Origin of the sequence: Hymenobacter translucens, assembly GCF_020685205.1 — a bacterium.
Lineage (GTDB): Bacteria > Bacteroidota > Bacteroidia > Cytophagales > Hymenobacteraceae > Hymenobacter > Hymenobacter translucens.
On record NZ_JAJERB010000012.1, the window covers coordinates 1 to 110,469 of the forward strand.

Sequence of the window (110,469 nt, forward strand, 5' to 3'; positions counted from 1 at the left end):
TTGCTACCTGGCAGCCGCCAAGCAAACCGGCGTAGGGCCGAGTCGGAGGTTTTACCCTATTTGTTTAACAACACCCAGTTATCGTTGTTCACGCACACGTAGAGCCGGCGGATGCCGGGCGGCAGGCTGATGGGCAGGGTTTCCTGGGGGGTGTTGGACGCCACGCGCAGGCAGTTCTTCACGTCCTTGATGTAACCTTTCGTGTCCAGAAACTGCTGCGCCGACGCTTCGTCGGGCGTGATGTACCAGTGGCACTTGGTGCTCACGGTGGGCGGCGCATTGTTGCCCTGCTTCGTGAGGGCCGTAGCCGCCGTAGTCAGTAAGGCGGGCGCGGACATGCCGCCCGTCCCGACGACGCCCGCCAGGGCCAGGGCCGTGGACCACGACACCGGGGGCTGGCCTTCGTCGCGCACATCCAGCTTGTAGACGATGCCCACCGTGCCTTCGGGAATATCCACGGTGAAGACCTTGCGGCTGATGTGCATGCAGTTGCTGCAGTGAATGGAGGCGGTACTCAGCGACAACGCCTCCTGCATGACCGACTTGCACTTGATTTCCCGTCCATCGTCGCGCCAGCTGCGAAAGTCGGATTGCTGCACGCCGTTGACGTACGTGCCCTTAAAGCTAACCTGGCCGTTTTCGTGCCAGCCGCAACACAGTCCGGTGGGCTTGTCGGGGGATTCGCTGGCCATCTTGCCTTCCCACTGCTTTTTCCAGGACGGATAAAAGTAGTCCCGCACCGTGCCAATGGTTTTGCCAGCGTCGTCGTGCCGGGCAATGCGGGCGTAGCTGACTTCTTCCAACGTTTCGGTGCGTTCCCAGTCCCGGTCGAAGTAGACTGTATCGGCGGGCGGCAGCGAAACCGCGGCGGGCTTGGGTCGCTGGGCGAGCGTGGGAATGCTGACAATCAGAAGTAGAAATTGAAGAATGTAAAGTTTTGCCATAGAGACTTTGCTAGTAGAATAAGCGGAAGGGCGGTCGGTAAAAGTACTAACTAGATGCTTTTACACTAATTAATGCCGCCCAATAAAATGGTCAGTAGCTGGCCACGTATTTTGGTAGGCTAATTCCACCCCCTATTACCCTTTACTTGCGCTCATGCTACACGCTACTACCCCTCCAGACAAGAATGATGCTTTCGTTACCAAGCTACTTGATAAGTTGAAGGCTGAGTTCGAACCCGAGTTGGTACCTATACGGCCGGAGCCTTATGCCAAATCGCTAAACTGCTTTGCCAATGTTATGGAAAAGGTGAAGTGGGATGGCGGGCGAATTCACTACGGATGGGCTATCCACAAAACAACTATCCTGTGCGAAGCGGAAAGGCATGCGGTCTGGGAAGATGAGCAGGAAGAGCTCACGGACATCACCCCAACTGAAGTGCAGGCCGAACACACGCTTTTCGTTTCAGACCACGAAGGGTTCGAGTATACCGGCCAAGACACGGACAATGTGCGAATCAACATCACCGGCAACCCAGTGGTAGACGATTTCATTCGAGTTAACGAAACGCTTTCCAGGATTCACGCCTACGGTACGCGAGCAGATGACATGTACATGCAACTTCCTGACGCTGCCATGGAGCTTCACCAATACTACGACGCGTTGAAAAATGTCTTGCAGGGATTCATTTACATGGGCGGTACGCCCAAGAAGCATTGTCTGTGCAAAGGACCTGACCGCTACAGAAACTGTCACGGCAAAAGTATTGGCCCACGCATCAAAGCAGACCTGCGACAGCTCAAGACTATTCTAGGTGAACCAGGCCGCTCGGCATAGGCCATCAATAAGGTATGATAAGTCTTAGTTATCATACCTTATTCATTACTTTTGGGAACCGACCACTTATCGCGTTTTCACTCCTTATATATAGGCTGCCGTGAGCTCCGTTCCCGTCGTTCCCTCATCGCCCAGCTCCATGGGCCTGGCGCACCTGACCCAGCACACGACTCGGTACGTCGAAGCCGGCTTGCAAGGCGCGCCCAATACGGCCCGGGCGTACGCCGGCGACTGGCGCCGCTTCACCGAGTGGTGCACCGAACACGGACAGGTCGCGCTGCCGGCGTCGGTGGATACGCTTGCCGGCTATGTGACGCACCTGGCCGAAGCCGGCAAAAAAGTGTCGACTATTCAGCGCAGCTGCGCGGCTATTAGCAAAGCCCACGCCCTGCGTGACCTAGCCTCACCCACGGAGGACAAGAAATTCAAGGTGCTGATGGACGGCATCAGCCGATTGAAGGGCGTTCGGCAAAAGCAGGCGCCAGCGTTTTCGCTGGCCAGCTTCAAGCGCATCCTCAAGCACCTCGATGCCAGCACGCCGGCCGGCTTGCGTGATAAGGTCATCCTGCTCTTAGGCTTTACCGGCGCCTTCCGGCGGTCGGAGCTGTCGGCGCTAGACCTGGACGACTTGACGTTTTCCGAGGACGGGCTCACCATCAACCTCAAACGCAGCAAGACCAACCAGCTGGGGGAAGCGGAAGAAAAGGCCATTTTCTACTCGCCGGACCCCACCCTGTGCCCCATTCGCACGCTGCAGGCTTGGCTACGGTTGCTAGAACGCACGTCGGGACCGATTCTGGTCTCATTCCGCAAGGGCAGCCGGCTCACAGACCGGCGGCTGACCGATGTGCACCTCAACAAAATTGTGCAGCGGCACCTGGGCCCGAAGTTTACAGCTCACTCGCTACGGGCTTCCTTCGTGACGGTGGCCAAGCTCAACGGCGCCGACGATAGCGAGGTGATGAACCAGACAAAGCACAAGACGAGTGAAATGATTCGCCGTTATACACGCCTCGATAATGTGCGCCAACACAATGCCGCTCAAAAGTTAGGTCTGTAATTCTCAAATTAACACTAGCTAATAGTTCAGACACTAGTACATCCCCACCGGTGGAAGGAAGTATTGTATAGCCCAGACGTGGTAGTTGCTACTTGAAAATTGCTACATCGACTCGAGGGCCCGAGCATATTTCTCGATATCAATTGCAGGAACGGTGCCTAGTTTTTGAAGCCTGGACAAGAGCTTTAGGAAGAAATAAATTAACGCTTCTTCAGGAGTGCTGATTTCCCTAATGTTGTCCGCATCCGCATTATAATGGATGTTAAAGCCTCCTTTATCCAGCACACACCCGATATCAATGTGACTACGGGAGTCAAGACTATCAATTACATTAATGAACGGTTCACCAAATGCCTCACTCCATGTTGAATCCAAGCTTAGCATGCCGCCGATGATATTGAAATGCTCGCGCGGCTCTTGGATACAACCATCAGCGTGATATACGGGGGCATTAGTACGGGTGAGCAATCGTACTGATTTTATCTTCTCACCCGCATATTCCAGCGTCTTCTTATCGAAGTTTTGTTTGACTTCAAACACAGCATACACGCTTTCCGCTGGAATGTGATCCATGCCATTCACGGTCCACACGAAAGGGGAGTACTGCCGGTCATGAATCACTAAATCTATCTGGTGACTCATGAAGCCATTATGGTCTACCACGAATGCCTTACTGACACAGTACCGTTTCGGCAGGTACTCCTGGAGCCAGGAGCGCCAACTCTCTTCAGTTACGTCGCCCATTGAGGGTGCATGGGCAACGAGTTGGCGGTTGGTGGTTAGTTTGAGAGACATCTGCTTCTGCAGACTATTGAAGGCAGCTTTTAAGTCGAAATGGTTCATGCTGGGGACTGACTATAATTGTGGAGCTTGCCTTTGTGTTGGACGAAAAAATGGGGCACCACCTGATGCTGTTTGGTTTGGGCGATGAGTAGCAGTGGGGTACTGGCTCGCACCTGAGGGTGGGCCGCCAGTCGGGCAATGGTGGCTTTATCCGTTGAGCTAGGCTGGGAAGGACCATCCGGGTGCGAGTGCCAATCGCCGAGGTATTGCAGTTGCTCGGGTAGTGCTTGCAACTGCCGGTTAATGCAGGCCGGGTCAGGAGCGAATGAGGCAGGGGAATTCTTGAATTTGGTCGGAATAATAATTCGGCTGACGATGGCGCAACCACCGTCTTCCGAATAATTTCCTACCAGCACCCCTCCAAACTCTTTCGGATGATGCAGCAGGGTTAGTTGTTTAATTTGCTCTAGGCACTCGCCGGTGATAACCAGCCGCAGACCTAGCTGATTTTGAGTGTAATGCTGGTCGGCGCTAACCTGGATGCCACGACCCGGCACATGGTGCAAGCTGAAGGTGCGGAATGATTTTCTTTGACGGGCCATTTCGGCTAATTCACTAACAGCAAGTCCAACCATTGCTTCGATATTGGCGCCGGCCGCCCGGAACGTAGGATGCCAACACCCTGCCCCTTCGCGAAACTCAGGATAGGCGGGTCGGCCCACATGAGCCAATAACTGCTCGCGCCGCTCCTGCAGAGAGCATTCGTCACCCCCAGCTACTGCAATCAATTCTTCGGCTCCTTCCGTGACGGAGATATGAACGACCCGGGTAGCTGGCACGGCGTGATGGAGCGTGGTGAGCACCTCATTGTTGGCGGAGCAGTCGAATATCAGGTCGTATTTATCCAGCCATGCGGTGGTTTTCGCCCAGTTGTGGGCCCCGGGCGCGGTGTTCGGTATGCTGTCGTGTATTTGGACTGAGACGTAGGGAGAAAGAGCTTGCAGGTGCTGCTGCAGGGCCAAGCTTTTGGCCGCGCCGGCATCCCGGAACCGGTAGCGGCTTCGGCAAATGTTACCTGGCGCAACCAAGTCTGATTCAGCAAAATCTAGTTTTCGCTGGCCACCCCTCACCAAGGTTTCTGCTATGCAGCTGCCTATTGCGCCAACACCAATAATTAGAACTCGACTACCAACAAGCGCTTCCGTCAGTTGCCCACGCCCAAAGAAGCGAGAGTAGGCGGCATTGCTAGCTTCACCCCAGACCAGTCTTTGCTTGCTCAAAGCCTCAAAACGGCTTCGAACGGCGAAGGTCGATGAGTCCCGCCGAAGCAGACTGAGGGGGAGAAACAAAGTGTCCCACGTTATTTCCTGCCCACCGCTGCCCGGTATTGGGTAGCCGACAGCGAGCATGAATCGGTTGCCCAAGGTAATTGGCGACTGACGACGAAACCCGTGGTCCAATCCTAGCTGACGCAACTGCGTGTAGAAGTCTTCCGGTAGCAACGGCAATAGGTCCTTCCAGTGTTCGACACGCAGCTTGTGCCGCAGGACGGGCTCCTGGCTCAGCAATGTCCACATGCCAGCGTAACGGGCCTGCTGAGCGTTGGCAGCCCACCGAGCTGCAACATTGCCTAAGCCGGAACCAAGAAAAGCAGGCGCTTGTGTGGGCAGGTCAACGGCGGTATTGGCGGGGCGAAGCAGTGAATAAGCAAACGTGCCGCTTTGCTGGGTGGCGAAACGGTCCGCAGTATTGTCCGTGGGTTCCTCGTCGAACAGGAGATGGCCGCATTTGGCTCCGCGAATGGGAATATACTCGTAGTGCTCGTCAATTTCCTCCTGCACGTAATACCGCGTCAGCCAGCCGTGCAGCTGCTGTATTTCCTGCGCCAGGCGAGTAGGCAGATGGTTGATGGTGGGAGTGGTCAGACAGAGAAAACCGCCGTGCAGCGGGAGCTTGGCAACGCCTTGGTGCGCGTAGCCCACTATTTCTTTGGGCCAAAACAATACTTCTCCCTGCGGGTAGGCTTCGGGCACGTGCACGGTGAAATGCACGGGGCCTTTGGCCGTTTCTACCCTGATGCCACCGACGTGCCGGGCTGGAGCCGCTTCGAATACGAAGGGCTCCAGCAAGGTTACGTTGGGTTCAGCTGCGAAGAACGTGTTGAAGAACCGTGTATCCGCAACGTTATCAACCATAGGTAGTAGCGGGATAGGTGGTCTGCTTCACGGCCGCGTTTTGCTCGTAGCGGCTGGATGCCTTTGCGGGTTCCTTGTCCTTGGGCTTATCCTCGCAGGGGAACTTGGGATTGACCGGGAAATAGAATTTGAGCTTATTACTGTCGGCCTCAATCTGTTTCAGTGCCCGCTTCATTTCCTTGGCCAGCTTCTTTTTCTGACGGTCGGTGAGGCTGTTGGTGACGTTGTTGCCGGAGTTGCCGGGGTCAAGCAGGTTGATGGTTTCGATGTTGTCCCTGATGAACTCCATCGTAAGCTTCAGCCGGTCCCACCGGCCGCTGGGCACGTTGGCTTCCCCCTTATCGTCGAACGACTTGATGGTAAGCAATTCCAACAGAAACGACTTTAGCTTGGTGAAGTGCTCGAATTTCCAAGCCTTCAATAGCTTGACCGTTTCGCGCTCTTTCTTCCGGCCCTTGATGTGGTCGATTTGCTTGGCGATGTTGGTTTTCATGCGGCCCGACGAGTCCTCGTCGTTGAGGCATAAGTTCAGGTCGAAGCAGCTCGTGTCATCGTCGCTGATGCGCCGGCCAGGCGTGATGTCGAAGTTGAGTACCTCGTCGTCGACCAAGAAGAACAAGCCGACCGAGACCTTTTGGGCCCGCACTTCGGTAAGGTCGCCTACTTCGTCGCTGAACTCGTCGCTTTCGAGGTATTCCAACACGTCGTCGTACATCACCCGCAGGGTGGTGAAGGCGCTGCGCTTAAAGTTCACGCACAAGTCCATGTCAAACTTGATGTTGATGGCCGTGTGCTTGGCGTAGGAGCCCGAATGCTGAATGCAGCGGATGTTGCTACCGAATTTGTTTTCCAGCGCGGCCTGCACCTTGTCGCGCTTTTTGCGGTAGCGGTCAGCCAGGCTTTCGTTATCCTCAACCAGGTCTTCTTCCAGGTTGATGCCGTAGGAGCGGTGCACGCAACCTAGGTAATCGTTCTTGTTTAAGTCCGCCATAACGGTTTTAATGGGCATGTAAGGGGTGGCCTCCTTCCGCAACAGGGCTGCAGAGGGTGGTAGCAGTAGCCCGGCGCCACTACGGTAGTAACGCCGGGCAGTGCAAAAAATGGGGTTAGCCTTTGCTGGATTCCGGGTCGCTGCCGTAGCTGTTCTTTTCCCGGATTTGACCATTGCGGCCGTGAATCAGCATTTCGCTGCCGCGGCTAGTGGCCATTTGCCGGGCCACCTGAATGGCCTGGACTTGGGTGGAAACAATGGTGGCAGCGCGGGATGCGCCAGCGGTTTTGACGGCCCAGCCAGTGGAGCGGGGCACGACATGCAAGTTCTTGGCCATGGATAAGGGCTTCAAGAATGGGGCCCACACAGGTAAACTCAGTGGTGGGCGATGCACCGGGCCAGACACAAGGGCGCACTATTGCAGGGCAACAAACATCTGTTACCTTCGTGGCCTCGTATAATCTCACGGTAGGGGTGCGCGGCCGGGGAACCAATCCCGGCACCAGTAGTTCGGGCGCCAACCTTCTTTTACTGCATTTCTACCATGCCGGCTGCCACTGACCTGTGGCAGCCGGATTGTTTTATAAGGGGTTTGGTCAGCAAGGAATTGTTTAAGCGTGTAATGAAAAAACGCCTACGCTAAACGCAAGGCGTTTAGGTCGTAGGCGTAGGTTTGGTAGCTGATGATGTTTTTCTGGGCCTCATTATCCTGCCAGGCTTTCTCTTCATGGCTGAGGTCCTCAATTTCGCGGCGGGACTTGCGTCCCAGACGTTGCAGCACGACGGCCAGCACGTGACGTTCAGACTCGCTGAACACATCCATGTTGGGTTTACGAGCTGCTTTATAAGCCAGTACCGGCGCGCCGTTGTCGGACTGCACCAAGCTGGGGTGGAAGCCCGCGGTAAGTTGACCCCGCTGCACCATTTCCTGCAAACGCTGCCCGTATTCCTGCGGAACGGGGCCGTGCTGCACAGCGCGGTAACGCTGGCCGGTGATGGCCCGGGCGGTGAGGCGGTAGTGGTAGAAGTCGGAATAGAAGAGCAGCTTGAGCAGCCGCACTTTGAAGAGGTTGTCGAGGTAGTTGAAGAAGAACAGCACCAACTCGGCGAACTTCTCCGCGTCGGGCGTAACGTAGCCGGTGTACTGGTCGGGTTCTTCGACGGTGATGGGTGGCGTGCTACGAATCATGAAGCCACCAACCCGGTGCGATACTCCTTCCTGGTCGATTAGCTCCAGCAGGCGGTTCACCAGCTTCAGGTATTCGTTGGGGCGTAACTCGCCGCGCTTTTCTTCCACCATTCCCCGGAACGTGCTCGGGTTGCTGGCCAGGCGCAACAGGTTGGCCGTGGAGGCACTGGGTACTTCGCCGTCTTCGTAGTGGCGGTACTGATTAGCGCCCAAACCCAGGAATAAAGACATACGGGCGGCGGTCAGGTCGTACCGCTCGCGCATAGCGCGGATTTGCTCAGGAAATAGGATGGCATGCTTCTCCCGGTACTGGTTGTAGACCTGGGCGGTGTTGAGATTAGCCAACTCGGGAGTAACAAAACGCTCGCCGGTATCCTCGCACTCGTAAAAGTGGTACGTATAGTCGTAGCTCTCCTTGCGAAAAACCTGGGCATCGGATTCCCAGCGCAGGATGGCGTAGCCGTCGGAGAGGGGGCTTTCGATTCTAGGCTGAATCATCGGTTGGGGGCAAAGGGTGAGGCTTGCGCTTCAGAGGATAAATGATGGAATGCTCGGCCAGATGAAAGGAAATACAGATAACCGAACGGCTGGGGCGTCCTAAATGTACTTTGATGTAGATTTCGTAGCCGCGAAGCTCGCGGCCGAACACCCAAACGGGCGGGTTTCCAGCCTGCTGATTAGGCGTGGGACCCTGGAAATAATCGGTGGATTCCAACTCAAGCAGGCAGCTGCGAACATTGTCGCCGTTGATACCGAGCTTGAGTAAGGTTTTTGAGCTGTTTTTGTCACGGTCGACGATTATGAAACCGAAGAACTTGAGCTTGTCCTTGAACTCGCGGAGGTATTCGGCGACCTCACGAAGCGGGGGAACTGCGCTGGGTATATTCAAAACTACGAAGTATTACGCAAAGTTCAACTTATTAGTTGATGTTTTGCAATTGTAGGGATACGCACGGATAAACCACATCAGCTACGTGGGCGTTAGGAAGGGCCCGGCATCAGGCAGCGTAGGCGTCTTCTTCGATAAGGTGACGAACCAGGCCAAGAGTGACCAGGGTATCGAGTAGCGGCTGGACGCGAGCTGGGCCTGCTCCGCGAAAGCGCTTGGCCACCTGGGCGGCTGTGAGGGGCATTTCGGCTAGCTGGATAGCCGTGCGAAGGGCTTGCATCTGCTGGGCGAGGTCCTGGGGCCAGGCGTTGGAGGCCTCTCCTACCCCGTTCACAGGTAGCGCTGCGGCGTCCGATAACTTGGTGGCTTTGTTGCCTTTGGCCGCCGCAGTGGGCGCAGGCAGGATAAGGCCGGCCTGCACGGTTTCGGGGGCCTGATAAGCGGGGCGGAGGTAACGGACGTGACCCCCTTGCTCCTCGCGGGCGCGCTGGTGGTTGAGGTGCACCAGTCGCTGGAGCAGTTCGGGAGCAGACAAGTCAGTAGGCCAGCCGTAGGCTTCGGCCACGGCGGTATCGAGCTGCTGGTGGAGACTGAGCACCACGGCGGCCAGGCCGTGCTGGTGTACGGTTTCTTCCTTGGCCGTAAGGGGCTGGCCGGCGCGCAGCTTCTCGACCACGTTGTAGAGGTCGGTGAGGGCCAGCGTGGGATGCAAGGCCTGCTGGCGCTTGCGGTGCGCATCCAGCGCCTCGGCCAGTGCCCGGATGCGCTCTTGCTGTTCTACTGTGGCTTTGGGGAAGGGAAACGGTTGAAAGCAGCGGGAGCTCGTGTATACGGAGTCGTTGCCGACACCAAGCCAGCTACCACTAGCCATTGCCCATTCAACGTGAATTCGGCTTGACAAGACCCCTAAATTGTACGCATCATCAAAAGCAATATTGACAAGCTTGTGGTCTGGGGCTATATCGACATCCAGAAATTGAAATATGCGGTGTTTGGCCGTTTCTGGTGTGGCAATGTAGCGAGTCAGACCTTGTGTGGCCGCACGTAAGCCTTTGCGGGTTTCGCCGAACTGCCACCAGATTTCCTTGAGCTTTTTGCGGTTGTTTTGGTCGCGGTCGGGCTTAACGTGGGTATAGACGTGCTGGTACACGGCCGGATAGTCGCGGATGACATCGGCTTCGTTCAGGCCAAACAAGTCAATAAGGTACACGCCACGCGGCCGGGCGGTCAGGTCTTTGCCGTTGCGGTAGGGCCGGATGCGGGTTGCAAGGCCAGCCACCGTGCCCAGGCCCAAAGTGTGGGCCTGCGCCTCAGTCACGATAAAGCCCGCACCGGCCAGCATCATGCCGTTGCTGGAAACGCCTTCATTCGCCTTCAGCGCTTTGACCCCAGCCACGTCGGCCCCCACCGTAAAGTCGGCGTTGATAATGCCCTCGCTTTCCACCAGCTCCACGGTGTGGGCATCGTCTTCGTCGGTGACCGACTCGCGCACCAGGGTGGCCAGCTTGCCCACCTGGGTGCCGGCCCGGCCTACGCTCATGGCGATGCGCACGGCCGCGCCGTTGGCACTATCCACCCACGGGTGGTCGGCAATGGCGAACGTCAGCGATAGCGGCGGAGCCGCATCGAGGTGGCGCTGGATGAGGCGGCGGTTAAAGGTTTGGGTAATGGAGTTGGTGGTGATGAAGCCGAAGGACTCGGCCTGACCCTGCCGCACTGTCTCAGCGGCCCGCTCCCACCAGTACATCACCAAGTCGGCGGACTCGTCCACTTTGCCCTTGTACACTTTGCGCAGCGTATCCACGTAGGCGTCGCCCAGCGCGCGGCGCATGGCTTTATCGCCGACAAACGGAGGGTTGCCGATGATGAAATCAGCCTGGGGCCATGCGGCAGGCCCGGCCTGGGTAAAGTCGGGTTCGTAGCTCAGTACGGCATCCTGCTGGCGGATATTCTGGTAGCTATCGAGTAGGGGCTCGGCCAGCTGGGTGAGGCCGTGGGTGCGCAGGTGCCACTGCAGGTAGCCGATGCGCAGCACCACGTCGGCAATGGCGGCGGCCCGCGGGTTCAGCTCCAAGCCCAGCAGCTGGCGGGGGGAGACGGTGGTGGCCCCACCCAAATCGAGCAGGCCCGACTGGCCGAAGCGGTTGATGGCCGTAATTACCTCCCCTTCCAGCCGCTTGAGGTGTTCCAGCGTGACGTAGAGAAAGTTGCCGGAGCCGCAGGCTGGGTCGAGAATCTTGACCGTGGTGAGGCGGGTGAGGAAGCGCAGCAAGTCTTGGCGGGCGGCTCGCTCCCCAGCCGGGCCGGCAGTTTCGTCGAGGCGGCGGGCGCTGGCGGCCTGAGCGGCGGCCCACTCGCGGCGCAGGGGCTCCAGCACGGTGGGCAGCACCAGGCGCTCCACGTAGCGGCGCGGGGTGTAGTGCGCCCCGAGGCTGTGCCGCTCTTTGGGGTCGAGGGCGCGTTCGAGCAGGGTGCCGAAGATGGCGGGTTCCACTTCAGTCCAGTCGGCGGCAGCGGCACGCAGAAGCAGGTGAATCTGGGGCTCGGTGAGGGGCAGCGTGGTGGCCTCGTGAAAGAGTTGGCCGTTAAAGCGGCGCAGGCGGGCCCGCAGGTCGCCGGAGAAGCCACCGGTGTCCATCGTATGCCAGAGGCTTTGCAAGGCGTCGGGCAGCAGCTGGCGCAATTCCGGAGTGCTGGCATACTGCTGCAGCAAGCCGGTGAAGCTGGCGCGGGGAATCAGTTCTACGTCCTCAGCAAACATAGTAAACAGGCAGCGCATCAGGAACTGGGCCACGGCCTCGGAGGCATGGCCAGCGGCTTCGAGCTGCTTGCTCAACTCGGCCAAGTGAGCAGCGAGCTGACGGGTGACCTGGGCCGCGCGGCGGCTGGGGTCGAGCTGCTGCGGGTCGGTGAAGAGCAGAGCCAGGCGCTGGCGCACTACTTCGTCTTCGAGGGCGGTGAGCGGGATGCGGAAGGCCTCGGTGCCGCCGCCGGCGGGTAGCGTGGGCTTGTAGCCGGGAATGCCGGTGAGCAGGTCGAGGAACTGCGTGAAGCCTTCGGCGGTACCGGCGAAATTGGCGTAAAGGTCGAAGCAGTGGCCCACGTCGGCCACGATGACGAAGGGCGGGCGCGGCTCCTGTGCGGGCAGGGCCTGCACATAGCGCAGGGCCTGGTTGCGGGCCTCGGTCATCATCAGGTCCCACTTGCGGGTGCCGCGGACGGCGTGCCCCCGGCGGCGACGCTCCTGGGGTGCCTGGCCAAGTGCGGCCGCGTCGGCGGCATCGGCCCGTTGCTGGTCGTCGGGTGAGTTGGTGCCCTGCTTGGTTTCGAGCACGAAGCAGCCGCGCTTGTAAAGGTCGAGACGGCCGGTGCTTTTTTTGGCCCCATCCTGAAACGTGACAGCCCGCTCGTACACATAGGCATCCTGGGAAGCTAGCTCGCCGGAGGGCTGTGGTGGCTCGACGCCAAGCAGGGCGCAAAGCTCGTGCAGGAAGGCTTGGTAATTCGCGCGCTCGGCGCCGCCGCTGCGCAGCCAGCGGGCAGCAAAATCAGAATAGGTCACGGGTAGAAGGCTACTTTGCCTCGTCGCCTTCTCCGGGCGGAAGGAGAAGGCAATGGAGAGCGAAAGATTGGGATGGCGGTCAGGCAGCTAAAGTACAAGACTGCGGCGCAGGCAGCAACTAATCGTTTTGATGTATTCATGCCGTGAACACCTTCATTTAATTCTAGCTTATGAAAAGTGGTTCAATGTGGGTTAAACGGCGTCTGGGCAAACTGTGTATGAGCACGCCAGGTGGTTAGGTTGGGCCCAGGCCCGGTCCCAATAGACTGCTACTGCTTTTCCGAGTTCAGTGGGTTAGCAGCGAAAGGATAACTATTGTAAGCTGCCGACTCTGCTCGACCGTCCGGTGCGGATTTGCTTGTCTAGGTTTACGAAGCACAAGAATCAGCTGTTCTGCCCCAAAAACAACTCATCAAACAGCTGACGCAGCTCGCAGAGACTTCTTTTAACACAGTTAGTAAACTTGGTTGCACAGAGCGAAAGGATAGAAAGGGTAAGCCGAAGTTGAACCTAGGAGTTTCCATCTGACGGAGAAGAGTGAGTAAAACCAACATAGGAGGCTGCAAACGCATACCATTTCTACCCTTTACTGGCAGGCTGTTGGGTCAGTAGTAAGTACAGGCGGGACTGCTTAGTAATCTGTTCCAGAAGTACCATGCTGCATTGCGGCTTATAAAACCTATTAGTTCACGTATTGGGTAAGCCGAACTGTAATCCGATGGGTCGGCTAAAGAATAGGTTTTATAAGTGCAGGGGGTGCCATAGATGCTACTACCTTGCCTAGCGATGCCCACGGGGTCATGCCAAGAGTCGCTGAAGAAGCTGTTGTGAGCTTCCTACGAGACTTATAAAATCTATTAATGAGCCCTGATTGAGCTTTCCGCATGGTTTATAGGTTACCTTTGAGGTATACAGGAATGTTCTAAATAGTAGAAAAAGGTAAAAAATTCTTTAAAAAGTGCAATCCCATTTTGTGCTTGTTTAGACTCCCTTTTTTGTTGTTTTCGTTCGGGTATCGCCCTAAACCACCACTTTATAAGCTTTTGTACTCTAGCTTCAACAAGCTTGTGAGTATTTTAAGTATTTAAGGTATTTGCAGGGCTCGCAACTTTTTGTACCTCAGTATCTTAAGCGGCTTTAGTAATAGGTTTCATAAGCGGGGTAATAGGTTTCATAAGCGGGGTAATAGGTTTCATAAGCGGGGTAATAGGTTTCATAAGCCAAATTAATAGCTTTGATAAGCTAACTAATAGAGGTGGAATCCATGGCTATCATTACACCCTATGCTGGCGAACTAATAGATTTTATAAGTCACTGGTGAAACAACGCTCCTGAAGCTCCCTTCTGACCGGCTGCGAACTAATAGCTTTTATAAGTCTAACTAATAGCTTTTATAAGCCTCGCCGAAAACTCGCGACCAGCTAACTAATAGGTTTCATAAGTCTAACTAATAGCTTTTATAAGTCAGCACCACCACAGGCATTCCGGCTGCTCATAGATTCAGGATTTGGCTCTATTAGTTTCCGATTTAAGCCGTATGTTTGCTTGGTATCACCCCAGTAGCTGCGTATGGCCGCGCCCGAATCCACCGTCCCGATAGAAATTCGGCAGCATAACGCGCTGACGACGGCCCGCTACGAGATGAGTGCCTGCGAGATGGACATCGTCTTCTCGCTCCTCTCTAAGCTCACCAAGCAGGACAAGGCCGGCACCATCTACGAAATCCGGGTCCAGGAGCTGATGGAGATGACCGGGCGCACCTGGAACTACAAGCAGCTGCTCGAATCCACTGAGAACCTCAACAGCCGGGTCTATCACATCGAGACCGGCAAAACCCTGCTGCAGGTGAGTCTGCTGGCCTCGGCGCTGTACCGCAAGGGCGAGGGCACCATTGAGCTGGAGATATCCGAGCGCATGCGGCCTTTCCTCATTGACCTGAAGAGCAACTTCACGTCTTACCGCCTGCAGGCTGCCTTTAGCCTGAGCAGCAAGTACGCCAAGCGCATCTACCAGCTGGCCTCGCAGTGGAAGGACATCGGGGAGACTAAGACCTACTCCCTGGATGAGTTCAAGGGCATGCTCAAGCTCAAGGACCCAGCTGGTAAAGAGCCCGAGCAGTACGCCCAGATTTCCTCCTTGCAGAAGTACGTGCTCGACGTGGCCACGACGCAGATAAACGAGCACACCGACTTGCGCATCAAGTACGAGCTCCTGAAAAAGGGTCGCTCCTTCCAAAGCATCAAGTTCTACGTCAACACCCAGGTACCTCAGCAACTGCCTATCCCCTTCGAGCTGGAGGCCGACGACGCCAAGATGCAACTGGCCCGCAAACACCTCGAAACCCTAGGTATTGCCGAACCCAAGCTGGTGCAGGAGATTCTGCAGTCGCCCAAGCACGTGGATGCCTTGTTTGCCTTTATCTACAAGCTGAAGACTGATAAAATCAAGGCTACCAAAAATCCGGGTGGCTTGTTTCTGAAGATGCAAGGCTTGCGCTAGTAGGACAGGGAAGGAGCTTGTATGTTGCCCAACTGTTCAGAGAACGGAACTGGTATCTCATGGTAGCTGAGTGGGGCGGACGCTCGTTGTCCGGCATGCCGTCTTGGCACGGTGGAGCGTCCCGTTTTCCTCAACAATGGAAACCAAGGAGCTAGGGAAGGCTGATTACCTATACAGTCAATGCCACAAACTCGGCCTTGGTCAAAAGTTTAGTACAAAGGCTAACCGGGACAATTAAGGGGTTCCTAACCAAAGCCAACAAAGCGTTTCCTTCTTGCGATGGAAACGCTTTGTTGTTGCCCGTTAGAGCAGTCAGTCGTCAGGATTTGATTCCCGAACTATACGACCGGCATTAGAAGAAATAGGCTTCTCCGTCCGCAGGTACCAACACCTGGTTGGTCATGCCCTTTTCGGCGGCGAAGGCGCGCAACTGCTGGCGCGAGAGCGTGGCGTGGTTGGTGGCTTCCATGTGGGTGGAGACGAGCGTGGCCCGGGGCAGCGCCTGGTGCACTGCGTAGACATCCTCCTGATTCATGACGATGGAGCCGAGTCCGGTGATTTGGTTGTCGCCCGCGTTGAGCACCACCACCTCGGGCTGGTACTGCCGCAGGTTGTTGGCCACGTCCTGGTTCCAGACCGTGTCGCCGGCGATGTAGAGCGTCTTCTCCTCGGGATGCGTAAACACCACGCCGGAAACCTGCCCGAGCATTTCCCCCGCAACCGCCATGACGGCGTCGCTGCCGTGCTGGCCCGGCGTCTGGGTCAGCGAAACGCCGTTGAAAGTAGCGCCCTGAATCAGGCGCACATCGGTGAAGCGCTGCGAGCGAATCAGCGCCTGGTCCTGGGCGTGCTGGGTGAAGACGGGCAGGTGCTTGGGCAACTGGGCACTGGCGGCCTCGTCCCAGTGGTCGAAGTGGGTGTGGGTGACCACCACGGCGTCGACCTGCGTGTAGTCCTGCACCGGGCCGGGCAAGCCAACGGTGGGGTTGCTCAGGTGGCTGTTGGGGGTGCCGGGCAGCCCGGGGAAGACGCCCTGGTCGGCGAACATGGGGTCAATGAGAAATTTAACGCCGGCGTAGTCCAGGCGAAGCGTTGAGTGGCGAACCAGTTGAAGCTGCATGAGAAGTGGGGTAAAGTGAAAAATTCAGGACTGTTTGGTCCAGTAAAAGGCAAAAAAAAGAGCTACCTGTCCAGACAGGTAAAGAGGAGCTGCTGCGCGTCGTCCAGCTGCTGGCGGCGATAACCCGCCCGGGCCATGACCTGCAAGCCGGGGAAAGCCAACACCAGGAGCCGGGCCAGCTCCCGGGCCGGGCGCGGGCTGGCCACCGAGCCATCCTGCTGGCCACGTTCAATCGCTTGGGTCAATACTTCCTCCATCTGCTGCAAGTCCTCGACCACTCGTTGCCGCACCGCGGGGTCGTGCGGGGCCAGTTCCACCGCTTGGTTGATGCTCATGCAGCCCAGCAAGGGTTCGTTTGAATTGACGTCGGCAAACAGCGAGTGGAAAAAGGTCTCGATGGCCCGGCGGGCGGGCTGCTGCTGCAGCACCCGGTGTGCGTCGCGGGCCCGGGCCTGCCGGTAGGCGTCAAAAGCCGCAAGGAACAAGTCGCGCTTGCCCCCAAAGGTGGCGTAGAGGCTGCTTTTGCTCAGGCCCGTGGCGGCCAGCAAATCGGTCAGGGAAGTCGCCTCGTAGCCCTTGCGCCAGAACGCCCGCATGGCCTGGTGCAGCGCTTCCGTGGTATCAAATTCCTGGGGACGTGACATTAGCTGGTGAGGTGAGCAAAGCGGGCTGGACTGACTTTGGGCCGGCAAGTTACGATTAAGAACCGTTCAGTCCAAAACTTAGTTCCGACAGGCGATTAAGGGAGCAACACGTTGCCGGTTGCGTCTAGCCCGCACAGAAGCCCCCACTCGTTTAACTTTTGTACCAAACTTTTAACCAAGGCCAAACTCAGCGAGGATGAGCTCATAAAGAGTGGGTACCATGCCAGGGGCTCTGGTTTCGCTGGCGTTCGGCCCTGTCGTCGGGACGCGATGAGACAACAGACTCGGCCACAAGCAGGCAGCAAACGTCAACTACATACTTAAAAGCCGTGCTGTTTTGCCGGAAACCAGCTTTCCGGCAAAATACCAACTGGACGGTTTCGCAGGGGCTATCCTGACGCAAACCATTTCTTAGCGAGTAGGCAAACCATTGAGCAGCAAAATGAGTATTTAGGCTACCTTAAATAAATATTTAGGGCAGCCTAAATATTGTACCTTGCCGGCTCATCCTATCCCTCCTGCTATGGAAACTTTACTCATGCCCCCGGCGCCGCTGCCGGTAACGCCGGCCCCGGTCGCCGCCGAGCCCGGCTGGCGCAAGCCGCGCAACGCGCCTTCGCTGCGCGAAGTGTACGCTTCCATCAAGGTGCCGCCGGCCAGCGCCTCGTTCTGGCGCAAGCTGTTTGCCTTCTGGGGGCCCGGTTTGATGGTGGCCGTGGGCTACATGGACCCCGGCAACTGGGCCACCGACCTGGCCGGCGGCTCGCGCTACGGCTACACCCTGCTGTCTGTGATTTTAATTTCCAACCTGTTCGCCATGCTGCTGCAGCACCTGGCGGCCAAGCTGGGCATCGTCACGGGCCGCGACCTGGCCCAGGCTTGCCGCGACCACTACTCCAAGCCCGTAGCCATGGTGCTCTGGGTGCTCTGCGAAATTGCCATCGCCGCCTGCGACCTGGCCGAGGTTATTGGCTCGGCCATTGCCCTGAACCTGCTTTTCGGTCTGCCCCTGAGCTGGGGCGTGGTGCTCACGGTGCTCGACGTGCTGGTGGTGCTCTACTTCCAGAACAAGGGCTTTCGGGTTATTGAGAGCATCGTGGCGGGCCTCATCGTCATCATCTTTGGCTGCTTCGTGTACGAAATCATCGTCTCGAACCCGGACTACATGGCCATGCTCGGCGGGCTGGTGCCCCGCCCCGAAGTGGTGACCAACCCGCAGATGCTTTACATCGCCATCGGCATACTGGGGGCCACCGTGATGCCGCACAACCTGTATCTGCACTCCAGCATCGTGCAAACCCGCCAGATTGAGCAGACCGAGCCCGGCAAGCGCATGGCCATCAAGTTCGCCACCATCGACTCGACGGTGGCCTTGTTTCTGGCCTTCTTCGTGAACGCCGCCATCCTGGTCACGGCCGCCGCGACCTTCCACAAGACGGGCATGTACAACGTGGCCGACATCAACGACGCCCACAAGTTGCTCACGCCGGTGCTCGGGGCAGGCGCGGCCAGCATGCTCTTCGCGGTGGCCCTGCTGGCGGCGGGCCAGAACTCCACGCTCACCGGCACGCTGGCCGGGCAAATTGTGATGGAAGGCTTCCTCAACATCAGGCTCAAGCCCTGGCTGCGCCGGCTGCTCACCCGCAGCATCGCCGTGGTGCCGGCCCTGATTGTGACGCTGCTCTACGGCGAAAAGGGCACCGGCCAACTGCTGGTGCTCAGCCAAGTGATTCTGTCTTTGCAGCTCAGCTTTGCCGTAGTGCCGCTGGTGCTCTTCACCAGCAGCCGGGCCAAGATGGGCGTGTTTGCCAACGGCCCGCTGGTCAACGCCACGGCCTGGATCGTGTCGGGCATCATCATCGCCCTGAACGTGTACCTGCTCGTGCAGACTTTTTTCGGCTAGGCTAACGCCTGGCTGCTGGTTGGTTTCGCCGGGGCTCTGGTCCCGGGGCGCCCTCTCCTTGCCTTTTAGCTCCGGTGTTCTATGCGTGCATTTCGACTTCTCTCCCTGGGCCTCCTGTTGACCGGTGGCCTGCCCGCGCTGGCGCAAGCCCCCACCGGGCTGCCCGCCCCGGACCCCGCCGGCGTGGACACGCTGCGGGCCCGCAAACGGGTTTACACCTTGTTCAAGCCCGTGCCCCGGCCCCTGATGCGGCCGCTGAGCACCGACCGGCCCGACGCCACGGAAAGCGCCTACTCGGTGGACGCGGGCCACTTCCAGCTGGAAACCGACGTGCTGCGCCTGGGCCGCTCCCGCTTAGCGGGGCAGGCGGTTGCGCAACAGGAGCTGGGGTTTAACCACGCCAATCTGAAAATGGGGCTCACCCACAACGTGGACCTGCAGGTGGTGGTCGAGTCCTACACCGTGCAGACGGAGGGCGAGGGCGACACGGGCACCCGGCGAGCGGGTTTCGGCGACGTGACCGTGCGGCTCAAGCGCAACCTGTGGGGCAACGACGGGGGCCCCACGGCCTTTGCCCTGATGCCCTTCGTGAAGCTGCCCACGGGCCGCAGCTGCGGCAACGGCGCCTGGGAGGGCGGTATCGTCACCCCTTTTTCGGTGCAGCTGCCCCACGATTTTACCCTGGGCACGCAATTTCAGGCCACCCTCAACCGCGACAGCGAAGCCCGGGAGCACTTCCTGGAGCTGGCGCCCACGCTGACGGTGGGCCACGATTTGTACAAAACCCTGGGCGGGTTTGTGGAAATTGCCACGGCCTGGGACACCCGGGGTCGCGCTTGGAGCACCACGCTCAACGGCGGGCCCGTGCTGCGCCTGGGCGAGAACCTGCAGCTGGACACGGGCATCAACCTGGCCCTGACCAAGGACACGCCCACCACCTATTTTCTCGGCTGTAGCTTCCGGCGCTAACAGTTCGTCCCGCTTGCCGGCCCGGCCATGGAAATCTATCACGCCCGCATCACCGACGCCCAGCGCATCCTGACGGCCCTGGACCTGCCCGCGCCGCTGCGCAGCAAGCTGGCCGGGCTGACCCTGCTGGCCCTGGCCGGGGTAGGCCCGGACACGCCGTGGAGCGCAGCCCGCGACGAACGCAAGGGCATGGCCCATGGCATTCGCGACTTCATGCGCACGGTCTACGGCTGGCGCGAAGCATCCACCGAGCACTCGTTCCTGCTCATGCGCGAGCAGGTGCTGCGGCCGCTGGTGGCCACGGGCCTGGTCTTGCGCAACCCCGATAACCCTGCCCTGGCCTGCACCAGCCCCCGGCTGCACTTCGCGCTCACGCCGACACTGGTCCCGCTGCTGCGGGCCTACGGGACCCCGCACTGGGAGAATGCCCTGGTTGTCTTTCAGCAAACGGACAGTGCGGGTTTGGCGCTGCGCCCGACGGGCAGCCCGACGGGCTAATTGGCTGGCTGGGGAACCTTCGCCGGCGATTAGCGGTAAAAGCAGCTCCGGCCCCCGGGAATTGTTACCTTCGCCGCATCATGCGCCTGCTCAGCCTGTTTTTTGCCTGCTACTTCGCGTTGCTCTCCTGCATGACTTGCACGGACGAGGTGACCGTGTGCCAGGACCAGGCCCAATCGACGGTGGCCGCGGCCACGCATTCGGACTGCAGCACGGACGCGCTGGGCGACTGGTGCTCGCCGCTCTGCCAGTGCCACTGCTGCGGCGGGGTAGTGGTAACGCTAACCAGTGGCGCCCTGGCCATGTACCCCCAGGTGACCGAGTGGGGCAGCAGCCCCCAACACGGCCGGCTGATTGTGGGCGTTCCGACCCGGGACTTCGGGGCCGTGTGGCAGCCGCCCCAGGCCTAACCCTTTCCTCTTTTTCCTGCTGACCACCCTCTCCGGGCGGCCAACTCCCGAGCGGAGTTGACCCGTCGGAGCTTGTCAACGCGTGGCGTTGGCTCCCGGGTGCGTTCCATCCCCGCCGTTCCCGCTTTAGCAGCCGGAACCGCCGGGTCGCAGGGTCTTTTTCGAAAGTGTTAGACCTAACCCCCACAGCAACGGATGTTTGACCGGCTGATTCATTTTTCCATTCACAACAAGCTCATTATCGGAATCCTGACCCTGGCCCTGGTGGCCTGGGGCGGCTATTCCCTGAGCCGGCTGCCGATTGACGCGGTACCCGACATCACCACCAACCAGATTGTCGTCTACACGGTGGCTCCCTCGCTAGCGGCCAGTGACATCGAGCGCCTCGTGTCGTTCCCCGTCGAGCAGAGCCTGGCCACCATCCCCAACCGCGAGGAAGTGCGCTCCTTCTCCCGCTTCGGCCTCTCGGTCGTGACCATCGTCTTCGAGGACGGCGTGGACATCTACTGGGCCCGCCAGCAGGTGGCCGAGCGCCTGCGCGAAGCCGAGAGTCAAATACCAGAGAGCATCGGCCGGCCGGAAATGGCCCCGGTCAGCACCGGCCTGGGCGAGGTGTACCAGTACCTGGTGCGCGCCAAGCCCGGCTTCGAGAAGAAGTACGACGCCCGCGAGCTGCGCACCATTCAGGACTGGATCGTGCGGCGCCAGCTGCTAGGCACGCCCGGCGTGGCCGACGTGGCCAGCTTCGGCGGCCAGCTCAAGCAGTTCGAAATCCGGCTCGACCCCACCCGCCTGCGCTCGCTGGGCGTCACCACCGAGCAGGTGTACCAGGCCGTGTCGCGCAACAACCAGAACGCCGGCGGCGCCTACCTCGACCAGAAGCCCACCGCCTATTTCATTCGCACCGAGGGCCTGGCCGAAAACGCCGCTGACCTGGGCAACATCGTTGTGCGCAATACTGAAGGCGGCCTGCCCGTGCTCGTGCGCGACGTGGCCGACGTGCGCCTGGGCTCGGCCGTGCGCTACGGCGCCATGACTCGTAACGGAGAGGGCGAAGTGACCGGCGGCATCGTGCTCATGCTCAAGGGGGCCAACGCCAACGACGTCATCAAGGATGTGAAAACCCGCATGCTGACGGTGGAGAAGTCCCTGCCCGAGGGCGTGGCCATCGACGTGTACCTGGACCGCTCCGAGCTGGTGGGCCGCGCCATTGGCACGGTGAAAACCAACCTGATTGAGGGCGCCCTGATTGTGCTCTTCGTGCTCATCCTGTTTCTGGGCAACTGGCGCGCCGGCCTGGTCGTGGCCTCGGTCATTCCGCTGGCCATGCTCTTTGCCATCGCCATGATGCGCCTGTTCGGCGTGTCGGGCAACCTGCTCTCGCTCGGGGCCATCGACTTCGGCCTGGTAGTGGACGGCGCCGTCATCATCGTCGAAGCCATCGTGCACCGCCTGCACGGCGGGCAGCTGCGGGTGCCGGGCAACCGTCTTAGCACCGACCAGATGAACGAGGAAACCTACCACGCGGCCAGCAAAATCCGCTCCTCGGCGGCGTTTGGCGAAATCATCATCCTCATCGTGTACCTGCCCCTGCTAGCGTTGGTCGGCATCGAGGGCAAGATGTTCCGGCCCATGGCCCAGACCGTGGCCTTTGCCATCATCGGCGCGTTTATCCTGAGCCTGACCTACGTGCCCATGATGTCGGCGCTGGCCCTGAGCCGCTCGACGGAAGTGAAGCCCAACTTTTCCGACCGCATGATGCGCTGGCTCGAAGCCCGCTACCGCCCGCTGCTGGAATGGGCATTGAGGCGTAAAGCCGTAGTGCTCACCTCCGCGGTGGCGCTGTTCGTGGGCTCCATCCTGTTGTTCCGCACCCTGGGCGGGGAGTTCATCCCGCAGCTCTCGGAAGGCGACTTTGCCATTGAGCTGCGCACCCTCACCGGGTCCTCGCTGAGCTACACCGTGGACCGGAGCCTGCAGGCCGGGGCCATCCTGCAGAAGCAGTTTCCCGAAGTCAAGGAGGTCGTGGCCAAAATCGGCGCGGCCGAGATTCCCACCGACCCCATGCCCGTGGAGGCGGCCGACGTGATGGTGATTCTGGAAAAAGACCAGGACAAGTGGACCTCCGCCAAAACCCAGGAGGAGCTGGCCGGCAAGATGGCCGAGGCGTTGAGCGTGATTCCCGGCGTAACCTTCGGTTTCCAGCAGCCCATTCAGATGCGCTTCAACGAGCTTATCAGCGGCGCCAAGCAGGACGTGGTGCTGAAGATTTACGGCGAGGACCTGCAGCAGCTGGCCTCCTACGCCGAGCGGGCCGCCCGCCTGGTACGCCAGGTCGAAGGGGCTGAGGACGTATACGTGGAGCAGGTCACCGGCTTGCCCCAAATCGTGGTCAAGCTCGACCGCAACCGCCTGGCTCGCTTCGGCCTCAACGCCGAAGACGTGAACCGCACGGTGCAAACCGCCTTTGCAGGCCAGACCGCCGGCCAGCTCTTCGAGCAGGAGCGCCGCTTCGACGTGGTGCTGCGCCTGGCCCCCGAACTGCGCCAGAATATCGGCAACGTGCGTCAGCTGCTGGTGGCCACCCCCGGCGGCGAGCAGATTCCGCTGGAGCAGGTAGCCGCGGTGGACTTGTTGGAAGGCCCCAACCAGATTCAGCGGGATGACGCCAAGCGCCGCATCACCGTGGCCTTCAACGTGCGGGGCCGCGACGTGGAAAGCGTGGTGACCGAGCTGCAGGGCAAAGTGGACCAGCAACTGCAGCTCGCGCCAGGGTACTACACCACCTACGGCGGCCAGTTCGAAAACCTGCGCAAGGCCTCCGAGCGGCTCAGCATCGCTGTGCCGGTAGCCTTGCTGCTGATTTTCGTGCTCTTGTTCTTCACGTTCAAATCGTTCAAGCAGTCCATCCTCATTTTCACGGCCATTCCGCTCTCGGCCATCGGCGGGGTGCTGGCGCTCTGGCTGCGGGGCATGCCCTTCAGCATCTCGGCCGGCGTGGGCTTCATTGCGCTGTTCGGCGTGGCCGTGCTCAACGGCATCGTGCTCATCGGCTACTTCAACCAGCTCAAAGAGGAAGGGCGCACCGACGTGTTTGCCCGCATTCTGGAAGGCACCCAGGTGCGCCTGCGGCCGGTGCTGATGACGGCCACCGTGGCCTCGCTGGGCTTTTTGCCCATGGCCTTGTCACAGTCGGCGGGGGCCGAAGTGCAACGGCCACTGGCCACCGTCGTCATCGGCGGGCTGGTCACGGCCACGCTGCTGACCCTGCTGGTCTTACCGGTGCTCTACGCCCTGTCCGAGCGCAACAGCAAAGCCAAGGAAGAAGAGCAGCCGCAGCGCACGCCGGCCGTGCCGGTGTCGCTGGTGTTGCTCGTGCTGGGTGGATTGCTGGCCGCCGCGCCCGCCCGGGCGCAGGGTCCACTGACCTCCACCCAGGCCGTGGGTCAAGCCTTGCAGGCCAACGGCACGGTGCAGGGAGCCCAGCGCGCCCTGGAAGCCCAGCAGGCCTTACGCCGTACGGCCTTCGACGTGGGCCGCACCACCATCCTGGGTACCTATGGCCAGGTGAACTCCCCGCTCTCCGACAACGTGCTGAGCATCGGCCAGTCGCTGGCCCTGCCCGGCTACTACCGGGCCCAGGCTGGTTTGAGCCAGGCCCAGATTGGGGGCCGGGAGCAGCAACTGGCCCAGGTGCAGGCTGAACTGCGCCGGCAGGTGCGCCTGAGCTACGAGCGGGCCGTGCACGCCCGGCACCGCCTGCGCACCCTGCGCGGGCAGGACAGCATCTATACCGAGTTTCTGCGCGCGGCCCAGCTGCGCTTCAAAACCGGAGAGGTGGCCCGCCTGGAGCCCGCCAACGCCCTGATTCAACAAGGCGAGACGCAGAACCTATTGGCCCAGGCCCGGGCCGACTACGCCGTGGCCCAGCGCCAGCTGCAGGCCCTACTGCAAACCAACGGGCCCGTCGCCATTGCCGACAGCGTTCTGCGCTTGCTGCCCGCCCCCGGGGGAACCGTGGATACGGCAACGTTAGCAGCCACCCCGCAGGCGCGGGTGCTGCAGCAGCAGATTGCCGAGCGCCGCGCCGAAACCCGGGTGGAGCAAGCCCAAGGGCTGCCCCAGGTGACGGTGGGCTACACCAACCAGTCGCTGCGGGGCACCTACGAGGTGGACGGGCGCGCGCAGACCTACGGCACCGGCGACCGGTTCCAGAGCGTGCAGGCCGGCGTGGCCATCCCACTGCTGCGCGGCCCTCAGAAAGCCCGCGTGCAGGCCGCCAAGCTGCAGGAGCAAGTCGCCACCACCGCTTATCAGCGCTACCAGGCCGAAGCCGCCGCCCAGCTCGATGAGCTGCGCCTGCGCCTGGCGGAGCAGCAGCGCCGGGTGCAGTTCTACGAGCAGACCGGCCTGCCCCAGGCCGCCGTCATCGTGCGCCTGAGCCAGCGGGCCTACAAGGCCGGCGAGACCACCTACTCCGAGCTGCTGCTCAACCTGGAGCGTGCCCTGAGCGTGCGCACGGCCTACCTCGACGCCCTGCTCCAGCACAACCAAACCGCCATCGACCTGGACTACCTGCTCGGCACTGCCGCCCAGTAAAGTCTCATCCACTCTTTGACTTGACCCGATTTCCATGAATAAGATTGCATCCCTACTCCTGCTGCTCAGCCTAACCCTGGCCGGCTGCGGTGCTGACAAGAAAGAAACCGCGGAGGCCGAACCCGCTGCCAAAGGCCAGGAATCCGGTGAAGCCGGTGAAGCCGAAGAAGCTTCCGATATGGTGACCCTCTCCGCGGCCGAACAGCAGGCCGCGGGCCTGAAAACCGCCCGCCTGACCGATCGGCCCATGGGCGCAGGGCTGGCCGTGACCGGCACCCTGGACGTGCCCCCAGAAAGCACCGTCAACATCACGGCCCCACTGGGCGGCTTCGTGGAGAATACGGAGCTGCTGCAGGGGGCCCGCGTGCGCAAGGGCGAGGTGCTGGCCACCATCCGCAACCCCGAGTTCGTGACCCTGCAGCAAGACTACCTCGAAACCCGCGCCCGCCTCGACTACGCCCGCACCGAGCTGGCCCGCCAAAAAGAACTCTACGAGCAGGAAGTAGCCCCCCAGAAAAACTACCAGCGCGCCCAGGCCGATTATCGGGCCCTGCAGGTGCAAACCAACGCCCAGGCGGCCCGGCTGCGGTTGGCCGGCCTACCCGTGGGTGGGCGCATCGTCACCACGGCCAGCCTCCGTGCCCCGCGGGCGGGCTTCGTGCGCACGGTCAACGTCACGGTGGGGCAGGCCGTGACGGCCACCGATGCCCTGTTTGAAATCGTGGACCCTGAGCACCTGCACGTGGAGCTTACCGTCTTCGAGCGCGACGTGGCCCGGGTGCAGAAGAACCAACTCATTCGCTTTACGCTGGCCAGCGACTCCGCCGGCTCGCGCCGCGAGCGCACGGCCCGCGTCTACCTGGTCGGTAAGGCCATTGGCGAGGACCGCACGGTGCGCGTGCACGGCCATTTGGACCAGGAAAACGACCCCGCCCTGCTGCCCGGCCTCTACGTGCGGGCCCTGATTGAAACCGGCCGCACCCAGGCCCCGACCTTGCCCGACGCGGCCCTGGTCCGCTTCGAGGGCAAGAACTACGCCTTTGCCGTGGAAGCCGCCGGCCGCTACCGCCTGGTGCCGGTAACCCTGGGCCGCAGCGAGGACAACTTCACCGAAGTCACCCTGCCCGAAGGAGTGGCGGCCACGACCACCTTCGTCACGGACGGCGCCTACTCGCTGCTGGCCAAGATGAAAAACGCCGAAGAGGAAGAATAGCCGCGCGGCCGGCAAACGCGTTCAATCCACCTTATCCCACCCGATGAGCTACCTGCAGCCCCTGTTCCTGTTTTTTCTTGCCGGCCTCTGCGAAATCGGGGGCGGCTACCTGATGTGGCAGTGGCTCAAAGCGGACCGTCCGGCCTGGGTGGGACTACTGGGGGCCGGGCTGCTCGTCGCGTACGGCTGGGTGGCCACGTGGCAGCTCACTTCTTTCGGCAAGACCTACGCCGTGTACGGCGGCGTGTTCGTGGTCATGTCGATTGCCTGGGCTTGGTACTTCGACGGCTTCCGGCCCGACCGGTTCGATGTGCTGGGCGGGACGATTATTATGCTCGGGCTGGCCGTTATCCTGTTCTGGCCCCGTCCCTAACTCGTATGCTGGAACTCCTCACCGGTGCTTTGGTGCTCAGCTTGCTGCACGCCGCCATTCCCAACCACTGGGCGCCCGTGCTGGCCGTAGCGCGCGCCGAGGGCTGGCCCCTGCGGCGGGCGGTGGGGGTGACGATGGTGGCCGGGCTGGCCCACGTGCTCAGCACCGTGGGCATCGGGCTCGCCCTGGGCCTGCTCGGCTGGCGCCTCTCGGCCCGCTTCGAGCAGTTTGCCGGGTGGGTGGCGCCCCTGCTGCTCATCGTCATCGGCGTGCTGTACGCCTTTTCCGGGCCCGGCCATACCCACCCCGACCCGCGGCCCGTGCGCCAGCGTACGCCGCGCCGGCGCGTGGTGCTGGGCCTGGCCGCGACCATGTTCCTGGCCCCCTGCCTGGAAATCCAGACCTTCTTTCTGGCCGCCGGCACCCACGGCCCGGCCGCGCTGGCCCTGCTCATGAGCGTGTACCTGCTGGCCTCCGTGTCGGCCATGTGCGCGCTGGTAGCGCTGGCCCACCGCGGCCTGGGCCGCCTCAACGTGGACGGACTCGCCCAGCACGAGCGGCGCCTGACCGGGGCGGTGCTCGTGCTGGTGGGCGTGGCCGGCTTTTTCGTGGACTGGTAGCCCCGGGCTCCCCGCCACCTCACTCTTACCCCTGACATTCTTATTCCCATGCCTGACCCAACCTCCCCTAACACCGACGAAGAGCTCAACACCGCCAAGCAGGCGAAGCTCGAAAACGTGGGCGCCCTGAGCCGCGACCAGCTTACGCCCGAAGCCGCCGCCGCCCCCGAAGGCCACGACGTGCCCGGCCACGACCATAAAGACCACGACCACCCCGCCGGCAAAAAGGTGGTGGACCTAGCCGGACAGGCCGCCGACGAGCATGCCGGCCACGACCACGGCAGCGGCGACGACCACGACCACGGCCCGGCGGGCGCCAATCCGTACCTGTGGCCCGGCGTGGCCCTGGCCCTGCTGCTGGCGGGCCTGGCCCTGGACTACTACGACGTGGCCTTCTTCACCAAATACGTGCGCCTGGTTTGGTATGGGGTCGCGTTTCTGCTCGTGGGCTGGAAGGTGATGAAAGCCGCCGTGCTCAGCATTCCTTCGGGCAACGTGTTCAACGAGTTTCTGCTCATGAGCATCGCCACGCTCGGCGCCTTCGCTATCGGCGAGTACCCGGAAGGGGTGGCCGTGATGCTGTTTTACACCGTGGGCGAGCTGTTCCAGGACGCGGCCGTGAACCGCGCCAAGCGCAGCATTCGCGCCCTGTTGGAGATTCAAGCCACCGAAGTGACGGTCATCCGTAACGGGCAGCCGCTGGTGCTGGACCCCAAGGAAGTGGTGGTGGGCGACACCATCGAGGTAAAACCCGGCGAGAAAGTGGCCCTGGACGGCACGCTGACCAAGGGCCCGGCTTCCTTCAACACCGCCGCGCTCACCGGCGAGTCCGTGCCCCAGACCAAGCAGGCCGGCGAGGCCGTGCTGGCCGGCATGGTCAACCTGGAGAGCCTGATTCAGGTGGCCGTGACGGCCGGCTACAAGGACACCAAGCTCGCGCGCATCCTGGCCATGGTGCAGGACGCGGTGGGCCGCAAGGCCAAAACCCAGCAGTTCATCACCAAGTTCGCCAAGGTCTACACGCCCATCGTGGTGGCCCTGGCGGTGCTGCTGGTGCTGGTGCCCTTCTTCGTGGTGGACGACTACGTGTTTCGTACCTGGCTCTACCGGGCGCTGGTGTTTCTGGTTATTTCCTGTCCCTGCGCGCTGGTCATCAGCATTCCGCTGGGGTACTTCGGCGGCATCGGCGCTGCCTCCAAGGCCGGCATTCTCTTCAAAGGGTCCAACTTCCTGGACGTGATGCGCGAGCTCGACACGGTGGTCATGGACAAAACCGGCACGCTAACCCAGGGCGTGTTTGCCGTGCAGCAGGTGCAGCCGGCCGCCGGCACCACCCCGGAGCAACTGCTGCGGCTGGTGGGCGCGCTGGAAACCAAATCGACCCATCCCATTGCCAAGGCCGTAGTGCTGCACGTGGGCGCTGCGGCGCAGGGCGTTTCGGTGGAAAGTGTGGAGGAGATTTCCGGCCACGGCATGCGCGGTAAAGTGGACGGCAAAGACGTGCTGGCCGGCAACACCAAGCTGCTGACCAAATTCAGCGTGCCTTATCCTACTGAAGTTGACCAGATTCTGGACAGCATCGTGGTGGCGGCTGTGGATGGCAAGTACGCCGGCTACGTCACCGTGGCCGACTCACCCAAAGAGGACGCCGCCCGCACGGTTCAGGAGCTGCGCGCCGACGGCATCACCAAAATCGTGATGCTCTCCGGCGACAAGGACAGCATCACCCAGCGCGTGGCCAAGGAGCTGGGCATTGACGAGGCCCACGGCGGGCTGCTGCCCGAAGACAAGGCCCGCTACGTGCAGGAATACAAGGACGCGGGCCGCAAGCTGGCCTTCGTGGGCGATGGGGTGAACGATGCCCCCGTGGTAGCGCTGGCCGACGTGGGCATTGCCATGGGCGGCCTGGGCTCCGACGCCACCATCGAAACGGCCGACGTCGTCATTCAGACCGACCACCCCAGCAAGATTGCCACCGCCCGGCGCATTGCCCGCGCCACCCACTCGGTGGTGTGGCAGAACATCTGGCTGGCCTTTATCGTGAAGGGCATCGTGCTCATCCTCGGCGCCGGCGGCCTGGCCACCATGTGGGAAGCCGTGTTTGCCGACGTAGGCGTGGCCTTGCTGGCCATTCTCAACGCCGTGCGCATCCAGCGCATGGACTACGCCACGCCTGGCACGGGCGGTACGCCACCGGCTGCGCCTGCTGCCCCACTGGCCCAGAAAAACCTGTCGGTCGTTGAGTCCATGCCCCGCGAGCTGCGCGAAGGCCCGCACCATCATTCCGGTCCATCAGCATGAGCGGGGCCCACGGCATGAGCGGCAGTGCCGCTTCGCGCAACAAGCGCCAGCTGACCATCGTGTTTTTCCTAACGCTGGCCTACCTGGTGGCCGAAGTCATCGGCGGCTACCTCACTGGCAGCCTGGCCCTGCTGGCCGACGCCGGCCACATGCTCACCGACGTGGCCGGCGTGGGGCTGGCCCTGCTGGCCATCCGTTTCGCCGAAAAGCCGGCCACCCCGGAGAAAACCTACGGCTACTACCGCTTTGAAATCCTGGCGGCCCTCACCAACGCGGTGGTGCTCATCCTGATTTCGCTCTACATTCTCTACGAGGCCTATTTCCGCTTTCTGGACCCGCCCAAGGTCGAAAGCACCTCCATGCTCTGGATTGCCGGGGCGGGGTTAGTAATCAACCTGTACTGCATGTACCTGCTGCGCCAGGGCAAAGACGAGAGCCTGAACATGAAAGGCGCCTACTTCGAGGTACTCTCGGACATGCTCACCTCCATCGGCGTCATCGCGGCGGGCATCATCATGCTCACCACCGGCTGGTACTACGCCGACCCGCTGCTCTCGGCCCTTATCGGCCTGTTCATTCTGCCGCGCACCTGGACCCTGCTCAAGGAGGCCGTGGGCGTGCTGCTGGAAGGCACCCCGGCCGAGGTGAACCTGGAAGCCCTGCGCCAGGGCCTGCTGGCCGAGCCGGGCGTGGCGGCTGTGCACGACCTGCACGCCTGGTCGCTCACCTCGGGCGTCAACGCCCTCAGCGCCCACGTGGTGCTGGCCGAGGGTGCCACCCACGACGACGTGCTGGCCCGCGCCCACGCCTACGTGACCGGTAAGCACGCCGTGCAGCACGCTACCATTCAGGTGGAACGCGGCGACTTCGCCCAACACGAAACTCACCTGTAGAACACTACCACTGCTTTCCCACCCTTCACTCGCTCCAACTCCGCTCATGTCCGCAGCTTCCTACGACGTTCTCATCATCGGCTCCGGCCCCGGCGGCTACATCGCGGCCGTCCGTTGCGGCCAGCTAGGCCTGAAAACGGCCATTATCGAGAAGTACCCCACCCTGGGCGGCACCTGCCTCAACGTGGGATGCATCCCCAGCAAAGCCGTGCTCGAATCCACCGAGCTCTACCAGAAAGCCACCCACCAGTTTGCCGAGCACGGCATCGACGCCGACAACCTGCGCGCCGATTTACCTCGCCTGATGGCGCGCAAGGACCAGATAGTAAGCAAGGTGTGCGACGGCGTGGTGTACCTGATGAAGAAAAACAAGGTGGACGTCATTCAAGGCGTGGCCTCGTTTGTCGACGCTACCACCGTGCAGGTGGCGCCCAGCGACGGGGGCGGTGGGGAAGGGCAGCAGCTGACGGCCAAGAACATTATCATTGCCACCGGCTCCAAACCCAGCACCCTGCCCTTCATCACCCTGGACAAGGAGCGCATCATCACCAGCACCGAGGCGCTGGCGCTGCGTGAGCTGCCGAAGCACCTGATTATCGTGGGCGGCGGCGTTATTGGCCTGGAGCTCGGGTCGGTGTACGCCCGGCTGGGCAGCCAGGTGTCGGTGGTGGAATACACCGACGCCATCATCCCGACCATGGACCGCACCCTGGGCAAGGAGCTGCTGCGTTCCCTTAAAAAGCAGGGGCTGGCGTTTTACCTCTCCCACAAGGTCACGGCCGTGACGCGGGAAGGAGAGACGGTGAAGCTGACAGCTACCCCGGCGGCCGGCGGCGCCGACTTGCAGCTGGCAGGCGACTACTGCTTGGTGTCGGTGGGTCGCCGGCCCTACACCGACGGCCTGAACCTGGCCGCGGCCGGCGTGGAGCTGGACGAGAAGGGCCGCGTAAAAGTCAACGACGAGCTGCAAACCAACGTGCCCGGCATCTGGGCCCTAGGCGATGTGGTGCGCGGGGCCATGCTGGCCCACAAAGCCTCCGACGAGGGCGTGTTCGTGGCCGAGCGCATTGCCGGCCACCAGCCCCACGTCAACTACCTGCTCATTCCGGGGGTGGTCTACACCTGGCCCGAAGTAGCCGGCGTGGGCTACACCGAAGAGCAGCTCAAGGAAAGTGGCACCGCCTACAAGGTGGGCACCTTTCCCTACTCCGCCTCGGGGCGGGCTTTGGCCGGGGCCGATACGGAGGGGCTGGTGAAGGTGCTCACCGCCGCCGGCACCGACGAAATCCTGGGCGTGCACATGATAGGCGCCCGCATCGCCGACATTATTGCCGAAGCCGTAGCCGTGATGAGCTTCCGCGGGTCGGCCGAGGACGTGGGCATCATGTCGCACGCCCACCCCACCTACGCCGAAGCCTTCAAAGAAGCGAGCCTGAACGCGGCGGGCATCGGGGCCTTAAACATGTAACTCCCGCTTGCCATGCCTTCCAACCTGCTTGCCCCATTCCCCGGCACCCTGCTCCGCCGCTTCCAGTGCGACGGGGCGCGTTTGCTCGCGGCCCTGCTCGTGGCCCTGGCCGTGAGCGGCTGCAACTCCGAGCCCACCGACTCAGCGGCCCACGAAGCCGACATACACGACAAGCCCCGGCCTGCTCCGGTCCCGGTCGCGCCTCCGAATCTGGCCGACTCCCTGCAGCTCATGGTCCGCCAGTTGGATGCCGTGCGGCGCATCGGCTGCTGGGACGAAGACTTTGCCAGCCTGATGATTGTGCACCACGCCGGGGCCCAGCGCCTGGCGGCCGTGCAAATCTCGCGGGGCAAGGACTCTACCCTGCGGGCCATGGCCCAGCACGTGGTGAAAAGCCACGAAAAAGACACCCACGTGCTCGCCTTGGCTCTCAAACGCGAGCCGCCCGCCGGGCAGGAGTACCGGCCGGGCAACGCCAAAGACCCGTTCGTGCGCCGCATTGCGGCGGCCTTGGCCCCCCTGCGCCAGGTGCCGACTCTGCCCGGCAGCCCCGACGCCGACTTTGCCACTCTGATGGAGCTGCACCACCGCAGCGGCGTAGCCCTGGCCCAGGCGGAGCTGGCGTTTGGCCGCAACGCCGAGCTGCGTGATGCGGCCCGGCGCATCGTGCGCGACCAGCAGCAGGAAATCAAGCAATTTCAGCGCTGGCTGAAAAGCAACCCCGCCGGGGTGACCAACTAAACCCGGCCCAAACTGCCTTTCCCTCATTTCCAGCCTTTCCCCAGCTTATCTTCCGGCCATGTTTGCCCCCGCTTTGTCTGTTTTCAAACTCGCCGCGGTCCTGTCGCTCCTAGGACTGCTGCTGAGTGGCTGCGGCCGCAAAACCGACGAGACGCAGGACGCGCACATGGCGCAGGTGCCCTCCACCATGATGCAGGCCCTGCACACCATGGATGAGCACTCCCAAGCCCTGCCGCGCACCGACAACCTGGACGTGTACTTTGCCCGGCTCATGCGGGAAAACCACCAGGCTGCGGTGTCCATGTCGGCCCTGGAATTGCAGCACGGGCGGGACGCCACGCTGCGCGCCCTGGCCCGCGACATTCACCAAGCGCACCAGCGGCTGATTCCCGGCTTGGACTCGGCCATTGAGCGCATTCTCAGCCAGCCGCCCACCTACCCCGAACATACCTCCCAGTCCCACCAGCTGGCCGAACTGCTGGAAGCGGCCACCAAGGGCCTGCACCCGGCGGCGCACCGCTCCCTCGCCGACGACACCAGCCGGCCGGGGCTGCCGGTAAAAAGCGAGGGGCAGCGGCAGGACGCCGGTACGGGCGACATCGACCGTGACTACGCGACCTTGTTGATTCCGCACCACGAAAACTCCATTACCCTGGCCCGGGCCGAGTTGGAGCTGGGCCGCGACGAAGCGCTCAAAAAAACTGCCTACCTCATCCTGATTGACCAGCAGCGGGAGATAGACCAGGTTCGGGCGTGGCTCCAGCAGCATCCCGCCAAGGCCCGGTAAGCTTTTTTGCGGGAATAAACGAAAGGGAGCGGCCCGGTATGCAACGGAAGCCCGCCCCGCGCTGTTAGGCCGGCATGTGTGAACACCATAAGCCCGCCCTGAAGCTGCAACGCCTGGGCATCTACCTCTTCGTCGGCGTGCTGGTCCTGCTGGGCCAGTTTTACGGGCAATAGCCCGGGACCGGTGCGGGCTATCCGCGGGTCAGCACGATGAATTTTTGCTTCGGCAGCAGCCCTAGAAAGCGGGCCTTGACGCTTTTCCGAACCGTGCCGTTCGAGCTGACCACCAGCCGCGGCCACAGCCCCAGCCACTTGTTTTCCCAGCGGCTCGCCCAAGCGGGGCCAGCCGGCAGGGCCCGGGCATGCTCCTTTATCTGAGCATAGGCCGCCGGCACCAGGCGAGCCGTCACCTGGTAGAGCCGGAACGACGGCTTTTCAAACGTGGCCGTCAGCTGGCCATAAGGCCCCTGCATGATGTAGTACGTGCGGCCCAGCTGCTCGGGGACCAGGCGCGCCGCCGCGATAAAGGGTTGGAGGCGCCGGGCCACGACGGGTTGCGGCATTTCCTCGGCCAGCAGCAGTTCCACCAGCAAATCGAAGAGCTGGGTGGGCGTCTTTTCCAGGGGAAGCTTGCTCACACGGGCAGAGTTGGAGGTGGTCATGGGCCGCGATAAAACGGGACGCGTGTGGTAAAGAAACGCATCATTTCGACGCTTCCCACGCAAAACCTGGTGTGCTTTTTGGATTAGAGCTAACCGCTCTGTCTGCTTTCACTACCTCCAGCATGAAAATCAACTTCAATCGTCATCGTTGGCGGCAACGGTCCGGCTGGGTCGGGCTGACCCTGCCCGCTTTAACTGGCCTGCTGCTGACGACGTCCTGCTCGGCCCCCATCACCCCGTCGGTGGCGGGGCCCGGTCAGGCCACGGCGCCCCTGCGGGTGAGTGCGCCCGTTGCCGCTCCCGCGGCAGATTCGGTTTCATCCCCGGGCCACGTAGCTGCATTTGATACGCTGGTTCGCCGGCGCTACAAAGCCCTGGGCGCGCAGCAGCAAGGCTTGCGGTTTGCCGTGTTTGAGCAGGCCCTGACCGGCTACCTCAACCTGCGCCAACAAGGCAAGGCCCCGGCCGCGTCAGAGCGCCTGGCGGTGATTGATTTTGACCTGCCCTCCACCGAAAAGCGGCTTTGGGTGCTGGATTTGGCTGCCAACAAGGTGCTGTTTCGCACGCTGGTGGCCCACGGCAACAAAACCGGCCAGCGGGAAGCCACCCAGTTCTCCAACACCCCGGACAGCCACATGAGCAGCCTGGGCTTTTACGTCACGGGCAGCACCTACGTGGGCAAGCACGGCCGCTCGCTGCGGCTCCAGGGCCTGGACGAGGGTTTCAACTCCAACGCCGCCGCCCGCGCCATCGTGGTGCACGGGGCCGAGTACGTCAGCGAGGCGGTCATCAAGCAAACCGGGCGGCTAGGGCGCAGCCAGGGCTGCCCGGCCCTGCCCCTGGACCAGTACCTGCCCATCATCGACAGCCTGCAAGGCGGCGCGGCCCTGTTCATCAACAAGTCGGATGCGGGCTATGCCTCTCCGTACCTGGACGAACAGGCGGCCAGTGCGGCATTGGGCGGCGTGTCGTAGGGAGTCACCCCTCGCAAAAGCTGCCCCGCTTGCTTCCGATAGCGTCAGGGAATTTAAAAGGCCACGAGGATGCTGATGGTGTTCCACCGGTGGGTGCGGGCGCCCGTGAACTCCGGCGAAATCAAGGTCAGCGCCGATTCCACGCGTACTCCCGCGTAGCCCAGTCCCACCGTGCCCGTGCTCCGGGCCACCGTCCGACGCACGGCCGAAGCCGGCAGCACGTAAGGGCTGCGGCGGTTGAGCAGGCCGCCCTGCAGCGTGGCGTTGTAGCCCACCAGGCGCCCCTCCACCTGCACCTGCCCGTAGGCCTGCACGCGCCGCTGGCTCGTTCGATTGGCCCGGTTGGCAACGCCCAGGCTCCCGTACGTGGGCGGGCGCAACCCCACGCGCAGGGTCGTGCCCGCAGCCGCATAGGTTTGCAACGTCCCTAGCGAGGCGGTGGCGGCCCCGTTAAGCTCAGCTACCTGCCCCAGGGCCAGCAGCTGCTTTTCCAGCCGCGCTTCGTAGCCCAGCACCACGTCGGTTTGCACTTGGTAGTCCCAGCCGCGCGGCGTAGGAGCTCCCAGCAGCTCGTGAAACTTGGTTTGAAAGCCTTTGGCCCCGGCCGCCGGCCCCAGAACGCCCACGTTCAGGGCCGTGGTTACCCGCAGCCGGCGGCCGGGGTGCGTGGCCACGCGCAGCAGGTCGGCGTAGAGGTAGGAGGCGTAGGGCCGGTCGCTCCGGCGAATGAAGGCATCTTGGATGCGCAGCGGGGTGAATCCGTCGTAGTGCAGCTGGATACCGTGGTGCAGCAGGCTCCCCGCCGGTACGGGCCCGAGGAGGCGGTTGGCTGGGGAGTGCCGCAACGCGGGGCTGACCAGCAGCAGCGTCATGCCCTGGGTGAAGTAATAATCCGTGCGCAGAAAGGCGTCGTTGGCAAACGAGTAGCCGATGAGGTGGTCGGTGCTGACCCGGACGCTGTCGGATTGGTTTTGGGCGGAGGCGCTGCCCAGGGCAAGCACGCAAAGCAATGTCGGGCAGGCTCTGAAAACCATGTGGAATGCTAGTGGGATGGGTAACCTACGCGCTTACTCCTGCCTTTGGGTTCCCGGTGCGCGCATCACAACGCTTGAAACTCGCTTTCTTTCCACTAAAAGCTGCCTTCCACAAACAGGAGCAGGCTTTGCAATGCAGAGAACCTATAGCCTGAGCAAACGAGAAATTATGCAACCCCTGGGCCGGATTCTGTAAAACTCCCGCTCACCGGGCCGCGTACCTTTGTTGTTGCTACGGGCCCGGCCCACCCATTCCTCCTTTGAAACGCTACGTCAGCCTGTTTCTGCTCTTTAGCTACCTGCTGTCCAGCCCCGGGCTGGTGTACAGCATGCACTTCTGCGGGCAGGCCCTGACGGCGGTAACGGTCACGGCCGATGCCGACAAGCACTGCTGCTGCCAGGACACGGGCGCGCCGGACTGCGGCTGCTGCCACGACCAGGAAGTGGTCAGCGCGGCCAAGGACCTCAAGCTCACGACTACCCACTTCCTGCTGCAGGCACCCGCCGTGGCGCCCGAAGCGGGCCTGTTGCCGCTGGTGTGGCAGCTGACGCAGCTTGCTTACCCGGCTGATGAGCCCGCGAGCAAACTCGTGGCCCACGCGGCCCCGCCGCCCGATTGCCCGGCCTACGTGCGAGGGCACGCCTTTCTGATTTAGCGTTCGGGTTGCTCCCCGTTTCCCCTAGCCAGTTGGCCGCGGGGCTTTTTGGCTTGCCCGCTGCCGAGCGGCAGGCCCTCGTATCCAGGCTGTCCGCCCCGCCGACGTCCCTGTTAAGGGTTTCCGGCCTGGCGCCGCCCTTCTATCCTCTTGCTGCTAATCAGATTATGATTGAGCGACTCATAACCCTTTCCCTGCGGAACCGCTGGCTTGTGCTGCTGCTCGCGGCCGGCCTATTTGCCTGGGGCGCCTACTCGGTGCGCACGAGTAAAATCGACGCCATCCCTGACCTGTCCGAAAATCAGGTCATCGTGTTCACCGAGTGGATGGGCCGCAGCCCCCAAATCCTGGAAGACCAGGTGACCTACCCGCTGGTGACCAACATGCAAGGGCTGCCCAAGGTCAAGTCCGTGCGCGGTACGTCCATGTTTGGCATGAGCTTCGTGTTCCTCATTTTCGAGGACGACGCCGACATCTACTGGGCCCGCGAGCGGGTTCTGGAGCGCCTCAACTACGCCCAGCGCCTGCTGCCGGCCGGCGTAACGCCCACGTTGGGGCCCGACGGCACCGGCGTGGGCCACGTGCTCTGGTACACTTTGAAAGCCCCCGGCCTGGATTTGGGAGAGCAGCGCGCCCTGCAGGACTGGTACGTGAAGTTTGGCCTGCAAAACGTGCCCGGCGTGAGCGAGGTAGCTTCCTTCGGCGGCTTCCAGAAGCAGTACCAGGTGACGGTGGACCCCACCAAAATGACCTACTACGGCCTCACGCTGCCGCAGGTGCTGGCGGCGGTGCGCAGCAACAACAACGAGGCCGGCGGGCGCAAGTTCGAGCAGTCGGGCGTGGGCTACATCATCAAAACGACGGGCTACATCCAGGATATGGCCACGCTGGAAAACGTGCCCGTCATCACCCGGGGCACCACGCCGGTGCGCATCAAGGACGTGGCCACGGTGCAGATGACCGGTGAGGCCCGCCTGGGCATCATGGACCTGAACGGCGAGGGCGAGGCCGTGGGCGGCATCGTGGTGATGCGCTACGGCGAAAACGCCGACGTCCTGATAACGCGGGTGAAAGCCAAGATGGAGCAAATCCGGGCCGGCCTGCCCCCGGGCGTCTCGTTCCAGCTGGTGTACGACCGCAGCGGGCTGATTCAGGACTCGGTGGACTCCATCAAGCACACGCTCATCGAGGAAATGGTGGTGGTGTCGCTGGTCGTGCTGCTGTTTCTGTTCCACTGGCGCAGCGCCCTGAGCATCCTGATTCAGATTCCGATTACCATCGCCACGAGCTTCATCCTGCTCAACGCCTTCGACATTTCCTCCAACATCATGTCGCTCACCGGCATTGCCCTGGCCATCGGCGTCATCGTCGACAACGGCATCGTGATGACCGAAAACGCCTACCGTAACCTGGCCGAGTACCAGGCCAGCGAGGTCGCTGGCGGCCCGCCGGATACCGGTACGGCCACGCCAACGCAAGCTGCCGGCGACTCTTCACCCTCAACCCCCGTTTCCCATGGATAACCAAAAGCGGCTCGAAATCATCGAGTCCTCCAGCAAGCAGGTGTCGCGGGGCATTTTCTTCTCGACCATCATCATCGTCACCTCCTTTTTCCCGGTGTTCCTGCTCACCGGGCAGGAGGGCAAGCTCTTTCACCCGCTGGCCTGGACCAAGAGCTTCATCCTCATCATCGACGCCATCCTGGCCGTGACGCTGGCGCCGGTGCTCATCTCCATTTTTTTGAAAGGCAAGTTCAAAACCGAGGACCAGAACCCGCTCAACCGCTTCCTGGAGCGCATCTACTCGCCGATGCTGCACTGGGTGATGCGCTGGCGCAAAACTACGCTGGCCATCAACGTGCTGGCGCTGCTCGTCAGCATTCCCCTGGTCATGAGTCTGGGCACCGAGTTCATGCCCCCGCTCAACGAAGGCTCCATCCTGTTCATGCCCGTGGCCCAGCCCGATGTGTCGAACACGGAGATGAAGCGCATCCTGCAGGTGCAGGACAAAATCATCAAGCAGGTGCCCGAGGTGCTGAGCGTGCTCGGCAAGGCCGGCCGGGCCAGCACGGCCACCGACAACTCGCCCATCAACATGATTGAAACCATCATCCTGCTCAAGCCCCGCGACCAGTGGCGCGACGGCATGACCAAGGCCAAGCTCATTGACGAGATGAACGGCAAGCTCCAGATTCCGGGCGTGGTCAACGGCTGGACCCAGCCCATCATCAACCGCATCAACATGCTGAGCACCGGCATCCGCACCGACGTGGGCGTGAAGGTTTACGGCCAGAACCTGGGCACCATCAACCAGGTGTCCAACCAGGTCAATGCGGCCCTCAAAGGCGTGCCCGGCGTGGAAGACCTGTACGTGGAGCCCGTGACGGGCGGCAAGTACCTTGAAATCGAGATGAACCGCCCGGAGCTAGCCCGCTACGGCCTGACCGTGGACCAGGTGAACGAGGTGGTGGAATCGGCCATCGGCGGGGCGCCCATCGCCAGCACCGTGGAGGGCCGGCGCCGCTTCGCCATCAACGTGCGCCTGGCCCAGGATTACCGCAACAGCCTGGCCGACCTCCGGCGCATCCCCATCCAGAGCGCGGGCTTCGGCCCGGTGCCGCTCTCGGCCGTCACCACCATCCGCTACGCCGAGGGGCCGCCGATGATAAGCTCGGAAAACGCGCAGCTGCGGGGCGCCGTGCTCTTCAACGTGCGGGGCCGCGACCTGGGCAGCACCGTGAACGACGCCATGCAAAAGCTGCAAAGCCTGGAAAAGCAGCTGCCCCAGGGCTACTACCTGGAGTGGAGCGGGCAGTACGAAAACCTGATTAGCTCGCAGCGCACGCTCAAGCTGATTCTGCCGCTGGTGCTCATTGTGATTTTTGGGGCGCTGTACTTCGCCTTTCATTCCGTGCGGGAGGCGTTCATGAGCCTTATCACCATTCCCTTCGCCCTGATTGGCGGGGCCTACATGGTGTATTTCTACGGGGTAAATCTGTCGGTGGCCGTGGCCGTGGGCTTCATTGCCCTGTTCGGGCTGGCCGTGGAAACGGGCGTCATCATGGTCATCTACCTCAACGACGCCATGCAGCGGCTGGTAGCCGAAAAGGGCAATTCCCGGGAAACCATCACCAAAGAGGATTTGCAGGAGGCCGTGTTCCACGGCGCGGCCAAGCGCCTGCGGCCCAAGCTAATGACCGTCTCGGTGTCCTTGTTCGGCCTGGTGCCGGTGCTCTGGGCCACCGGCACGGGCTCGGACGTGATGCTGCCCATCGTGCTGCCCATGATAGGCGGGGTGTTCACTTCGGCCACCCACATTCTGCTCGTCACGCCGCTCATCTTCTTGTACACCAAGGAATACGAGCTGCGCAAATTCGGAAAAATTGATGTTCTCGAAGTCTCCCACTAGCCCCCGTGCCGGGCAGTGGTTCCGGCCCCTTCATCCCATGAAACACTGGCTTAATTTCTCGTTGGCCGCCGGCCTGCTGGCAGCGGTTCCACAATTGGCCCACGGCCAAAAGATGACCAAGGACATGCACCTGGCGGCCCCCAGCGGCCCGGTGCTGCCGCTCGATTCGGTTCTGCAGCGCGTGGAGCGCGGCAACCCCGCCGTGCAGCAGTACGCCTACCAAGCCCAGGCCAAGCAGGCCGCCGTGGCCGGCGCCAGCAGCTGGGAAGCGCCCAAGCTCAGCGCCGGCTACTGGATGACGCCCTACAACCAGCGCCCCATCAAGGAAATGAACAACGGGCAGGGCGAGGGCATGCAGATGGTGTCGGTGGAGCAGATGCTGCCCAACCCGGCCAAGCAGCGCGCCCGCCGGGCCTACCTGAGCAGCCAGGCGGCCGTGGTGCAGGCCGACCAGCAAAACGCCGTGGTGCAGCTGCGCGCCCAGGCCAAAACCCTGTACGTGGAACAGGCCGTGCTTACCAAAAAGCTGGCCGTGCTCGACGAAAACGAAGCGCTGCTGCGCTTCCTCATCAAGCTGGCCGAAGCGCGCTACCCCTACAACCAAGCCACGCTACCTAACATCTACGACGCCAAGGCCCGGCTGGAAATGCACCTCAACGACCACCGGCAGGCCGATGCCCGGGCCACGCAAAACCAGATTGCCCTCAACACGCTCATGAACCGGCCCCGCGGCGAAGCCTTTGCCGTGGACACGACGGTTTTAACCGCCACCTCGCTCGCCCTGGCCCCGGCCGATACGGCCGCGCTGGCCGGCCGGCGCAGCGACGTTCGCAGCCTGGACCGGGCCCTGACCACCGTGCGCCTGAGCCAGGACCTGGAGGCCAGCCGCCGCCGGCCCGACTTCGGCGTGCGCTACGACCACATGCGCGGCATCGGAACAACGCCCAATCAGTTCAGCGTGATGGGCATGGTCACCATTCCGCTGGCCCCGTGGGCCGCTCGTGAGTACAAGGCCAACACGGCTGCGCTGGGCTTCGAGGCCCAGGCCCTGCGCAAGCAGCGCGAAGAAGTGCTCAACGAAGCCAGCGGCCGGCTGGCCAGCCTGCAAACCGACCTGGCGCTGCGTCAGGAGCAGACCCGCGCCTACGAGCGGCGCATCCTGCCGGCCCTGCGCCGCAGCTACCAGGCCACCATGCTGGCCTACGAGCAGAATACCGGCCAGCTGTTTCAGGTGCTCGAAGCCTGGACCACGCTCAAGCGCACCCGACTCGAATACCTCGACAACCTGCAACAACAACTCACCCAGCAAATTGCATATGAAAAAGAGCTGGAACAATAGCCCGCGGCGGGCGCGGCTCGGGCTGGTGGCCCTGCCACTGGCTTTACTGCTGGGTGCTTGCCAGTCAGACAAAACCTCGGCGGACGCTGGCAACACGGCGGAGGCCGCGGCTGTGGACACGCACAACCACGAATCCGCCGGGGACGTGTATACCTGCCCCATGCACCCGCAAATCATTCGGGATAAGCCGGGCGACTGCCCCGTTTGCGGCATGGCCCTGGTGAAAAAGCCCACGGCGGGCGGCGCCCAGGCCCCGGCCAGCGCGAGCTTGCAGAACCTGCTGCGCTCGCCCGACGCCACGGTGGTTTCCACTCAGGCCACCGTGTACCCCACCGCCGGCGCGCCCAACCTCACGCTCACGCTGAACGGCCGGGTGGAGTACGACACGCGCCGCGCCGAAGTCATTGCCGCCCGTTTCGGCGGGCGCGTCGAAAAGTTGCTCGTGCGCTACAACTACCAGCCCGTCACCAAGGGCCAGAAGCTGCTCGAAGTCTACAGCCCCGAGCTGGTGACGGCCCAGCAGGAGCTGCTGTTCATTCGCACCCACGACGCGCAGAACACCACCCTGCTGCGGGGCGCCCGCCAGAAGCTGCGCCTGTTGGGCCTGACAGATGCGCAAATCAACCGCACCACTGCCACCGGCAAACCCATCTATAGCGTGGCCATCTACAGTCCCTATTCCGGGTACGTGGTGGAGCAGCCCGCACAGCCAGGGACCGCCTTGCCACCGGTCCCAGCTCCGGCTGGGGGCGGTAGCGGTGGCGACCCCATGGGCGGGGGCGGCGCTGCCAGCAGTGCTCCGGCCGCCGCGGCACCCATGCCAGTCGAAGCCGGGCTGGCCTTGACCGAAGGTGCCTACGTCACGGCCGGCCAGACCTTGTTTCGGGTGGTTAACACCCGGCAGGTGTGGGGCGTGTTCGAGCCCCGGCCCGACGAGCTGGCCGCCCTGCAAGTGGGGCAAACCATCCGGGTGCGGCCCGAAAACAACCCAGCCCGGGCAGTATCGGCGCGCATCGACCTCATCGAGCCCTCCTTCCGCGAAGGGGCCCGCACCGGGGCCGTGCGGGTGCACCTCAACAATGCCGACGGGCGGCTGCGCAGCGGCGCCCTGCTCACGGGCACCGTCAGCGAGCCGGCTACGGGCGGGCTGTGGCTGCCCCGGGCCGCGGTGGTGGACCTGGGCAACCGCGAGGTGGCCTTCGTGCGCCGCAACGGGGCCTTCCAGGCCATGCCGGTGCAGACTGGCCGCCGCAGTGCCGAGCGGGTTCAAATCCTGCAGGGCGTGAGCGCGCAGGATGCCGTGGCCACCAACGCCCAGTTTCTGGTGGACAGCGAAGGGTTTGTGCAAACCGCCCGAACCCCGACGCCCAGCCAGGCTCCCACCTCGACCTCAACCAAAACCGACTACCGCGATGAATAAGTTGTTTAACCTGCTCACTCGCTGGACCCGGGGACGGCTGCTGCCCTTCGCGCTGCTGGCCGGTTTGCTGACCCTCGGGGCCAGTGCCTGCCAGAAAGCCGCGCCCGAGGACGCCCATGCCCATGATGGCACCAGCAGCTACTTCACCTGCCCCATGCACCCGCAAATCGTGCGCGACGAGCCGGGAAAGTGCCCCATCTGCACGATGGATTTGGTCAAAGCGACCAAGCAGGGGGCGCCCGCTCAGCCCGTAGCGGCCAAGGCCGGCTCGGCAGCCCTCACGCACTACACCTGCCCGATGCACCCCCAGATTAGCCGGGAGCAGCCCGGCAAGTGCCCCATTTGCAGCATGGACCTCGTGAAAGCGACCAAAGCCGCTCCAGCGACAAAAGCTCCTGCCGGTACGGTAGCCGCCGCGCCGGAGGTGATGCTGAGTGCGCAACAGCAACAGCTCGCGGGCATCCGCGTGGCCTCGCTGGGTGGAGCTGGCAGCAGCACTGGCAGCACCGTGCTCACGGGCACTATTACCGCCGATGCCAACCAAACCCGCACGGTGAGCAGCCGGGTGGCCGGACGCGTCGAGCGGCTGTTTGTGCGCCAGACCGGCGAATCTATCCAGGCGGGCGCCCCGCTGGTGTCCATCTACAGCGAGCTGCTGCAGGCCCTGCAGCAGGAATACGTGCTCAGCCTGGCTCAGCAGCGGGCCGGGGGCCCGGGCGGGAACCAGTACGGCCGCCTAGTGGCCAGTGCCCGCCAGCGGCTGCGGCTGCTGGGCATGACCGAGGGCCAGCTGCGCGCCCTGGCCGCTTCGGGCTGGCCGACTGCGTCGCTGACCTTCTATAGCCCGCAGGCGGGCCTGGTGCAGGCCGTGGGCGTCACGGAAGGCCAGTACGTGGGCGAGGGTACGTTACTGGTTTCGCTCACCAACCTGTCCTCGGTCTGGGTCGAGGCCCAGCTCTACCCCGAAGAAGTGGCCGGCGTCGCGACGGGCCAGTCGGTACAGGTACAGGTCGTTGGGCTGCCCGACACCTACTCCGGCCGGGTGGTCTTTCTCAGCCCCGAGCGGCAAGCCAACAGCAAAGTGACGCTGCTGCGCGTGCAACTGGCCAACCCCGGCGGACGGCTGCAGCCGGGCATGCAGGCCAACGTGCGCCTACCAAGTCGGAGCCCCACCGCAACGGCGCAATCCCTCACGCTGCCCCAGGATGCGGTGCTGCGCGACAGCCGCGGCAGCTACGTCTGGCAGCAGGTGGACGCGACCGGGCGCTTCCGCCGCCTAAAAGTCAGCACGGGCACCGAAACCGACGAGACCGTGGCCATCACCGGCGGGGTGGAGGCGGGCGCGCAGGTGGTAGTCAGCGGCGCCTACCTGCTGGAAAGCGAGTACGCGCTGTACCAGGGCACTGACCCCATGGCGGGCATGGACCCCAACATGAAAATGTAGCTGCCGGCCCTGTCAAGGTTCTTTTCCCCTAAGCTTTCTGTTATGGTCCACGCGCAAGTCCAATCCATCCGGCTCAACGACTTCAACTACAACTCGGAGTACGTCGCTCCGGAAGCGGTTCCGATTCACTTTCAGCTCGAAGTGCTCAACCGCGTGCCGGAGGATGGCCAGACCCTGGACATTACCGTTGGCATCCGCTACCTGGAAGAAGAAACTTCCCGCTTTCTACTCAGCGCCTCCTGCCGGACGGTGTACCGGGTGGCGGGCATGACGCGCCTGGAGCACCCCGACACGGGGCTGCCCGTGGTGGACCTCCCGGAAGCGCTGTTGCAGCAGCTGACCCTGGAGGCCGTAGCCCACGCCCGGGCGCTGGTGGCCGGACACACGGCCGGCACCTGGTTTGAGCAGTGCCACGTGGCGCTGGGGGCCCCTGCACCCGCTTCACTTTCCGGCGGTAGCGCTTAGCATCAACCGAAAGAAAAAGCATGGGGGCCCCGACGGACCTTACAAGTGTCTGCTTTATTTCTTAAAATCTACCCGCTCCCATGCCCGGGCACAGGTGGGGCTAATGGGACAGTTTGGCAGCAACGGGAGCAGTTACATCGAGGGCGACCTGACCGGCGGCGAGCACCGGCGCGTCCCGTACGGCCCGGTCTTGGAAGTAGGGCCGGATTTCCAGTCGCAGCAGGTGCTGCCCTTTCGCCAGGGCTCTTACGCCGCCGTTGGACAGAAACCGGTACCACAGCTGTTGCCCCCAACCAACCGTGGACGCCCCGGGGTTCACCAACGCTTGGTGCAGCACCGTATCGTGTTTCCGGCTGTCCGCGGAAACGGCCTCTACAGGCAGGTTGGCGAGGTATATTAGTTGCTTGTCGACGTAAAAGCTGAACTGGTAGGTGCCGGTGCGAGCCAACTCCTGCACGGGTAGATGGGGCGCCAGGCGGTGCAGGGCCTGGGTGAGGGACGACCCCATAAAAGCAGTGAAGTACAGCCTGCTGTGGGGACCAAAGGCATGCGTGCTCAGGCCAATGTACCCCGCGCCCGGGAGGCCAGCCACGGGAACCGCGGTGGAGCTGAAGAGTATCTGCCCGGGGTGCGTCTGGTGAAAGCCCGGGGTCGGGCCTTGAAACGGCACCGACGCGGCGTGCTGCGCGAGCAGGGGCACGGTGCACAGCAACGCGAGCAGAAACAGCAAGCAGCTTTTCATGGCGGCCAAGCGGCTGTAAAGGGACGGGGTAGGAGAAAAAGAATCTATGTCGCAAACTTACGACATTTAATGCCGTATATTTGCGACATATTCCCGCCCTTCGTTATGACCTACGCCAAAACCGCCGCTTTCACGCAAGAGCAACAGCAGCTGGCCCGCGTGGCCAAGGCCCTGGCGCACCCGGCGCGGGTGGCCATCATTCAGTTTCTGGCCAGCAAGCAGACCTGCATCTCCGGGGACATCGCCGCCGAGCTGCCGCTCTCGCGCACCACAGTGTTTCAGCACCTACAGGAACTCAAGGCGCTAGACCTGATACGCGGGGAGATTGAGGGTGTGACGGTATGCTACTGCCTCAATACCGAATTGCTCAAGCAGGTGCACCAGCAATTCACCGGCTTCTTCATCGAGGCGACGGCCGGCGCGGCCTGTGGGCCGGATGAGGCCTGCGGCTGCTAATTCCCTTTTTTACCTAATCCCCTGCCCCATGAAAATCTCCGAAATGAAGCAGACCCTGGCCGGCCTGGAAGCCGTCAACTTCCGCCTGCCCAGCGGGGAGCACCTCCCTTCCCATTTCCACGTGACCGAAGTGGGCCTGGTCAGCAAGCACTTTATAGACTGCGGCGGCACCGAGCGTCGCGAGACCGTGGCCAACTTCCAACTCTGGGAGGCCGGCGACTACGACCACCGCCTGGCCCCGCAGAAATTCCTGCACATCCTCAACCTGTCGGAGCGCATTTTGGGCAGCGAGGACCTGGACATTGAAGTGGAGTACCAGCAAGCCACGATTGGCAAGTTTGGGTTGCTGTTCGATGGCACCGACTTCGTGCTGACTCCGAAGCAGACGGCCTGCCTGGCGCAGGATGCCTGCGGCATTCCCGACGCGCAGCCGTTCGCCCTGCCGCAGCTGCAGATGGCCTGCACGCCCGGCGGCGGGTGCTGCTAAACGCCCAACGAAACGGCGCTGCCCTCCCCGGGTGGCGCCGTTTTGCTACCCCGTGTCCTACCCTACCTTCTTTTACCGGCTAATGACAATTGCTTTTTTCTCCGACGTGCACGGCAACCTGCCGGCCCTGGAAGCGGTGCTGGCCGATATGGAGCAGCGCCGCCCGGACCTGATTTTCTGTTTGGGCGACCTAGTGGGCTACGCGCCCTGGCCCAACGAAGTAGTCAACGAAGTGCGGCGGCGCGGCATTCCCACGCTGGCCGGCAACTACGACCAGGGCATTGGGCTGGCCAGCGAGAACTGCGGCTGCGCCTACAAAACCGACACGGAGAAGAACCTGGGCGCGCAGAGCATTGCCTTCACCAATCAGGTGGTGGGCCCGAACGAGCGGCGCTACCTGCGCTACCTGCCTAAGCACCTGCGCCTGGACTTTCAGGAGGAGCCCTGCACGCTCAGCCTGCTGATGGTACACGGCTCGCCCCGCAAAATCAACGAGTACCTGTTCGAGGACCGGCCCGAGGCCAGCTTCCTGCGCATCCTGCAAGAGGCCAATGCCGACATCCTGCTCTTCGGCCACACCCACAAGCCCTACCACCGCACCTTTGCTTACGAGCACGAGGGCGAAACCCGCTACCGGCACGCACTCAACATTGGCTCGGTCGGCAAGCCCAAGGACGGTGACCCGCGGGCTGCCTACCAGCTGCTGCACCTGGACGAGCACACGAAGCTGACGGACCCTACTAGCGTGCGCTCGGAGCTGGTGCGCGTGGAATACGACGTGGAAAAAGCCGCGCAGGCGGTAGAGGCCTCGCCGCTGCCCAACGAATACGCCGACATGCTCCGCAAGGCCTATTAACTCATTTCTGCCATGACGATTCTTCCGATGACCGAAGCCCACTGGCCGGCGGTTAAGGCCATTTACGAAGCGGGCATTGCCACGGGCAATGCCACGTTTGAAACGCAGGCGCCCGCCTGGGAGGCCTGGAACCGGGCCCACCTGGGCCACAGCCGGCTGGTGGCGGTGGACGAGGCCGGCACGGTACAGGGCTGGGCGGCGCTCTCGCCGGTATCGAGCCGCTGCGTGTACGGTGGGGTGGCCGAAATCAGCGTGTATATCGCGGCCGAAGCCCGGGGCCAGGGTGTGGGCCGGCAGCTGCTGCAGGCCCTGATTGCGGATTCGGAAGCGCAGGGCATCTGGACGCTGCAAGCCGGCACGTTTGAAGAAAACACGGCCAGCATAGCCCTGCACACGCAGGCCGGGTTCCGAGTCATTGGGCACCGCGAGCGCATCGGCCAGCACCACGGCGTGTGGCGCAACACGGTGCAAATGGAACGGCGTAGCCCGGCCGTCGGCATCGATTAATTCTTACTTGTAATGACCACCCTTAACCAACCCCTGCCTGCGGCGCCGGCCCCCGCTGCGCTGGCGGAAAAGAAACTTTCCGGCCTCGACCGGGGCCTCACGCTGTGGATATTTTTGGCCATGGCGCTGGGCGTGGCCCTGGGCTACCTGGTGCCGGGCATCAACGGGGCCATCAACTACTTCTCGGTGGGCACGGTGAACGTGCCGCTGGCCATCGGCCTGATTCTGATGATGTACCCGCCGCTGGCCAAGGTGAAGTACGAGCAGTTGCCCACGGTATTCAACAACACGCGCATCATCGGGCTGTCCTTGTTTCTGAACTGGATACTCGGGCCGCTGCTCATGTTCCTGCTGGCCATCTGGCTGCTGCCCGACAAACCGGAGTATATGATGGGCCTGATTCTGATTGGTATTGCGCGGTGCATTGCCATGGTGCTGGTTTGGAACGACCTAGCCGATGGCAGCCGCGAGTATGCCGCCGGGCTGGTGGCGCTCAACTCCATCTTTCAGGTGCTGTTTTACTCGGTGCTGGCCTGGCTGTTCATCACCGTGCTGCCGCCCTACTTCGGGCTGAAAGGCTACGCGGTCAACATTGGCATTGGGGACATTGCGCAGAGCGTGCTCATTTACCTAGGCATTCCGTTTGCGGCGGGCTTTCTCTCGCGCACCGTCCTGCGCCGGCTGAAAGGCAACGAGTGGTACGAGCAGGTGTACCTCCCGGCCATTAGCCCCATTACCCTGATAGCGCTGCTGCTCACCATCGTGGTCATGTTCAGCTTGAAGGGCGAAACCATTGTGCGCATACCGTTGGACGTGTTGCGCATTGCCCTGCCGCTGGCCCTGTACTTCGGCATCATGTTCGTGCTCAGCTTCGCGGCGGGCAAGTGGCTTGGGGCGGATTACGCCGAGAATGCCAGCATTGCCTTCACGGCCACGGGCAATAACTTCGAACTGGCCATTGCCGTGGCCATCGGCGTGTTTGGGCTGAATTCGGGGCAGGCCTTTGCAGGCGTCATCGGCCCGCTGATTGAGGTGCCGGCGCTGATTGCGCTGGTGAACGTGGCCTTCTGGTTTCGGCGCCGTTGGTACGGCGGCAACACAGATGCCCTGTCTGCCAAATGACGATGCTTGCTCTCCGCCCCGGGCCCGTATTTTTCCGCTATGAAACAGCTGCTGCGCCTCCAACTACAGGTCCTCGATGCCCCGTCCGGTGTTACGCTGATGCTGCAACGCGGCACCCATGAGCTGGTTCCGCCGGTCGCCGCCGCTGCGGGCCAGTTGCTTTTTGAGCTGCAAGCAACGGTATCCTATCCCAAGGACGAAGCGGCGCCCCGCTTAGGTGGGCCCGCCGTCCACGGCCCGGTGCAGGGGCGCTTCCTCTACGTAAACGCCGGTACGTATGCCGGTCAGGCTGATTCCGGCTGGTCCCGGCGGGCCAAGGTGCCCCTGCCGGTGCTGACCCGGGAACTGGTGGAACAGGCCCTGGCTCGGCCGGACTTGACGCTGCAGGCCCGCATCCTGGGCCGGGCCGGGGATGGTGGGCCGGCGTGCGCCAGCGTGAAGCTGCTGGATGCGGGGTGGACGCTGGCGCCGGCCTGGCCGGTACCCGCAGCCCGGGCCAATCCCGCCTTAGTGGTCAACTGATGTAACAAAAAAGCGCCGGACTACAATAGTCCGGCGCTTTTCGCCTTCCGAGCGGCGGCTTGGCCGGCCGCTTGGTGGAGTGCTTATTTTTTGACGACTTCCGTGGTCGCCGGCGCTACCACGGCGGCCGTGGCCGGCTTCTTGGCGCAGCAGCTGGCGCCGGGCTTCTCGTCCTTGGCGCACTGCATGGCGGCTTCCTTGGCCGCCTTTTTGTTCTTTTTGCCGGGTTTGCCGTCGTTGGCGCTAGCACTGCCGATGGTGGCCAGCAGGGTCAGGGCAAGCAGGAGGTTTTTCATGAGGTGGGAGTTAAAAAAGTGAAAAGCAACAACAGAATAACTAGCAGCAGCCGCAGGCTCCTTGGCCCTGTTCCTGGATGGGCGGGCAGGGCACGGTGCCGTACGAGCAGTAGACGCAGCAGTCACCAGCCAGGGGCTTGAGCACGGTGTGGCAGTTGGTGCATTCGTAAAACCATTGGCAGGCATCGGTGGGCATCTGCTCGGCCTGCGCGTGCTGGCAGACCGGGCAGGTAAGCACCGAGGTCAGCGTCACTGGCGGGGTGGGGGTAGCTGGCGTGAGGGAAATCATAACAGGGCAATTAGCGGGTAGCGGAAGGGTTCAGCACCGAGTAGCCGGTGCCGTTGATGGCGGCCTCTACCTGGGCCACGGGCGTGACGGCGGCATTGAAGCGGACCTGGGCCGTGCCCTGTTCGTAGGACACCTGCACGCTTTGCACGCCCGGCAACTGCTGCACGTCGTGCTCGACGTGGCGGGCGCAGGCCTCGCAGGTCATGCCGCCGATGCGGTAGGAGCTGGTTTGCAGCACCGGGGCCGCGCTGGTGGCCACCACGGGCCTAGGCGCTGCCGTGGGATAGAGTCGGGCCCCGTAGTAGGGGAAAGTCAGCAGCAGGCCAGCCAGCACGGTGATAGTGGCCAGAAAGCCCCGCGACTGCATCAGCGAGGGCTTGGCCGGCACGGCGCAGCCGCAGTCATCGGCCGCGGCAAGCCGGGGTCGCAGCTGCTGATACCAGGCGAAGCCCAGCACGCCGACGGTCAGGGCAATGAGATAGGGGCGCAACGGTTCCAGCCAGGCAAACGTGCTGGCCACGCCGCCCAGCCCGCCCACAATGGCCAACAAAGGCGTAATGCAGCACAGCGAAGCGGCGAGGGCGGCCAGTAGGCCCGTGCCAGCCAGGGACTTGGTGGGGGTGGCGGGTGTAGGATTCATCGGGCGGGGGTGAGGGAAGCAGAAGTGGATGCCGGGGTTAGCAGGGGCTGCAGCACAGCCAGGTGTGCCGCCGACAGCGAGTAGAACACCGTTTGCCCAACTTTGCGGGCCTGTATTACCCCGCCGTCCTTGAGCTTGCGCAGGTGCTGGGAGATGGCCGAAACGTTCATCTGCAGCACGTCGGCCAGGTCGCACACACACAGCTGCTGCTTGTCCAGCAGCAGAAACAGCATCTTCAGGCGTACCTCGTTGCCGGCCAGCGCCAACACGGCCGCCAGCGACTGCAACTCCGGCTCAGCGGCAGCCAGGCGGTGCTTGCTCTGTTCGATGTGGGCCGTATCAGCGAAAACCCGGATGCAAGAGGAAGAGGACATATCTTAAATTTTAGCAAAGGTAGTGTTTTCTTATTTAAGCAAACGCTAAAGTAAGTATTCCCGATTAGGCCCTCAATGAGTATTTGCCTGTCCTTGTTTTTACCTGCTTAGCTCATTGAGACATTGACCCGATAGTAACTGGGATAGTACCCAACATTTACAGTGACTTTGCTAGAGGTAGGGTTAGTAATACCCGAGTACCATCCGAAAAAGCAAGGGTGTTAAATGTGTAATGGAGCGACAGGCGTTGCTGCCGGCCTGATTGCTACTTAGGCGTTTCAAGTTGCATCCAGGTACGGCGCGTACCACAGGCAGTGCACTCCATCAACAGCTCCGTGGCGTGGGCATAGCGCTCCAGCACCTCAACGTGGGCGTGTAGCGTTTCCTGCCGGCAGGTGGCACAGGGCAGCAACTCAGTCGCCTCCATCTGTTCCTGCAGGAACTCTAATTCATCGTCCTTCATCGGTGGCAAGGTAGCAATTAGCTGCAGTCGGTTGAGGCCTACTAATTCTTCGCCTGGCTTTCCCGGGCGGCTAAAGTCTCTTTGGCCTGGGTTAAGTTGAAAAGGTACTGCCGGGCCAGCGCGGGATTTTCGCGGTGGGCCCACGCCCTGGCCCGACGCGCTTCCTCAATTGGCCCTTCGGGCAAGCGCGGGGGCACTGGCGCGGGCCAGTGGCAAGCTCCCTGCCGAAAGAATTCTTCAATTGCTGCCAGCAGCGTGAGCGTGCGCTCCGCGTTCCGGGGCCACTGGTCCAGCAATTGCTCCAGCTCCCAGCTGGCCGCATCATACTCGGCTTCTATGTATAAATCCATGGGTCTGGTTTGGGGTTCCGTGCGGAGATGCCGGGTGCTTACCGTTCTTGGCCTCCGTTCTCCTGGCCCGGCTTCGAGGGCGCGACGGTGCGCTGCGCCTCCTGCAAACTGCGCCCAGCTCCCCGCAGGGCGGCAGCATCGTCGGCCAATGCCGGTATCTTCTCGGCCCTTGCCAAGGCCTCCGTTACTGCCTGCAGGTTGGCGCCACCCAGGTAAGCAGATTTATCAACGGCTTTTGCTGCCCGCAACAAGGAATCCGCCGGCCCGGGGTAGCCTTGCTCCTCCAACCCCTCCACCAACTGTTTAGCGGCCTGAACGAAAGCGGCCGTCCCAGCGGGCGATGGGCTGGTAATCGGTAAAGCCGGCAAGGAAGCAACGTCTCTGCTTGGCCCTGGGGGCTGCATGACTGCCAACGCGGCCCCAAAACGGGCGGCCTCGCGCTGCGAGGCCGGGTCCTGAAAGCGTTTGTCTTGCACTACCTCCTGCAGCAGTTGCTGCAGGCCGGCTCCGTGCTGAGCCAATCCGGCTTGCGGGTTGCGGTCGATGTCGAGCACCTGGCTCAGCAAGGCGTCCGCCCGTTGATTGCGCCGGTAGTCCATACCGGCCACCAGCTGCTGCAGGGCCGGGGTGGCCGCTACCAACTCGCGAAGCTGCTCTATCTGCCGGACCGCAGGGGTCGGCCCGTCGGGCAGGGGGCAGGCCTGGCTGGGGTGCCGGGCCGCTTCGGCTTCCGGTCCGGGCAGGGGCGTGGTGTTGCGGGCAAACAAGTCACGCAGGGCCTGCAAATCCTTTCCCCGGTGCTGGGCGCCGTGCAAACTCACTATGCCCTGGTCCCGGGCGGGGTTGAGCAGTTCGTGCTCCCGGCCGAAGTTAACTCGGTAGCCGGCCTGCTGTGCCAACTCGCTGAATCCGGCCTGCAGCGTGCGCCCATTACCCTCGCGGAAAGCGTGCACGTGGTTGTAGTGGTCAAAATAGTAGGCCGCCCGCTCGGCAAACGCGGCCGGGGTAGACAATCCCTTGAGGTTGTTTTCCTGCTTGAGCTGCTCACCCAGCGCGTTCAGGCGCTCATCGATTCGCTCGTAGGGCGCGAAGTGCATGGGCCGCTCGATACCCGGCAGGTCGGCTGCCTTGACCCCTTGAAAAGCACCCTCCCGACGGGTCTGGCCGGCCCATTCGAAGGTATCCTGGAACAGGTACTGGTGGGTAGCGCGCAGCCGCGCGGCATCAAAGCTGTCGCCCTGCGGGCCACGGCCGGCGGCCAGCTCCGCGAGCCGGCGCAGGGAAAGGCGCTTGGTTTCCCGGTCCAGTTCGTCGGCATCGGTGAGGCCGAGCCGGTTGTAGAAAACGCCGGTTTCCGGATTGGTGAAGCGGTCAGTCATAGGCGTGCAGTGCCCGGCACTCGGCAACCGAATAATGTCGGGGCAAAACCGCGCGGCGCTGGTGGCCGGGCTGAGGTGTCACGAAAGAAAATTACTTGGTTGCCGCGGCGGCAGGTGCCTGGCTCGCGATGAGCTGCGCGCGGTATTCGTCGTGGCGCGCCCCTACGTAGTCCAGGTCAACCAGTCCTTCCACGTACTGCTCGTGCAGCGCGGCCTGCCACTCCGGCACTTCGTAGGGGCCCTGGCTGCGGGTGATGCCCAGCGACTGGCTGATGATGAACTGCCGCTGCTCGCGGGTCTGCTCGCGGGGGCCAAACTGCGGGGTGGGATAGGCGGGCGTTTCCATCATGCAAAATACGTAAATGGGAGGGACTGGAGGCATTTAGTTAACATAAAACCGGCGCTGAAGGTGCCTCATATGCTGCCTAAAGCATGGGCTCATTGTCCGGCATCTGGCCCGGCTTGAGGGTGTTGACGTACTGCCCGACAATGCCGGCCACGTCCTCGCGTATCAAGGCAAAATTGGCCTGAATGACGGCCTGCAGGGCCCCGACCGCCTCGGCTGCGGGCTGGCTCCCGGCCTGCCGCGCCGCCCGGCGCTGGCTCAGCCAGTCCCGGCTGGGTTCCTCCCCTGCCGCCGCCGCTTCCAGCACCGGCGCCGGCCCGCCCTCGAACGTCGCCAAGGGGTGCAGCGGGTAATTGCCCGGCGTGGCCTGACGTGCCACTTTCCCCTGAAAAAAGGGCTGCTCCGTTTCCACGGTCTGCCCGATGAACTCGCCGGTTTCGAGCGTGATGGTATCCTGCAGGCGCACTAGGTTGCGCTCCTGCCAGCTCACGCTCTGGTTGCTGCTGCTGCCCGCGCCCCGGCTGCCGCCGCTTTGGCTGCGGCCCAGACTGGCCGACACCATTTCCCGGTCTTCCTTGCCCACGAGCTCGGAAACGAACTTGGCCGTCTCCAGCGAGTTGACCTTGCCGAAAAACTGGTTGTTGAGGTTGCTCACCATTACCTGCATCTTCTCCCGGCCGTAGGCGTCAATCATCTGGCTCAAATCCTGGGTCATGTAAATCATGGCCACCTTGTTGCTGCGCGCCGTGGCCGGTATCACCTCCAGGTTGGGCACGTAGATGGTGGCGGCCTCGTCGAGGAACACGTAGCTCGGATGCTTGTGCTGCTGGTTCATCAGCTTCAGGGCCACGGCCACGATGCAGCTGATGACCGGCGAGAAGGTTTCCTTGAGTGTGGGGTCGTTGCCCACCACTAGCACCTTGGGGGCTTTCTTGTCGTTCAGCTCCAGGCTAAACCCCTCCCCTCTCGCCTCGTCCGGCGTGAGCACCCAGGCAATTTCCGGGGAGTTGATGCGGGTGAGCACAATCTGCAGCGAGGCAATGACGCCGGCCACCTGCTTCTCGGCCCGCTGCTTGACGGCCGTGGTGATGGAGCGCACCATGTCCCCGCACTCGGGGTCCGAGTCGAGCATACTCAGCACGTGGGTAAAGTCCGGGTGCAGGGCCGTGTTTACCACGTGAGGCAGGGTGCAGAACGTGGGGAAGTTCTTCTTGTAAAACCAGATGATGGCCGTCAGAAAAGCGTTGGCACTGGTGTCAAAGAAGTCCATCTTTTTGATGCTCTCCGGGTTCAGATTGGCCATGATGGCGCGGGCGTACTCGTTGGCGTACGCCACCACCGGCATCTTATCGGCCCGCAGCGGGTTCACTCGCTCGCTGCGTTCCAGGTCTTTAAAGTTGATGATGTGCAGCTGCACTTGAGCGGGCTGCTTCCCGGCTGCCCGGGCTTTGGCGTCGGCCAGCACAAAAGCTTTCTGCGCGGCTTCGGCCAGCACTGGAAATTTAAAGTCGTAGATGAGGCCGGCAAAGCCCTTCTCGGTGAATTGCTCAATCAAAGGCTCGCCGATGGAATACGACTTACCTGCCCCGGCGCCGCCCAGCACCAGCGTGCCCCGAAACGGGTTGGGAATGTTAATCCAGCCCCCGTCGGTTGTGGCCAAACTAAAGCCGTGCTCCGACTGCTGCTGCTGGCGCTCGGTGCGCAGCCCAAACCGCTCGGTCTTGTGCAGGGCCCGCACCACACCCGCAACCAGGCCCGCGCCTAGTACCAGCCCGGCGGCCGTGGGGTAGAGCCAGGCAATGACGCCCGCCGAAAACGGGGCCAGGGCCAGCAGTAGCGCCCCGCTGAGTGAGCCCACCCCCGCGGCCCCCAGCTGCACGCGCCGCAGCTGCAGCTGCGTGGGCTGCCAGCGCCGCTGCCCGGGACGGGCAGGGGGCATTTTCATAAGTACGGCCAGCAGCCCCCCTCCTACCAGTACTGCACCGCGAATCAGTAGGCCGTAGCGCTGGTAAAAGCTTCCCAGACCGGCCAGCAGCCGGGTGGTAATCGAAGCGCCCAAGCCCGCTTTCGGGCCCGGTGAAGGCGCGGCCCCCGCCATCAGGTCCGGGTGGGTCAGCAAGTAGTACTCGCCGCCGGCCAGCACTATCAGAAGAAAAGTCAAGGCGACGTAGAAACCGGTCAGGCGGTGGTTGCCCGGCTGCCGGGGGGCGCTCATCATGCTCATGCAGAGTTTAGCTAAAGGGTGCTATTTGATTAAATCACAGCTCGGCTTCCCACTGTCCGCGCCGACGCGGCTCGCCAATGTCTTCGGTTATCACGTGCTCGGGGCCTCTGTTGGTGCGCAAAACCTGGTGCAGGCTATGCAAGGCCTGCCGCACCTGGTGCCCAGTACCGGAGCGGGCCGGCTCCTCGCGCCCCGTGGCCAGCAGGTGGTAGGCGTTGTCCAGCGGCTGCCCCTGCCGGGCCCGGCCTTCCAGTCGTCGCAGCCGGTCGTAGAAAATGGGGTCGTAGCCCCGGGCCTGCGCGATGCGCTGCACCCGCTCCGCCTCCAGGCGCTGGCTCGGGTCCGCCTGCCGGTTTAATTGCCCGACGCGCTCCGCAATCAGCGCGTTGCGTTTCGGGTTGGGCGCGGAAACGGTGGGGGCCTGCTTTCGTTTTGGAGCCGGACCCTGGTACTGAAACTGCCGCTCGAATTGCACCCGGGCCTCGTCCTGCCAGTCGCGCAGACTGAACCGGCTCACGCGCCCGCCGGGGTTGAGCGTGACGCGCTGCTTCCGGTCCCGGGCGGAGACCACCACGTGGATATGCGCCTGCAGACCGGGGCGCGCCTGGCCCGCTCGGGCATCCCCTTCCCTCACGGCCGGGTCGGTGCCGCGGTGGGTGCGCTCCTGATGAATGATGGCGCCCCACACCAAGTCATCCTTCCCCACCGCCCCGCCGTCTTTCAGACGAAAGCCCGCCGCATAAGCCGCCATCACCTCCCGGGTGTAGGCGCGCAGCTTCGCCTCATCACCGCCTCCGATGTGGGCCAGCTCTTCCGGGCTGGGACTAAGAACCAGGGAGTAGAACTTGGCCTCGTTGGCCCGTAGCCCCTTCACGTTATTATCGAGCGCCGCCAGTACGGATTCCCGGTCCAGCGCCTCCCGCTGCCCGTCAAAGAAGTGTGCTTCCTGGCCGTTTTGTCGGGCCTCGTGGGTCAGGTAATTCAATGCCTGCGCCGCACTGCCCTGATTATTATAGGCTTTCTTGCCGTTGGCTTTGGGGTTAATTAGCTTGGCGTGCATGGCTTTATTTCCCGTTACCAGGCTGTTTATTCAGCGACTTTATGTTCAGAGCCGCTACGCCGGCGGCGGTGGCTTCTGAGATACGCTCCTGATTTTTGCGCTGAATTTTATGCAGAGCCTCCCCTCCTTCCGGGGCCAATAAATTCTCTACGACTCGCAGCGTTTGCTCCTGCACGGCCTGCTGTCGCAGCTGGGAACGCACCATTTCCAGCAGCAAGCCCCGCTCCTGCTCCTGCAGGTAGGAGAATACCCGGTCGCCCAGCCGCTTCACTTCCGCCATGATGAGCTGTCCTTCCCGGGCCTGGGCTTCCACCGGGTTCAAGCTCCTCTCCGCGAAGTAGCGGATGGCCGCGTCGGCGTATTCTGTGCGGGTAAGGCCCAACCGGGCCGACTCCGCTCCCACCAGTCGGTGCGCCGGGCCGCTGACCGTAAGGTGCTTCACGGCCGGGCCCGTGCCTGCCGGGGACAACGATGATGGTTTTTGGTCCTGCATAGCCAATTTTTAACTGCTAGCTGCTGTCTGTTAATGCTTTAGAGTTTCATTTTACACTTTATCAACTCTGTTGATAAATAACTACCCTTTAATCAGCGCGTTAGCGCAATTAAAGGGTAGTCTTCTTGCTAACTACCCTGCTACCATTTCTATTGACATTTGCGAGACTAGGGGCTAGCTGACTAAGTCGGGTGCGGATATCGCTTCCTCCCCCCGTAGCCCGTGGTGTTGCTGCTTTGGGTTGGAGCATGCTGTTCTGCTGGTGAGAGGTTAAGTCTGCTGCTTATTCGGAATGCCCTGCCGTACCGGCAATGCCCAGTCGGAAGGTGATGACATCTTTTTATTATTTCCTAGGAAACAAGGAATTTAGAAACTCTAACTGCATCCCTGCCGCTTTACGGCCCGTATTCGGGTTTGTTTCTTAGGATTTTAGGAAATAAGTTTCTTAAGAGCTTTTGATAAATGTTTACTGAGAAGTTTGTAAACAATGATTTTTGTTTCCTTTGTTTTATGTTTTCTAAGAAATAAGTAATCCAAGAAGTCAAGCATCTTATTTTCTCGTAATATGATTGCTTATTTTCTAGGAAACAAAAAAAACAAGTTTACAAGTAAGTTTGAAAACTGAGAAATAAGCTGCTTATTTTGCAACCAGCCAATGCCCGTTGCGGCTTTACCCGTTAGTTCCCTCGTTCTATGAAAATCATCTGCGTTGCCAACCAGAAGGGTGGCATTGGTAAGAGTACGCTCATCACCGTACTGGCCGGCGCACTCTCGGCCGACTATGGCTACCGCGTGTTGGTAGTCGATGCCGACTCCCAGCAAACCCTGGCCGGGGTGCGCCTGACCAACGACCAGCCCAGCGTGGAGCAGGAGCGACTCGCCGGCACGCTCGCGGAGCCCGCATTTCCCTACGCGCTGGAATCCGTGGGCATGGGCCAGGTGTACGACCGGCTCGACGAGGTGGGCGACGACTACGACGTGGTATTCATCGATGTGCCGGGCCGCTCGGATGATACGGCCATGATTGACGTGCTCAGCGGCGCCAACGTGGTGCTCGTGCCCGTGGGGGCCTCGGACGCCGAGCGCCTGGCCACGATTTCCTTTATGCAGCTGCTGCAGGAGATTTCCCGGCTCTCGCGGGAGCAGGGGCTGGACTTCCAATTCTTCGGCGTGCACTCGCACCGCACCAACCTGAAAGAGGAAAAGGACATGGACGAATTCACCGACGCCTTGGGCTTGCCGCGCCTGCAGGCCTCGCTGCGCCAGCTCGGCTGTTACAAGCGCCTCTCAACCCGCTACAGCTACCTCAACCCGGCCTACCGGCGGGCGGTGGGGGCCGATGCTGCCGTGGAAACGGAAGTGCGCGCCCTGTGCGACGAACTGATTGCCCGCGCTGGGCTCACCTCTGAACTCGTATCGTAATGGCCAAGATTCAACGCCTGAAAATCTCCACGGACGAGAAAATGTCCATGCTGCGCGGACAGCCCGGCCACATGCCGGCAGCCCCAGCCGCCACGGAGCCAGCGGCCGCAGCGCCCGTTGCACCACCAGCACCAGCACCAGCACCAGTACCAGCACCAGTACCAGCACCAGTACCAGCACCAGTACCAGCACCGGTGGCCGCTCCGCCAGTAACGAAAGCTCCGGCAGCAGCGGCAGCAGCACCAGCGCCAGCCGCTCAGCCCGTAACCAAGCCGCAGCAGGCCGCTGTAGCGCCGGAAGCCCGCAAGGGGAGGGGGCGCCCCCCCAAGGTACAAGCACCAGCTCAGGCGGAAAGTGGGGCTGTGGGGCTGCAGCCTTCCTTAATTCGCCTGGAGGGGGAAACCCAGCGGGCCGCCCTGGCTTACATCCACGAGGAGCTTATGCACCACAGCCGGCGGGTGTACTTAAAAGAGTTGGTCGACGAAGCGGTTAACTACTACCTCCAGCACGGCCCGCCCGCTAAAGGGAAGTAGAGGGAGTTCCAGCCGGCGAGCTAACCCCGGACTGCACCTCAGCCAGGACCACGGCGATTATGTCCTGCACGGGCTCGTTGAGCAAATCCGCAACCCGCAGCAGCTCGGCGATGGTGAGCGTGGACGGGTCGGCCTCGCGCTGCTTGATGGTGCGGTAAGTCATGCGCAGGTGCTCCATCAGCTCGCGCTCGGTGAAGCTGAAGCGGCCGTGGCGCAGCAGGTCGGTAAACCGCCGGGCCGGCGCGGTGGCAACGCGGGGCGGTAGGGGAGGGGGGGTAGGCATAAAAAACGTTAAGGAAGCAAGCCGGCAGACCGGGGACGGTGGAACGGTACCCCACTGCCCCCGGTCCCGCCGATGAAAGAAGATGTAAGCGACGGCTAAGGGTCAGCACTCGTCCAACGGATAGGGGCGCGGGTTCTGGCGCGCCTCCTCAGCCAGGGTTTGGTCTTCCCACTCGGCCACCCGCTGCATGATGTTGGTCAGCCAGCGGCCCAGCCGGGCGGGGTCGGTTTCGGCCAGGATGCGGCCGGTGGCCGTGCGGCGCTGCTCATCGGTAAAGGCGGGATGCTCCAGCAGGCGGGTCAGCTCGATGCGCTGCGTGGCGACCACGACCGTGGTCAGCGAAGGCAGGGTTTCCTGCCCCAAAATCACCGGTGGCAGCGTGGGCAGCACCGGGCGGGACGGTATGGCCCCGGTTTCCCCGCAGCATGCTGGCTGCGCATGCTCAGAGGCCACGACCACAGCCGCAGGGGCGGGGCTGGCGGGGGTCGGCTGCGGGTCGGGCTCGGTATCCTCGGGAGCCGGGCGGCCCAGTATCAGCTCTGCCGCGCGCTGGGCCCGGCTGGCGGCCTGCACCACCAGCTTTTTATCCCCGCGCAGCTGCTCCAGCCAAAACTGTAGGTAGGCGGCCGTGTTTTCCAGCGTGGCGCTGGGGTTTAGGCCAGCGTGGCCGCACAGAAAAGCGGCGCCCATTTCCGCCGTCAGCTCCTCGCGGGCGTAGCCGGCGCGGCCACTCGGGCGCAGGGCTTCGGCCAGGTCGGGACGGTCCAGGCGGCTGGCGTGGCCGGTGGCGTGGGTCAGCTCGTGAAATAGGGTCGAGTAATAGGCCTCGCCACTGATGAAGGTTTCCGGGCGGGGTACTTGTACAAAGTCAGGACCCGGAGCATAGAAGGCCTGCGTACCGCCGTGCTCAATCCGGGGGCAGGTAGCCCAATTCGTTACCAGGGCCTCGGCGGCTGCCAAGGGCTCGTGGTTCCGGTCTTGGGGCTGCTCGGGCAGGACGATTTCCACGCCTTCCACGTCGTCCACGGAAAAGACCGTGTAGTACTTGATAAATGGCGTTTTCTCTTCCTCGCCGGTTTGCTTGTCGGTGCGGGTGCGAGTCGTGACGTTGTAGTAAATCACGGGCATGCCCTTGGCACCCTTGCGGATGTTGCCGCCCAGCTCCTTGGCCTGCCGGAACGTTAGAAAGAACGGCGTGCCGCCGACCAGGTGCAGCAGAAAGGCATTGATGCCGGTGTAAGCCCGGCCGCTCACGTAGTTGCGGGGCAGACCGTAGGCCGCGTGCCAGGGCTTGCGCCAGGCAATCTGACCGGCTTCGAGGGCCTCAATTACCCGGTCGGTTACAAGCTGGTACACATCGGGGCGGGCAGTGTTTTGAGCGGCGGGGCGGGCTTGCTTTTTCATCGCTGAGTAAGGGCTAAGTGACTGTTTCTAAAACCGTTTCCTTACTTATTAAACGCATTTTTAGCGTCATTTGTTGCTTTTTTAACAACAATTATTGATTTATTTGCCCTTCGTAAAACATTTCTCCCCCACTGCCCCTTGGCGTCTGAACTACCTTGGTTATTGGTCGCATCTGTAACCTAGGGACGGTGGAATGGCGCTTCCCTGAGCGTTTGCATAGGAGACGGTTAGGGTTTAAAACGAAAACGCCCGATTGGATAACCAACCGGGCGTTTCAGCGAGCCGAGCCATGTTTTATTGCGCGGGCCCAAATTGCTGCTTGAGAAATTTGAGCAGGCTTTGGCGGGAAGCCTCCCCAATTTGAATCAGGGGGGCGCCATCGTTAAGGTAAAACAGGATGGGGTTGGCCTTGGTAACGGCCTCGGACCAGGCCTCGGCCGACAACGTCGGTGGTAGTTGCAGCAGGGGTTGGTATTCGTCCCGGATAAGCTGTAAAATCAGGCCTTTCATGGCCGGGCAGAAGTTGGAAAATGGCCGGTGACCGGTAGATATCATAATGGAGGGTACTTGCGTGGAAGGGAATGCAAAGAGGGTTCCGGCCTGCCCGCAAAAGCAGGGGCCGGAAAAAAACAGTCCAGCCCGCCGGCAATAAGCAAGCCGCGGGCAGCCGCATAATTGCGGCGGAACGTTTACCAAGAAGTTGGATTAGCCTCGATGCGGACCCACAAACAGTGCCGGGCGCTCGGAAATAGGCAGCGGCCGCAAAGCAGCGGGTGCCAGGGTCTGGTCTGCCAGGAGCAGGCCAAACGGAGCATGAATATAAATAGAACCTGTTTTTGCCAGCATGGTGGGCAGCTTGCTATTCCTGCAAAACTAAAGAATCAGCGCACATTTTCTGGGTCTTTGCCTCAGAAGCAGAATCCGCTTACCGCTCGGGCCCGGCAGTGCGCTCGGCTAGGGTGCTGGCACTAATACCGCTAGGAGCCAGACGGTGCCGCTCGGCGCGGTCGGCAGCATGCTCGTGCAGGTGGGCGCCGGGCTGCCGGGCCACGTCATTGAGCGCCGCACTTACCCGCGCCAGGTTCGGCTGGTCGAGCCGGTAGCTGACCTCGATTTCACTGTGGCGCTGGTGCGTGGCCGGGTCGGTGGCGCTGCGCAGCGAGCCAGTGTTCAGGCCGGCTCCGCGCAGCTGCTCCGCTACGGCTTCCGCCTGACCAGTAGCCCCCGGCTGCGGCTCGGGCTCGTGGATGCGAATGATGGCCGTTTTCGTCACCGATTGCTGCTCCGGGTGAGCGGCGGCTAAGCGCCGGCGCTCAGCCTGCTCGTCAACGGGCTCGGTGAGCGTCACCAACGGCGATTTATCCAGCGCATCGAGCGTCTGGCTGAGCTGGCGCAGGCCGCCGGGCGTACCGTGGGGCTGGTAGCGTACGTCGAGCTCACTGCGCAGCTGGCCGCTGGTGGGGTCCGTTTCCGCTCGCAACTCTACCTGTGCGCCGGCCTTGCGCAGTAGCTCGCGCATCTGCTGAGCCTGGCTGGGTGTGGCCTCATCCGCTGGGGATGGTTCGGTTACTGACAGCTGCACGGCCCGCTGCAGGGCCGGGTCGCCGGTGGCCGCGGCGACCGCGAGCCCAGCAGCCTGGCGCTGCTCCGCCTCTCGTCGCTGGACTTCGGGAGATTGGGCCACCTGCTCCCGCTCGGCTTCCCGCTGCAGGGCCTGCTGGCGCTGCTCCTGCTCCTGACGGGCCTTTTCCTGGCGCTGCTGCTCCTTGGCCAGTTCGTCAATACGGGCCTGCTGAGCAATTTGCTCGCGGCTGAGGCCCTGGCTTAGCAGCTCCAGGTCGCGGTTAAAGTCCTTGCTGATGGCGTACTCCGTGCGAATGAAGTTCTCGGGCTGCCGGCCCGGCTCCTGGGGCTGGCGCTCCAGCTGCTCGCGCTGCGTTTCGCGCTGGGCGTGCAGGGTGCGGGCCAGGTCTTCGAGAGCATGGCTGTCGGCGTTGGGCACGACCAGGCGCACGACGGTTTCCTGCCGGGTGGCCCGCTGCACTTCCAGGGCCACGGCCTCGTCCGCCGCCGGCCGCAACTGTTGCACCTGCGCGGTGAGCTGGCTCAACTGCTCGGTGCCTTCGGCGCGGCTGGCGTGGTGATACTCCACGCGCAGGGCGGTGTGGTACTTGCCGGCGGCCGTGGCGTGCCACTCCACCGGGCGCGGGGCCTCGTCGTAGGCCACCTGGCCATCGGCTACTTCACGGGCCCGCCGCGGCACCTGCAGCTCGTTGAGGTAATTAATGTTGAATCGCCGGCCAGCCGCGTCGTTGTCGTTGGCCAGCACCACTTCCTTCGGCTCCTGCTTGTCGATGAGCTTCTGAATCAGCTCCACCTGACGCTCGGTGACGGTGCCGCTGGTGGCCACGTACAGCGTGTTGGGCTGCCCCTCGGCACCGCGGTGGTGCAGCTGGTGGTAGCTCATGGCATCCACGGGACTTTCCGACACCACCAGGCGCTGCACCGGCGTGTCCTTGCCCTCGGTGGGATGCGACACCCACACCCCGGTTTTAGGCAGCTGCAGCAGGTGCTTGTACTCGTTGTTGCGCTGCTCCACGGTGGCAATGCCGTGCTCGTTGTAGAGGGGAAAAGCCGTGTTGCGGAAATTGCCCTGCTGGCTGGTGAACACCCGCCCCTGAAAAGCCGGGCTGTCGATGGTCTCGTCCGACAAATGCCGTTGGTGCAGGTAGCTGCGGTCCGTCAGCGAAGCGTGGGTGCCCATCACCGCCGCCACGAGACGGGCCCGGCGCTCCGCCTCCGATTCTATCTCCGCCGGCCCGGTGGGCGTGGGTGCGTACGCCGCCGGGGCGGGCAGTGGGGGAGAGGTGGCCGCCTGCCAGCCTTGCTCCGGCTCGCCCAAGTACTGGCGCAGGGTCTGCCGCACCTGGCCCAGCGTCTGGTTTTCGCGGGTTTTCACGAAGTCGATAATGGAGCCCGAGTCGCGGTCGTCGCCGGGGTTCAGGTACACCTGGTGGTCGCCCTTGCGGGAGACGATGAGCATCTCGCCGTCTTTTTCCAGCTGGTGCCAGTGGCCGCGGGGCCCGGCCTTTTTCACATCGTAGCCGTGGCGCCGGGTGGCGTAGTCTACCAGGTCGATGGATTGCTTGAAGCGGTCAAGCTCCTGCGGGTCGTTGTCGCGCGGGGGAGGTGATGCGGGCATGGGAATGGGTGGGAAAGGGTACACACGGGCCGCGCCGCCGGAATCCGGGGCGGGCATCATAACCAGAAGGCAGGAGGGGAGGAGTGGCTAGCTGACTAGCTCCTCGTGGGCGGCCAGCTGCTCGCGCAGCGTGGCCAGCAGCGCCGCGTCGGCAAAGAGGTAATGCTCGCAGAGCTGGCCGCTCACGTACAGGCGCACCAGCTCGGTTTCGAAGCCGAACACGCGCAGGTGCTTCTGCACCAGGCGGTATTCCTCGCGCTGCAGGCTGCCGGTTTTCAGGCCCACGCTGGTTGTGTAAGGAAAGCCAAAGGCGGTGCAGGTGGCCCGCAGGCCCCCGTGGGGCAGGCTGCGCAGTCGCAGTTGCACGTAGCGCCGGGCCTCGTCATAGGCTATGGCCAGGGCCGGGTTGGGCAGCTGGGGGCCCAGGGCGGCCGGGGTAGTCGCAGGTTTGCTGGCCGGGCGGCGGGAAGCAACGGAAGCAGGCATAGGGAAAAGAGCAACGTGGAGCGGTCCGGCTCCAGGGCCTTTCCGCTAGTTAGGGGATGAAGTCGGCGTAGTAGGTGGCGCCGGGGCGTCGAAGGGTGGGTTGTCGAAGAGGTTGAGCTCGGCCTTGAACCGTGTTAGGCTGTCGGGCGATGTGAACAGGAAAAAGTGTCGGCGCGACTGGTGCACGATGATGCGCAGCAGCTCGGTGGGGAACTGGAAGTGGGTCATCAGCCGCTGCAAGAGCACGGCCTGGGTTTCCTCCTCCAGCTTTTTGATTTCAATCAGCCGGGCGTAGTTGAACTTGTGCTGCTGGGCCCAGGGCTTGAGCTGCCCATGCAGTAGCGTGTTGAGGCGGTGGCGGATGTAGCGCAGAACAGTGGCATAGGAAACGATGAGCGCGGGGTCAGGAAAGCCCGCATTGACCGGCTCTACTGGGGTGGTAGCCGGGGGAGTGGGAATAGAGGTGTTCATGCAGCAGCAATTGGAGGGCGCGCAAGGTAGCAAACCAGCCGGCCGTCTGCACTACCGCAAGTGCTGCGGGCATTTAACCACGTCGGCTCCGGGGCGAGAACACCCACAAAGCTTCGGCGTAGCTGCTTCAAAACTTCTCCTAAAGCAGAACTTATACGGAAGTGCTCCGTATAGTTGCCGCAATTGCTCATAAAAAACTTCGACCTGTTGCTTGAAACCCATGCTGTGGTTGGTGCTCTTTCTGCTCCTAGTGGCCCTGGGCGGGCTTTGGTGGCGCTACGCCATGCCAGCAGGCACCGGCAGCGCCCTGGCCCCGCCCGCGCTCGACGGCAACCACGCCTCGCTGCGCACCCGGCACTATCGGCTGGCCGACTTCCAGGATGCGCCGCCGCAAGCGCCTCCCGTGGCGGACGCGGCGGCCGACGTGGCGGAGGCAGAAGCGGAAGCAGCCCCGACGGACGCTCCGACGGAAACGGCCGCGGCAATCGCCAATGATATTCAGGCCGAAGACCAGACTCCCCCGGCTGCGGCGGAACCGGGCCAGCTGCCCGAAGGCGCCAAGCACAACTACATCACGGCCCCGGCGCCCACAGCGACCGACGCGCACAACCGCGGCGTGGAGCTGACCGCCGCCGAGCGGCGGGCCAAAATGCGCCTGGTGATGAACGAGGCATTGGAAAACCAGCGCGCCGCACCCGCCACTGCCTGAAGCGCGGGCCTTTACGCTCACCCTATTCACCTTTTCACCTTCCTACTTTTTCCATGCAAACACCCCTGTTCACCTCACTGCGCCGCGGCGCGACTACTGCCGCAGCCCACGGCCTGAATCTGCTGGCGGCCGGCCAGACCTATCAACCCTCCAAGCTGGAGCAACGAGGCTACGCGCTGCTGACGGTGCTGGCCCTGTCGACCGGCGCGGCCCGGGCCCAAAGCGCCGAAGCGGCCCTCACCCAGGTCAAGGAAAAGGTGATTGGCATCGTGCAGGTCATTTTCGCCATCATCCTCATCATCGGCCTGATTCGGGTGGTAATGAAGTTTATCCAGGGCTCGCCGGACGCGCTGGGCTCCCTGGGCTGGCTCGTGGGCGGGGTGCTGCTCTGGTTTGGCTTCCAGCTCTTCAAGGACGACCTGGTGAGTGCTGTAGGCGGCAGCGAAGGCGGGGGCTTGACCAACTAAGCCGCGGCCATGCGCTCCTATAAATCCATCGAGCGGCCCGCCCAGGTGCTGGGCATGAACCTGCAGGACCTGGGCCTGCTGGTGGGCCTGTTCATCGGCTCCGTGCTGCTGCTGGGCTTTCTGGGCATGGCGGTCAAGATTCCGCGCATGGTCTACCTGCTGGTCATCCTGTCGGAAATCGGCCTCCTCCTGGGTTTGCGCTACCTCACCCGGACCCAGGCCCCTGGCTTTTTGATGGGGTGGCTCTCCTACACCTTCATTCAGCCCCGCCGCCTGGCGGTGGGGCTTTTACCCCTTCCCGCTCATGGCAAAAACACCCAAAACAACCGCGTTTAACGCGGTGATGCCGGTGCATTCCTTTGAAGAAAACAAGGTGGTCTTCAAGGACGGCCGCGTCGCCGTGGGCTTCGTGATTGAGCCAGCCGAAATGGAAAGCTGGACGGTCGAAGACTACGACGCCTTCCAAACGGCACTGGTGGGCGTGCTACGGCCCCTGCCGGTGGGCACCATCGTGCAGAAAACCGACGTCTACTACGACCGGCCCTACCGCGAGGATAAAACGCAGCAGACCTACTTCGAAGGCAAGATGAACAAGCACTTCTTCGAGCGGCTGGTCTTGTTCCAGAAGTCTTACCTGTTTCTCTCCTTCGCGCCGGTGGCGGTGAAAACCACCCGGACCAACGCGGTAAATGCGCTGGTGGCCCGGGCTGGGGAAGCCATCATCAAGAATCCCTTCGCGCAGCTCGTACACACCCTGGAGGTGGCCGAAGCCAGCGCGGTGGAATTCACCCAAGGCATCAAAAACCTGGGCGGCGTAGCGTTTGAGCGGATGAGCAGCCGCGAGATTCACCAGCTGTATCTGCAGTACTTCAACCTCAACTTCGACGGCCAGCCCACCCGGCAGGAGCGCGAAATTGGCAACGACCTAGGCACGCTCAGCGTCGGGGAGCACAAGGTCAACATCCTCTCGATGGTGGGCCAGGGCAGTGAGGCCCACGCGGCGGTAAAGAACAGCTACGGGGTCACCGCGCCCATGCTCTACCCACTCACCCACGTGCTGCAGTGCCCGCACGTGCTGACGCAAGCCCTGCTCGTGCAGGACACCCGCGCCGAGCTCAGCAGCCTGGATACCGACCGCAAGCTGAACGCCTCGCTCTCGTTTCTCTCCACGCAGGACAATGCGCTGCGGGCAGCGGAAGTCGAGGAATTCACGGCCGAGGTGCGGGCCGAGAACAAGCAGATTGTGGGCCTGCACCTTTCGGTGCTGCTCTGGGATACCAACGATAACAGCCGGCGCGAAAACGTCGAGAAGGCCACGGCGGCGTTCCGCTACATGTTCGGCACCGAAAGCGTGGTCGAAAGCTACCTGGCCCTGCCTGTGTTCTTCGGTTTGCTGCCCGGCAACGCCTGGCAGGTGCCGGACCGCTGGCTGACCAGCACCGCCGACCGGGGCGCGTGCTACACGCACTGGACGGCCACCTACAAAACCGACCCGGTGGGAGAGTACCTCACCGACCGCTTTCGGAATCTGGTGCAGGTAAACCTGTTCAACACGGCCCTGGACAATCAGAACGCCATTGTCATCGGCCCCTCGGGCTCGGGCAAGAGCTACACCTTCGGCAACCTGATTGTGCAGCGCTTCGAGAAGGGCGCCCGCCAGATTATCATGGACGTGGGCGGCACCTACCGCAACGTGCTGCAGTCGCTCAACGGGGAGGACTTCGACCACACCTACTTCGAGTACGACCCGCAGCGGCCCATTGAGTTCAATCCCTTCGTGGTGCCGCGCGACGCGGCGGGCCGGTGGCTCTACAACGACGAGAAAACCAACTTTCACCTGGCGTTGCTCGCGGCCCTCTGGAAGGGCGGCAAGGATACCGGCCTCGACAAGTCGGAACGGACCATTCTGAGCCGCTTTCTGATTGAGTACTACGCCTGCCTGAATGAGAGCGACCGTCTGAATCAGAAGGACGAGGAGTTTCCGGGAATGGAAAGCTTTTATAAGTTCGTCGAGCAGTTCGACCACGAAATGCAGAAGCCCGTGGCGGTGCCCGGCGAAGGCCTGGAAGCCGACCCATTGGACGGGGCCCGCCGGCAGTACCAGAAAAATCTGAAGTACATCGACATGCACCAGTTCTTCCTGGTGCTGGGTCAGTACATCAGCGGCGGCCGCTACGAGCGGGTGCTTAACGCCAAGCGCGACGTGGATTTGAGCGAGTACCGGCTCATCTGCTTTGACCTGGCCAAGGTGCAGGCTGACCCCGACCTCTACCCGGTGGTGGCCATGCTCATCACCGAGCTGAGCCTGGACTTGTTCCGCAAGTTTCCCGACGACGTCAAGTACATCGCCCTGGACGAGGCCTGGACCATGCTCTCGGGGGTGCTCTCGGAATTTATAGAGTCGATGTACCGCACCATCCGCAAAACCAACGGCTCGGTGACCATCATCACCCAGGGCATCACCGAGATTACCAGCAGCAAAATAGGGCCGGCCATCATCAACAACTCGGCCACCAAGATTATCCTGCGCCACGTCAACCCCGACTCCCTGGCCCAGCTGCAGCCCCCGTTGGGCCTGACCGGGCACGAGATGGATTTGATTCGGTCAGTGCGGTCCACGGACGCGCTGCGCGAAATTTTCATCAAGCAGGGCGCCAAGGGTAAGATATTCGGGGTGGAAGCCTCCCCGCAGCTCGATGCCATTCTCACCTCCAAGCCGGTAGAGCGCAACTACCTCAACAAGCTGGTCAAGTTCTACCAGCAAACCAACCGCAAGCCGGTGCTCGACAAAAGCGGCCGGCTGCAGCTGGACGCCGAGGGCAACCCCCAGTACGAGCCCGTCAAGGTGCAGCGCCTGGACTACGCGGTCGACCAGTTTGTGGAAGATAAACAGGCCCGCACGGGCGTGCTGGCCAAATGAGCGGCTGCTACCTAATGGTCGCCTACGGGGCCGACCCGACGTTTCTGAGCGCCTGCGACCAGACCCTGCAAATCGTGCTGCGCGCCTGCCGCTTCATCACGCCCACCTTCATGCTCATTGCCCTGCTCTACACGGTCGGGCGCGGCTTCCTCTCGGGCCACGGGCTTTCCATGGATTGGGGTCCCATCCTCAAAGCCGTGTGGATATTCTTCCTGCTCTTTTTCTACAAAGAGCTGATTGACACGCTCAGCTCGGGAGTCGCCAATTTCACCCGGCTCTTTGCTACCCCGGACGGCTCGACGGCCGCCTCAGCGCTGGGCGCCACCATCAGCAGCGCCGACACCCTCTCGCAGAAAACGGTGGTTGAGCAAGGGGTAGACGAAATCAGCAACCTGCTCAAAACCATCACCTCGTTCAGCTTAACCAACATTCTGCTGCAGCTGGTGACCGGAGAGGTGGTGCTGTTGATTCGGCAAATCATGCAGTTCATTCAGCAGTTCATTCTTGGGTTTCTGTTTGTCTGCGGCCCCATTTCCATTTGCCTCTCGGTCATCCCTTCCTTCGGCCAGCTGGCCATGAAGTGGCTGCAAAACTTCCTGGCCGTGCAGTTCTGGGGGCTGTCGTTTGCCCTGCTGGACCTGCTCTACACCTACTACACGTCCTCCAATACCACGTTCGGCGGGGTGTTCGCGGGGCCGGCAGCCGTCGAGCAAGACACCAAGCAGCTGGTGGTGTCGGTCGCCTTCATCATGCTCTACCTCATGGTGCCCTACCTGACCAGCCTCATCATCGGCTCCTCGGCCGCCCAAAGCTTCGTGGGCTCGGTGGTGGGCATGGCCGCATCGGCGGCCGCGGCGGTTGCCGGCGTCTCGGCAGGCATGAACGGCGGCGGGCACGGCGTATCCGGCGCCATCGGCCGCGCCATGGGCGGCGGCAGCAAAGTGGCTAGCGGCAGCGCCGGCGGTGGGGGCGGTGATGGTGGCAGCTCCAGCGGCGGAACACCGGCGCCAAGTGGCGGCAGCTCGGCCTCGGCGGGGCTGCCCACCATCACCATGTCGGACGCGCTGAACCCTTCCTACCGGCAACGCCCCTCCGGGCTGTGGACAGTTTAACCAATCCTTCCTTTTTCCGATGAATCATTCAACCCGTTACCTGGCCCTGTTCGCCCTGGGCCTGGCCAGCGCCTGCCAATCCCAGGAGGAGAAGGCGGCCACGCACCTTGTCGACGCCCTGCAAACCAACGCCAGCAGCCCCGCGGAGCAAGCCAAAGCGAATGCCTGGAAAGCCGCCACTACCCTGCCTCCGGCCCTGCCGGCGTCGGCAGTGAACGTGGAGCCCGGGGTCGCCCAGATGCTGCCCGAAGAAGGCTACCTGGAGCTGGTTTCGGTTACCAGCCAAGCTCCGGTCGCGGCCATCCTCGCCCTGCCGGCCGGCTTGCGGAGCGCCCAGCGGGGCTACCCCAAAGTAGGGCCGGGCTACCGCATCCCCTTTGCAGCCGTGCTGCGCTGGAAGCCGATGGGCTTTGGCAAGAGCAAGCCTGGCATCGGCAATCTGCAGCTGCCCTCTGCCCGGGATTCGCTGCGTGGCTTTTTCATCAGCGACATCGACCGGGGCGGCCAAGTGGTGCCGATGCGGCCTGCGCAGCCCGTCACGGTTCAGGGGGTGCTCTACGCCTACGCCAGCCCGGGTGGCGATAAGGACCCCGGCTTGCTAACCTATCCCTACCGGGGCCTGCAAATCTCCCTGCCCCTGGCCAACTAAGGGGGCGGTGGGGAAAAAATCCTGGCCTCCTACATCAACTATTGATGACTTAACCCGCATTTGCAATGGATTCTGCCAAAAACCTAAGTACCTCTTTCTCCACCATGCGCAACCTCGCCATGGGGAGCGTGCTGGCCCTGCTGCTCGTGGCCCTGGCCGCCGGCTTTCTGGTGTACCGCGCCTACGAGAACAGCGGCCGCCGCGTGTACGTGGTCGGCCAGACCGGCTCGGTGGCCGCGCTTTCCGCGCCCACCACCGAAACGCATACCGCCTACGAGGCCCGCAACCTGGTGCGCAACTTCATGCTGACCATGTTCGGGCACGACCAGTACACTTATAAAACCAACCTGGATGCCGCCCTGCCGCTCATTGAAGGCCGCGGGGGCCGTCGCATCTACGACGGATTTACGCGGGGTCAGGTATTGCAGAACTACGAGCGCTACGCCGCCCGCAACGTGGTGACGGTGGACAGCGTGCTCGTGGACATGAACCATCGGCCCTGGTCGGGCCGGGTCTACATCAAGCAGCGCATTTTCATTGGGGGCGAGCAAAAGGAGCCCCTGCCGCTGGCCGCCAAGTTCAACCTGGCCGAAACCAACCGCTCGGATGCCAACCCCTACGGCCTGCTGATTACCAACTTCGACTACATCCCCTACAACCCGCAGGTGTCGCGGGAGGAGCTGCAAGCCTTGAAAGAGCAGGAAGCCGACCGGCAGCGGGCCCTGCAGGAAGCCCAGCGCAGCGCGGGAGTCGGGGCTCCCGACGCCGGCATCGCCCCGGTCTCGCCAGTGGCCCCTGGTCAAGCCTCTCCGGTATCGCCCGGCAAATAAGTCTCTTCCCTCCTAAAGCGTATTTCTATGTTGTCTAAACTTCTGCTGGCTTTGGGCCTGCCGGTGCTGCTGGCTTCGGTCAGCTCAGCCCAAACCACTTCTGCCACGTCGGCCCTGCTGCGGCCGTCCTCCTCCGCGGTGCACGGCGCGCCCACGCTGCTGGACGTGGCCGTGTCGGACAGCTCCACCACCTACCTCGTGTTCAGCGGCCCCGTGTCGCTGGTCGACGTGGGCATGGCCAATAACTACCTGGTCAAGATTGAAGCCAACGCCGTGTTTGTGCGCGCCCGCCGCAAGTCAGCGCCGCCGACCCCCATGCTCATCCGCTTCGGCAGCAAGTACTGGATGGGGCGGCTTGTGTACGTGAACCGGCCCGTGCTGCAGCTCTACGACTTCCAAAAAGACGGGGCTCTGGGCCTGAGCAATGGCGCGGGCTCCGTGACGGGCTCGGCGCCGGAGAATGAGCTGGCGCTGGACAAAGAGCGGGAAAAGAAAGCCGCGGTGGAGGGCAAGCTCTCCGCGCTGCGCAAGTCCAAGGAGGAACACCAAGCGGTGGCCGTGGTCGACAACGACCTGGTGCTTTCGCTGGCCAACGTGCGCAACGACCGGGATTTTACCTACCTGCGCTTCAAAGTCATCAACCACTCGGCCATCGACTACAACGTCGATTTCACCGACTTCCAGCTGGTGGAAAACGCCCAAAAGAAGTTTCTGGCCAAGAAAAAGAACGAAGCGCGCCGTCCGCTGGCCCCCTCGGGTGGCGGGACCAACCAGGTGGTATCGGGCCGCACCACCGGCTACCTGACCTACGCCATTCCGCTCTACGCGGCCACCGACCGGGGCTACCTGGAAGTGACACTGCGCGAGCTGAACGGGGCCCGGGTGCTGGTGCTGCCGGTGCCGTCGCGGGTCATTAATCGGGCTTCCACCATCTAACCCAGCCCCACTTATGGAACCTGCAAACCAACATACTCAATCTCATTCCACAGGCTCGGCCGAGCACGACAGCCAGGAGCGCCTAGCAGTGGACCGGCCTACTGCTGACAAGCCGAAAGCAACTCCGCTGGAGCTGCTGCGCAACAACTGGATACCTCTGACCGGCCTGCTGGTTTTGCTGGTCGCCGGGGGGCTGTTTCTCTGGCTGCGCTCGGCCACGCAGGCCGCCCAGCAGCAGAAGGAAGTCGTGGCAGCGGCTTCGGAAAACATCGAGCCCGAAATCAAAGCCGCGCCCACTGAGCCCACCGCCCCTGTTTCGCCCTCGGCGCAAATCGAGCAGCAGCGGCGGCTGGAGCAGGAGGCCCAGAGCACGCCGGTTCGCCCCAACACCGACGAAGTAGTAGAAGCGTTTGTAGCTGACACTCTGGGCCAGGCCCTGCGCCGCAAACGGCGGGCCGCGGCGGCTACCCTCACCGCCCGACGCCGGCAGGAGGAGGCCCGCTTAGCCGCGGCCGACGTGGACACGATTGAAACGACCCTGCAAGACCCCACGACGGGTTCGTACCACGCGCAAACGCTGGTGGTCCCTCGGCGTCGCCCCGGCCAAGCGGTAGGCGCTTCGGCCCGCCGGGCGAGCTACCGGGCTGGGCGGGGCCTGCGGGCCGGGCTGCTGCCCGCGACCGATATTGACGGCACCCCGTTTGAAACGGACCCGGACGTGCTGGCCATGCTGGGTTCCTCGCCACCCGAAACCCGCGCCGCCTACGAGCGCATGACCGGCAAACGGTTTCGCGACCCCAAAGCGGCTGCGCAGACTCTGGCCAACCGCGCCAACGCTGCCGGCCGGGATGGCTTCAACACCGTCAAGGTGGGCAACTCGGCCCGGATGATGGCCCAGGGCAGCCAGGCCGAGCTCACGCCGGACGTGTTCTTCAAGTGCGTCATCAACGGAGAGCAGAAGGTGCGCACCGGCTCGGTGGTCCTGCTGCGCCTGCAGGAAGACGCCGTGGTGTCGGGCGTGACCTTCCCCAAGAATTCTGTTTTTGCCGGCATTGCCAGCGTGGGCACCAACAACGTGATGCTGGAAGTCAACCGCCTCGGTCCCACCCGGGTCGCGGCCAGCATCTACGACTACAACTACCTACCGGGCATCATGATTGACCCGGTCAAGCGGGTCGCCAAGGATGCCAGCCTCGCCGGCCAGGACCTGCAGCAGCAGTCTATGCAGGAAGTGAGTACCGCCATCGACCGCTCGGCCTCGGCCGCCAACTCGGTGGTGGGCGTGGGCGGGCGCGTGGCCATGAACGTGCTCAGCCGCCCGAAAACCCGCACCAAGCTGCGGGAAGTTCTGCTGCCCGACGGCTACCCCATCCTGATTACCACGGCCGCCGCCGGCCAGCTGGGGCCGGCTACGGCGTCGGGACGCTAACCCTTTCCATTCACTCATTCTACAACCATGAAAAAGACTCTTTTTCCGGCCCTCGTGGCCGTCGCGTTGCTACTTGCCCCGGCTGGACAAGCCCGGGCGCAGATGGTCGTTAACGACCCCGTGCACATGGGCGTGCACATTGGGGACTTCGCCAAGCGCCTCGCGCAGTGGACCGAAACGGTCAAAAACTACCAGGTCGTCAAGGATGCCCGCCAGATTGCCGGCGTCACCAAGGACATTACCAGTGAGGTCCGCAGCCTGACGCAGGAAGCCCTGGACTTGCAGAAGCAGGTGCAGGCGGACTTGCGCAAGGTGCAAAGCATCCAGGATTTGCGCCTCTCCAACCCGCAGGAGCTGTTTGCGCGGGCCCTGGCCATGTCGGGCCGGAGCCAAACCAACCAGATGATGCCGGTTTATGCCAAAGCCCAGCGCCTGCGGCAGGCCCTGCAGCTGACCAACCCCGCGCAGGACGTGAACACCATGTACGACGTGTTTTCGCGCTTTGGGTCCAGCTCAACCGACCCTAGTGGCAACATGACCAGCGACCAGTACCAGGCCAAGCGCGAGGAATCGACGGTTTCGCTGTTCGCGGCCGAGGAGATGATGGCCAAGCGCAAGCTGGCCATGGCCGTGAACTACTACAAGATTGCCGACGAGATGACCGCGCAAAGCGTGGAGATGCAGGCCACTTTGAAAAACCCGGGCCGCTACGCCATGACGGAAGGGGAGCGGATGGCCGCGCTCAACTCCTCGAATGACAATATGATCAAGGCCATGCAGCTGCGTGAGCAGGGCGACCGCCTGTTCATGGAAGCCTCGCAGGCGGGACCGGCTCACCAAGCGGCGGAAGCGGTGTACGCCTCAACGCTGAGCCGGAACGCACTCATCAAAATGGACCGTAACCGGCCCCGCTAGCTTCATATGAAAAACCTACTTCTAGTGGTGCTCTTCTTGACGGGGGCTGGCATATTGCCGGCCTCCGGTCAGCGCCACGTTAAACACATTGCAAGCTGGGGTGCCCACGTCGGCCGCTCCGAAAAGGGTGACTACTACGAGTTGAGCTACACGCCCATGCTCACCAATCGCCTGGCCTTGCGCCTAAGCGGTGGTTATGAAGCCGGCCATCTGGCCACTCGCGGGGAATACTCGGTATATCAGGGTCGGGTGCTCCTTTCCCCCCAGCTGTTTCGTCTCGGGGAGTTCGCCTACGTGCATCTGCTGCTCGGCGCGGGAGCCGGCTACGAGTGGACCAATCAGAATGGCACGGGTGAGGCGGCCAATGACTCAAATGAACCGCAACGCTTCACCTATGGCCCCCAAGCCGGCCTGGAAGCCGATTTCTTCTTGGGCAACCGGCTCTCGCTGGTCGCCACCGGTACCAAAGGCTACCTCTTCAATAATCCACTGGTAGACCAATGGCCTGGCATGGCCGGCGTTGGTCTGCGCTACCATTTTCGCTAATTCTACTTTCTGAACTATGAAACGACTTGCCTTTCTACTGCTGAGCTGCACGGCCCTGGCCACGAGCTGCTCGAAAGACAACGATGCTACGCCCTCGGGGCCGAAAGAGTATCAGGTGGAATACAAGGTCACCTCCAATGCCATGGAATCGGACTATGTGAGCTATACCAACGAAAGTGGCGGCACCACGACGCTGGGCACTACGGCGCTGCCGACCACCTACCGCTTTAAGCGCACCATGAAGCAAGGGGATAACCTTACTATCCTTGCCAGCATCGATGGGGGCACGGCAGCCTCGGAGATAACCTGCGCTATCCTACTGGATGGCAAAGAGGTGAAAAAGGCAACGGGGCGGGGCGTCGACGCGCAGGCCGTTCCCGTGTATGTCATTGGGGAGTAGGGGAGGTAATTTTCCGCTACTTGCCCCCTTGAAAAATGCCGCCTCCTTGGCACAGTGTGCGCGAGGCAAGGGGCATGCAGTAGTCCGAAAGAATTTCCCTTGAGCCCTTCGGCGTCCCAGTGGTATCGATACTGCTAGGATGCCGAAGGGCTCAGCTGATTAAGGCCTTTGAAGAGCTGCAGGCGGTGCGTTTTGGCAATAGCCTGTTGCTGTTTCTTCGGCACGCCGGCTTTGGCCGCAAAAGTAGACCAACTGGCTACCGCGTCGACTACCTGCTGAATTATCTCCCGGGCCTTTTTCACCTGCACGCTCTTGGCCAGGTGCAGAAAATCTTCTTCCGTAAAATCATCGACCTTACCCGCCAGCGACATCTGGTGGTGGCTGGACCATTCGCCCGTGGGGTTGTAGGAATACGTCACGTCGTACGCTGGGGACAAGCTCCACTTGCCCGCCGGATTCATCAGGAAGGAGATGTTCTTGGTGTGGTCGTCCTGGTTGCGCGCCACCACGTTGAACACCATGCGCCGGTAAAGCTCCTCTACGGCCGGGTGCGGCAATTGGAGCTTCCGCAGGACCTGAAACGCCTGCTCATATGTATAGAGACCGGGCTTGTTGTAATCAAAGTGTGCCAGCCCACAGAGTGTTTGCATGTGCAGCCGCTGGCTGCCGGCCACCCGGTCAAATCGCCGCGTCATGAAGTGCGCCCGGCCGTTCTCTTCCAGTAGCTGGCAGTCGGTCATCTGCAGGCCCGCCTGCCGGGCCATCAGGTGGTAAGCGTACTCAATGCGGCCGTATCCGGCCGGGTCGCCCAAGCTGGCATTGGTCACCCCATCGAGCTTGAGCAGCCAGTGCGCAAAGCCCTCGGGGGCATCGACCTGTCCCGAGCGTACTTCCTTGGTGGTGGCGTTATAGGCAATTACGGCCTTGGCGCGGGCACCACCGGCGGAAGTACCCACGCTGATGATTTCGGCCAGCCCCTCGGTGGCGTTGGTGCCCAGCGACGTGTGCAGGCTTTCCCGGTTGGTCAGCACCTGCCGGGCGAATTTCACGAGTTCCCCAACTTCCAGCGAGGCTCCTTTTTCCAGCGCGGGCTGCGAGGCCGGCTCGTACACCAGCGCGCCCATCCCCCGGTGGCCGAGGTAGCACAGATGCTCCACGGGCGTAAATGAAGATGCGTCCCGCCCTTTGGAGGCCAGCCAAGCGTCAATAAGCTGACGCCCGTACCGGTCGGGCAGACTGTCGGCCAGCAGGCCGGGCAGTCCCTGGTAGGTTTCCCGGTTAAGGGTGGCAAAGTCAAATTTGCGCGACTTACGCCCTACTGGCAGCGGCATGATAATCGGCGCCAGCTCCAGTCCCGTGCGAACAAAGGCAGGCTCGTATTCAAAGACGCCAATCCGACGTTTTTCCTCCCATAGCACGTACCCGACGCGCTGGCCCCAAATAGAAACCGTGGCCGTTATCAGCGTACTCATAATCCCATTATTGAAGAGTCCTCGTTGCGGCGGCTGGCCCGCTGCCTCTGCTGGCGTGCCAGGCGCGCCGCTTGCAAGGGGCTGATGGTGGCCGATTCTTCCAGCACTTCGAGCACATCGAGGCGCCCCAAAGCGCGCAGCAGCTGCACCAGCGTGAGCGTAGAGGCCGGCCGGCCGTTTTCGACCTGGCTGATGGTCCGTCGGCTCAAGCCTGTTTGTATTGCCATCTCCTGCTGCGAGATGTCTTGATTCAGCCGAATAAGCTGCAGGTTGCGGCCAATTTCTTTAACCGCAGCTACGTCTGACAAAGCGTACCAGTCCATAAAGACACTTTTAAATAGCATTAACTGCCACTACCCTTGTTAATGCAACGTAAAGGTACCATTAACGAAGTCAATAGCAAAGGAGCTAGCTATTCAATAATGATACGCATGCTTCTCATTAAAGGCTTATTTACTACTTAATGATACGTAAAAGTCGCATTATAAAACTTGTTTTCATTTATTTAACGGAAACCCTTCACTGTAAGGGGATAAGGAAATCAGAATACAATCTGAGTTCCTTTATTTGCTTCGGCTGAAAGGTAGGAGCAAGTAGTTACAACAAGGGATTGTGCTCGTCGTTGACATCGGTCTGCACATTAAACCGCTCATTCATGAATTCCCTCACTGCACTAGGATTAGGAAAGCGGGCGTGGTTCTCCAAACCGAAGGCGCTTAAAGAAATTATGGGCATTTGCTCCAAGCTGATTCTAAACTCAGCCGATTGGAATGCCTGCAGAGGAAACTCCATCTGCAGTTCTACTTCGTCTCGCTCCAAGATGCGCTGAAACTCTACTTTCAAGGCAGCTTGGTGTTCCGCTGGCGTCGCAAACTTCCGCCCTTCAAGTAGTCGGTTGGCTTTGTAGGAGAGCATGAAGTTCATCATGGCCACAACAATCTGCCAGTCTGGCCAGCCTTCTTCCCGAAGTGTTTGCAGCCAGGAGCCATAGCCGGCATCCAGCTTTAGGCGGGCAAGTGTCTGATGGATGTTGCGAACTGCTTTCTGAAACCGGTTTCCAATGTTTTGGACAGCGGTTGAAGGATTGTATTTCTTGCTGGGACCTGCTTTCGGCTGCATGAACAGGTTAATCAACGGGAAGTCGGGTACAGCCGGCAAAGCAGAAAACGTATCGCGACCAAACGCCCCGAACGCTTTTTCGGAAAACATCGACCGGTACATGCGCTGGTAGGAGGTTGCCTGCATTGATTTTGCACCCAGGTTACTCTCGGTAAAGAGACCCCAAAACGCCTCGTTATACTCGGCCACTGGCAGTAAGCTGATGTCCTGCAGAATGGCTTTGAGCGCGACGCTGACGAATGCAACCCCCAGTTTTACTTCTTCATAGTCAGAGCTGTCAACCCGATGCACAAAGGCCTTCCACTTTGCTTTTCCATTATCCGGCAACTGTTCGGGCTCGCGTGGGGTATCGGTAATTTCTAGGGTGAGGTCAACAAGGCCGCTGGGCAAATGAAAGTCAACCTTGGAAAGCGCTATTTCCACCAGCAACACCTGAAGCATGGCGCAGAAGTCCTCGCCCAGGGCAGTCATTTCGTACGAGTTGGCAAAGCGCACGTGCCATTCTATTCCCAAAGCGTGAAACCGAACGGTACGCTCGGGGCCCATGTCGTTCAGCGGCGCATCCGCAAAATTCTTGATAAGGCCAGCTCGTAATTTAGGCTCTGGTAAGTCAGCCTGAAGTACGGCCAGCAACTCATCCAGGTACTCTTCTTTTAAGTACCCGGCCTCAGATAATTTGGCTTGCGTCATGACCTGTAATTCCGGGGCCAGAAGGGGCGCGGCATACAACAGAAAGCCATAATTCATGATGCTTTTCTGGGGCATCTCGGCCCCCTCCGCGTCGATAGGTTCGGGGTCGAACTCGTGTCGCGACATCATGTAAAGCTCAAAGTCCAGCAGGGCGCTAAACCAAGCGCCTTGGACGAAATCAGCGTGGAAAACCATGCCGATTCCCTGAGCAATTCGCTTAACTAGCTTACGGCTGCCTTTCTGCCAGCTGACCCACGTGGCCCACAGCCCATAGTACTTTGCCGCGAAGTGCATGTCCAAGGCGCCGTAGACCTGAGCGATATTAAGTAAGGCCAGGGTATAGCCCTCGAACGTTTCATCCTGTAGCCACAACGCTTTGGCCTCGTGAAAATCCCGGAGTGCTTTGAGTAGGGCAGTGGGGGTTTTAGTCTCCAAGTAAGCGGCGCCTGAAACCACTAGCCGGCGGGCCCGCTCATGCGCACCCCGCTTCTTTTCGACCACGGCATCAAGTCGGCCGACAAACTCTCTGAAAGCATCAATCAGGACTTCGTTTCCCTCCTCATCCACCTGTATCAACAGGCGAATGTGAGTGTGGAGACGGTTGCTCAACTGCGTGGCATTGTAGAGCCGGGCCTGGTCTACATTTGCCAGCAGCTGCTCCAAAGGCGCCATAATTTTGGCGACGTTCTCCTCGCTCCGGTCTTGGCTCCCCGCAAAAAAGTGCAGATTAGCGGAGCACTCCAGTAACCGACACAGGTCCGAAGGATTGCTCGTTTGACTCAGGAGCTGGTCCAGTTGCAGCTTGAATTGTTGCATCCAACCGGCGGTTTCTTCGGTAGTGAGCGCGGATTTTTCGTTCAAAGCCGAGGCCATCACTAGGAAAAGCAGGCTTTGAATATCTTCGAAATCTCCGGCGGCGGTGAAGGCGGAGAAGTTGCTGAAATATTCCCGGATGTGGTCTTCCAGCCCGAACAAATCGCCAAGGGCAGGCGCCAAATACTCCGTGGGCCGCATCCGGAGCCAGATTAGCTCGTAGAGCCCCTTTTTTCGAAATTCGGGCTGCTGTTGCAACTCCGAAATGTACCAAGTGAGCAAGCCAATCCAGAACGCGTCGTGGGACTGCAGATTCTTGGCAGCACGGCAGTAGGAAACAGCTTGCAGCACCTCGTAAAATTCACCGAGGCGAAAATCTGCCGGCTGACCGATTTCCTGCCACTTGGTAAATACCTCGTGGTACCATAGGTCTTCCAAGGTGCCCGCCTGGAGCAGCAGGTTCGTGAGTTCCCCATTCACCAGCTTGCGGTCCTCGGGTGCCTGCTCGGAAGCTTTAATGTCTACCCGCATGCACAACATGCCCAAAAAGCCCTTGCGCCGCTCCCTAGGCATGTCTGGCAGCTGCGCCACCAGTTCTTCGAGGCGGGCAATGGTGCCCTTGAAGGCCTCGTCCGGGCTCAGGCCATCAAAACGCCATTTGATTCGGCGCGTAAAATCGTCCCAGTCTTGGTCAGTAAGCTTCTGAAAAACAGCCACTGCTTCTTGTAATACCTGCTCTTCGGCCGCTATCACCAAGACGGCCTGAGCGTCCTCCGCTTTCTTCTTTAGCCTTTCGGCAAGCTGGTCAGCTAATTGCGTGGCACGCTCCTCCACATAAGATGTGACAAGTGCCTTTACTTTTGTGGCACATTCGGTGAGCAGGGCATCCGGAAGGGCTCCTTGGCTGGCCACCCAGCGGCGCAGTAAATCCGACTCATTGCCCTCGCGATGCTCTGCAACGCGGCTGTTGGCTTCAAAAACAAACTCCTTGTCCTTGGCCGCATAATCCGTTTTCACGTGCAGCATGAAGAAGTGCGCCACCGCCTTCTGTATCTCCTCGCTACGAAAGGAAAAAGGGGTTGAGTACAGCTTCAGCTGGCGGAACGTAGCCGCCTGCGTAAGCTCGTTGTGCTGAAAGATATCCTCTTCATAGTCGCAATATATCGCTTCGTCAACGTGGTCTAGATAGTTTTCAAGCCACGTTTCTACGGTTTTGAACACCTGATATTGATAGCCACGCATCGAGGCGCTGGCATCGGTATTTTTTGCAAACAGGAAGAGTTTGGCAATGCTCATTTGGTAAAGACCTTAGCTAACGGAACGCGCAATCTTGCGCATGGCGGCCGGCGAGTCGCCAAACTTGCACAGCGCCTCGCAGTGCTGGCGTAACTCCGAGAACAGGATGTAGTGGATGGTCGCGCCGGCGGCGCGGATGGCCGGCCGCGAGAGTTGAGCCTGCACTTCCTTCTCGCGGGCATCGGGCACAACCAGGTACAACGCCGTCTCGTTCTCGGGCATGGAAAACGCCAGGTCCGTCAGGCGCAGGATGCCACTGTAGATGCTGGTGCTCTTTTCCACCTCGAAAGCGGCCACTACACGGCTCGTACCGGGCGCAAACCACACGATGTCGATGAGCCGGATGGTGCTGGCCACGTCGGCGGGCACCGGCAACTCGGGGTGCTGGTCGAGGCAAAGAAACGAGAGCTTCTGCCCGCCGCATAGGCGGTTGCGGTCGTTGATGGCCGTGGTCACGTCGCAGCCCAGCGCCTTGCCGATGCGCAGCAAATGGTGCTGCATCTCGGTGTGCTGGTTTTCCTCTTGCGCTTCGGATTGCACCTCTTTGTGGCGCTTCTGGGCCTGCTGCTGGTACTTGTCGCGCTCCTCGTCGGTGGCGAACTGCTGGTCGCCGGCAATCATCTTTTTTACGCCCACGTCGAAGAGCAGGCCGCTCAGCGCGCCGTAGTCGAGGCTCAGGTGCTGGCGGTGTTCCTGATTGAGGTCGCGCAATCGGTCGCGCATGCGCAGGTACTCGGACCAGGAGCCGAGCTTGATTTTCTCCCCGAACAAGGCGTTGAAGCCGTTGACGATGGCCGTGTTGCAGGGCGGCATCAAGGTCGGGTGCAGGAAGTAGAGGATGCTGGCCACGGCCGGGCCCAGGCCCTTGATTTTGCGGCGGTCCAGAATGTCTATTTCCTTGAGCAGCTGCTGCTCGGTTGTGGCGGCCAGGCAGCTTTCCAGGAATTGGCCGAAGGCGCGCTTGTTGTCCTCGTGCTCGTAGATGTCGGGGATGCGCAGCTTGGGCTTCCAGTAGAAGGGGTGGGCCGCGCCCTGAAACACCTGCTTTTGCTCGCTGATGACGCTGAGCACGAATTCGAGCGAGGTGCCCTTAAAGTCATTGCCGAAGCTGCCGGCCTTGATGTCCTTGACCACCTGCTGCACGCCGCGCCGGATGGAGCGAAAGGCCTTCAGGCGCTCCTCGTTGTTGATAAACCAGGTGTTGTAAACGGACTCGGAATCGGCCTTGTATTGCTGGATAAGGGGCGGTAGAGCGGCGGACATAAAGGAGCGTAAGGCCAATAAAGCAGCTAAGATGCACAGAAGCGCGCAATCGCGGTCAACTCAAATCAGGCGCCTCCTTCCTCCTCCAGTCGGTTCGGTTATTTGTCTCCGATGAAACTGGCACAAATGATGATAACTGCCCACCCGAGCAACCATTGCCGGCGTTATTCCCACCATGGGCCACTGGTCGCACTCCCTTAACTTTCCCTCATGAAAACTTCGCACTTCCTGCTGGCCGCTACGATGCTCGCCGCCCCGCTTTCTCTTTCGGCCCAGCACAGCCACAAGCCCGGTGCCCCGGCCCACGGCCACAAGGCCGCCGGTGAAACCCACGCCCACAAATCTCCCCACGGGGGCACGGTGCGCACGGCGGGCAAGTACCACATCGAGCTGGTGCAGCACGCCGAGGAGGTGCACGTGTACCTGCTCGACGGCAAGGAGAACTCCCTGGCCGTTGACCGCACCACCGGCTCGGTCATGCTCCTTAGCACGACGGGCAAGACCAGCACGGTTAAGCTCACGGCCGCCGGCGACCATTTGGTGGCCGCCCTGCCCGCCGGCTCGATGCTGCGCACGGCCATCGTGAGTGTGAAAGCCAACGGCAGCTCGCTCAGCGCTCGGTTTGAAAAGCTGGACGCGGCCGCCAAAGCCGGCAAGGTGGCCGGCACGGCCTACGAATGCCCCATGAAGTGCGAAGGCAGTGCCAGCGACAAGCCCGGCAGCTGCCCTAAGTGCGGCATGGCCCTCGTGAAGAAAGCCTAAAAGCTGCTTAACCGTTGTAGGCTTTCGTCTTACCTACTGGTTTAGCCAGCGCGGCCCTATGACTTGTTTGGGGCCGCGCTGGCTATTTACATTCGGTGGCCCGGCATGTCCATGCCAGGCATGGCCTCCATCGGCACGCCGGGCCGCATGGACAAATCGCCGTAGCGGGCCGCCAGCCAGTAGCCGACGGCGAGCATCACCAGCGTAAGCAGAGTAACCACCGCTTTGCGCAAGCCCGACACCTGGGCTCCGCCTTCCATGTTCATGGGCATCGCGGCCATGGCATGTCCCGCGTGCGCAGTGGCTGCAGATGCGGTGTGCGACATGCTACCCATGCTATGGCCGGCATGCGCCGAAGCGCTGACTTCTTCAATTGCCGCCCCGCCTTTGCCCAAGGCGCGCTCGGTGCCCATGCCGTGCTTGAGCTGGTTTTTAACCAGCCAGTAGTTGACGGGGTAGGAGACCACCACGCCCACCAGCGTCGCGGCCGACATGGCCGCCCAGAACCAGGGCGAAGTGGCTTCCATGGCCCGCATGTCGCGGGTCATCAGAATCACCATGGTGGGCAGCATGCCGGCCATCATGGCGTTCATGGATATCCACTCCGGCAGAAAGGACTGGCGCAGGGCCTCCCCGTAGCTCAGGCCCATCATGTCCTTCATGAACAGGGCCTGAAAGATGAACAGGCCGAAGACAAAGCCCGCGGCATACTCTATCCAGATGTCCACGCCCATGCTCAGCCCAAAGTAGCCGGTGAGGGCAGCGGCCACGATGATGCCCGTCGCGTCGCCCGCCGCGCAGTGAATGGTGGAGCCCACGGCCTGCTTCCAAAGCGGGGCCACAAACGTCTCGTGGGTGCCCGGCGCGGGCTCGCGGCAGGAAAACCAGTAGATGAGCAGGCCCACCGGGCCGGTGTAGAGCGTGACCAGGACCCAGCCCCACTTCATGACCTTCATCTCGGGCGTGCGGGTAAACAGGTCCCAGGCCACGTAGAGCACGGAGAGCAGGGTCAGGCCAAACCAGAGCCAGAGCGCCCAGTCCGGGGCCCAGGGGGTATTGTGCATTTCCATAGGGATGGGAATTAACGTAAAAAAGCAGCGAACCCTCGGGTTCGCTGCTTAGGGATACGAGCAAGGGAAGTCCTAGTATTTCTTGTTGGCCAGCAGAAAGTCCTGCAGCATCTTGATTTCCATCTTCTGGTCGGTGATGATTTGCTGGGCGAGCACCTTGGTGGCGTTGTCGCGGCCGAACTTTAGCAGGGCGTCCGAATTCTCAATGGCGGCCTGGTGGTGGTCAATCATCAGCTGGGCAAAGTCGAAGTCCGGGTCGCCGGTGAGGGGGCGCAAATCCACGGCCTTCATCATCTGCATCATATTCATCATCTGCAGGACGTTGAACTCGGGCACGGCCGGAGCGTGCGCCGGGTGGCCGGCCAGAAAGGCGTTGAACTGAGCGATTTCGGCCTGCTGCTTGTCGATAATCGTCTGGGCCATGGCCTTCATCTCGGCACTTTTACCGCTTTTCAGCTCCTCCTGGCTGTTTTTGATGGCTATCTGGTGGTGCATAATCATCATGCTGGAGTAGTCGTTGTCCGGGTCGCCTGTCTTGGGCATGGATTCCATCATGGCCATGCCCTCGTGCATGTTGCGCATATACACGCTCTCGTCGTGGCCGATGAGCTCCAGGCCGTTGTCGTCGTCCTTGTCGCAGCTGGTGACGGAAAGGGTAGCCCCGAGCAGGCTCAGCGCGAGCAGGGGCATTCGAAATATCTTGTTCATGGGTAGCGGTCGTTAGTGAAAAGTAGCTACCCTTAAAAACGGCAAAGCCCGGGCGTGGATTTGCGACAATCCCACCCAGGCTTGCATAATTTCCGAGTTCAACGCCGCGGTTACAGCGTGAGACCCAGGCCCGCAAACCACGTGCGGCCGTCGGCGGGCAGGATGCCCGGGCCGGGGTAACCACCCGCCCGGCGCGTGAAGTAGCGCGCGTCGAACACATTGTTGACGCCGCCACTGAGGCAGTAGCGGCCCTCGGCGCCCAGCTTCCAGGTGGCGGAGAAGTCGGCCACCTGGTAGGCCGGAATGGCGCCGGTCTGGGCATTGGCCGTGGGCTCCTCGGTGTTGTTGGCGTCGGCGTACACCTTGCCCACGTGGCTGAACTGCCCGGTCACCGACACGCCTTTGTGGGCGAAAGTAAGGCCCGTGCGCAGGGTCTGGCGCGGGGCGTTTTCCACGTACTTGCCGTCCAAATTGCTTTCCACAATCTGGGTGCCGGGGCCCATACCGGTGAGCGTGGTTACGGGCAGGTTACCGTAGCGGGCATCGAGCAAACTCAAGGCCGCGAACAGGTCGAGGTGGGGCAGGTTGAAGTTGCCGGTAATCGAGTGAATCAAATCCAGCTCGGCGTAGGCTTCCAGGCCGTGGGTCTGGGTGCGGCCCAGGTTGGTGCGGAACTGCTGGGTTTGGCCGGCGGTGCCGCCGGGCACGGGCCGGCGGATGGTGCCGATGCGGTCCTCGTAGTTGAGGAAGAAGTAGCCCACATCAAAGCGCAACCAGTTCTTGTACGTGCCGCGGTAGCCCACTTCGGCCGTGTAGCCGCGGGCGTCCTTCAGGTTGGGGTCGATGACGTCGGCCGTGGCCGGCGGCACCAGGTCGCCGAAGAGCACGGGGCGAAAAGCGCGCGAATAGTTGGCGTAAAGGTTGGTCGTAGGGGAGACGATGAATTCAGTACCCAGGCCGTACAAGAGCACGTGGCGCTGGCTGGACTGGTCGGGCAAGCGGTTTTCAATGCCATTGGCGGCCCGGCCCAGGTAGCCGGTGCTGGTGTTGCGCAGGTAGTCGTAGCGCACGCCCGGCGTGATGCTCAGGCGGGTGCCGGCGTGCAGCAGCAGTTCGGCAAACGCCGCCCCGTTGGTAGTAGTGAAATCAAACTCGTTGGTGAAAAGCCCGTTGCCGCTCAAGCTCAGGTCGTAGTCCGAACCCGTGGTGCCCGTGCCGCGCTGGCGGCGTAGCGTGGTGGCCCGGTAGGCCCGCAAACCGGTGGCCAACGTGTGGGTGTACCCCAAAAAGTCCAGGTCCTGGGTCAGGCGCAACTCGGCGCCCAAGTTGCGGTAGTCGTCGCGGTCCACTTGACGGGCGGCAAACTGCCGGGTGCGGCGGTTTACGGTGTCGGGCGCCGGCAGCCCAGCCACAAAGCCCACGCTGTTGCGGGCGGCCACCAGGCCAAAGGTCTTCAGGTTGAGGTGGGTGCGCTCACTGGCTTTGTAGTCCAGGGTGAGGGCCGGAATCAGCCAGGGGGTGCTGAGCCAGTTGCGGTCCCGGGTGCTCTGGCGGCTGTCCTGCGCGAATTGCGCGTCGGTGAGCCCGCCGGGCTGCTGCAGGCGGTTTGTCAGGTAGGTGAGCTCCGCGTTTAGGGTCAGGCGCTCGGTGAGGGCCACGTGCACGTCGCCGTGCAAGTCGTCGACGGTGAACTGGTTGGAGGGACGCCAGCCGTTGCCCTGCCGGTGGCGGTAATAGGCGTAGTAGTTCACCTTGCCCACGGTGCCGCCCACGGCGTTGTAGGAGTTGAACAAGCCGTTGGAGCCGGCCGTGTTGCTGGTTTCAATCTCCACTTTCTTGTCACGGGCCCCGCGCTTGAGCTCGTAGTTGAGCAAGCCCCCGAACTGGGGCCCGAACTGCAGGCCGGCGCCGCCGCGCAGCAGCTGGATGCGCTCCACGGCTTCCATGGGCGGGTTGTAGTAGGCCTCGGGGTAGCCAAAGGCGTCGGCGCTCATGTCGTAGCCGTTCTGGCGGGTGTTGAATTCCCAGCTGCGGTTGGGGCTCAGGCCCCGGGTGGCCACGTTAATCTGCTGGCCCGAGCCGTCGTTTTCCCACACCATCAAGCCGGGCACGCGGGCCATCACCTGGCGCATGTTGTTCTGCACCAGGTTGGCGTTCACCTCGCGGGGCTTGATGAGTTCATTGCGGCGGCCGGCGGTGATGGTGGTGCCGTCCACGGGCGCGGCGAAGTGCGGGGCCGCACCGGTCACGGTGACTTCGGTGAGCGTCTGCCGGCGGGTGGTGTCCGGGGCCGGCGCCTGCTGGGCCTGGGCCGTGGGGAGTGAAACGAGGGTAGAGAGGGCAAAACTGCCGATTGCAACGGCAAGAGAACAGCGCGAAATGGGGAACATCAGGTGACCTTTGCTTGGTAAGATGCCACAAAGGTCGGCTTATTTGGAATGATTACAAATAAGAAAAGCTTAACTATGCCTTGCATAATTTCCGGGCCTACTGCAAGCACTTACCCAGTGGTCGTAAACGGGCACGCAGAAGTACATCTTCAACTTAGCCTTCTGTAATACGCTGACTTACTCGACCACCTCACGGCCCAGTAGCTTTTTCACCCGGTTGCGCAAGGCGTAAATCCGGGAGCTGAGGTAGCACTCGTTGCAGTGGCTAAAGTTCCACAGGCAGTCCACCGTATCGGTGAACAGGTGGAAAAGCAAGCCCACGGCGACCGGTTGCAAGGCCGGCAGCAGCAGGAGCAGCGCATACACCGGGAAGGCGTAAAAAGAGTGCAGGGGATGATACCCCACGCTGCAGCGCAGCGGGTCGAAAATGGGTTTGGCCAGCAGGTGGTCCAAGTCCATGAGCATCGTGGCCAACATCATCAGGTAGGCGGCCTGCCACATCGCGGGGAAGAACACCAGCGCCAGCACGGCCGGGAAAAGAAAGTGCAGGCTGTAATGCACCAGCGTCTGGGCGCTGAACAGTTTGGTCGGGAACTGCCGACGCAGGCCGCGTGGTGGCGTCGGCTGGGTAGCGCGGCGCACAGTGTCTCCGGGCGCTGCTTTGGCATATCTCTGGCCCAGCTCGCCAGCCGGCTTTCTTTCCACCCGGGGCACAGGGACCTGCGGGCTCACGACCGGAGGCTGCACAGCCACCTTTGTCCGCCGCGGCGGGGTGCTTGGGCGCGCAGGGGCCGGGACGACCGTGGCCGAGTCAACGCGCTGGGCCAAGCGCGGGTGGTGATACCCGGGGGTCGCGGGAAACTTAGGAACCACGGCGGATGACCGGCACCCAGTTAAAACCAGGCTGGCGGCAAGGCAGAGGTAAAAGAGGTAGCGAAAAACAGACAAACAGAGCAAGGTCAACATTTCCAAGAAAGAAGCCCGCTAACGACCTAGTCGGTCATTGCTTACAGGAAATGAAAAAGGCAGCCCCGCAAGAGCTGCCTTTTTCGTGGAGCAAAGCCGGTATTACCGGTTGCGCGTCAGCCAGTTTTGCAGCGTGGCAATCTCCTGGCGCTGGTCGGCGATAATGGCCTGCGCCAGCTGGCGCATCGTGGCGTTGCGGCCGTGCTGGAGCAGCGCCTCCGAGTTGTCGATGGCCGCCTGGTGGTGGTCTATCATCATCGCTGCGTAGTCCACATCGGTGCGCATGGTCATGGCGCGGGCGTTGCTCGCGGCCATCATGCGGTCCATGTTGGTTTTCTGGATTTGGTTGAACTGCGGCACCAGCGGCTGCGTGGGCTGGTGCCCGCTCAGGAACGTGTTGAATTGCGTGATTTCGGCGCGTTGCTTGGTAATAACGTCCTGGGCGATGGTCTTCATCTCCTGGTTGCTGCCCGCGCGAAGTTCTTCCTCGCTCATCTTGATGGCCGCGTCGTGGTGCAGCACCATCTGGGCGGCGAAGTCGTGGTCGGGGTCCTGGGTCTTGGCCTGCGCGTCCATCTGCGTCATCATGTCCATCATGATTTTCATCAGCGGAGAGTCGTGCTTCATGTCGTCCATGTCGTGGTCCATTTTACAGGCCGAAAACAGGGAAACCAGCACAAGCAGGGAGTAAATAGGCAAACGGAATAAGCGGTTCATGCGCACGGTCGGTGGGGTCTGATGGTGAGCATTATAAACGCCCTGCCTACCGGTCCGGTTTTTACACCGTTGGCCTTTTTGCTTGCATAATTTCGGCGGCTATAGCAGCGAGTCCAGGCTGCGCCGGGCGTGGCTGGCAGGCCCAAGCCGCTGAAACTCGGTAGGGGTCAAACCCGTCACCTGCCCGAACTGCCGCGAGAGGTGGGCCGGGGAGCTGTAGCCCAGCTGTCCGGCCACCTGGGCAATGCTCAGCTCGCCGTAGCCGATGAGTTCCTTGGCCCGCTCCACCTTCTGGCGGATGATGAACTTCTCGATGGTCAGGCCTTCCTCGGAGGAAAACAGGTGCGACAGGTAATGGTAGTCGCGCCCCAGGTGCTGGACCAGGTAATCCGAGTAGGTGAGCAGGCGCGGGCCCGGCTCGGGATAGTGAATGAGCGTCACCAGCAGGGTCTTGATTTGCTCCACCAGCTGGGCCCGCGGGTCTTCGAGCAAGGCAAAGCCCGCCGCCAGCAAGCTGGTACGCACGGGCTCCAGGTCCGGCTCCTGGCCGTCGGCGGTGCTCACGTCCGCTTCGCCCAGCACCACGCGGTGCACCTGCAGGCCCAGGGCCGTCAGGTCCTCCGTCACCACCCGGATGCACTGGGGGCAGACCATGTTCTTTATCAGCAGCCGGTGGGTGCCGGGGGCGGGCAGCGTAAAGCCGGAGCGGAGTTGGGAGTTCATGAGCGGCATCTATTTAACGACCAGGCTACCGCGCAGCATGCCCATGCCGCAGGTGAACGTAAAGGTACCCGCCTGCTGGGGCAGCAACTCCACCAGGGTGGTCTTGAAGGCAGGCAGGTCGCGGCGGATGCTGAAGTCCGGCATCAGCAATTCCTCGGAGCAGGAGTTTTCCTCGTCCCGGTAGAAGCTCAGCTGCACGGGCTTGCCCCGCTCCACCTCGATGACGTCGGGCGAGTAGCCGCCCTTGACGGTGATGTCCACTTCCTGCACGCCACTGGCGGTGGAAACGGCGCTGGCCGTCTGGCGAGCCGAGAAGAAGAAATACCAAATGACAAAGGCCGATAGGGCCAGGCCCGTCAGCGTTACAATGATTTCGGGGGTATCCATAGCTTAGTTTTTAGCAGGGGAGAAGCTGCGCAGGCGCAGCGAATTGGTGAGCACCGACACCGAGCTCAGGGCCATAGCCCCGGCCGCGAGCATGGGCGAGAGCAGCAGCCCGAAGAAGGGGTACAGCAGCCCGGCTGCGATGGGAATGCCCAGGGTGTTGTAGATAAAGGCGAAAAACAGGTTCTGCTTGATGGTGCGAATCGTCTGGCGCGACAACTCGATGGCCGTGACCACGCCCTGTAAATCCGAGCGCATGAGCGTGATGCCGGCCGCTTCCATGGCCACGTCGGTACCGCCGCCCATGGCCAGGCCGATGTCGGCTTGCGCGAGGGCCGGCGCGTCGTTGATGCCGTCGCCCACCATGGCCACGATGCGGCCCTCGGCCTGCAGCTCCTTCACTTTGCCGGCCTTGTCGGCGGGCAGCACCTCGGCAAAGTAGCGCTTGATGCTCACCTGCCCGGCCACCTGCGCGGCCGTCTGGGGGTTATCACCGGTCATCATCACCACTTCGATGCCCATGCCCTGCAGCCGCTTAATGGCCGCCGCCGAGGTTTCGCGCACGGTGTCGGCCACGCCGATGAGGCCCACGGCCTGCTGGTTAATGGCCACGTAGAGCACGGTCTTGGCCTGGCCCAGCAGTTCGTCGGCTTGCCGGCGCACCGCGGATGAAAGCGAAATACCGGCCTCATCGAGCAGGCGGAAGTTGCCGATAAGTACCGCCTGGCCATTCACGGACGCCTGCGCGCCTTTGCCTTCGATGGCCTGGAAACCGGTGGCGGCAATGATAGGGGCTTGCTGGGCATCGGCGTAGCGCACCACGGCTTCAGCCAGCGGGTGCTCAGATTGCCGCTCTACCGCCGCGACTACTTGCAGGAGGCTGCCGGCGTCCTGCCCTTCCGCGGGCACGAAGTCCGTCACGGCCGGCTCGCCACGGGTGATGGTGCCGGTTTTGTCGAGCAGTACGGTGTTGACCTGGTGAGCTTTTTCCAGCGCTTCGGCGTTGCGAATCAGTACGCCGTGCTCGGCGCCCTTGCCGGTGCTCACCATGATGGCCGTGGGCGTGGCCAGCCCCAGCGCACACGGGCAGGCGATGATGAGCACGGCCACAAAGTTGACCAGAGCCAAAGGCAGGCGCGCTTCCACGGGAGCCAAATCAAACCACAGCACGAAGGTGAGGATGGCAATGACCACCACCGTGGGCACGAAGATGGCGCTGACCTTATCGGCCAGCCGCTGAATGGGGGCGCGGCTGCCCTGGGCATCTTCTACCAGCTTCACAATTTGGGACAGCATGGTATCAGCCCCTACTTTGGTCACGCGAAAGCGGAAGGAGCCGGTCTTGTTGAGCGTGGCCCCGAACACCGGGTCCCCCGTTTTCTTCTCCACCGGTAGGCTTTCGCCCGTGAGCATGGCCTCATCCACGGCCGAATTGCCTTCTTCGATAACGCCGTCGGTGGCCACCTTTTCGCCGGGGCGCACTACGATGAGGTCGTTTAACTGCACCTGCTCAATGGGCACGTCCACTTCCTGGCCATCTGGCCGCACCACGCGCGCCGTTTTGGCCTGCAAGCCCATCAGGGCCTTAATAGCAGCTGACGTCTGAGTCTTAGCCCGCAGCTCTAGCACCTTGCCCAGCAGAATCAGGGCAATGATGGTGGCCGTGGTGTCGTAGTACACCTCCGGCATGATGCCCCGGCGCATAAACCAGTCGGGTACCACGGTGGCCGCGAGGCTATAAAGAAACGCTGCCCCGGTACCCACGGCAATCAGGGTATCCATGTTGGCGGCCCGGTGCTTGAAGCCGTTCCAGGCCGAAGTGAAGAATTCGCGCCCACTGTAGAGCAGCACCGGCAGCGTGAGCACGAGCAGGCCGTAGTTCAGCCACTGCATGTTCACGCGGGCCATCATCGCGGGCCAAAGCATGAGCATGCTCAAGGGCATAATCACGATGGCCAGCACCGTGGCTACCCAGAAGCGGCGCTTGAGCTTGACGTAGGCCAGGGCTTTCTGCTGGTCGATTTCGGCTTGCCGGTCGGCCGCTGAAGTATCGGGGGCTCTATCGGTGACGCCGTAGCCGGCATTGACGACCGCCTGTTTAAGGGTAGCCGGGGTAGCTTGAGTTGGCAGGTAGTCGATGGTGGCTTTTTCGGTGGCGAAGTTGACCATGGCCCGCTGCACACCGGGCGTGCGGGTCAAGGACTTTTCGACGAAGGACGCGCAGGACGCGCAGGTCATGCCTTCAATGTCGAGGGTTTCGGTCTTGGTTGTTGGTTCCATAAAAATAAGCAGCTATGATGCTGCATTGGGCCGGGAAACACGTTGTTCCCCAGGCTAGAAAGCTCCTTACAAAGGAACGGCGCCCCTGCGGCGATGTTAGTACGGAATCTCACTTGAAACTTGCATAATTTGCACGCAGAGGGTTGATAATGGATTTACATAATCCGGCCGAAGGCTTGCATAATTTTGCGGTCGTTAACGGGGGGCGTTTCGCTTAACCGCCGCTTAAAACGCCCCGGTGGCCCTTTGTAGTCCATTTTTCAAGGTTGAGCAGCAACCCGCATGGAAGGCCCGGAAACTCTTTATTTAGAAATGGGGTAAATAGGCGGTACCGCCTTTTCGTGGAGAAGTCTACTTTTGCGGTTGCTTAGCGCCTCTCATGTTCCGTAGCCTGTTCCCCTTCCGCCGTTTGCTGGCGACGAGCTTCCTGCTCGTCTTCGTCAACGTGTTCGTGGGCCAGTGCTACTGCGCAACCATCAACCCGGTGGCGGCGGCCCCGGTGGCCAAGGTCACCCCGCCGCAGAAGCCTGCGCATCCCGGCTGCCACGGTCACGGCAACGGCCCGGCCCAGCCGAAGTCAACGCAGGGCAAGCACGACCATGCCCAGCACAATTCCAAGCCCGCGGGCCAGGATGACTGCTGCAAGGACAACTCGGCCGCTATACTTAAGTCGCTCGCCACGCCCGGCGAAAAGCAGCTGCTCGCGTCCGCGCCGGCCCTGCTGCCGGCCAGCAGCGACTTCTTTTTCCGGCCTGCTGCCGGAGAGTGGGACCGCACGCACTCGGTCGTTCTGGTGCTCCGCGAGCACCTGCCCCCTAAAATACCCGACATCCGAATCTTTATTCAGTCCCTGACGGTCTGATTGATTTGACGCGCACTAGGCTCGCCCTGGCATAGCTCTGCTATGTCCGGGGCGGGCCTTTGCGTTGTCGTGTCCGCCCGGTGCCTAGCTGCGCCCCCCTCCCTCAACTTCCTGGTTTTACCCCCGCCCAACAATGAAGAGTTGTTGCGAAGAAGCCGGCGCACCCGCCCCCAAAGGCCCCGTTCGCCGCCTGCTTTCCTACCTGCTCTACGCCGCGGTGGCCGCCGTGCTGGGCTTCGCGCTCTGGCAGCAGTGGCAGGCCTAGCCGCCCCGGCAACCGCACGCTGGACTACTGGATGCAGTCCCCTACGTCGTTCAACCCCCATTCCCCTTTTATGTACCGCATACCGCTTTCCCTGCTGGCCCTGGCCGGCCTGCTCACCACGGTTAGCTGCTCGTCCGAAACGGAGTCCAGCAGCGCCACCAACACCGTCACCACGCCCACCAACGGCCCGGCCGAAGGCACCGCCGAGCACGGCGGCGGGCACACCTACGCCTGCCCCATGCACCCCGAGGTCACCAGCACCAAGGAGGGCGACAAGTGCCCCAAGTGCGGCATGAACCTGGAGCATAACGACAAAGTAGCCAACGGCAAAACCTACGAGATGAAGCTGGTGCCGACGCCGACGGAAGTAACCGCCGGGCAGCCTACCACGCTGGCTTTTACGCCCCGCGAAACGGGCAATGAGTCGGCTCCGGTGCCCCTGGCCGTGGTGCACGAGAAGAAGATTCACCTCATCATCGTCAGCAAGGACCTGGGCCAGTTCTACCACGAGCACCCCGAATACACGGCGGCCGGCGACTACAAGGTGCAGTACACCTTCCCCAAGGGCGGCGACTACGTGCTGTTTCAGGACTACACGCCCACGGGCTCCGGCCACCAGTTGGGCCGCCAGCCCCTCACCGTGAAAGGTGCCGCCTACGCGTCGGTCAAGTTCAAGAACGACGACATGCAGTGGGAAAAGGACGGCTACCAGGCTACCCTTGCCTTCGACAAAGACCTGAAAGTGGGCCAGCTGCTGGGCATGAAAATCAACATCAGCAAGGACGGGCAGCCGGTGACGGACCTGGCCAACTACCTCGGCGCCTTAGGTCACGTGGTGGTCATCAGCGAGGACACCGAGCAGTACCTGCACGTGCACCCCAACGACCAGGCCGACAAGGGTCCCAACATCGGCTTCAACACCAACTTCGAAAAGCCCGGCCTCTACCGCGTCTTCCTGCAGTTCAACCACGCGGGCAAGATTCACACCGGCGACTTCACCATCAACGTGAAGGCTTAACGCGAAGGCGTAGCCCCGTCCCTGCTTCCCATTTCATTTTCCACTAACCCAACCAATCCCATGAAAAATTCCGCTTTTTTCCTCGCCGCCCTCTGCTCGGGCTCCCTGCTGGTAGCCAGCTGCAGCAGCGACAAAGCCGCCGATTCGACGGCCACGACCACCGAGACCACCACCACGGAAGGCGCCTCCGGTGAGATGGCCGGCATGGACCACTCCGCCGGGGCCGCGGCCGGCGAATCGCCCCTGATGGCCTCGATGAATGAGATGATGCAGAAGATGGAGGCCAGCAAGCCCAAGGGCAACACCGACCACGACTTTGCCCACCACATGCTGGAGCACCACAAGGGCGCCGTGGCCATGGCCGACATCGAGCTGCGCGACGGCAAGGACGCCACCATGCGCCAGATGGCCGAGAAAATGAAAGCCGAGCAGCTCAAGGAAATCACCGAGCTCGAAGCCGTGGCCACCCGCCTGGACAGCGCCCCCACCAACTACCAGCCCAACGACCCGGCCGACCCCTTCACCAGCAAGATGAAGGCCTCGATGGACGGCATGATGCAAAACATGCCCAAGCCCGTGGCCAACCCGGACATGAACTTCAACATGCTCATGACGGTGCACCACCAGAGCGCCGTGGACATGGCCAAGGCCGAGCTGGCCCACGGCAAGGACACCAAGCTCAAGGAGATGGCCCAGATGATGATTACTGCCCAGGAGAAGGAAATCGCCGATTTCAAGGCCTGGCACGACAAGAACACCGACAAGATGTAATTCTCGGGAGGCAGGTGGCGCCGCCGGTTGGCGGGCGCGACCTGCTTCTATTCTCACCCCTTCCCACCACATCAGTTACCCCGTTTCCCATGAAGATTGTAAAGATTTCATTCGTTGCCGCCGCGCTTTTTGCCCTCGCTCCCCTGGCCTCCCAGGCCCAGCACGCCCACGGCGCGGGCGCCGCGGACAAGCACATCGCCCCCGGCGAAACCCACGCCCATGCCTCGCCGCACGGCGGCATGGTGCGTTCGGCCAAGCCCTACCACATGGAGCTCGTGCAGCAGCCCACCGAGCTGCGCATCTACCTGCTGGGCGACAAGATGGCCGCCGTGCCGAACAAGACCCTGACGGGCTCGGTGATGGTGCAGACCACCGACAATAAGACGACGACCGTGCCACTGACGGCCGGCGGCACCGACTACGTGGTGGCCAAGCTGCCCGCCGGCGCCAAAGCCCGCACCGCCATCGTGAGCCTGAAAAACGGCAGCGAGGCCCTGAACGTGCGCTTTGACAAGCTGGACACGGCCGCCAAGGCCAGCAAGTCCGTGTCGGCTGCCTACACCTGCCCCATGAACTGCGAGGGCAGTGCCAGCGACAAGCCCGGCAGCTGCCCCAAATGCGGCATGGCCCTGGTCAAAAAAGCCTAGGCGGAGCCTGTTTTTCGGGCGCAGTGCGTCCGGGCCTTTCTCCGTCTTGGGCCGTCTGCTGCTGCAACGGTGGGCGGCCCTATGGCTGGCGTTAACCTGATGATATGAAGTACTTGAAAATGAAACGTGCGGCGAACCGACTGCTGCTGCTGACCCTGGTACTCCTGGGGCTGGGCCCGGCGGCGGTGCGCGCGCAAACCGTTATCGGGCTGGACAGCGCCGAAGCCCAGACCCTGCGCCGGCACCCGCGGCTGCGGCAGTCCGACCGCGAGATTGAGGAGCAGCGCGCCCTCAAGCGCGGCGCGTTTGCGCCCGCCAACCCGGACTTTCTGTTCTCGGCCCCCACGGGCGAGATGTGGGCCCCGGGCGTGGTGCAAACCATCGACCTGCCCAACGTCTACCGCCAGCAGTCTAAGGTGGCGCAAGCGGGCATTACCCTGGCCGAACGCAACCGCGAAGTGAGCCGGGCCAGCGTGCTGCGCGACACCCGCCTGGCGTATCTGGCGCTGCAGTTTGCCGAGGCCCAGGTGCGGCAGCTCACCTACCAGGACAGCCTGTTCCGGGTGCTGCGTGTAGCCACCGAGCGCCTGTTCACGGCCGGCGAAGTCACCTCCCTGCAGCGCATCAGCACCGACGCCGAAGCCCGGCAGGTGAGTGTGCAGCTGCAGCAGGCCACCGCCGACCGGCAGGCCGCCCAACGCCGCCTGGGCCTGCTGCTCGGCCGGCCCAACGAGGCCCTGGCCACCAGCACCGACCTGGGCCGCACCGGCACGGAGCTGGCCCAGACGGGCACGGCGCTGCTCGCGGGCCTGCCCGCCGAAGACAGCAGCGCCCTGGTGCGCAGCCCCACGCTGGCCGCCGCCACCCAGAACGTGGCCCTGAGCCAGTCCGGCATCAGCCTGGTGCGGGCCCGGCGCACGCCCGCGTTGACGGTGGGCTACCAGAACCAGGCCTTTGAGAACTCGGCCATGAAGTACCGCTTCCAGTTCGGTGTCTCGGTGCCCATCTGGTTCTGGACCTACCGCTCCCAGCTGCAGGCGGCCACAGCCCGCTCCCAGGCCGCCAGCTACCAGCTACAGGCCCAGCGCCTGGAGCTGAGTGGGCAGTACCAGCAGGCGCTGGCCGACACGCGCAAGTTTTCGGCCTCACTGGGCTACTACGAGCAGACCGGCTTGCCGCAGTCGCGGGCCATCATCAGCCAGTCCCAGCGCCTGTTCCGGGCCGGGGAAGTGAGTTACCTGCAGCTCATTCTGAGTTTGAACCAGGCCTTTGCCATCCAGAACACCTACCTGACCACCATCCGCGACTACCGCCAGGCTTTGGTCGAGCTTAACTACCTGCGGGGCGAATAACCGTCAACCATCATGAAACAACTCCTGATTTTGCTGCTGGGCCTGCTGCTGTGCGGCACAGCCTACGCCCACGGGGGCGAGGACCACGGCGACGGCCCCAAAGCGGGCACCGCGGCCGGCGCCACCTCGTTTTCGGTGGCCGCGCTCTCCGAGCAGTTCGAGGCGCTGCTGCGCTACGAGCCCCTGGAAGGGGGCAAGCCCGCTGACCTGCGCCTGTTCCTCTCCGACTACGCCACCAACGCCCCCATCAAAGGCGCCAAGCTCACGCTTACCACCCCGGAAGATGCCAACCTGAAGTGGGCAGTGACCGAGCAGGAGCCGGGCGTGTACCTCGTGGAAGGCCAGTTTCCGGCCAACAAGGCCTACAGCTTCGCCCTCAACGTCGTGGCCGGCGAGACGGCCGACCTGCTGCTGCTCGACGGCATCAAAGTAGGGGAGAAGCTGCCCGTCGCGGCTACGGCCCCCGCCGCCGCCACGTCGCTTTTCTCGTCCTGGAAAACCATCCTGGCGTTGGTCGGCGCCTTTGTGCTGGGCATCGGCCTCACGGCCCTGCTCATGCGGCGCCGGCGCCAGCCCCCGGAGCCCGCGCTGCAAACCTCGGAGCAGGCGTTGACGGCCAGCCGCCGCACCCCCTTTCCTTAATGCTACCCCGATATGAAAACCAAGCATAAATTCCTGGCGGCCACGGCCGCCGCGGGACTGGTACTGACGGTACTGCTCCCTCCCCCCGGCCTGGTACAGGCGCACGGGGGCGAAGACCACGGCGGCACGGCCAAGGCCAGCACCGGCGTAGCGTCCACCGACGAGGTGCTGCTGCCCAAGGAAAGCCAGTTCCTGTTCGAGGTCCGCACCAGCCTAGCTGCCTTCTCGACTACTTACAGCCGGGCTACGCTCTACGGCACGGTATCGGCCGCGGCTGGTGGCGAAGGCCGCGTGGTGGTGCCCCAGACGGGGCGCATCGTGAGTCTCGCTGCTCAGGTTGGTAAGACGGTGCGCGCCGGGCAGACGCTGGCCGTTATCGAGCAAACCCTGGACGCCACCCAGCAAATCGGGCTCAGCACCGAGCGGGCCAACGCTCAGGCCGAGCTGAGAGCGGCCCAGCAGGACTACGCCCGCCTGCAAAGCATCGCCGACATCGCCGCCCGCAAAGACGTGGTGGCCGCCGAGCTGCGCCTGCGCCAGGCCCGCCAGAACGCCAGCATCCAGAACGGCCAGGCCGGCCAGCGCCGCGTGTCCATCACCTCGCCGGTGAGTGGTACCGTGGACGTGTTTAACCTGGCCGTGGGCCAGCAAGTCAACCAGGGCGACGAGTTGTTCCGCGTCATCAACCCCGGCAAGCTGCGGGTGGAAGCTCAGGTGTTTGCCCAGGATTTGGCTAAGGTCACGCCCGGCGCCCGGTTTCGGGTCGAAGGCCTGCAGGGCCAGTCCGGTGTACCCGCCAGTCTCGTGGTATTCTCGAACGTGGTGAATCCGGTGAACCAGGCCCGACAGCTGGTGCTGGAGCTCGATGCCGCCGAAGGCAGCGCCTACCGCGCCGGTCAGGCCGTGAACGTGCAGGTGGTGGGCCAGACCGGCGGCGGTACCCCGCAGCTGGTGGTGCCCACTTCGGCCATTACCGATTTGAATGGCAAGCCCGTGGTGTTCGTGCACACCGAGCCCGAGCGCTTCAAGATTCGCTTCGTGCAGCCCGGGGCCGTCAACGGCCAGCAAACGGTGCTGGTGCAGGGCCAAGTCAACGAAAACGACCGGGTGGTGACCACCGGCACCTACCAGCTCAAATCCATTTACCTCAATCAATAGGTACCGCTCCGCGGTGACTGCTTCCTCCCTCCCCATGAAAAACCTCTTTGCTTTCGCGGCGCTGACCGCCACGCTTTCTCTCACTGCCGCGACAGCGCGGGCCCAGACGGCCCCGGCCGCCAGCTCTGCCGCCGACGAGACTGCAGTGAAAGCGGTGCTGACCAAGTACCAGCAGGCCGTGCAAAAGCTCGATACCACGGGCACCGCCCGCCTGTTCACGGCCAACTCCCAGGTGTTCGAGTCGGGTGGGGTGGAAGGCACCTACCGGCACTACGCCGAGCATCACCTGGCTCCCGAACTCAAGGAGTTTAGTGCTTTCACCTTCAGCGACTACAAAGCCGCCGTGCAGGTCGACGGTCCCTACGCTTTTGCGACGGAAACCTACACCTACACCATCAACCTCAAGAAAGGCCCCAAGGAGAAAGAGGCCAAGGCGCCCATCGTGCGCCGCGGGGTGGCCACGTCCGTGCTGCGCAAAAACGCCGCCGGTCAGTGGCAAATCATGAGCACTCATACCTCGGCCCGCACTCCCCGCGTCAAAAAATAAGCTGTTCGGCGGGCCTGGGCGACTGCCCGGTTCGCTGCCTATTCCGGGAGGAGAGGGGCCCCACCCGGCCGCTCTCGCTTCTTCCTCTTTGCGCTAACCACCGATGCTAGACAAGATAATTCGCTTTGCCCTGCAGAACCGCCTGCTCATGCTGGCTTTTGCCGTGGGACTGCTCATTGCGGGTAGCTACACCGCAAATCAACTACCCGTGGACGTACTGCCCGACCTGGACCGGCCCCGCGTAACGGTGTTTCTGGAAGCGCCCGGCATGGCCCCCGAAGAAGTGGAAGCCCTGGTGACACTGCCCGTGGAAACCGCCCTGAACGGCGCCACCGGCGTGTCGGCGGTGCGCTCCAACTCAGCCATTGGCCTCGGGATGGTGTTCGTCGAGTTCGACTACGGCACCGACATCTTCACCGCCCGCCAGATAGTTAGCGAGAAGCTGCAAACCACTGGCGAGCAACTGCCCCAGGGCGTTACGCCGGTACTGGGCCCCATTTCCTCGGTCATGGGCCAGATTATGCTGGTGGGGCTGTCGGGAGGAAAAGAAACCAACGCGGCTGACCTGCGCACGCTGGCCAACTACACCGTGCGCCAGCGCCTGCTCTCCATCCCCGGCGTGGCCCAGGTCATTCCCATCGGCGGCGACAACCTGCAGTACCAGGTGCTGCTGGATATGCCCCGCCTGAACGCCACCGGCTTGACCGTGAACCAGGTGGAAGAAGCCCTGCGCCAGTCCAACCTGAACACCACCGGCAACTTCTTCGACCGCAACGGCTCGGAAGTGCTGATTCGCAACCTGGGCCGCCTGCGCTCGGTCACCGATATCGAGAACATCATCGTCGGCTACCGCGAGCAGTCGCCTATCCGCGTAGCGGACGTTGCCAAGGTAGAGTTCGGGGCCCGCTTCAAGCGCGGCGACGGCAGCGTGAATGGAAAGCCAGCGGTGATTCTGAGCATCGAGAAGCAGCCCGGCGCCGCTACCGTGGGCTTGACTGAAGCCGTAGAAAAAGCCCTGGTGGAGCTCAAGCCCTCCCTGCCGAAGGACGTGCAAGTGAACACGCGCCTGTTCAAGCAGTCGGAGTTTATCGAGTCCTCTATCAGCAATGTGGAGGAAGCCCTGCGCGACGGGGCCATTCTGGTCGTCATCGTGCTGTTTGCCTTTCTGCTGAACGTGCGCACTACGTTCATCTCGCTGGTGGCCATTCCGCTGTCCTTGCTGGTCACGGCGCTGGTGTTTCGCTTTGCCGGCATTAGCATCAACACCATGACGCTCGGCGGCCTGGCCATTGCCATCGGCGAGCTGGTCGACGACGCCATCGTGGACGTGGAAAACGTGTACCGCCGCCTGCGCGAAAATAAGCAGAGGGCGAACCCACAGCCGGTTCTGAAAGTCATTTACGCGGCCAGCTCCGAGGTGCGCAACTCCATTGTGTACGCCACCATCATCGTGGTGCTGGTGTTCCTGCCGCTGTTTGCGCTGGAAGGCATGGAGGGCCGCATTTTCGCGCCGCTGGGCATTGCCTACATCACCAGCATTGTGGCCTCGCTGTTCGTCTCGCTGACCGTGACCCCGGTACTGTGCTACTACCTGCTGCCCAAGATGAAGCAGATGGACCACCCCGAAACGGATGGGGGATTGGTGCGCTGGCTGAAGAAAAAGGACACCCGCCTGCTGGGCTGGGGGCTCAAGCACCCTAAAGCCGTACTTGGGGTGACCGGGGTGATGTTCGTGGCGGCTATGGCGCTGATTCCCTTCTTTGGCACGGAGTTCCTACCACCTTTCAATGAAGGGTCATTGACGGTCAACTTCTCGGCCCCCGCCGGCACCTCCTTGACGGAATCCAACCGCCTGGGTAGCCTGGGCGAAGCGCAGATGCTCAAGATACCGGAGGTGGCCTACACCGCCCGCCGCACCGGCCGCGCCGAGCTGGACGAGCACGCCGAGTCGGTAAACAACTCGGAAATTGAGGTGGCTTTCAAAACCGAGGAGGAGCTGGAAAAAGAGGGCAAAACCATGCGTAGCCGCGACGAAATCCTGGCCGACATGCGGGAGAAGCTCAGCCTGATTACCGGCGTGAACGTCAACATTGGTCAGCCCATTTCACACCGCCTCGACCACCTGCTCTCGGGCGTGCGGGCCCAGGTGGCCATCAAGGTGTTCGGCAACGACCTACTGGAGTTGCGCCGCTACGCCAACGAGGTGCGCACGGCCGCCGGCACCGTGCCCGGCGTGGTGGACCTGCAGGTCGAAAAGCAGGTGCAGATTCCGCAGCTGCTCATCCGCCCCAAGGACGACGCCCTGCGCGCCTACGGCATGGCCCGCGGCGAAGTGGTGCGCGACCTCGAAACCCTGTTTCAGGGGGCAGTAGTATCGCAGATGCTCGACGGGCAGAAGCGCTTCGACTTGGTGGTGAAGCTGCCCGAGCAGCAGCGCAACGACATTGCCGCCATCGGCCAGACCCGCATCGAAACGCCCAGCGGCGCCATGATTCCCGTGAGCCAGGTGGCCGACATCGTCTACGAACCGGGCCCGAACACCGTCAACCACGAAAACACCCAACGCCGGATTACCATCTCGCTGAACGTGGCCGAGCGCGACCTGGGCTCCACGGTCAAGGAAATTCAGGCTAAGGTGAATTCGCAGGTGAAGCTGCCACCCGGCTACTACCTCACCTACGGCGGGCAGTTCGAGAGCCAGCAGTCGGCCTCGCAGAAGATTCTCTGGCTGAGCTTGTTTTCGCTGGCCGGCATTTTCCTGGTGCTGTTCTCGCACTTCAAGTCCAGCTACATGGTGGGACAGATTATGCTCAACATTCCGCTGGCCCTCATCGGCTCGGTGGTGGCGGTGCTGCTCACCGGCGGCACGTTCAGCATTGCCTCGCTGGTGGGCTTCATTACCCTCACCGGCATTGCCTCGCGCAACGGCATCATGATGATTTCGCACTATATCCACCTCGTGGAGCACGAAGGGGAGAAGTTCGGCATCCCGATGATTATCCGCGGCTCCTTAGAGCGGCTGGTGCCCGTGCTGATGACGGCCCTGGTAGCGGCCCTGGCCCTGGTGCCGCTCACGCTGGCCAAGGACGCGCCGGGCAAGGAAATCCTCTACCCGGTAGCCACCGTCATCCTCGGCGGCCTGCTTTCCTCCACCTTCCTCGATATCATCGTGACGCCGGTGGTGTTCTGGCTGGTAGGGGAGAAGGCCCTCGCGCAATACTTCGCCTCGCACCAGGAAACGGGTTTGGACGACCACCCGCAGGAGCTCGACGCGCAGCCGCTGACGCCGCCCTCGGATTTGAATCCGGTGCTGCCCACCCGCTAGGCCATGATGCACGCCTTTTTGCACATCACGGTGCCCGGGCTGTATGCCCTGGCCTTTCACCGCCCCCACTGGCGGCGGATTTGGGCGGTGCTGGCCGCTGCCCTGCTGCTGGACCTGGACCACTTATGGGCCACGCCCTTCTATGACCCGAACCGCTGCAGCATCAACTTCCACACCTTTCACACCTACTGGGCCATCGGCGGCTACGCGCTGCTCTTGCTGCCCGCCCGCACGCGCATCTGGGCCGTGGGCTTTCTGCTGCACATGGTGCTGGACTACACCGAATGCTGGCAGCGCGGCATTTACCTGCCTTAATCTTTCTTGCTAATGCCCAATAGCCCCGATTCTGCTTTGCCCACCACCGTGCTTTACATCAAGCACATGGTGTGCGCGCGCGGTATTCGGGTAGTGCGGCAGGAGCTGGAAGGGCTGGGCTTGCAGGTACTCGACGTGCGCCTGGGCGCCGCCACGGTAGCGGGCACGGCCGAAGAGCTCGACTGGCCCCGCCTGCGGGCCACGCTGGAAGCGGCCCGGTTTGCGCTGCTCGAAACCTTCCACCAAACCCTGGTGGAACGGGTCAGTGTGGCGGTGAACCGCCTGCTGCGCGAGCCCGGCGAAAGCCTGCGTCACCGGGCCTTTGGGGCGGCAGTAGCCCAGGAACTGGGCCTGACGTACGGGCAGCTGAGTGCGGCCTATGCCCGCTTGGTGGGCGATAAGACGCTGGCGGCCTACATCCTCAGCCAGCGCCTGGCCTATGCGCAGGAGCTACTGACTTCGTCTTCCCTGAGCGTGGGCCGCATTTCCCGGCGCCTGGGGTACGCCAGCCTTGCGCACTTCTCCGGCCAGTTCCGGCGCCTGGCCCGCTGCTCGCCTTCCGCGTATCGCCGCCTGCTGCGGGCCGAAATGATTCCAGTAGTGAGCGAGGAGGCCCCAAATCATGCAAGGGAAGGAGAGTAATATGTAAAACCGTAGGCCACAGAGCAGGTATACTTAGGCAGCGACCCGGTTGGGTTGTCTGGTTCGTTCACCTACACCCATTTCCCATGCATACCCAAAACCAAAGCCTGCTCGACGCCCTCAATGCCTGTATCGCCGCCTGTGAGCATTGCGCCACGGCCTGCCTGCAGGAAGACAACGTGAAGATGATGGCCCGCTGCGTGCTGTTGGACCGCGACTGCGCCGACATCTGCGCCCTCACGGCCCGCTTCACCGCCCGCGGCTCGGAGCACGCCGCCCATCTGCTGCGCGAGTGCGCTGAAATCTGCAAAGCCTGCGCCGACGAGTGCGAGAAGCACGGAGCTCATTCCGAGCACTGCCGCGAGTGCGCTGAGGCGTGCCGCCGCTGCGAGCAGGCCTGCCGTCAGGGCATTGCCGCTTAATTATTCCGGAAACCATGTGAAGCCAGCCCGTCACGTACGGGCTGGCTTTTTCGTGGGCAACGGCGGGAAATTATGCTGTTTCGCGGCCTAATTCTGTACGCCTGTCCTGAGCGACGCCCCTACTTTTACGGGGTCGTTTACCCCCTCAACCGCCCTGCTGATGACGATGGCTCCCGCCCTGCGCAAATTCATGCTCACCGCTCACATCACCTTTTCGGTGGGCTGGCTGGGTGCGGTGGCCGTGTTTCTGGCCCTGGCCATCACCGGCCTGACCAGTTCCGACGCGCTGCTGGTGCGCACGGCTTACCTGGCCATGGGGCTGAGCGGCTGGTTTGTCATCGTGCCCTCCAGCCTGGGCTCATTGGCCACCGGCGTGGTGCAGGCATTGGGCACACCCTGGGGCTTGTTCAAGCACTACTGGGTCCTGGTCAAGCTGGTGCTCACGGTGGGCGCCACGCTGCTGTTGCTGCTGCACATGCAGCCCGTTACCTACCTGGCCGAGGTAGCCGCGAAAACCAACCTCTCGGCAAACGACCTGCGGGGGCTGCGCCTGCAGCTACTGGCCGATGCAGCTGCCGCGCTGGTGGTCCTGCTGGCGGCTACGGCCATTTCAGTGTACAAGCCCTGGGGGCGCATTGGCAAGTGGCGGCAGCAACAGCAGGCTCACGCCCAGGCTGTGGCCGCGGGCCACGCAACTGCGCTGCCGATGCCTTGGGGCCGCTATTTGCTCGTCGCCGGGCTGGTACTGTTGCTGCTCTTTGTCGTAGGCAAACACCTGTTAAACGGGGGCATGGGTCACCATTAAAGCGCGGCCTGCGCCGTTGCAACGAGGGCTGTCGGTGGAATAGCAGCTACAAATCATGCAAGCCTGAAGCCTAATTCTGTACCCCTTCCCGGGCACGTGCCGCTACTTTTGGGTGTTTTAATCCCGAACCCGCCCACCAAGGGCGCCACGCATTTACTCCCATGAAAACGCTCCATTTCAACACCAACATTAACTGCGGCGGCTGCATCAAAGCCGTAACGCCCACCCTCAATGGCGAGAAGGGCATCACTTCCTGGCAGGTCGACACGGCCAACCCCAACAAAGTGCTGACCGTGACCGGTGACGTGACCGAAGAGCAGGTGTTAGCCCTGGTGGAGGATGCCGGCTTCAAGGCTACCAAGGCCTAACTTCTCTTTTGAGTGCTACCCACGACGTACGGACCGTGGCTTCTTGAACGACCCCGCGGCCGTACCGGCGGGCCCATCTTAACCAGTAGAACCGATGAAACGCAAGATGATGATGTTCGGCGCCGCGGCGCTGCTCTCCGGCGGCGCCCTGTTTGGCTTCACCAGCCCCACAGCCACCGCGGCTGACTGCCCACTGAAGGGAACCCCCGATTGCCCGCTGGTGCAAAACTGTGCCCAGGCCGGCACTCCGGCCTGCACGGCGGGAGCTCCTAGCTGCTGCGCCGCTAAGTAAGCTACCCGATGCTGCTATAAAACGCCTGGCCCTGTGGCCGGGCGTTTTTCGTTTAGGCACCCCTTGAGCGGCCTGCAGCCAGGACTGAGGCACCTACTCAGCTACCGTGGTGCTTGAAATTATGCAACCGTGCGGCCCTTTGCGTATAAACATTGTCGCGGTTTGACTACGTATGGTACCCAACAGGGAAAGCATTGACCACTTGGCTAGGACCAGTGGTTGGCGCGGCCTCTCCATTACCCATTGGGATTTGCCCTGGCGCTGCTGCTTGCGGTGAGCCGGGGTTTTTCCGTGTACCGGCCTTATTCAATTCGGCTCTATGTTTTCAGATTTTCCCAATCTGCACCCTTTAGTGGTGCACCTTCCCATCGTCCTTATTATGCTGGCCGCGGCATTGCAGGCCCTGCTGGTATTCAAGGACTGGCCCCAGGTGCGCTGGATTGCGCTGGCGGTAATGGCCGGGGGCTTCGCCGGGGCGGTGGCGGCCAGCACGGTGTTTCATGCCATGCCCCTGGGCTTGTCACCCCAGGCAGCGGCGGTATTCGCGGCTCACGAACAGTTTGCCAGCTACACCACCTGGCTCTCGGGCATCACGCTGCTGCTGGCCGGCATCGGATTTTACTTTAAGGTGCAGCGCCGGGCCTACGAGGTGCTGGTGCTGGTGGCGGCGGTGGCGGCGGCCGGCGCGCTTTCCGTGGCCGGGCACCGGGGCGCGCAGCTGGTGTACGTGGAGGGCGTGGGGCCTAAGGGCAACCTGCTCGACAAAAGCCACGGCCACGGCGGGGAAGAAGAGATGCCCGGCATGGACATGCCTACTTCCGATGTGGATGCTCATAATGAGGAGCCCAGCACGACCGACGGTACTCACCAACCATCGGCCACGATGCCGGACAACGCCCAAGCCGGAATGGAGGGCATGAACATGGACCCCAAGCCCGCCCAGCCAGGCCAGCGCAGCCGACCTATTGGTCAGATGGAAGGCATGAATATGCCCAACCAGCCGCGGGGCGGCCAATCGCAGCCGACCCGTAGGGCCGCCCGGCCGGAAACCATGGCGGATATGCCGGGGATGGACATGCCCGGCATGGGCACGCCGCGCTCCTCTGCTCAAACGCCCGGCCGCAAAGCGCAGCCCGCGCCAATGGACATGGGCAACATGCCGAGCATGGACATGGGGCCCACCCGCCCGAAAAACACGTCCCGGAATCAGCCTGCCACGGGCAATATGGGCCCGATGAAGGGCATGGAAAACATGCCTGGAATGCAGCCCGCCGGCGGTCAAAAGCCCGGCGCAACTCGCCAACAACCGAACGACATTTCGGGAATGCCAGGCATGAAAAAGGGCGAGTCCATGCCCGGAATGGGCGATATGAAGGGGATGGACATGAAAAGCAAGGATGGGAAAGGCATGGACATGAAAGGCGCCGGAACCATGCCCGGCATGGCCATGCCCAGCCCGATGGACAAGTACCGCTTCGAGGACAACAACCCGGCGCGCACCCAACCCAAAAGCAATAACTAAGTGACGATGCGAGTACTCTTTTTGCTGGCTGCGCTGCTGGCCACCCTGCCCGCCTGGGCCCAGAGCATGCCGGGCATGCGCATGGGCAAGGGCACCGAGCCCCACCTGACCCAGTCCGCGCCGCCAGCCACCGAACTGCAGGGCAAAGTCGTGACGCCCCGCACGAGCTACGTGGGCAAAAGGGTGGAGTACGACTTATACGTCGACGAGCGCCTGGTCAACTTCACCGGCCGCACCCGTCGCGCCATCGGCATTAACGGCCAGATTCCGGCCCCCACGCTCACCTTCAACGAGGGCGACACGGCCGTAATTCGGGTGCACAACCAGATGCACATGGAAACTTCCATCCACTGGCACGGCATCCTGCTGCCCAACGAATACGACGGCGTACCCTACCTCAACACGGCCCCGGTCGAGCCCGGCGGCACCCACACGTTTACGTTTCCCCTGATTCAGAGCGGCACCTACTGGTACCACTCCCACACCATGCTGCAGGAACAGGACGGGGTGTACGGCTCCATCGTCATTCACCCCAAGCGCATACCCTACGAGATGAAGGAGTACGTGCTGGTGCTCTCCGACTGGACCGACCACAAATCCAAGGAAGTGCTGCGCTACCTCAAGCGCACCGGCGAGTGGTTTGCGGTGCAGAAGGGGGCCACCCAGAGCTACGGCGAGGCCCTGGCCGCCGGCTACTTCAAAGACAAGCTCAAGCAGGAGTGGGGCCGCATGCCGGCCATGGACCTGACCGACATCTACTACAACAAATTCCTCACTAACGGGCAGGAAAAGGGCTACTTCAAGGATGCCAAGCCCGGGGAAGTGGTGCGCCTGCGCGTCATCAACGGCAGCGCCTCGTCGTACTTTTTCCTGCAGTACGCCGGCGGCCCCATGCAGGTCATCGCCGCCGACGGCATCAACGTGGAGCCCTTCCCGGTTACCAAGCTCGAAATAGCCACGGCCGAAACCTACGACCTGCTGGTGACCGTGCCCGCCATGGGCGCGGCCGAATTCCGGGCCACGGCCAACGACATTACGGGCTACACCTCCACCTACATCGGGGCGGGCGAGCCGATGAAAGCGCCCGACCTGCCCCGCATCAACTACTTCCAGATGATGCGCGAGATGAACAGCATGGAGGGCATGAGCGGCATGGACATGGGCGGCGCCGGCATGACCAAAGAGCAGAGCAGTGGGGAGATGAAAGGCATGAATATGAAAGGGATGGACATGTCGGGCAGCCACGGGCAGAAGCCGGCCAGCCCGGCGGCAGGCTCGGCGATGCCGGGCATGGACATGCAGCACGGGGCCGCGCCCGCCGCCACGGCGCCTTCGCCGCAGAACCGCCCCCAGAACGCCCAGGAGAAAGCCGGCAAGAGCATGGGCAGCATGCAGGACATGGGCAGCATGGCGGGCATGGACATGGGGGGCATGAGCGGGATGGCTGGCATGGGCGGCAGCGCGGGCGATTTCAACTACAACCAGCTGCGGGCCCTTAATCCCACCACCCTCGACTCGACCAAGCAGTGGCGGGAAATCAACCTGACCCTGACCGGCAACATGCTGCGCTACGTGTGGTCATTCGACAACAAGACCCTGTCCGAGGCCGACAAGATTCCCATCCGCAAGGGCGAGAACGTGCGCATGACCTTCACCAACACCACCATGATGCGCCACCCCTTGCACCTGCACGGGCACTTTTTCCGGCTCGTCAACGCCCAGGGTGCCTACTCGCCCATGAAGCACACCTTCGACATTCAGTCCATGGGCAAGGTCACCATCGAATTCGACGCCAACGAGGAGCAGGACTGGTTTTTCCACTGCCACATCCTCTACCACATGATGGCCGGCATGGCCCGCATCGTGAGCTACGAGGGTACCCCGCAGAACCAGTACGCCCGCACCGACTACAAGGAGCTAAAGAAGGAAGATAACCGGCCCTACCTCTGGGCCGACCTGATGGCGCACTCGCAGGGCGCTTTTCTGGAAAGCACGCTCTCCAACAACCGCAACGCGCTCGAATTCGAGGGCCGGGTAAACTACCAGGGCAACTTCGAAACCGAAACCCACCTGCTGCGCTACCTCGACAACCGGCAGTTTCTCGCTGCCTTCGTCGGCTTTGATTACCGCAACAACCGCACGCTGCTGGCGGAAGGGGAGCGGAACACCAAAAACAACCGGCGGGTGTTCGACGTGGGCCTGTACTACCTGCTGCCGCTGCTCGTGCGCTCGGAGCTGCGCCTGGACAGCAACGGCAAGGTGCGCCTGCAGCTGGAGCGCACGGACCTGCCCCTGAGCAACAACTTCTTCGCCGACCTGCTGGTGAACACCGACCGGGAATACAACGTGGCCTTCCGCTACATGGTCAGCAAGTACGTGTCGCTGAGCACCAACTACGACAGCGACTACAAGTGGGGCGCTGGCCTGACCCTGCACTATTAACGGGCAGCCGGCTCCCTACTTGCAGGTTTGCACCAGCGCCGTCACGCTCAACGTCGCCGTGGCGTCCGTGGTGTAGTTATGGGTGTTGTTAAACAAATAGGGTAAAACCTCCGACTCGGCCCTACGCCGGTTTGCTTGGCGGCTGCCAGGTAGCAATCAGGTCCATGTCAAACGGGGCTTCGGCCAGCAGGGGGTGGTCGGAGAAGTCGTACTC

104 protein-coding genes are annotated in these 110,469 nt (G+C 62.4%); 62 read left to right on the forward strand and 42 right to left on the reverse strand.

Features of this window, described 5'->3' with window-relative positions; all coding sequences use genetic code 11:
* Window positions 1-56: 56 nt before the first annotated feature.
* Window positions 57-944 carry a toxin-antitoxin system YwqK family antitoxin gene (locus LJY25_RS19830; protein WP_227610230.1) on the reverse strand — a complete coding sequence of 296 codons (888 nt, stop codon included), beginning with the start codon at window positions 942-944 and terminating at the stop codon, window positions 57-59.
* A 154-nt stretch (window positions 945-1,098) separates the two neighbouring features.
* Here LJY25_RS19830 and LJY25_RS19835 point away from each other — a divergent pair, with 154 nt between their 5' ends.
* Together LJY25_RS19835 and LJY25_RS19840 are read left to right on the forward strand one after the other, a co-directional pair.
* Window positions 1,099-1,779, forward strand: a complete 681-nt coding sequence (locus tag LJY25_RS19835; protein WP_187317288.1) for a hypothetical protein — start codon at window positions 1,099-1,101, stop codon at window positions 1,777-1,779.
* Window positions 1,780-1,918: 139 nt separating this feature from the next.
* On the forward strand, window positions 1,919-2,839 hold the full coding sequence (locus LJY25_RS19840) for a site-specific integrase (protein ID WP_187317342.1): 921 nt from the start codon (window positions 1,919-1,921) through the stop codon (window positions 2,837-2,839).
* Window positions 2,840-2,941: 102 nt separating this feature from the next.
* On the opposite strand, the gene LJY25_RS19845 is transcribed toward LJY25_RS19840, so the two are convergent.
* The 7 genes from LJY25_RS19845 to LJY25_RS19875 form a co-directional block, all read right to left on the reverse strand.
* A complete protein-coding gene (locus tag LJY25_RS19845) occupies window positions 2,942-3,682 on the reverse strand; it encodes a DUF6602 domain-containing protein (protein WP_187317289.1) in 741 nt (246 codons plus the stop codon).
* Window positions 3,679-5,817, reverse strand: coding sequence for a ThiF family adenylyltransferase (locus LJY25_RS19850; protein WP_187317290.1), 2,139 nt, complete (start codon window positions 5,815-5,817; stop codon window positions 3,679-3,681). The genes LJY25_RS19845 and LJY25_RS19850 overlap by 4 nt, the downstream gene beginning before the upstream one ends.
* Window positions 5,810-6,772, reverse strand: coding sequence for a nucleotidyltransferase family protein (locus tag LJY25_RS19855; RefSeq protein WP_187317291.1), 963 nt, complete (start codon window positions 6,770-6,772; stop codon window positions 5,810-5,812). Before LJY25_RS19855 ends, LJY25_RS19850 begins: the two co-directional genes overlap by 8 nt.
* Window positions 6,773-6,923: 151 nt before the next feature.
* Window positions 6,924-7,145, reverse strand: coding sequence for a DUF2188 domain-containing protein (locus tag LJY25_RS19860; RefSeq protein WP_187317292.1), 222 nt, complete (start codon window positions 7,143-7,145; stop codon window positions 6,924-6,926).
* Between the two features lie 297 nt (window positions 7,146-7,442).
* Window positions 7,443-8,495: a type II TA system antitoxin MqsA family protein gene (locus tag LJY25_RS19865; protein WP_187317293.1), complete on the reverse strand. Its 1,053-nt coding sequence runs from the start codon at window positions 8,493-8,495 to the stop codon at window positions 7,443-7,445.
* Window positions 8,482-8,886, reverse strand: a complete 405-nt coding sequence (locus tag LJY25_RS19870) for a type II toxin-antitoxin system MqsR family toxin (protein WP_187317294.1) — start codon at window positions 8,884-8,886, stop codon at window positions 8,482-8,484. The genes LJY25_RS19865 and LJY25_RS19870 overlap by 14 nt, the downstream gene beginning before the upstream one ends.
* Window positions 8,887-8,995: 109 nt before the next feature.
* Window positions 8,996-12,448, reverse strand: coding sequence for a class I SAM-dependent DNA methyltransferase (locus tag LJY25_RS19875; RefSeq protein ID WP_187317295.1), 3,453 nt, complete (start codon window positions 12,446-12,448; stop codon window positions 8,996-8,998).
* 1,569 nt (window positions 12,449-14,017) lie between these two features.
* Here LJY25_RS19875 and LJY25_RS19880 point away from each other — a divergent pair.
* Complete coding sequence (locus LJY25_RS19880; RefSeq protein WP_187317300.1) at window positions 14,018-14,947, forward strand: replication initiation protein; 930 nt, start codon at window positions 14,018-14,020, stop codon at window positions 14,945-14,947.
* 352 nt (window positions 14,948-15,299) lie between these two features.
* Here LJY25_RS19880 and LJY25_RS19885 read toward each other — a convergent pair whose 3' ends face one another.
* Both LJY25_RS19885 and LJY25_RS19890 read right to left on the reverse strand, forming a co-directional pair.
* Complete coding sequence (locus tag LJY25_RS19885) at window positions 15,300-16,067, reverse strand: MBL fold metallo-hydrolase (RefSeq protein WP_227610231.1); 768 nt, start codon at window positions 16,065-16,067, stop codon at window positions 15,300-15,302.
* A 62-nt stretch (window positions 16,068-16,129) separates the two neighbouring features.
* Entirely contained in the window at window positions 16,130-16,711 is a 582-nt protein-coding gene (locus LJY25_RS19890) for a TetR/AcrR family transcriptional regulator (RefSeq protein ID WP_187317302.1), read from the reverse strand.
* 538 nt (window positions 16,712-17,249) lie between these two features.
* Between LJY25_RS19890 and LJY25_RS19895 the strand changes: the two genes are divergently transcribed.
* The 13 genes from LJY25_RS19895 (at window position 17,250) to LJY25_RS19955 (ending at window position 33,486) form a co-directional block, all read left to right on the forward strand.
* Window positions 17,250-18,614, forward strand: a complete 1,365-nt coding sequence (locus tag LJY25_RS19895) for an Nramp family divalent metal transporter (RefSeq protein ID WP_394799984.1) — start codon at window positions 17,250-17,252, stop codon at window positions 18,612-18,614.
* Between the two features lie 81 nt (window positions 18,615-18,695).
* Window positions 18,696-19,583, forward strand: a complete 888-nt coding sequence (locus LJY25_RS19900; RefSeq protein ID WP_227610233.1) for a transporter — start codon at window positions 18,696-18,698, stop codon at window positions 19,581-19,583.
* Window positions 19,584-19,610: 27 nt separating this feature from the next.
* Window positions 19,611-20,081, forward strand: coding sequence for a hypothetical protein (locus LJY25_RS19905; protein WP_227610234.1), 471 nt, complete (start codon window positions 19,611-19,613; stop codon window positions 20,079-20,081).
* Window positions 20,082-20,161: 80 nt separating this feature from the next.
* Window positions 20,162-20,491: a DUF6660 family protein gene (locus LJY25_RS19910; RefSeq protein WP_187317306.1), complete on the forward strand. Its 330-nt coding sequence runs from the start codon at window positions 20,162-20,164 to the stop codon at window positions 20,489-20,491.
* Between the two features lie 195 nt (window positions 20,492-20,686).
* Complete coding sequence (locus LJY25_RS19915; protein ID WP_187317307.1) at window positions 20,687-25,090, forward strand: CusA/CzcA family heavy metal efflux RND transporter; 4,404 nt, start codon at window positions 20,687-20,689, stop codon at window positions 25,088-25,090.
* Window positions 25,091-25,124: 34 nt separating this feature from the next.
* Window positions 25,125-26,303: an efflux RND transporter periplasmic adaptor subunit gene (locus tag LJY25_RS19920; RefSeq protein ID WP_187317308.1), complete on the forward strand. Its 1,179-nt coding sequence runs from the start codon at window positions 25,125-25,127 to the stop codon at window positions 26,301-26,303.
* 43 nt (window positions 26,304-26,346) lie between these two features.
* The gene (locus LJY25_RS19925) at window positions 26,347-26,676 is read left to right on the forward strand and encodes a YnfA family protein (protein ID WP_227610235.1); all 330 of its coding nucleotides are present in this window, start codon (window positions 26,347-26,349) and stop codon (window positions 26,674-26,676) included.
* Between the two features lie 5 nt (window positions 26,677-26,681).
* Window positions 26,682-27,296 carry a hypothetical protein gene (locus LJY25_RS19930; RefSeq protein WP_187317310.1) on the forward strand — a complete coding sequence of 205 codons (615 nt, stop codon included), beginning with the start codon at window positions 26,682-26,684 and terminating at the stop codon, window positions 27,294-27,296.
* Between the two features lie 48 nt (window positions 27,297-27,344).
* Complete coding sequence (locus LJY25_RS19935; RefSeq protein WP_227610236.1) at window positions 27,345-29,597, forward strand: heavy metal translocating P-type ATPase; 2,253 nt, start codon at window positions 27,345-27,347, stop codon at window positions 29,595-29,597.
* On the forward strand, window positions 29,594-30,490 hold the full coding sequence (locus tag LJY25_RS19940; RefSeq protein WP_187317312.1) for a cation diffusion facilitator family transporter: 897 nt from the start codon (window positions 29,594-29,596) through the stop codon (window positions 30,488-30,490). Before LJY25_RS19935 ends, LJY25_RS19940 begins: the two co-directional genes overlap by 4 nt.
* A gap of 46 nt (window positions 30,491-30,536) precedes the next feature.
* The gene (gene lpdA, locus LJY25_RS19945; protein WP_187317313.1) at window positions 30,537-31,958 is read left to right on the forward strand and encodes a dihydrolipoyl dehydrogenase; all 1,422 of its coding nucleotides are present in this window, start codon (window positions 30,537-30,539) and stop codon (window positions 31,956-31,958) included.
* A gap of 12 nt (window positions 31,959-31,970) precedes the next feature.
* Window positions 31,971-32,699, forward strand: a complete 729-nt coding sequence (locus LJY25_RS19950; RefSeq protein ID WP_227610237.1) for a DUF305 domain-containing protein — start codon at window positions 31,971-31,973, stop codon at window positions 32,697-32,699.
* A 73-nt stretch (window positions 32,700-32,772) separates the two neighbouring features.
* Window positions 32,773-33,486, forward strand: coding sequence for a DUF305 domain-containing protein (locus LJY25_RS19955; RefSeq protein ID WP_227610238.1), 714 nt, complete (start codon window positions 32,773-32,775; stop codon window positions 33,484-33,486).
* Window positions 33,487-33,676: 190 nt separating this feature from the next.
* Here LJY25_RS19955 and LJY25_RS19960 read toward each other — a convergent pair whose 3' ends face one another.
* Complete coding sequence (locus LJY25_RS19960) at window positions 33,677-34,123, reverse strand: hypothetical protein (protein WP_227610239.1); 447 nt, start codon at window positions 34,121-34,123, stop codon at window positions 33,677-33,679.
* A 146-nt stretch (window positions 34,124-34,269) separates the two neighbouring features.
* Here LJY25_RS19960 and LJY25_RS19965 point away from each other — a divergent pair, with 146 nt between their 5' ends.
* Complete coding sequence (locus LJY25_RS19965; RefSeq protein WP_227610240.1) at window positions 34,270-35,121, forward strand: murein L,D-transpeptidase catalytic domain family protein; 852 nt, start codon at window positions 34,270-34,272, stop codon at window positions 35,119-35,121.
* Window positions 35,122-35,174: 53 nt separating this feature from the next.
* Here LJY25_RS19965 and LJY25_RS19970 read toward each other — a convergent pair whose 3' ends face one another.
* Complete coding sequence (locus LJY25_RS19970; RefSeq protein WP_227610241.1) at window positions 35,175-36,122, reverse strand: lipid A deacylase LpxR family protein; 948 nt, start codon at window positions 36,120-36,122, stop codon at window positions 35,175-35,177.
* 293 nt (window positions 36,123-36,415) lie between these two features.
* On the opposite strand from LJY25_RS19970, the gene LJY25_RS19975 reads away from it, so the two are divergent.
* The 7 genes from LJY25_RS19975 to LJY25_RS20005 all read left to right on the forward strand — a co-directional run bounded on the left by LJY25_RS19975 (window position 36,416) and on the right by LJY25_RS20005 (window position 44,887).
* Window positions 36,416-36,811: an HYC_CC_PP family protein gene (locus LJY25_RS19975; RefSeq protein WP_227610242.1), complete on the forward strand. Its 396-nt coding sequence runs from the start codon at window positions 36,416-36,418 to the stop codon at window positions 36,809-36,811.
* Window positions 36,812-36,978: 167 nt separating this feature from the next.
* Entirely contained in the window at window positions 36,979-38,334 is a 1,356-nt protein-coding gene (locus tag LJY25_RS19980; RefSeq protein WP_227610243.1) for an efflux RND transporter permease subunit, read from the forward strand.
* The gene (locus LJY25_RS19985; RefSeq protein ID WP_227610244.1) at window positions 38,327-40,219 is read left to right on the forward strand and encodes an efflux RND transporter permease subunit; all 1,893 of its coding nucleotides are present in this window, start codon (window positions 38,327-38,329) and stop codon (window positions 40,217-40,219) included. The genes LJY25_RS19980 and LJY25_RS19985 overlap by 8 nt, the downstream gene beginning before the upstream one ends.
* Before the next feature lie 37 nt (window positions 40,220-40,256).
* Entirely contained in the window at window positions 40,257-41,558 is a 1,302-nt protein-coding gene (locus LJY25_RS19990; RefSeq protein ID WP_227610245.1) for a TolC family protein, read from the forward strand.
* Complete coding sequence (locus tag LJY25_RS19995) at window positions 41,536-42,978, forward strand: efflux RND transporter periplasmic adaptor subunit (protein ID WP_227610246.1); 1,443 nt, start codon at window positions 41,536-41,538, stop codon at window positions 42,976-42,978. Before LJY25_RS19990 ends, LJY25_RS19995 begins: the two co-directional genes overlap by 23 nt.
* The gene (locus LJY25_RS20000; protein ID WP_227610247.1) at window positions 42,971-44,422 is read left to right on the forward strand and encodes an efflux RND transporter periplasmic adaptor subunit; all 1,452 of its coding nucleotides are present in this window, start codon (window positions 42,971-42,973) and stop codon (window positions 44,420-44,422) included. Before LJY25_RS19995 ends, LJY25_RS20000 begins: the two co-directional genes overlap by 8 nt.
* A gap of 42 nt (window positions 44,423-44,464) precedes the next feature.
* Window positions 44,465-44,887 carry a hypothetical protein gene (locus tag LJY25_RS20005; RefSeq protein ID WP_227610248.1) on the forward strand — a complete coding sequence of 141 codons (423 nt, stop codon included), beginning with the start codon at window positions 44,465-44,467 and terminating at the stop codon, window positions 44,885-44,887.
* A 100-nt stretch (window positions 44,888-44,987) separates the two neighbouring features.
* Here LJY25_RS20005 and LJY25_RS20010 read toward each other — a convergent pair whose 3' ends face one another.
* The gene (locus tag LJY25_RS20010) at window positions 44,988-45,629 is read right to left on the reverse strand and encodes a hypothetical protein (RefSeq protein WP_227610249.1); all 642 of its coding nucleotides are present in this window, start codon (window positions 45,627-45,629) and stop codon (window positions 44,988-44,990) included.
* A gap of 105 nt (window positions 45,630-45,734) precedes the next feature.
* Between LJY25_RS20010 and LJY25_RS20015 the strand changes: the two genes are divergently transcribed.
* From LJY25_RS20015 to LJY25_RS20040, 6 genes are all read left to right on the forward strand, one after another.
* Complete coding sequence (locus LJY25_RS20015) at window positions 45,735-46,085, forward strand: ArsR/SmtB family transcription factor (protein WP_227610250.1); 351 nt, start codon at window positions 45,735-45,737, stop codon at window positions 46,083-46,085.
* 28 nt (window positions 46,086-46,113) lie between these two features.
* Entirely contained in the window at window positions 46,114-46,572 is a 459-nt protein-coding gene (locus tag LJY25_RS20020) for a DUF6428 family protein (RefSeq protein WP_227610251.1), read from the forward strand.
* An 82-nt stretch (window positions 46,573-46,654) separates the two neighbouring features.
* Window positions 46,655-47,428, forward strand: coding sequence for a metallophosphoesterase family protein (locus LJY25_RS20025; protein ID WP_227610252.1), 774 nt, complete (start codon window positions 46,655-46,657; stop codon window positions 47,426-47,428).
* Window positions 47,429-47,440: 12 nt separating this feature from the next.
* On the forward strand, window positions 47,441-47,935 hold the full coding sequence (locus LJY25_RS20030) for a GNAT family N-acetyltransferase (RefSeq protein ID WP_227610253.1): 495 nt from the start codon (window positions 47,441-47,443) through the stop codon (window positions 47,933-47,935).
* Window positions 47,936-47,947: 12 nt separating this feature from the next.
* Window positions 47,948-49,057: an ACR3 family arsenite efflux transporter gene (arsB, locus tag LJY25_RS20035; protein ID WP_227610254.1), complete on the forward strand. Its 1,110-nt coding sequence runs from the start codon at window positions 47,948-47,950 to the stop codon at window positions 49,055-49,057.
* 39 nt (window positions 49,058-49,096) lie between these two features.
* Complete coding sequence (locus LJY25_RS20040) at window positions 49,097-49,579, forward strand: DUF5990 family protein (protein WP_227610255.1); 483 nt, start codon at window positions 49,097-49,099, stop codon at window positions 49,577-49,579.
* A gap of 83 nt (window positions 49,580-49,662) precedes the next feature.
* Here LJY25_RS20040 and LJY25_RS20045 read toward each other — a convergent pair whose 3' ends face one another.
* The 11 genes from LJY25_RS20045 to LJY25_RS20095 form a co-directional block, all read right to left on the reverse strand.
* A complete protein-coding gene (locus LJY25_RS20045) occupies window positions 49,663-49,875 on the reverse strand; it encodes a hypothetical protein (RefSeq protein WP_227610256.1) in 213 nt (70 codons plus the stop codon).
* A gap of 40 nt (window positions 49,876-49,915) precedes the next feature.
* The gene (locus LJY25_RS20050; protein ID WP_227610257.1) at window positions 49,916-50,164 is read right to left on the reverse strand and encodes a GDCCVxC domain-containing (seleno)protein; all 249 of its coding nucleotides are present in this window, start codon (window positions 50,162-50,164) and stop codon (window positions 49,916-49,918) included.
* Window positions 50,165-50,174: 10 nt separating this feature from the next.
* A complete protein-coding gene (gene merTP / locus LJY25_RS20055; RefSeq protein ID WP_227610258.1) occupies window positions 50,175-50,804 on the reverse strand; it encodes a mercuric transport protein MerTP in 630 nt (209 codons plus the stop codon).
* Entirely contained in the window at window positions 50,801-51,178 is a 378-nt protein-coding gene (locus tag LJY25_RS20060) for an ArsR/SmtB family transcription factor (protein ID WP_227610259.1), read from the reverse strand. Before LJY25_RS20060 ends, merTP begins: the two co-directional genes overlap by 4 nt.
* Window positions 51,179-51,443: 265 nt before the next feature.
* Window positions 51,444-51,641 carry a hypothetical protein gene (locus LJY25_RS20065; protein ID WP_227610260.1) on the reverse strand — a complete coding sequence of 66 codons (198 nt, stop codon included), beginning with the start codon at window positions 51,639-51,641 and terminating at the stop codon, window positions 51,444-51,446.
* Window positions 51,642-51,682: 41 nt separating this feature from the next.
* Window positions 51,683-51,991: a hypothetical protein gene (locus tag LJY25_RS20070; RefSeq protein WP_227610261.1), complete on the reverse strand. Its 309-nt coding sequence runs from the start codon at window positions 51,989-51,991 to the stop codon at window positions 51,683-51,685.
* Window positions 51,992-52,029: 38 nt separating this feature from the next.
* Entirely contained in the window at window positions 52,030-53,370 is a 1,341-nt protein-coding gene (locus LJY25_RS20075; RefSeq protein ID WP_227610262.1) for a Fic/DOC family protein, read from the reverse strand.
* 91 nt (window positions 53,371-53,461) lie between these two features.
* Window positions 53,462-53,719 carry a hypothetical protein gene (locus tag LJY25_RS20080; RefSeq protein WP_227610263.1) on the reverse strand — a complete coding sequence of 86 codons (258 nt, stop codon included), beginning with the start codon at window positions 53,717-53,719 and terminating at the stop codon, window positions 53,462-53,464.
* Window positions 53,720-53,795: 76 nt separating this feature from the next.
* Window positions 53,796-55,934: a type IV secretory system conjugative DNA transfer family protein gene (locus LJY25_RS20085; protein WP_227610264.1), complete on the reverse strand. Its 2,139-nt coding sequence runs from the start codon at window positions 55,932-55,934 to the stop codon at window positions 53,796-53,798.
* 40 nt (window positions 55,935-55,974) lie between these two features.
* Window positions 55,975-57,000 (reverse strand): DUF5712 family protein, encoded by a 1,026-nt coding sequence (locus tag LJY25_RS20090; protein ID WP_227610265.1) that lies wholly within the window; start codon window positions 56,998-57,000, stop codon window positions 55,975-55,977.
* 4 nt (window positions 57,001-57,004) lie between these two features.
* Entirely contained in the window at window positions 57,005-57,493 is a 489-nt protein-coding gene (locus LJY25_RS20095) for a hypothetical protein (RefSeq protein WP_227610266.1), read from the reverse strand.
* Window positions 57,494-58,186: 693 nt separating this feature from the next.
* Between LJY25_RS20095 and LJY25_RS20100 the strand changes: the two genes are divergently transcribed.
* Window positions 58,187-58,915 carry a ParA family protein gene (locus LJY25_RS20100; RefSeq protein WP_227610267.1) on the forward strand — a complete coding sequence of 243 codons (729 nt, stop codon included), beginning with the start codon at window positions 58,187-58,189 and terminating at the stop codon, window positions 58,913-58,915.
* Between the two features lie 519 nt (window positions 58,916-59,434).
* On the opposite strand, the gene LJY25_RS20105 is transcribed toward LJY25_RS20100, so the two are convergent.
* The 6 genes from LJY25_RS20105 to LJY25_RS20130 all read right to left on the reverse strand — a co-directional run bounded on the left by LJY25_RS20105 (window position 59,435) and on the right by LJY25_RS20130 (window position 65,294).
* Window positions 59,435-59,731, reverse strand: a complete 297-nt coding sequence (locus LJY25_RS20105; RefSeq protein WP_187317331.1) for a hypothetical protein — start codon at window positions 59,729-59,731, stop codon at window positions 59,435-59,437.
* A gap of 102 nt (window positions 59,732-59,833) precedes the next feature.
* A complete protein-coding gene (locus LJY25_RS20110) occupies window positions 59,834-61,135 on the reverse strand; it encodes an ArdC family protein (RefSeq protein WP_227610268.1) in 1,302 nt (433 codons plus the stop codon).
* A 294-nt stretch (window positions 61,136-61,429) separates the two neighbouring features.
* Complete coding sequence (locus LJY25_RS20115; protein ID WP_227610269.1) at window positions 61,430-61,645, reverse strand: hypothetical protein; 216 nt, start codon at window positions 61,643-61,645, stop codon at window positions 61,430-61,432.
* Window positions 61,646-62,060: 415 nt separating this feature from the next.
* Complete coding sequence (locus tag LJY25_RS20120; protein WP_227610270.1) at window positions 62,061-64,337, reverse strand: toprim domain-containing protein; 2,277 nt, start codon at window positions 64,335-64,337, stop codon at window positions 62,061-62,063.
* Window positions 64,338-64,424: 87 nt separating this feature from the next.
* A complete protein-coding gene (locus tag LJY25_RS20125; RefSeq protein WP_227610271.1) occupies window positions 64,425-64,823 on the reverse strand; it encodes a hypothetical protein in 399 nt (132 codons plus the stop codon).
* Window positions 64,824-64,868: 45 nt separating this feature from the next.
* A complete protein-coding gene (locus LJY25_RS20130) occupies window positions 64,869-65,294 on the reverse strand; it encodes a hypothetical protein (protein WP_187317336.1) in 426 nt (141 codons plus the stop codon).
* Between the two features lie 220 nt (window positions 65,295-65,514).
* Here LJY25_RS20130 and LJY25_RS20135 point away from each other — a divergent pair, with 220 nt between their 5' ends.
* From LJY25_RS20135 to LJY25_RS20190, 12 genes are all read left to right on the forward strand, one after another.
* Window positions 65,515-66,003 (forward strand): hypothetical protein, encoded by a 489-nt coding sequence (locus tag LJY25_RS20135; protein ID WP_227610272.1) that lies wholly within the window; start codon window positions 65,515-65,517, stop codon window positions 66,001-66,003.
* A 53-nt stretch (window positions 66,004-66,056) separates the two neighbouring features.
* Window positions 66,057-66,470 carry a hypothetical protein gene (locus LJY25_RS20140; protein ID WP_187317338.1) on the forward strand — a complete coding sequence of 138 codons (414 nt, stop codon included), beginning with the start codon at window positions 66,057-66,059 and terminating at the stop codon, window positions 66,468-66,470.
* A gap of 9 nt (window positions 66,471-66,479) precedes the next feature.
* On the forward strand, window positions 66,480-66,806 hold the full coding sequence (locus tag LJY25_RS20145) for a hypothetical protein (protein WP_227610273.1): 327 nt from the start codon (window positions 66,480-66,482) through the stop codon (window positions 66,804-66,806).
* Window positions 66,775-69,390, forward strand: a complete 2,616-nt coding sequence (locus LJY25_RS20150; protein WP_227610274.1) for a VirB4 family type IV secretion system protein — start codon at window positions 66,775-66,777, stop codon at window positions 69,388-69,390. The genes LJY25_RS20145 and LJY25_RS20150 overlap by 32 nt, the downstream gene beginning before the upstream one ends.
* Complete coding sequence (locus tag LJY25_RS20155; protein WP_227610275.1) at window positions 69,387-70,502, forward strand: conjugal transfer protein TraG N-terminal domain-containing protein; 1,116 nt, start codon at window positions 69,387-69,389, stop codon at window positions 70,500-70,502. The genes LJY25_RS20150 and LJY25_RS20155 overlap by 4 nt, the downstream gene beginning before the upstream one ends.
* A 19-nt stretch (window positions 70,503-70,521) precedes the next feature.
* Window positions 70,522-71,151 (forward strand): hypothetical protein, encoded by a 630-nt coding sequence (locus tag LJY25_RS20160; protein WP_227610276.1) that lies wholly within the window; start codon window positions 70,522-70,524, stop codon window positions 71,149-71,151.
* 65 nt (window positions 71,152-71,216) lie between these two features.
* Complete coding sequence (locus LJY25_RS20165) at window positions 71,217-71,981, forward strand: conjugal transfer protein TraK (RefSeq protein WP_227610277.1); 765 nt, start codon at window positions 71,217-71,219, stop codon at window positions 71,979-71,981.
* A 27-nt stretch (window positions 71,982-72,008) separates the two neighbouring features.
* Window positions 72,009-72,917 (forward strand): DUF4138 domain-containing protein, encoded by a 909-nt coding sequence (locus LJY25_RS20170; protein ID WP_227610278.1) that lies wholly within the window; start codon window positions 72,009-72,011, stop codon window positions 72,915-72,917.
* A gap of 13 nt (window positions 72,918-72,930) precedes the next feature.
* The gene (traM, locus tag LJY25_RS20175; RefSeq protein WP_227610279.1) at window positions 72,931-74,346 is read left to right on the forward strand and encodes a conjugative transposon protein TraM; all 1,416 of its coding nucleotides are present in this window, start codon (window positions 72,931-72,933) and stop codon (window positions 74,344-74,346) included.
* Between the two features lie 27 nt (window positions 74,347-74,373).
* Window positions 74,374-75,261: a hypothetical protein gene (locus tag LJY25_RS20180; protein WP_227610280.1), complete on the forward strand. Its 888-nt coding sequence runs from the start codon at window positions 74,374-74,376 to the stop codon at window positions 75,259-75,261.
* A gap of 6 nt (window positions 75,262-75,267) precedes the next feature.
* Complete coding sequence (locus tag LJY25_RS20185; protein WP_227610281.1) at window positions 75,268-75,807, forward strand: hypothetical protein; 540 nt, start codon at window positions 75,268-75,270, stop codon at window positions 75,805-75,807.
* A 16-nt stretch (window positions 75,808-75,823) separates the two neighbouring features.
* Complete coding sequence (locus LJY25_RS20190) at window positions 75,824-76,207, forward strand: hypothetical protein (RefSeq protein WP_227610282.1); 384 nt, start codon at window positions 75,824-75,826, stop codon at window positions 76,205-76,207.
* Between the two features lie 134 nt (window positions 76,208-76,341).
* Here the strand turns inward: LJY25_RS20190 and LJY25_RS20195 are convergent, their stop codons facing one another.
* The 4 genes from LJY25_RS20195 to LJY25_RS20210 all read right to left on the reverse strand — a co-directional run bounded on the left by LJY25_RS20195 (window position 76,342) and on the right by LJY25_RS20210 (window position 82,860).
* Window positions 76,342-77,679, reverse strand: coding sequence for a type II toxin-antitoxin system HipA family toxin (locus tag LJY25_RS20195; RefSeq protein ID WP_227610283.1), 1,338 nt, complete (start codon window positions 77,677-77,679; stop codon window positions 76,342-76,344).
* Complete coding sequence (locus LJY25_RS20200; protein WP_227610284.1) at window positions 77,676-78,002, reverse strand: helix-turn-helix domain-containing protein; 327 nt, start codon at window positions 78,000-78,002, stop codon at window positions 77,676-77,678. Before LJY25_RS20200 ends, LJY25_RS20195 begins: the two co-directional genes overlap by 4 nt.
* Window positions 78,003-78,276: 274 nt before the next feature.
* Entirely contained in the window at window positions 78,277-81,597 is a 3,321-nt protein-coding gene (locus LJY25_RS20205; RefSeq protein WP_227610285.1) for a dsDNA nuclease domain-containing protein, read from the reverse strand.
* A 12-nt stretch (window positions 81,598-81,609) separates the two neighbouring features.
* Complete coding sequence (locus LJY25_RS20210) at window positions 81,610-82,860, reverse strand: hypothetical protein (RefSeq protein WP_227610286.1); 1,251 nt, start codon at window positions 82,858-82,860, stop codon at window positions 81,610-81,612.
* A 210-nt stretch (window positions 82,861-83,070) separates the two neighbouring features.
* On the opposite strand from LJY25_RS20210, the gene LJY25_RS20215 reads away from it, so the two are divergent.
* Entirely contained in the window at window positions 83,071-83,622 is a 552-nt protein-coding gene (locus LJY25_RS20215) for a heavy metal-binding domain-containing protein (protein WP_227610287.1), read from the forward strand.
* A gap of 86 nt (window positions 83,623-83,708) precedes the next feature.
* Here LJY25_RS20215 and LJY25_RS20220 read toward each other — a convergent pair whose 3' ends face one another.
* From LJY25_RS20220 to LJY25_RS20255, 8 genes are all read right to left on the reverse strand, one after another.
* Window positions 83,709-84,692 carry a DUF4396 domain-containing protein gene (locus tag LJY25_RS20220; RefSeq protein WP_227610288.1) on the reverse strand — a complete coding sequence of 328 codons (984 nt, stop codon included), beginning with the start codon at window positions 84,690-84,692 and terminating at the stop codon, window positions 83,709-83,711.
* A gap of 72 nt (window positions 84,693-84,764) precedes the next feature.
* The gene (locus LJY25_RS20225) at window positions 84,765-85,400 is read right to left on the reverse strand and encodes a DUF305 domain-containing protein (protein WP_227610289.1); all 636 of its coding nucleotides are present in this window, start codon (window positions 85,398-85,400) and stop codon (window positions 84,765-84,767) included.
* Window positions 85,401-85,510: 110 nt separating this feature from the next.
* A complete protein-coding gene (locus tag LJY25_RS20230; RefSeq protein ID WP_227610290.1) occupies window positions 85,511-87,790 on the reverse strand; it encodes a TonB-dependent receptor family protein in 2,280 nt (759 codons plus the stop codon).
* A gap of 177 nt (window positions 87,791-87,967) precedes the next feature.
* A complete protein-coding gene (locus LJY25_RS20235; protein ID WP_227610291.1) occupies window positions 87,968-88,432 on the reverse strand; it encodes a DUF6122 family protein in 465 nt (154 codons plus the stop codon).
* Window positions 88,433-88,858: 426 nt separating this feature from the next.
* Entirely contained in the window at window positions 88,859-89,473 is a 615-nt protein-coding gene (locus LJY25_RS20240) for a DUF305 domain-containing protein (protein WP_227610292.1), read from the reverse strand.
* A 99-nt stretch (window positions 89,474-89,572) separates the two neighbouring features.
* The gene (locus LJY25_RS20245; protein ID WP_227610293.1) at window positions 89,573-90,196 is read right to left on the reverse strand and encodes a helix-turn-helix domain-containing protein; all 624 of its coding nucleotides are present in this window, start codon (window positions 90,194-90,196) and stop codon (window positions 89,573-89,575) included.
* 9 nt (window positions 90,197-90,205) lie between these two features.
* Complete coding sequence (locus tag LJY25_RS20250) at window positions 90,206-90,583, reverse strand: cupredoxin domain-containing protein (RefSeq protein WP_227610294.1); 378 nt, start codon at window positions 90,581-90,583, stop codon at window positions 90,206-90,208.
* 3 nt (window positions 90,584-90,586) lie between these two features.
* Window positions 90,587-92,860: a heavy metal translocating P-type ATPase gene (locus LJY25_RS20255; protein ID WP_227610295.1), complete on the reverse strand. Its 2,274-nt coding sequence runs from the start codon at window positions 92,858-92,860 to the stop codon at window positions 90,587-90,589.
* 379 nt (window positions 92,861-93,239) lie between these two features.
* Between LJY25_RS20255 and LJY25_RS20260 the strand changes: the two genes are divergently transcribed.
* From LJY25_RS20260 to LJY25_RS20340, 18 genes are all read left to right on the forward strand, one after another.
* The gene (locus LJY25_RS20260) at window positions 93,240-93,722 is read left to right on the forward strand and encodes a hypothetical protein (RefSeq protein WP_227610296.1); all 483 of its coding nucleotides are present in this window, start codon (window positions 93,240-93,242) and stop codon (window positions 93,720-93,722) included.
* A 133-nt stretch (window positions 93,723-93,855) separates the two neighbouring features.
* Window positions 93,856-93,987: a hypothetical protein gene (locus tag LJY25_RS21315; RefSeq protein WP_262908872.1), complete on the forward strand. Its 132-nt coding sequence runs from the start codon at window positions 93,856-93,858 to the stop codon at window positions 93,985-93,987.
* Between the two features lie 70 nt (window positions 93,988-94,057).
* Complete coding sequence (locus LJY25_RS20265) at window positions 94,058-95,005, forward strand: heavy metal-binding domain-containing protein (RefSeq protein WP_227610297.1); 948 nt, start codon at window positions 94,058-94,060, stop codon at window positions 95,003-95,005.
* Between the two features lie 60 nt (window positions 95,006-95,065).
* The gene (locus tag LJY25_RS20270) at window positions 95,066-95,776 is read left to right on the forward strand and encodes a DUF305 domain-containing protein (RefSeq protein ID WP_227610298.1); all 711 of its coding nucleotides are present in this window, start codon (window positions 95,066-95,068) and stop codon (window positions 95,774-95,776) included.
* An 89-nt stretch (window positions 95,777-95,865) separates the two neighbouring features.
* Window positions 95,866-96,423 carry a heavy metal-binding domain-containing protein gene (locus LJY25_RS20275; RefSeq protein ID WP_227610299.1) on the forward strand — a complete coding sequence of 186 codons (558 nt, stop codon included), beginning with the start codon at window positions 95,866-95,868 and terminating at the stop codon, window positions 96,421-96,423.
* A 104-nt stretch (window positions 96,424-96,527) separates the two neighbouring features.
* Complete coding sequence (locus tag LJY25_RS20280) at window positions 96,528-97,775, forward strand: TolC family protein (protein WP_227610300.1); 1,248 nt, start codon at window positions 96,528-96,530, stop codon at window positions 97,773-97,775.
* A gap of 12 nt (window positions 97,776-97,787) precedes the next feature.
* Window positions 97,788-98,417 (forward strand): hypothetical protein, encoded by a 630-nt coding sequence (locus LJY25_RS20285; protein ID WP_227610301.1) that lies wholly within the window; start codon window positions 97,788-97,790, stop codon window positions 98,415-98,417.
* Between the two features lie 12 nt (window positions 98,418-98,429).
* Window positions 98,430-99,575, forward strand: a complete 1,146-nt coding sequence (locus LJY25_RS20290) for an efflux RND transporter periplasmic adaptor subunit (protein ID WP_187317277.1) — start codon at window positions 98,430-98,432, stop codon at window positions 99,573-99,575.
* Window positions 99,576-99,609: 34 nt separating this feature from the next.
* Complete coding sequence (locus tag LJY25_RS20295) at window positions 99,610-100,122, forward strand: YybH family protein (RefSeq protein WP_227610302.1); 513 nt, start codon at window positions 99,610-99,612, stop codon at window positions 100,120-100,122.
* 103 nt (window positions 100,123-100,225) lie between these two features.
* Window positions 100,226-103,447, forward strand: coding sequence for an efflux RND transporter permease subunit (locus LJY25_RS20300; RefSeq protein ID WP_227610303.1), 3,222 nt, complete (start codon window positions 100,226-100,228; stop codon window positions 103,445-103,447).
* A 3-nt stretch (window positions 103,448-103,450) separates the two neighbouring features.
* A complete protein-coding gene (locus LJY25_RS20305) occupies window positions 103,451-103,762 on the forward strand; it encodes a DUF6122 family protein (protein WP_227610304.1) in 312 nt (103 codons plus the stop codon).
* A gap of 12 nt (window positions 103,763-103,774) precedes the next feature.
* Window positions 103,775-104,404 (forward strand): helix-turn-helix transcriptional regulator, encoded by a 630-nt coding sequence (locus tag LJY25_RS20310; protein ID WP_227610305.1) that lies wholly within the window; start codon window positions 103,775-103,777, stop codon window positions 104,402-104,404.
* Window positions 104,405-104,490: 86 nt separating this feature from the next.
* Window positions 104,491-104,826 (forward strand): four-helix bundle copper-binding protein, encoded by a 336-nt coding sequence (locus tag LJY25_RS20315; protein WP_187317282.1) that lies wholly within the window; start codon window positions 104,491-104,493, stop codon window positions 104,824-104,826.
* A gap of 160 nt (window positions 104,827-104,986) precedes the next feature.
* Window positions 104,987-105,631, forward strand: a complete 645-nt coding sequence (locus LJY25_RS20320; RefSeq protein ID WP_227610306.1) for a hypothetical protein — start codon at window positions 104,987-104,989, stop codon at window positions 105,629-105,631.
* A 161-nt stretch (window positions 105,632-105,792) separates the two neighbouring features.
* Window positions 105,793-105,999 (forward strand): heavy-metal-associated domain-containing protein, encoded by a 207-nt coding sequence (locus tag LJY25_RS20325; protein WP_187317283.1) that lies wholly within the window; start codon window positions 105,793-105,795, stop codon window positions 105,997-105,999.
* A 94-nt stretch (window positions 106,000-106,093) separates the two neighbouring features.
* Complete coding sequence (locus LJY25_RS20330) at window positions 106,094-106,291, forward strand: hypothetical protein (RefSeq protein WP_187317284.1); 198 nt, start codon at window positions 106,094-106,096, stop codon at window positions 106,289-106,291.
* Window positions 106,292-106,610: 319 nt separating this feature from the next.
* Window positions 106,611-107,813 carry a DUF2231 domain-containing protein gene (locus LJY25_RS20335; RefSeq protein WP_227610307.1) on the forward strand — a complete coding sequence of 401 codons (1,203 nt, stop codon included), beginning with the start codon at window positions 106,611-106,613 and terminating at the stop codon, window positions 107,811-107,813.
* A gap of 6 nt (window positions 107,814-107,819) precedes the next feature.
* Window positions 107,820-110,255: a multicopper oxidase domain-containing protein gene (locus LJY25_RS20340; RefSeq protein ID WP_227610308.1), complete on the forward strand. Its 2,436-nt coding sequence runs from the start codon at window positions 107,820-107,822 to the stop codon at window positions 110,253-110,255.
* Window positions 110,256-110,469: the final 214 nt, after the last annotated feature.

Coding starts and splice junctions, on each gene's coding strand:
- LJY25_RS20315 (WP_187317282.1), top strand. CDS start 104,491: ATGCATACCCAAAACCAAAGCCTGCTCGACGCCCTCAATGCCTGTATC.
- LJY25_RS20115 (WP_227610269.1), bottom strand. CDS start 61,645: ATGAAAGGCCTGATTTTACAGCTTATCCGGGACGAATACCAACCCCTG.
- LJY25_RS20325 (WP_187317283.1), top strand. CDS start 105,793: ATGAAAACGCTCCATTTCAACACCAACATTAACTGCGGCGGCTGCATC.
- LJY25_RS19925 (WP_227610235.1), top strand. CDS start 26,347: ATGAGCTACCTGCAGCCCCTGTTCCTGTTTTTTCTTGCCGGCCTCTGC.
- LJY25_RS19845 (WP_187317289.1), bottom strand. CDS start 3,682: ATGAACCATTTCGACTTAAAAGCTGCCTTCAATAGTCTGCAGAAGCAG.
- LJY25_RS20000 (WP_227610247.1), top strand. CDS start 42,971: ATGAATAAGTTGTTTAACCTGCTCACTCGCTGGACCCGGGGACGGCTG.
- LJY25_RS20270 (WP_227610298.1), top strand. CDS start 95,066: ATGAAAAATTCCGCTTTTTTCCTCGCCGCCCTCTGCTCGGGCTCCCTG.
- LJY25_RS20335 (WP_227610307.1), top strand. CDS start 106,611: ATGTTTTCAGATTTTCCCAATCTGCACCCTTTAGTGGTGCACCTTCCC.
- LJY25_RS20045 (WP_227610256.1), bottom strand. CDS start 49,875: ATGAAAAACCTCCTGCTTGCCCTGACCCTGCTGGCCACCATCGGCAGT.
- LJY25_RS20180 (WP_227610280.1), top strand. CDS start 74,374: ATGAAAAAGACTCTTTTTCCGGCCCTCGTGGCCGTCGCGTTGCTACTT.
- LJY25_RS20050 (WP_227610257.1), bottom strand. CDS start 50,164: ATGATTTCCCTCACGCCAGCTACCCCCACCCCGCCAGTGACGCTGACC.
- LJY25_RS20135 (WP_227610272.1), top strand. CDS start 65,515: ATGCTGTGGTTGGTGCTCTTTCTGCTCCTAGTGGCCCTGGGCGGGCTT.
- LJY25_RS20020 (WP_227610251.1), top strand. CDS start 46,114: ATGAAAATCTCCGAAATGAAGCAGACCCTGGCCGGCCTGGAAGCCGTC.
- LJY25_RS19880 (WP_187317300.1), top strand. CDS start 14,018: ATGGCCGCGCCCGAATCCACCGTCCCGATAGAAATTCGGCAGCATAAC.
- LJY25_RS20125 (WP_227610271.1), bottom strand. CDS start 64,823: ATGCCTGCTTCCGTTGCTTCCCGCCGCCCGGCCAGCAAACCTGCGACT.
- LJY25_RS19915 (WP_187317307.1), top strand. CDS start 20,687: ATGTTTGACCGGCTGATTCATTTTTCCATTCACAACAAGCTCATTATC.
- LJY25_RS20105 (WP_187317331.1), bottom strand. CDS start 59,731: ATGCCTACCCCCCCTCCCCTACCGCCCCGCGTTGCCACCGCGCCGGCC.
- LJY25_RS20110 (WP_227610268.1), bottom strand. CDS start 61,135: ATGAAAAAGCAAGCCCGCCCCGCCGCTCAAAACACTGCCCGCCCCGAT.
- LJY25_RS20265 (WP_227610297.1), top strand. CDS start 94,058: ATGTACCGCATACCGCTTTCCCTGCTGGCCCTGGCCGGCCTGCTCACC.
- LJY25_RS20065 (WP_227610260.1), bottom strand. CDS start 51,641: ATGAAGGACGATGAATTAGAGTTCCTGCAGGAACAGATGGAGGCGACT.
- LJY25_RS19850 (WP_187317290.1), bottom strand. CDS start 5,817: ATGGTTGATAACGTTGCGGATACACGGTTCTTCAACACGTTCTTCGCA.
- LJY25_RS20085 (WP_227610264.1), bottom strand. CDS start 55,934: ATGATGAGCGCCCCCCGGCAGCCGGGCAACCACCGCCTGACCGGTTTC.
- LJY25_RS20225 (WP_227610289.1), bottom strand. CDS start 85,400: ATGAACAAGATATTTCGAATGCCCCTGCTCGCGCTGAGCCTGCTCGGG.
- LJY25_RS20205 (WP_227610285.1), bottom strand. CDS start 81,597: ATGAGCATTGCCAAACTCTTCCTGTTTGCAAAAAATACCGATGCCAGC.
- LJY25_RS19895 (WP_394799984.1), top strand. CDS start 17,250: ATGCCCCCGGCGCCGCTGCCGGTAACGCCGGCCCCGGTCGCCGCCGAG.
- LJY25_RS20100 (WP_227610267.1), top strand. CDS start 58,187: ATGAAAATCATCTGCGTTGCCAACCAGAAGGGTGGCATTGGTAAGAGT.
- LJY25_RS20070 (WP_227610261.1), bottom strand. CDS start 51,991: ATGGATTTATACATAGAAGCCGAGTATGATGCGGCCAGCTGGGAGCTG.
- LJY25_RS19985 (WP_227610244.1), top strand. CDS start 38,327: ATGGATAACCAAAAGCGGCTCGAAATCATCGAGTCCTCCAGCAAGCAG.
- LJY25_RS20040 (WP_227610255.1), top strand. CDS start 49,097: ATGAAACAGCTGCTGCGCCTCCAACTACAGGTCCTCGATGCCCCGTCC.
- LJY25_RS20200 (WP_227610284.1), bottom strand. CDS start 78,002: ATGGACTGGTACGCTTTGTCAGACGTAGCTGCGGTTAAAGAAATTGGC.
- LJY25_RS20015 (WP_227610250.1), top strand. CDS start 45,735: ATGACCTACGCCAAAACCGCCGCTTTCACGCAAGAGCAACAGCAGCTG.
- arsB (WP_227610254.1), top strand. CDS start 47,948: ATGACCACCCTTAACCAACCCCTGCCTGCGGCGCCGGCCCCCGCTGCG.
- merTP (WP_227610258.1), bottom strand. CDS start 50,804: ATGAATCCTACACCCGCCACCCCCACCAAGTCCCTGGCTGGCACGGGC.
- LJY25_RS20255 (WP_227610295.1), bottom strand. CDS start 92,860: ATGGAACCAACAACCAAGACCGAAACCCTCGACATTGAAGGCATGACC.
- LJY25_RS19900 (WP_227610233.1), top strand. CDS start 18,696: ATGCGTGCATTTCGACTTCTCTCCCTGGGCCTCCTGTTGACCGGTGGC.
- LJY25_RS20215 (WP_227610287.1), top strand. CDS start 83,071: ATGAAAACTTCGCACTTCCTGCTGGCCGCTACGATGCTCGCCGCCCCG.
- LJY25_RS19835 (WP_187317288.1), top strand. CDS start 1,099: ATGCTACACGCTACTACCCCTCCAGACAAGAATGATGCTTTCGTTACC.
- LJY25_RS20285 (WP_227610301.1), top strand. CDS start 97,788: ATGAAACAACTCCTGATTTTGCTGCTGGGCCTGCTGCTGTGCGGCACA.
- LJY25_RS20060 (WP_227610259.1), bottom strand. CDS start 51,178: ATGTCCTCTTCCTCTTGCATCCGGGTTTTCGCTGATACGGCCCACATC.
- LJY25_RS19830 (WP_227610230.1), bottom strand. CDS start 944: ATGGCAAAACTTTACATTCTTCAATTTCTACTTCTGATTGTCAGCATT.
- LJY25_RS20075 (WP_227610262.1), bottom strand. CDS start 53,370: ATGACTGACCGCTTCACCAATCCGGAAACCGGCGTTTTCTACAACCGG.
- LJY25_RS19930 (WP_187317310.1), top strand. CDS start 26,682: ATGCTGGAACTCCTCACCGGTGCTTTGGTGCTCAGCTTGCTGCACGCC.
- LJY25_RS20295 (WP_227610302.1), top strand. CDS start 99,610: ATGAAAAACCTCTTTGCTTTCGCGGCGCTGACCGCCACGCTTTCTCTC.
- LJY25_RS20240 (WP_227610292.1), bottom strand. CDS start 89,473: ATGAACCGCTTATTCCGTTTGCCTATTTACTCCCTGCTTGTGCTGGTT.
- LJY25_RS20025 (WP_227610252.1), top strand. CDS start 46,655: ATGACAATTGCTTTTTTCTCCGACGTGCACGGCAACCTGCCGGCCCTG.
- LJY25_RS20090 (WP_227610265.1), bottom strand. CDS start 57,000: ATGCACGCCAAGCTAATTAACCCCAAAGCCAACGGCAAGAAAGCCTAT.
- LJY25_RS20010 (WP_227610249.1), bottom strand. CDS start 45,629: ATGAAAAGCTGCTTGCTGTTTCTGCTCGCGTTGCTGTGCACCGTGCCC.
- LJY25_RS20340 (WP_227610308.1), top strand. CDS start 107,820: ATGCGAGTACTCTTTTTGCTGGCTGCGCTGCTGGCCACCCTGCCCGCC.
- LJY25_RS20245 (WP_227610293.1), bottom strand. CDS start 90,196: ATGAACTCCCAACTCCGCTCCGGCTTTACGCTGCCCGCCCCCGGCACC.
- LJY25_RS20210 (WP_227610286.1), bottom strand. CDS start 82,860: ATGTCCGCCGCTCTACCGCCCCTTATCCAGCAATACAAGGCCGATTCC.
- LJY25_RS20300 (WP_227610303.1), top strand. CDS start 100,226: ATGCTAGACAAGATAATTCGCTTTGCCCTGCAGAACCGCCTGCTCATG.
- lpdA (WP_187317313.1), top strand. CDS start 30,537: ATGTCCGCAGCTTCCTACGACGTTCTCATCATCGGCTCCGGCCCCGGC.
- LJY25_RS19990 (WP_227610245.1), top strand. CDS start 40,257: ATGAAACACTGGCTTAATTTCTCGTTGGCCGCCGGCCTGCTGGCAGCG.
- LJY25_RS20195 (WP_227610283.1), bottom strand. CDS start 77,679: ATGAGTACGCTGATAACGGCCACGGTTTCTATTTGGGGCCAGCGCGTC.
- LJY25_RS19935 (WP_227610236.1), top strand. CDS start 27,345: ATGCCTGACCCAACCTCCCCTAACACCGACGAAGAGCTCAACACCGCC.
- LJY25_RS20280 (WP_227610300.1), top strand. CDS start 96,528: ATGAAGTACTTGAAAATGAAACGTGCGGCGAACCGACTGCTGCTGCTG.
- LJY25_RS20220 (WP_227610288.1), bottom strand. CDS start 84,692: ATGGAAATGCACAATACCCCCTGGGCCCCGGACTGGGCGCTCTGGCTC.
- LJY25_RS20275 (WP_227610299.1), top strand. CDS start 95,866: ATGAAGATTGTAAAGATTTCATTCGTTGCCGCCGCGCTTTTTGCCCTC.
- LJY25_RS20140 (WP_187317338.1), top strand. CDS start 66,057: ATGCAAACACCCCTGTTCACCTCACTGCGCCGCGGCGCGACTACTGCC.
- LJY25_RS19865 (WP_187317293.1), bottom strand. CDS start 8,495: ATGATTCAGCCTAGAATCGAAAGCCCCCTCTCCGACGGCTACGCCATC.
- LJY25_RS20290 (WP_187317277.1), top strand. CDS start 98,430: ATGAAAACCAAGCATAAATTCCTGGCGGCCACGGCCGCCGCGGGACTG.
- LJY25_RS19940 (WP_187317312.1), top strand. CDS start 29,594: ATGAGCGGGGCCCACGGCATGAGCGGCAGTGCCGCTTCGCGCAACAAG.
- LJY25_RS19890 (WP_187317302.1), bottom strand. CDS start 16,711: ATGTCACGTCCCCAGGAATTTGATACCACGGAAGCGCTGCACCAGGCC.
- LJY25_RS20165 (WP_227610277.1), top strand. CDS start 71,217: ATGGATTCTGCCAAAAACCTAAGTACCTCTTTCTCCACCATGCGCAAC.
- LJY25_RS20305 (WP_227610304.1), top strand. CDS start 103,451: ATGATGCACGCCTTTTTGCACATCACGGTGCCCGGGCTGTATGCCCTG.
- LJY25_RS20080 (WP_227610263.1), bottom strand. CDS start 53,719: ATGATGGAAACGCCCGCCTATCCCACCCCGCAGTTTGGCCCCCGCGAG.
- LJY25_RS20120 (WP_227610270.1), bottom strand. CDS start 64,337: ATGCCCGCATCACCTCCCCCGCGCGACAACGACCCGCAGGAGCTTGAC.
- LJY25_RS20185 (WP_227610281.1), top strand. CDS start 75,268: ATGAAAAACCTACTTCTAGTGGTGCTCTTCTTGACGGGGGCTGGCATA.
- LJY25_RS20150 (WP_227610274.1), top strand. CDS start 66,775: ATGGCAAAAACACCCAAAACAACCGCGTTTAACGCGGTGATGCCGGTG.
- LJY25_RS20310 (WP_227610305.1), top strand. CDS start 103,775: ATGCCCAATAGCCCCGATTCTGCTTTGCCCACCACCGTGCTTTACATC.
- LJY25_RS20030 (WP_227610253.1), top strand. CDS start 47,441: ATGACGATTCTTCCGATGACCGAAGCCCACTGGCCGGCGGTTAAGGCC.
- LJY25_RS19860 (WP_187317292.1), bottom strand. CDS start 7,145: ATGGCCAAGAACTTGCATGTCGTGCCCCGCTCCACTGGCTGGGCCGTC.
- LJY25_RS20230 (WP_227610290.1), bottom strand. CDS start 87,790: ATGTTCCCCATTTCGCGCTGTTCTCTTGCCGTTGCAATCGGCAGTTTT.
- LJY25_RS19905 (WP_227610234.1), top strand. CDS start 19,611: ATGGAAATCTATCACGCCCGCATCACCGACGCCCAGCGCATCCTGACG.
- LJY25_RS20160 (WP_227610276.1), top strand. CDS start 70,522: ATGAATCATTCAACCCGTTACCTGGCCCTGTTCGCCCTGGGCCTGGCC.
- LJY25_RS19920 (WP_187317308.1), top strand. CDS start 25,125: ATGAATAAGATTGCATCCCTACTCCTGCTGCTCAGCCTAACCCTGGCC.
- LJY25_RS20330 (WP_187317284.1), top strand. CDS start 106,094: ATGAAACGCAAGATGATGATGTTCGGCGCCGCGGCGCTGCTCTCCGGC.
- LJY25_RS19995 (WP_227610246.1), top strand. CDS start 41,536: ATGAAAAAGAGCTGGAACAATAGCCCGCGGCGGGCGCGGCTCGGGCTG.
- LJY25_RS20260 (WP_227610296.1), top strand. CDS start 93,240: ATGTTCCGTAGCCTGTTCCCCTTCCGCCGTTTGCTGGCGACGAGCTTC.
- LJY25_RS19910 (WP_187317306.1), top strand. CDS start 20,162: ATGCGCCTGCTCAGCCTGTTTTTTGCCTGCTACTTCGCGTTGCTCTCC.
- LJY25_RS20130 (WP_187317336.1), bottom strand. CDS start 65,294: ATGAACACCTCTATTCCCACTCCCCCGGCTACCACCCCAGTAGAGCCG.
- LJY25_RS20005 (WP_227610248.1), top strand. CDS start 44,465: ATGGTCCACGCGCAAGTCCAATCCATCCGGCTCAACGACTTCAACTAC.
- LJY25_RS20155 (WP_227610275.1), top strand. CDS start 69,387: ATGAGCGGCTGCTACCTAATGGTCGCCTACGGGGCCGACCCGACGTTT.
- LJY25_RS19885 (WP_227610231.1), bottom strand. CDS start 16,067: ATGCAGCTTCAACTGGTTCGCCACTCAACGCTTCGCCTGGACTACGCC.
- LJY25_RS19980 (WP_227610243.1), top strand. CDS start 36,979: ATGATTGAGCGACTCATAACCCTTTCCCTGCGGAACCGCTGGCTTGTG.
- LJY25_RS20320 (WP_227610306.1), top strand. CDS start 104,987: ATGACGATGGCTCCCGCCCTGCGCAAATTCATGCTCACCGCTCACATC.
- LJY25_RS20190 (WP_227610282.1), top strand. CDS start 75,824: ATGAAACGACTTGCCTTTCTACTGCTGAGCTGCACGGCCCTGGCCACG.
- traM (WP_227610279.1), top strand. CDS start 72,931: ATGGAACCTGCAAACCAACATACTCAATCTCATTCCACAGGCTCGGCC.
- LJY25_RS19840 (WP_187317342.1), top strand. CDS start 1,919: ATGGGCCTGGCGCACCTGACCCAGCACACGACTCGGTACGTCGAAGCC.
- LJY25_RS19950 (WP_227610237.1), top strand. CDS start 31,971: ATGCCTTCCAACCTGCTTGCCCCATTCCCCGGCACCCTGCTCCGCCGC.
- LJY25_RS19965 (WP_227610240.1), top strand. CDS start 34,270: ATGAAAATCAACTTCAATCGTCATCGTTGGCGGCAACGGTCCGGCTGG.
- LJY25_RS20250 (WP_227610294.1), bottom strand. CDS start 90,583: ATGGATACCCCCGAAATCATTGTAACGCTGACGGGCCTGGCCCTATCG.
- LJY25_RS21315 (WP_262908872.1), top strand. CDS start 93,856: ATGAAGAGTTGTTGCGAAGAAGCCGGCGCACCCGCCCCCAAAGGCCCC.
- LJY25_RS20145 (WP_227610273.1), top strand. CDS start 66,480: ATGCGCTCCTATAAATCCATCGAGCGGCCCGCCCAGGTGCTGGGCATG.
- LJY25_RS20170 (WP_227610278.1), top strand. CDS start 72,009: ATGTTGTCTAAACTTCTGCTGGCTTTGGGCCTGCCGGTGCTGCTGGCT.
- LJY25_RS20095 (WP_227610266.1), bottom strand. CDS start 57,493: ATGCAGGACCAAAAACCATCATCGTTGTCCCCGGCAGGCACGGGCCCG.